This window comes from Lacisediminihabitans profunda, assembly GCF_008040105.1.
Lineage (GTDB): Bacteria > Actinomycetota > Actinomycetes > Actinomycetales > Microbacteriaceae > Lacisediminihabitans > Lacisediminihabitans profunda.
Map to the genome: position 1 here is coordinate 55,431 of NZ_VRMG01000007.1, position 111,002 is coordinate 166,432.

General features: G+C 67.4%; 120 protein-coding genes, 1 tRNA gene and 1 pseudogene (2 of these 122 cut by a window edge). 37 read left to right on the forward strand and 85 right to left on the reverse strand.

What is annotated here, in order from left to right:
* From rplR to FVP33_RS09875, 41 genes and pseudogenes are all read right to left on the reverse strand, one after another.
* Positions 1-196 carry the 5' portion of a 50S ribosomal protein L18 gene (gene rplR / locus FVP33_RS09680; RefSeq protein WP_147783462.1) on the reverse strand. Its footprint begins 176 nt before the window's first position, so only the first 196 of its 372 coding nucleotides appear in the window; the start codon lies at positions 194-196; its stop codon lies beyond the left edge, outside the window.
* A gap of 2 nt (positions 197-198) precedes the next feature.
* Complete coding sequence (gene rplF, locus FVP33_RS09685) at positions 199-735, reverse strand: 50S ribosomal protein L6 (protein WP_147783463.1); 537 nt, start codon at positions 733-735, stop codon at positions 199-201.
* A 7-nt stretch (positions 736-742) separates the two neighbouring features.
* Positions 743-1,141, reverse strand: coding sequence for a 30S ribosomal protein S8 (gene rpsH, locus FVP33_RS09690; protein ID WP_147783464.1), 399 nt, complete (start codon positions 1,139-1,141; stop codon positions 743-745).
* Positions 1,142-1,216: 75 nt separating this feature from the next.
* The gene (rplE, locus tag FVP33_RS09695) at positions 1,217-1,813 is read right to left on the reverse strand and encodes a 50S ribosomal protein L5 (RefSeq protein WP_147783465.1); all 597 of its coding nucleotides are present in this window, start codon (positions 1,811-1,813) and stop codon (positions 1,217-1,219) included.
* A gap of 146 nt (positions 1,814-1,959) precedes the next feature.
* Positions 1,960-2,295: pseudogene (gene rplX / locus FVP33_RS09700) on the reverse strand (50S ribosomal protein L24); the annotation flags it as partial.
* 2 nt (positions 2,296-2,297) lie between these two features.
* Complete coding sequence (gene rplN, locus FVP33_RS09705) at positions 2,298-2,666, reverse strand: 50S ribosomal protein L14 (RefSeq protein ID WP_147783467.1); 369 nt, start codon at positions 2,664-2,666, stop codon at positions 2,298-2,300.
* Positions 2,667-2,699: 33 nt separating this feature from the next.
* On the reverse strand, positions 2,700-3,005 hold the full coding sequence (gene rpsQ / locus FVP33_RS09710; RefSeq protein WP_147783468.1) for a 30S ribosomal protein S17: 306 nt from the start codon (positions 3,003-3,005) through the stop codon (positions 2,700-2,702).
* Positions 3,005-3,328 (reverse strand): 50S ribosomal protein L29, encoded by a 324-nt coding sequence (rpmC, locus tag FVP33_RS20090; protein ID WP_147783469.1) that lies wholly within the window; start codon positions 3,326-3,328, stop codon positions 3,005-3,007. The genes rpsQ and rpmC overlap by 1 nt, the downstream gene beginning before the upstream one ends.
* A complete protein-coding gene (rplP, locus tag FVP33_RS09720; protein WP_147783470.1) occupies positions 3,328-3,747 on the reverse strand; it encodes a 50S ribosomal protein L16 in 420 nt (139 codons plus the stop codon). The genes rpmC and rplP overlap by 1 nt, the downstream gene beginning before the upstream one ends.
* Before the next feature lie 4 nt (positions 3,748-3,751).
* A complete protein-coding gene (rpsC, locus tag FVP33_RS09725; RefSeq protein ID WP_147783471.1) occupies positions 3,752-4,561 on the reverse strand; it encodes a 30S ribosomal protein S3 in 810 nt (269 codons plus the stop codon).
* On the reverse strand, positions 4,561-4,959 hold the full coding sequence (rplV, locus tag FVP33_RS09730; protein ID WP_147783472.1) for a 50S ribosomal protein L22: 399 nt from the start codon (positions 4,957-4,959) through the stop codon (positions 4,561-4,563). The genes rpsC and rplV overlap by 1 nt, the downstream gene beginning before the upstream one ends.
* Positions 4,960-4,984: 25 nt before the next feature.
* On the reverse strand, positions 4,985-5,266 hold the full coding sequence (gene rpsS / locus FVP33_RS09735) for a 30S ribosomal protein S19 (RefSeq protein WP_147783473.1): 282 nt from the start codon (positions 5,264-5,266) through the stop codon (positions 4,985-4,987).
* 12 nt (positions 5,267-5,278) lie between these two features.
* On the reverse strand, positions 5,279-6,118 hold the full coding sequence (gene rplB, locus FVP33_RS09740; protein ID WP_147783474.1) for a 50S ribosomal protein L2: 840 nt from the start codon (positions 6,116-6,118) through the stop codon (positions 5,279-5,281).
* 18 nt (positions 6,119-6,136) lie between these two features.
* Complete coding sequence (gene rplW / locus FVP33_RS09745; RefSeq protein WP_147783475.1) at positions 6,137-6,439, reverse strand: 50S ribosomal protein L23; 303 nt, start codon at positions 6,437-6,439, stop codon at positions 6,137-6,139.
* Entirely contained in the window at positions 6,436-7,185 is a 750-nt protein-coding gene (rplD, locus tag FVP33_RS09750) for a 50S ribosomal protein L4 (RefSeq protein WP_147783476.1), read from the reverse strand. The genes rplW and rplD overlap by 4 nt, the downstream gene beginning before the upstream one ends.
* Positions 7,186-7,188: 3 nt before the next feature.
* Positions 7,189-7,839, reverse strand: coding sequence for a 50S ribosomal protein L3 (gene rplC / locus FVP33_RS09755; protein WP_147783477.1), 651 nt, complete (start codon positions 7,837-7,839; stop codon positions 7,189-7,191).
* Between the two features lie 8 nt (positions 7,840-7,847).
* The gene (rpsJ, locus tag FVP33_RS09760) at positions 7,848-8,156 is read right to left on the reverse strand and encodes a 30S ribosomal protein S10 (RefSeq protein WP_147783478.1); all 309 of its coding nucleotides are present in this window, start codon (positions 8,154-8,156) and stop codon (positions 7,848-7,850) included.
* 436 nt (positions 8,157-8,592) lie between these two features.
* Positions 8,593-9,270 carry a YoaK family protein gene (locus tag FVP33_RS19500; protein ID WP_187270655.1) on the reverse strand — a complete coding sequence of 226 codons (678 nt, stop codon included), beginning with the start codon at positions 9,268-9,270 and terminating at the stop codon, positions 8,593-8,595.
* Positions 9,271-9,419: 149 nt separating this feature from the next.
* Positions 9,420-10,373, reverse strand: coding sequence for a hypothetical protein (locus FVP33_RS19505; protein ID WP_187270656.1), 954 nt, complete (start codon positions 10,371-10,373; stop codon positions 9,420-9,422).
* Positions 10,374-10,704: 331 nt separating this feature from the next.
* Positions 10,705-11,898, reverse strand: a complete 1,194-nt coding sequence (gene tuf / locus FVP33_RS09770) for an elongation factor Tu (RefSeq protein WP_147783480.1) — start codon at positions 11,896-11,898, stop codon at positions 10,705-10,707.
* 103 nt (positions 11,899-12,001) lie between these two features.
* Entirely contained in the window at positions 12,002-14,119 is a 2,118-nt protein-coding gene (fusA, locus tag FVP33_RS09775) for an elongation factor G (protein WP_147783481.1), read from the reverse strand.
* A gap of 94 nt (positions 14,120-14,213) precedes the next feature.
* Entirely contained in the window at positions 14,214-14,684 is a 471-nt protein-coding gene (gene rpsG / locus FVP33_RS09780; protein ID WP_147783482.1) for a 30S ribosomal protein S7, read from the reverse strand.
* On the reverse strand, positions 14,685-15,059 hold the full coding sequence (gene rpsL / locus FVP33_RS09785) for a 30S ribosomal protein S12 (protein WP_147783483.1): 375 nt from the start codon (positions 15,057-15,059) through the stop codon (positions 14,685-14,687).
* A 457-nt stretch (positions 15,060-15,516) separates the two neighbouring features.
* On the reverse strand, positions 15,517-16,026 hold the full coding sequence (locus tag FVP33_RS09790) for a DUF6121 family protein (protein ID WP_147783484.1): 510 nt from the start codon (positions 16,024-16,026) through the stop codon (positions 15,517-15,519).
* Between the two features lie 9 nt (positions 16,027-16,035).
* Complete coding sequence (locus FVP33_RS09795) at positions 16,036-16,863, reverse strand: ABC transporter permease (RefSeq protein ID WP_147783485.1); 828 nt, start codon at positions 16,861-16,863, stop codon at positions 16,036-16,038.
* Between the two features lie 64 nt (positions 16,864-16,927).
* Positions 16,928-17,635 carry a hypothetical protein gene (locus FVP33_RS09800; RefSeq protein ID WP_147783486.1) on the reverse strand — a complete coding sequence of 236 codons (708 nt, stop codon included), beginning with the start codon at positions 17,633-17,635 and terminating at the stop codon, positions 16,928-16,930.
* A gap of 1 nt (position 17,636) precedes the next feature.
* Positions 17,637-18,302 carry a hypothetical protein gene (locus FVP33_RS09805; RefSeq protein ID WP_147783487.1) on the reverse strand — a complete coding sequence of 222 codons (666 nt, stop codon included), beginning with the start codon at positions 18,300-18,302 and terminating at the stop codon, positions 17,637-17,639.
* A complete protein-coding gene (gene pilM / locus FVP33_RS09810) occupies positions 18,299-19,345 on the reverse strand; it encodes a type IV pilus assembly protein PilM (RefSeq protein WP_147783488.1) in 1,047 nt (348 codons plus the stop codon). The genes FVP33_RS09805 and pilM overlap by 4 nt, the downstream gene beginning before the upstream one ends.
* Positions 19,346-19,379: 34 nt before the next feature.
* Complete coding sequence (locus tag FVP33_RS09815; RefSeq protein ID WP_246142280.1) at positions 19,380-20,201, reverse strand: prepilin peptidase; 822 nt, start codon at positions 20,199-20,201, stop codon at positions 19,380-19,382.
* A gap of 1 nt (position 20,202) precedes the next feature.
* Entirely contained in the window at positions 20,203-21,828 is a 1,626-nt protein-coding gene (locus FVP33_RS09820; protein ID WP_147783490.1) for a bactofilin family protein, read from the reverse strand.
* Entirely contained in the window at positions 21,819-22,412 is a 594-nt protein-coding gene (locus FVP33_RS09825) for a prepilin-type N-terminal cleavage/methylation domain-containing protein (protein WP_147783491.1), read from the reverse strand. Before FVP33_RS09825 ends, FVP33_RS09820 begins: the two co-directional genes overlap by 10 nt.
* Entirely contained in the window at positions 22,409-22,801 is a 393-nt protein-coding gene (locus tag FVP33_RS09830) for a hypothetical protein (RefSeq protein ID WP_147783492.1), read from the reverse strand. The genes FVP33_RS09825 and FVP33_RS09830 overlap by 4 nt, the downstream gene beginning before the upstream one ends.
* Before the next feature lie 150 nt (positions 22,802-22,951).
* A complete protein-coding gene (locus FVP33_RS20095; RefSeq protein WP_281289380.1) occupies positions 22,952-23,428 on the reverse strand; it encodes a type II secretion system protein in 477 nt (158 codons plus the stop codon).
* Positions 23,429-23,538: 110 nt separating this feature from the next.
* Positions 23,539-24,009: a type II secretion system protein gene (locus FVP33_RS19985; protein WP_147783493.1), complete on the reverse strand. Its 471-nt coding sequence runs from the start codon at positions 24,007-24,009 to the stop codon at positions 23,539-23,541.
* A gap of 163 nt (positions 24,010-24,172) precedes the next feature.
* Positions 24,173-24,598 (reverse strand): type IV pilin protein, encoded by a 426-nt coding sequence (locus FVP33_RS09845; protein ID WP_147783494.1) that lies wholly within the window; start codon positions 24,596-24,598, stop codon positions 24,173-24,175.
* 11 nt (positions 24,599-24,609) lie between these two features.
* Positions 24,610-25,839: a type II secretion system F family protein gene (locus tag FVP33_RS09850; RefSeq protein WP_187270657.1), complete on the reverse strand. Its 1,230-nt coding sequence runs from the start codon at positions 25,837-25,839 to the stop codon at positions 24,610-24,612.
* Complete coding sequence (locus FVP33_RS09855; RefSeq protein WP_281289381.1) at positions 25,839-27,407, reverse strand: type IV pilus twitching motility protein PilT; 1,569 nt, start codon at positions 27,405-27,407, stop codon at positions 25,839-25,841. Before FVP33_RS09855 ends, FVP33_RS09850 begins: the two co-directional genes overlap by 1 nt.
* 46 nt (positions 27,408-27,453) lie before the next feature.
* The gene (locus FVP33_RS09860) at positions 27,454-29,124 is read right to left on the reverse strand and encodes a GspE/PulE family protein (RefSeq protein WP_147783495.1); all 1,671 of its coding nucleotides are present in this window, start codon (positions 29,122-29,124) and stop codon (positions 27,454-27,456) included.
* Positions 29,125-29,519: 395 nt separating this feature from the next.
* Positions 29,520-33,401 carry a DNA-directed RNA polymerase subunit beta' gene (locus FVP33_RS09865; RefSeq protein WP_147783496.1) on the reverse strand — a complete coding sequence of 1,294 codons (3,882 nt, stop codon included), beginning with the start codon at positions 33,399-33,401 and terminating at the stop codon, positions 29,520-29,522.
* A gap of 72 nt (positions 33,402-33,473) precedes the next feature.
* Positions 33,474-36,983, reverse strand: coding sequence for a DNA-directed RNA polymerase subunit beta (gene rpoB, locus FVP33_RS09870; protein ID WP_147783497.1), 3,510 nt, complete (start codon positions 36,981-36,983; stop codon positions 33,474-33,476).
* A gap of 665 nt (positions 36,984-37,648) precedes the next feature.
* Positions 37,649-38,011, reverse strand: a complete 363-nt coding sequence (locus FVP33_RS09875; protein WP_147783498.1) for a group I truncated hemoglobin — start codon at positions 38,009-38,011, stop codon at positions 37,649-37,651.
* Positions 38,012-38,141: 130 nt separating this feature from the next.
* Here FVP33_RS09875 and FVP33_RS09880 point away from each other — a divergent pair, with 130 nt between their 5' ends.
* From FVP33_RS09880 to FVP33_RS09895, 4 genes are read left to right on the forward strand one after another with little or no spacing between them, the layout of a single operon-like run.
* The gene (locus FVP33_RS09880) at positions 38,142-39,008 is read left to right on the forward strand and encodes a spermidine synthase (RefSeq protein WP_147783499.1); all 867 of its coding nucleotides are present in this window, start codon (positions 38,142-38,144) and stop codon (positions 39,006-39,008) included.
* A 3-nt stretch (positions 39,009-39,011) separates the two neighbouring features.
* Positions 39,012-40,139 carry a PQQ-dependent sugar dehydrogenase gene (locus FVP33_RS09885; protein WP_147783500.1) on the forward strand — a complete coding sequence of 376 codons (1,128 nt, stop codon included), beginning with the start codon at positions 39,012-39,014 and terminating at the stop codon, positions 40,137-40,139.
* A 10-nt stretch (positions 40,140-40,149) separates the two neighbouring features.
* Positions 40,150-40,662 carry a hypothetical protein gene (locus FVP33_RS09890; protein ID WP_147783501.1) on the forward strand — a complete coding sequence of 171 codons (513 nt, stop codon included), beginning with the start codon at positions 40,150-40,152 and terminating at the stop codon, positions 40,660-40,662.
* Positions 40,655-41,128, forward strand: a complete 474-nt coding sequence (locus FVP33_RS09895; protein ID WP_147783502.1) for a SprT-like domain-containing protein — start codon at positions 40,655-40,657, stop codon at positions 41,126-41,128. Before FVP33_RS09890 ends, FVP33_RS09895 begins: the two co-directional genes overlap by 8 nt.
* 10 nt (positions 41,129-41,138) lie before the next feature.
* On the opposite strand, the gene FVP33_RS09900 is transcribed toward FVP33_RS09895, so the two are convergent.
* Entirely contained in the window at positions 41,139-41,573 is a 435-nt protein-coding gene (locus FVP33_RS09900) for an SRPBCC family protein (protein ID WP_147783503.1), read from the reverse strand.
* 173 nt (positions 41,574-41,746) lie between these two features.
* Between FVP33_RS09900 and FVP33_RS09910 the strand changes: the two genes are divergently transcribed.
* Positions 41,747-42,337 carry a CGNR zinc finger domain-containing protein gene (locus tag FVP33_RS09910; protein WP_147783505.1) on the forward strand — a complete coding sequence of 197 codons (591 nt, stop codon included), beginning with the start codon at positions 41,747-41,749 and terminating at the stop codon, positions 42,335-42,337.
* Here the strand turns inward: FVP33_RS09910 and FVP33_RS09915 are convergent.
* Both FVP33_RS09915 and FVP33_RS09920 read right to left on the reverse strand, forming a co-directional pair.
* A complete protein-coding gene (locus FVP33_RS09915; RefSeq protein ID WP_147783506.1) occupies positions 42,328-42,588 on the reverse strand; it encodes a hypothetical protein in 261 nt (86 codons plus the stop codon). The two genes, FVP33_RS09910 and FVP33_RS09915, sit on opposite strands and share 10 nt — an antisense overlap.
* 129 nt (positions 42,589-42,717) lie before the next feature.
* Positions 42,718-43,020 carry a DUF427 domain-containing protein gene (locus tag FVP33_RS09920; RefSeq protein ID WP_147783507.1) on the reverse strand — a complete coding sequence of 101 codons (303 nt, stop codon included), beginning with the start codon at positions 43,018-43,020 and terminating at the stop codon, positions 42,718-42,720.
* A 105-nt stretch (positions 43,021-43,125) separates the two neighbouring features.
* Between FVP33_RS09920 and FVP33_RS09925 the strand changes: the two genes are divergently transcribed.
* The 4 genes from FVP33_RS09925 (at position 43,126) to FVP33_RS09940 (ending at position 46,868) form a co-directional block, all read left to right on the forward strand.
* Positions 43,126-43,593, forward strand: coding sequence for a hypothetical protein (locus FVP33_RS09925; protein WP_147783508.1), 468 nt, complete (start codon positions 43,126-43,128; stop codon positions 43,591-43,593).
* Between the two features lie 61 nt (positions 43,594-43,654).
* On the forward strand, positions 43,655-44,491 hold the full coding sequence (locus tag FVP33_RS09930; protein WP_147783509.1) for an SDR family NAD(P)-dependent oxidoreductase: 837 nt from the start codon (positions 43,655-43,657) through the stop codon (positions 44,489-44,491).
* Positions 44,488-45,102, forward strand: coding sequence for a DUF1684 domain-containing protein (locus tag FVP33_RS09935; RefSeq protein WP_147783510.1), 615 nt, complete (start codon positions 44,488-44,490; stop codon positions 45,100-45,102). Before FVP33_RS09930 ends, FVP33_RS09935 begins: the two co-directional genes overlap by 4 nt.
* A gap of 248 nt (positions 45,103-45,350) precedes the next feature.
* Complete coding sequence (locus FVP33_RS09940) at positions 45,351-46,868, forward strand: DEAD/DEAH box helicase (protein ID WP_147783511.1); 1,518 nt, start codon at positions 45,351-45,353, stop codon at positions 46,866-46,868.
* Positions 46,869-47,620: 752 nt separating this feature from the next.
* Here FVP33_RS09940 and FVP33_RS09945 read toward each other — a convergent pair.
* Positions 47,621-48,160: an NUDIX hydrolase family protein gene (locus FVP33_RS09945; RefSeq protein WP_147783512.1), complete on the reverse strand. Its 540-nt coding sequence runs from the start codon at positions 48,158-48,160 to the stop codon at positions 47,621-47,623.
* A gap of 61 nt (positions 48,161-48,221) precedes the next feature.
* Here FVP33_RS09945 and FVP33_RS19510 point away from each other — a divergent pair, with 61 nt between their 5' ends.
* From FVP33_RS19510 to FVP33_RS09960, 4 genes are all read left to right on the forward strand, one after another.
* On the forward strand, positions 48,222-48,398 hold the full coding sequence (locus tag FVP33_RS19510) for a hypothetical protein (RefSeq protein WP_187270658.1): 177 nt from the start codon (positions 48,222-48,224) through the stop codon (positions 48,396-48,398).
* Positions 48,399-48,472: 74 nt separating this feature from the next.
* Positions 48,473-53,077: an ATP-dependent helicase gene (locus FVP33_RS09950; RefSeq protein ID WP_147783513.1), complete on the forward strand. Its 4,605-nt coding sequence runs from the start codon at positions 48,473-48,475 to the stop codon at positions 53,075-53,077.
* Positions 53,070-53,846 carry a DNA-formamidopyrimidine glycosylase family protein gene (locus tag FVP33_RS09955; protein ID WP_147783514.1) on the forward strand — a complete coding sequence of 259 codons (777 nt, stop codon included), beginning with the start codon at positions 53,070-53,072 and terminating at the stop codon, positions 53,844-53,846. Before FVP33_RS09950 ends, FVP33_RS09955 begins: the two co-directional genes overlap by 8 nt.
* Before the next feature lie 58 nt (positions 53,847-53,904).
* On the forward strand, positions 53,905-54,459 hold the full coding sequence (locus FVP33_RS09960; RefSeq protein WP_147783515.1) for a hypothetical protein: 555 nt from the start codon (positions 53,905-53,907) through the stop codon (positions 54,457-54,459).
* Here the strand turns inward: FVP33_RS09960 and FVP33_RS09965 are convergent.
* Together FVP33_RS09965 and FVP33_RS09970 are read right to left on the reverse strand one after the other, a co-directional pair.
* A complete protein-coding gene (locus tag FVP33_RS09965; RefSeq protein WP_147783516.1) occupies positions 54,456-54,923 on the reverse strand; it encodes a hypothetical protein in 468 nt (155 codons plus the stop codon). The two genes, FVP33_RS09960 and FVP33_RS09965, sit on opposite strands and share 4 nt — an antisense overlap.
* The gene (locus FVP33_RS09970; RefSeq protein ID WP_147783517.1) at positions 54,920-55,147 is read right to left on the reverse strand and encodes a hypothetical protein; all 228 of its coding nucleotides are present in this window, start codon (positions 55,145-55,147) and stop codon (positions 54,920-54,922) included. The genes FVP33_RS09965 and FVP33_RS09970 overlap by 4 nt, the downstream gene beginning before the upstream one ends.
* Before the next feature lie 223 nt (positions 55,148-55,370).
* Here FVP33_RS09970 and FVP33_RS09975 point away from each other — a divergent pair, with 223 nt between their 5' ends.
* Together FVP33_RS09975 and FVP33_RS09980 are read left to right on the forward strand one after the other, a co-directional pair.
* Positions 55,371-56,147, forward strand: coding sequence for a hypothetical protein (locus FVP33_RS09975; RefSeq protein WP_147783518.1), 777 nt, complete (start codon positions 55,371-55,373; stop codon positions 56,145-56,147).
* Positions 56,148-56,150: 3 nt separating this feature from the next.
* Positions 56,151-56,783 carry a DedA family protein gene (locus tag FVP33_RS09980; RefSeq protein ID WP_147783519.1) on the forward strand — a complete coding sequence of 211 codons (633 nt, stop codon included), beginning with the start codon at positions 56,151-56,153 and terminating at the stop codon, positions 56,781-56,783.
* Between the two features lie 414 nt (positions 56,784-57,197).
* On the opposite strand, the gene FVP33_RS09985 is transcribed toward FVP33_RS09980, so the two are convergent.
* Complete coding sequence (locus tag FVP33_RS09985) at positions 57,198-57,899, reverse strand: LysR family substrate-binding domain-containing protein (protein WP_147783520.1); 702 nt, start codon at positions 57,897-57,899, stop codon at positions 57,198-57,200.
* Positions 57,900-57,927: 28 nt separating this feature from the next.
* Between FVP33_RS09985 and FVP33_RS09990 the strand changes: the two genes are divergently transcribed.
* Positions 57,928-58,386, forward strand: a complete 459-nt coding sequence (locus tag FVP33_RS09990) for a DUF5997 family protein (RefSeq protein ID WP_222706679.1) — start codon at positions 57,928-57,930, stop codon at positions 58,384-58,386.
* Here the strand turns inward: FVP33_RS09990 and FVP33_RS09995 are convergent.
* The 5 genes from FVP33_RS09995 to FVP33_RS10015 form a co-directional block, all read right to left on the reverse strand.
* On the reverse strand, positions 58,383-58,781 hold the full coding sequence (locus tag FVP33_RS09995; protein WP_147783521.1) for a hypothetical protein: 399 nt from the start codon (positions 58,779-58,781) through the stop codon (positions 58,383-58,385). The two genes, FVP33_RS09990 and FVP33_RS09995, sit on opposite strands and share 4 nt — an antisense overlap.
* Positions 58,782-58,941: 160 nt before the next feature.
* Complete coding sequence (locus tag FVP33_RS10000; protein WP_147783522.1) at positions 58,942-59,970, reverse strand: sugar phosphate isomerase/epimerase family protein; 1,029 nt, start codon at positions 59,968-59,970, stop codon at positions 58,942-58,944.
* A complete protein-coding gene (locus tag FVP33_RS10005; RefSeq protein WP_281289382.1) occupies positions 59,967-61,064 on the reverse strand; it encodes a Gfo/Idh/MocA family protein in 1,098 nt (365 codons plus the stop codon). Before FVP33_RS10005 ends, FVP33_RS10000 begins: the two co-directional genes overlap by 4 nt.
* A 10-nt stretch (positions 61,065-61,074) precedes the next feature.
* The gene (locus FVP33_RS10010; protein ID WP_147783523.1) at positions 61,075-62,181 is read right to left on the reverse strand and encodes a Gfo/Idh/MocA family protein; all 1,107 of its coding nucleotides are present in this window, start codon (positions 62,179-62,181) and stop codon (positions 61,075-61,077) included.
* The gene (locus FVP33_RS10015) at positions 62,178-62,924 is read right to left on the reverse strand and encodes a sugar phosphate isomerase/epimerase family protein (RefSeq protein ID WP_147783524.1); all 747 of its coding nucleotides are present in this window, start codon (positions 62,922-62,924) and stop codon (positions 62,178-62,180) included. Before FVP33_RS10015 ends, FVP33_RS10010 begins: the two co-directional genes overlap by 4 nt.
* A gap of 163 nt (positions 62,925-63,087) precedes the next feature.
* On the opposite strand from FVP33_RS10015, the gene FVP33_RS10020 reads away from it, so the two are divergent.
* Complete coding sequence (locus tag FVP33_RS10020; protein WP_147783525.1) at positions 63,088-64,275, forward strand: ROK family transcriptional regulator; 1,188 nt, start codon at positions 63,088-63,090, stop codon at positions 64,273-64,275.
* Between the two features lie 285 nt (positions 64,276-64,560).
* On the opposite strand, the gene FVP33_RS10025 is transcribed toward FVP33_RS10020, so the two are convergent.
* Together FVP33_RS10025 and FVP33_RS10030 are read right to left on the reverse strand one after the other, a co-directional pair.
* Entirely contained in the window at positions 64,561-65,775 is a 1,215-nt protein-coding gene (locus tag FVP33_RS10025; protein WP_147783526.1) for a trans-sulfuration enzyme family protein, read from the reverse strand.
* Positions 65,776-65,822: 47 nt separating this feature from the next.
* Positions 65,823-66,302, reverse strand: coding sequence for a PPOX class F420-dependent oxidoreductase (locus tag FVP33_RS10030; RefSeq protein ID WP_147783527.1), 480 nt, complete (start codon positions 66,300-66,302; stop codon positions 65,823-65,825).
* 136 nt (positions 66,303-66,438) lie between these two features.
* On the opposite strand from FVP33_RS10030, the gene lhgO reads away from it, so the two are divergent.
* Entirely contained in the window at positions 66,439-67,674 is a 1,236-nt protein-coding gene (gene lhgO, locus FVP33_RS10035; protein WP_222706680.1) for an L-2-hydroxyglutarate oxidase, read from the forward strand.
* Positions 67,671-68,495 (forward strand): MBL fold metallo-hydrolase, encoded by an 825-nt coding sequence (locus FVP33_RS10040; protein ID WP_147783528.1) that lies wholly within the window; start codon positions 67,671-67,673, stop codon positions 68,493-68,495. The genes lhgO and FVP33_RS10040 overlap by 4 nt, the downstream gene beginning before the upstream one ends.
* 8 nt (positions 68,496-68,503) lie before the next feature.
* On the opposite strand, the gene pdxH is transcribed toward FVP33_RS10040, so the two are convergent.
* Complete coding sequence (gene pdxH, locus FVP33_RS10045) at positions 68,504-69,151, reverse strand: pyridoxamine 5'-phosphate oxidase (protein ID WP_147783529.1); 648 nt, start codon at positions 69,149-69,151, stop codon at positions 68,504-68,506.
* A 79-nt stretch (positions 69,152-69,230) separates the two neighbouring features.
* Here pdxH and FVP33_RS10050 point away from each other — a divergent pair, with 79 nt between their 5' ends.
* Positions 69,231-69,656 (forward strand): RrF2 family transcriptional regulator, encoded by a 426-nt coding sequence (locus FVP33_RS10050; protein WP_147783530.1) that lies wholly within the window; start codon positions 69,231-69,233, stop codon positions 69,654-69,656.
* Between the two features lie 68 nt (positions 69,657-69,724).
* The gene (locus FVP33_RS10055) at positions 69,725-70,897 is read left to right on the forward strand and encodes a globin domain-containing protein (protein WP_147783531.1); all 1,173 of its coding nucleotides are present in this window, start codon (positions 69,725-69,727) and stop codon (positions 70,895-70,897) included.
* Between the two features lie 2 nt (positions 70,898-70,899).
* Here the strand turns inward: FVP33_RS10055 and FVP33_RS10060 are convergent, their stop codons facing one another.
* The 4 genes from FVP33_RS10060 to FVP33_RS10075 form a co-directional block, all read right to left on the reverse strand.
* The gene (locus FVP33_RS10060) at positions 70,900-71,238 is read right to left on the reverse strand and encodes a hypothetical protein (RefSeq protein ID WP_147783532.1); all 339 of its coding nucleotides are present in this window, start codon (positions 71,236-71,238) and stop codon (positions 70,900-70,902) included.
* A 129-nt stretch (positions 71,239-71,367) separates the two neighbouring features.
* Positions 71,368-72,075: a spermidine synthase gene (locus FVP33_RS10065; RefSeq protein WP_147783533.1), complete on the reverse strand. Its 708-nt coding sequence runs from the start codon at positions 72,073-72,075 to the stop codon at positions 71,368-71,370.
* Positions 72,076-72,228: 153 nt separating this feature from the next.
* Entirely contained in the window at positions 72,229-73,371 is a 1,143-nt protein-coding gene (locus FVP33_RS10070) for a glycosyltransferase (protein WP_147783534.1), read from the reverse strand.
* Position 73,372: 1 nt separating this feature from the next.
* A complete protein-coding gene (locus tag FVP33_RS10075; protein ID WP_187270659.1) occupies positions 73,373-73,954 on the reverse strand; it encodes a TetR/AcrR family transcriptional regulator in 582 nt (193 codons plus the stop codon).
* Between the two features lie 81 nt (positions 73,955-74,035).
* Between FVP33_RS10075 and FVP33_RS10080 the strand changes: the two genes are divergently transcribed.
* Positions 74,036-74,545 carry a SixA phosphatase family protein gene (locus FVP33_RS10080; RefSeq protein ID WP_187270660.1) on the forward strand — a complete coding sequence of 170 codons (510 nt, stop codon included), beginning with the start codon at positions 74,036-74,038 and terminating at the stop codon, positions 74,543-74,545.
* A gap of 33 nt (positions 74,546-74,578) precedes the next feature.
* Here the strand turns inward: FVP33_RS10080 and FVP33_RS10085 are convergent, their stop codons facing one another.
* Positions 74,579-75,640 (reverse strand): NAD(P)-dependent alcohol dehydrogenase, encoded by a 1,062-nt coding sequence (locus FVP33_RS10085; RefSeq protein ID WP_246142281.1) that lies wholly within the window; start codon positions 75,638-75,640, stop codon positions 74,579-74,581.
* A gap of 91 nt (positions 75,641-75,731) precedes the next feature.
* Entirely contained in the window at positions 75,732-76,238 is a 507-nt protein-coding gene (locus tag FVP33_RS10090; protein WP_246142282.1) for a DUF2306 domain-containing protein, read from the reverse strand.
* A gap of 242 nt (positions 76,239-76,480) precedes the next feature.
* On the opposite strand from FVP33_RS10090, the gene FVP33_RS10095 reads away from it, so the two are divergent.
* On the forward strand, positions 76,481-77,224 hold the full coding sequence (locus FVP33_RS10095; protein WP_246142283.1) for a TetR/AcrR family transcriptional regulator C-terminal domain-containing protein: 744 nt from the start codon (positions 76,481-76,483) through the stop codon (positions 77,222-77,224).
* A 570-nt stretch (positions 77,225-77,794) separates the two neighbouring features.
* Here the strand turns inward: FVP33_RS10095 and FVP33_RS10100 are convergent.
* The 6 genes from FVP33_RS10100 to FVP33_RS10125 all read right to left on the reverse strand — a co-directional run bounded on the left by FVP33_RS10100 (position 77,795) and on the right by FVP33_RS10125 (position 83,630).
* On the reverse strand, positions 77,795-78,574 hold the full coding sequence (locus FVP33_RS10100) for an ABC transporter ATP-binding protein (RefSeq protein ID WP_147783536.1): 780 nt from the start codon (positions 78,572-78,574) through the stop codon (positions 77,795-77,797).
* Complete coding sequence (locus FVP33_RS10105; protein ID WP_147783537.1) at positions 78,564-79,298, reverse strand: ABC transporter ATP-binding protein; 735 nt, start codon at positions 79,296-79,298, stop codon at positions 78,564-78,566. The genes FVP33_RS10100 and FVP33_RS10105 overlap by 11 nt, the downstream gene beginning before the upstream one ends.
* Positions 79,295-80,335 carry a branched-chain amino acid ABC transporter permease gene (locus FVP33_RS10110; protein WP_147783538.1) on the reverse strand — a complete coding sequence of 347 codons (1,041 nt, stop codon included), beginning with the start codon at positions 80,333-80,335 and terminating at the stop codon, positions 79,295-79,297. Before FVP33_RS10110 ends, FVP33_RS10105 begins: the two co-directional genes overlap by 4 nt.
* Entirely contained in the window at positions 80,332-81,210 is an 879-nt protein-coding gene (locus tag FVP33_RS10115; protein WP_147783539.1) for a branched-chain amino acid ABC transporter permease, read from the reverse strand. Before FVP33_RS10115 ends, FVP33_RS10110 begins: the two co-directional genes overlap by 4 nt.
* A 12-nt stretch (positions 81,211-81,222) precedes the next feature.
* Positions 81,223-82,470 (reverse strand): amino acid ABC transporter substrate-binding protein, encoded by a 1,248-nt coding sequence (locus FVP33_RS10120; RefSeq protein ID WP_187270661.1) that lies wholly within the window; start codon positions 82,468-82,470, stop codon positions 81,223-81,225.
* A 128-nt stretch (positions 82,471-82,598) separates the two neighbouring features.
* Positions 82,599-83,630 (reverse strand): LacI family DNA-binding transcriptional regulator, encoded by a 1,032-nt coding sequence (locus tag FVP33_RS10125; protein WP_147783541.1) that lies wholly within the window; start codon positions 83,628-83,630, stop codon positions 82,599-82,601.
* Between the two features lie 132 nt (positions 83,631-83,762).
* Here FVP33_RS10125 and FVP33_RS10130 point away from each other — a divergent pair, with 132 nt between their 5' ends.
* The 7 genes from FVP33_RS10130 to FVP33_RS10160 all read left to right on the forward strand — a co-directional run bounded on the left by FVP33_RS10130 (position 83,763) and on the right by FVP33_RS10160 (position 90,841).
* Complete coding sequence (locus FVP33_RS10130) at positions 83,763-84,710, forward strand: NAD(P)-dependent oxidoreductase (RefSeq protein ID WP_147783542.1); 948 nt, start codon at positions 83,763-83,765, stop codon at positions 84,708-84,710.
* On the forward strand, positions 84,703-85,947 hold the full coding sequence (locus FVP33_RS10135) for a M24 family metallopeptidase (RefSeq protein ID WP_147783543.1): 1,245 nt from the start codon (positions 84,703-84,705) through the stop codon (positions 85,945-85,947). The genes FVP33_RS10130 and FVP33_RS10135 overlap by 8 nt, the downstream gene beginning before the upstream one ends.
* Entirely contained in the window at positions 85,895-86,242 is a 348-nt protein-coding gene (locus FVP33_RS20155; protein WP_222706681.1) for a cupin domain-containing protein, read from the forward strand. The genes FVP33_RS10135 and FVP33_RS20155 overlap by 53 nt, the downstream gene beginning before the upstream one ends.
* A gap of 4 nt (positions 86,243-86,246) precedes the next feature.
* A complete protein-coding gene (locus FVP33_RS10145) occupies positions 86,247-88,958 on the forward strand; it encodes a winged helix-turn-helix domain-containing protein (RefSeq protein WP_147783544.1) in 2,712 nt (903 codons plus the stop codon).
* 128 nt (positions 88,959-89,086) lie between these two features.
* Positions 89,087-89,779 (forward strand): hypothetical protein, encoded by a 693-nt coding sequence (locus FVP33_RS10150; protein ID WP_147783545.1) that lies wholly within the window; start codon positions 89,087-89,089, stop codon positions 89,777-89,779.
* A gap of 37 nt (positions 89,780-89,816) precedes the next feature.
* The gene (locus FVP33_RS10155) at positions 89,817-90,086 is read left to right on the forward strand and encodes a hypothetical protein (RefSeq protein ID WP_147783546.1); all 270 of its coding nucleotides are present in this window, start codon (positions 89,817-89,819) and stop codon (positions 90,084-90,086) included.
* On the forward strand, positions 90,083-90,841 hold the full coding sequence (locus FVP33_RS10160) for a DUF2306 domain-containing protein (protein WP_246142284.1): 759 nt from the start codon (positions 90,083-90,085) through the stop codon (positions 90,839-90,841). The genes FVP33_RS10155 and FVP33_RS10160 overlap by 4 nt, the downstream gene beginning before the upstream one ends.
* Here FVP33_RS10160 and FVP33_RS10165 read toward each other — a convergent pair.
* Complete coding sequence (locus FVP33_RS10165) at positions 90,777-92,378, reverse strand: phospholipase D family protein (protein WP_147783547.1); 1,602 nt, start codon at positions 92,376-92,378, stop codon at positions 90,777-90,779. The genes FVP33_RS10160 and FVP33_RS10165 overlap by 65 nt on opposite strands.
* A 312-nt stretch (positions 92,379-92,690) precedes the next feature.
* Positions 92,691-92,780: transfer RNA gene (locus tag FVP33_RS10170), tRNA-Ser, on the reverse strand.
* A gap of 79 nt (positions 92,781-92,859) precedes the next feature.
* Between FVP33_RS10170 and FVP33_RS10175 the strand changes: the two genes are divergently transcribed.
* Both FVP33_RS10175 and radA read left to right on the forward strand, forming a co-directional pair.
* Positions 92,860-93,624 carry an SGNH/GDSL hydrolase family protein gene (locus FVP33_RS10175; protein WP_147783548.1) on the forward strand — a complete coding sequence of 255 codons (765 nt, stop codon included), beginning with the start codon at positions 92,860-92,862 and terminating at the stop codon, positions 93,622-93,624.
* Between the two features lie 25 nt (positions 93,625-93,649).
* Positions 93,650-95,014 (forward strand): DNA repair protein RadA, encoded by a 1,365-nt coding sequence (radA, locus tag FVP33_RS10180; protein ID WP_147783549.1) that lies wholly within the window; start codon positions 93,650-93,652, stop codon positions 95,012-95,014.
* Here radA and mmuM read toward each other — a convergent pair.
* From mmuM to FVP33_RS10195, 3 genes are all read right to left on the reverse strand, one after another.
* Positions 95,011-95,919: a homocysteine S-methyltransferase gene (gene mmuM / locus FVP33_RS10185; protein WP_147783550.1), complete on the reverse strand. Its 909-nt coding sequence runs from the start codon at positions 95,917-95,919 to the stop codon at positions 95,011-95,013. The genes radA and mmuM overlap by 4 nt on opposite strands.
* A gap of 62 nt (positions 95,920-95,981) precedes the next feature.
* On the reverse strand, positions 95,982-96,602 hold the full coding sequence (locus FVP33_RS10190) for a hypothetical protein (RefSeq protein WP_147783551.1): 621 nt from the start codon (positions 96,600-96,602) through the stop codon (positions 95,982-95,984).
* Positions 96,603-96,741: 139 nt separating this feature from the next.
* Entirely contained in the window at positions 96,742-97,251 is a 510-nt protein-coding gene (locus FVP33_RS10195) for an amino-acid N-acetyltransferase (protein WP_147783552.1), read from the reverse strand.
* A 324-nt stretch (positions 97,252-97,575) separates the two neighbouring features.
* On the opposite strand from FVP33_RS10195, the gene FVP33_RS10200 reads away from it, so the two are divergent.
* Complete coding sequence (locus tag FVP33_RS10200; RefSeq protein ID WP_147783553.1) at positions 97,576-98,187, forward strand: hypothetical protein; 612 nt, start codon at positions 97,576-97,578, stop codon at positions 98,185-98,187.
* Between the two features lie 64 nt (positions 98,188-98,251).
* On the opposite strand, the gene FVP33_RS10205 is transcribed toward FVP33_RS10200, so the two are convergent.
* Complete coding sequence (locus FVP33_RS10205; RefSeq protein ID WP_147783554.1) at positions 98,252-100,738, reverse strand: ATP-dependent Clp protease ATP-binding subunit; 2,487 nt, start codon at positions 100,736-100,738, stop codon at positions 98,252-98,254.
* Between the two features lie 280 nt (positions 100,739-101,018).
* Between FVP33_RS10205 and FVP33_RS10210 the strand changes: the two genes are divergently transcribed.
* The 4 genes from FVP33_RS10210 to FVP33_RS10225 all read left to right on the forward strand — a co-directional run bounded on the left by FVP33_RS10210 (position 101,019) and on the right by FVP33_RS10225 (position 103,493).
* Complete coding sequence (locus tag FVP33_RS10210) at positions 101,019-101,279, forward strand: hypothetical protein (RefSeq protein ID WP_147783555.1); 261 nt, start codon at positions 101,019-101,021, stop codon at positions 101,277-101,279.
* Positions 101,279-101,491 (forward strand): helix-turn-helix domain-containing protein, encoded by a 213-nt coding sequence (locus FVP33_RS10215; RefSeq protein WP_147783556.1) that lies wholly within the window; start codon positions 101,279-101,281, stop codon positions 101,489-101,491. The genes FVP33_RS10210 and FVP33_RS10215 overlap by 1 nt, the downstream gene beginning before the upstream one ends.
* A gap of 355 nt (positions 101,492-101,846) precedes the next feature.
* Positions 101,847-102,476 (forward strand): TetR/AcrR family transcriptional regulator, encoded by a 630-nt coding sequence (locus FVP33_RS10220; RefSeq protein ID WP_147783557.1) that lies wholly within the window; start codon positions 101,847-101,849, stop codon positions 102,474-102,476.
* A 39-nt stretch (positions 102,477-102,515) separates the two neighbouring features.
* A complete protein-coding gene (locus FVP33_RS10225; RefSeq protein WP_147783558.1) occupies positions 102,516-103,493 on the forward strand; it encodes a pirin family protein in 978 nt (325 codons plus the stop codon).
* Positions 103,494-103,505: 12 nt separating this feature from the next.
* On the opposite strand, the gene FVP33_RS10230 is transcribed toward FVP33_RS10225, so the two are convergent.
* The 11 genes in view from FVP33_RS10230 to folP are tightly spaced (at most 54 nt apart) and all read right to left on the reverse strand, a layout consistent with a single transcriptional unit that may run on beyond the window.
* On the reverse strand, positions 103,506-103,694 hold the full coding sequence (locus FVP33_RS10230; protein WP_425460944.1) for a hypothetical protein: 189 nt from the start codon (positions 103,692-103,694) through the stop codon (positions 103,506-103,508).
* A 33-nt stretch (positions 103,695-103,727) separates the two neighbouring features.
* Entirely contained in the window at positions 103,728-103,868 is a 141-nt protein-coding gene (locus FVP33_RS19515) for a hypothetical protein (RefSeq protein ID WP_187270662.1), read from the reverse strand.
* 6 nt (positions 103,869-103,874) lie between these two features.
* Entirely contained in the window at positions 103,875-105,386 is a 1,512-nt protein-coding gene (gene lysS / locus FVP33_RS10235; protein WP_147783559.1) for a lysine--tRNA ligase, read from the reverse strand.
* A gap of 54 nt (positions 105,387-105,440) precedes the next feature.
* The gene (panC, locus tag FVP33_RS10240; protein WP_147783560.1) at positions 105,441-106,304 is read right to left on the reverse strand and encodes a pantoate--beta-alanine ligase; all 864 of its coding nucleotides are present in this window, start codon (positions 106,302-106,304) and stop codon (positions 105,441-105,443) included.
* 42 nt (positions 106,305-106,346) lie between these two features.
* The gene (locus FVP33_RS10245; protein ID WP_147783561.1) at positions 106,347-107,075 is read right to left on the reverse strand and encodes a Rossmann-like and DUF2520 domain-containing protein; all 729 of its coding nucleotides are present in this window, start codon (positions 107,073-107,075) and stop codon (positions 106,347-106,349) included.
* Positions 107,072-108,625, reverse strand: a complete 1,554-nt coding sequence (locus FVP33_RS10250; RefSeq protein WP_147783562.1) for a PH domain-containing protein — start codon at positions 108,623-108,625, stop codon at positions 107,072-107,074. The genes FVP33_RS10245 and FVP33_RS10250 overlap by 4 nt, the downstream gene beginning before the upstream one ends.
* A complete protein-coding gene (locus tag FVP33_RS10255; RefSeq protein WP_147783563.1) occupies positions 108,622-109,104 on the reverse strand; it encodes a PH domain-containing protein in 483 nt (160 codons plus the stop codon). Before FVP33_RS10255 ends, FVP33_RS10250 begins: the two co-directional genes overlap by 4 nt.
* A gap of 21 nt (positions 109,105-109,125) precedes the next feature.
* Positions 109,126-109,611 carry a DUF3180 domain-containing protein gene (locus FVP33_RS10260; RefSeq protein WP_147783564.1) on the reverse strand — a complete coding sequence of 162 codons (486 nt, stop codon included), beginning with the start codon at positions 109,609-109,611 and terminating at the stop codon, positions 109,126-109,128.
* Positions 109,608-110,171, reverse strand: a complete 564-nt coding sequence (gene folK / locus FVP33_RS10265; RefSeq protein ID WP_147783565.1) for a 2-amino-4-hydroxy-6-hydroxymethyldihydropteridine diphosphokinase — start codon at positions 110,169-110,171, stop codon at positions 109,608-109,610. The genes FVP33_RS10260 and folK overlap by 4 nt, the downstream gene beginning before the upstream one ends.
* Positions 110,168-110,542: a dihydroneopterin aldolase gene (gene folB, locus FVP33_RS10270; RefSeq protein WP_147783566.1), complete on the reverse strand. Its 375-nt coding sequence runs from the start codon at positions 110,540-110,542 to the stop codon at positions 110,168-110,170. The genes folK and folB overlap by 4 nt, the downstream gene beginning before the upstream one ends.
* A protein-coding gene (gene folP / locus FVP33_RS10275) for a dihydropteroate synthase (protein ID WP_246142285.1) crosses the window boundary here: on the reverse strand, positions 110,539-111,002 show its 3' portion. 379 nt of this gene lie beyond the right edge of the window; 464 of the gene's 843 nt are visible here — the last part of the coding sequence; its start codon lies off the right edge, out of view; its stop codon occupies positions 110,539-110,541. Before folP ends, folB begins: the two co-directional genes overlap by 4 nt.

Below are 111,002 nucleotides of genomic sequence, written 5' to 3' on the forward strand. Positions count from 1 at the left end.
GGTCGGCCTCGAGGGTCGACGCCGACGCCAGGGTGAAACCCTTGCTGTCGTCGACGACCTGCACGAAGACGTGGCGGGCCGAACGCGTGACCACGAGACGCGGTCGAAGCTCGGTGCCGACGATCTTCTTGCGAAGACGTGCGTGCCTGCGGCCCTTTGCGGCCGACTTGCTCTTGCCTCTAGTTCCGAGAGCCATGATTATTTACCACTCTTTCCGGCCTTGCGGCGGACTACCTCGCCTGCGTAGCGAACGCCCTTGCCCTTGTAGGGCTCCGGCTTGCGCAACTTACGAATGTTGGCGGCGACCTCTCCGACGGCCTGCTTGTCGATGCCGTGCACCGTCAGCTTGGTGTTGCCTTCGACGGCAAAGGAGATGCCGGCCGGGGGGTCGACGGTGATCGAGTGCGAGTAGCCGAGTGCGAACTCGAGCGACTCGCCCTTGGCCTGCACGCGGAAACCAGTTCCGACGATCTCGAGGGCCTTCGAGTACCCCGTCGTCACGCCGATGATCTGGTTGGCGATGAGGGTGCGGGTGAGGCCGTGCAGCGAACGCGACTCGCGCTCGTCGTCCGGACGAGTGACCAGAAGCTGGCCGTCCTCGATCGACACCTCGATAGGGTTCGCGACGGTGAGGTTGAGCTCGCCCTTCGGTCCCTTGACGGTGACGGCGGAGCCGTCCAGCGTTACATCGACCCCGGCGGGGATGTCGATGGGAAGACGTCCAATACGTGACATGAGTTGGCTACCACACGTAGGCGAGGACTTCCCCACCCACGCCCTTCTTCGACGCCTGGCGATCCGTGAGGAGGCCAGAGGAGGTTGACAGGATCGCGACGCCGAGTCCGCCGAGAACACGCGGGATCTCGGTCGACTTTGCGTAGACGCGAAGTCCGGGCTTCGAAACGCGCTTGATTCCAGCGATGGAGCGCTCGCGGTTCGGGCCGTACTTGAGGTCGATGGTCAGGGTCTTGCCGACGCGGGCATCCTCAATCTTCCAGCCACCGATGTAACCCTCGGACTTGAGGATCTCGGCGATGTGGGACTTGAGCTTGCTGCTCGGCATTGACACGGTTTCGTGGTAGGCCGAGTTCGCGTTGCGCAGTCTGGTCAGCAGGTCTGCGACCGGATCTGTCATTGTCATGATGGTGGTGCCTTCCTCACCCGGTTTCGACAGCTTTTTCGGAAACTGCCGACCTGTGTGATCGGTGGAGCTGGATTACTTCGGGGTGTTCTCTGCGTTACGGAACGGGAAGCCGAGCGCCTTGAGCAGCGCGCGACCCTCGTCGTCGTTCTTCGCCGTGGTCACGACGGTGATGTCAAAGCCACGGACGCGGTCGATGCGGTCCTGGTCGATCTCGTGGAACATCGACTGCTCCGTGAGGCCGAACGTGTAGTTGCCGTTGCCGTCGAACTGCTTGTCGCTGAGGCCGCGGAAGTCGCGGATGCGGGGCAGGGCGAGCGACAGCAGGCGGTCGAGGAACTCCCAGGCCCGGTCACCGCGAAGGGTGACGTGGGCGCCGATCGGCTGGCCCTCGCGCAGTTTGAACTGAGCGATGGACTTGCGAGCCGCGGTGACCTGCGGCTTCTGGCCGGTGATCGCGGTGAGGTCCTTGACGGCCCCATCGATGATCTTGCCGTCGCGAGCTGCCTCGCCGACGCCGGTGTTCACGACGATCTTCACGAGTCCGGGCACCTGGTGCACGTTCGTGAAGCCGAAGTCCTTGGTGAGCTGAGCGGTGATCTCAGTCTTGTACTTCTGCTTGAGGCGCGGCTGGATTTTGCCAGCCGGCGCTGCGGTTGCAGTGTCAGTCATTACTCGGCGTCCTTCGTTGCTTTGGCTTTCGGCTCGGCCTTCGCCTTGGGGGCAGCCTTGACCTGGGGAGCGTCCTCGTCGGTGACGGCGTCGCTCGGGGCCTGGTCTGCCTTCTTGGCCGCGGCCTTCTTCACGGGCACGCGACGCGAGTCCTTGAAGTAGCGCGTGCGCGTGGTCTTGCCCTTGTCATCCGTCGCGACCATGAAGCCGACGCGAGCCGGCTGCTTGGTGTCTGGATTGACCAGCTGCACGTTCGACACGTGCACGGGGGCCTCGTGCGTCTCGATGCCGCCGGTCTTGGTTCCGCGCTGGGTCTGTCCGACGCGAACGTGCTTCGTGACGAAGTTGATGCCCTCGACCACGACGCGGTTCTTCTCGACCTGCACCTCGAGCACACGGCCCTGCTTGCCACGGTCGCCTCCGCGAGCCTGGCTGCGGCCGCTGATGAGCTGGACGAGATCGCCCTTTTTGATGTTCGCCATGATTAAATGACCTCCGGTGCCAGCGAGATGATCTTCATGAACTTCTTGTCGCGGAGTTCGCGACCGACCGGTCCGAAGATACGGGTACCGCGGGGGTCTCCGTCGGCCTTCAGGATGACCGCTGCGTTCTCGTCGAACTTGATGTACGACCCGTCCTGACGACGGGTCTCCTTCTTGGTACGAACGATGACTGCCTTGACGACGTCACCCTTCTTGACGTTGCCGCCCGGGATCGCGTCCTTGACCGTGGCGACGATGACGTCACCGAGTCCGGCGTAGCGGCGGCCTGAGCCACCGAGTACGCGAATCGTAAGCAGCACCTTGGCGCCGGTGTTGTCGGCGACCTTGAGCCTGGATTCCTGCTGAAGCATTTACGTGTCCTTATACGAAGTAAGCGCGGGCGCTTACTTGGCCTTCTCGAGGATCTCGACCAGACGCCAGCGCTTCGTGGCGCTGAGCGGACGGGTTTCGCTGATGACGACGAGGTCGCCGACGCCGGCCGAGTTGGCCTCGTCGTGCGCCTTGACCTTGGAGGTACGGCGGATGACCTTGCCGTACAACGGGTGCTTTACGCGGTCCTCGACCTCGACGACGATGGTCTTGTCCATCTTGTCGCTCGTGACATAGCCACGACGGGTCTTGCGGTATCCGCGAGCGTTCTCGGCCTCGGTCGCCTGCGCGGCCTCGGTGCTCTTGGTCTCAGTAGCCATTACTTCTTCTCCTCAGCAGACTCGGCCGGCGCTTCCGCGACATCCTCAGTCTTCTTGGTCTTCTTCGCCGCAGCCTTGGGAGCGACGGCAACCGGAGCAGGAGTCGCACGAATGCCCAGCTCGCGCTCACGGATGACCGTGTAGATGCGAGCGATGTCGCGCTTGACAGCGCGCAGGCGACCGTGGCTCTCCAGCTGGCCGGTGGCCGACTGGAAGCGCAGGTTGAACAGCTCTTCCTTGGCCTTCTTGAGTTCGTCGACGAGTCTCTCGTCTTCAAAAGTGTCGAGCTCGACGGGGGCGAGCTCCTTGGAACCGATCGTCATTATGCGTCACCCTCCTCGCGCTTGATGATGCGTGCCTTCAGCGGCAGTTTGTGGATGGCGCGGGTGAGCGCCTCGCGAGCGACGACGTCGCTCACGCCGGCGAGCTCGAAGAGCACGCGACCCGGCTTGACATTGGCGATCCACCACTCGGGTGAACCCTTACCGGAACCCATGCGGGTTTCGGCCGGCTTCTTGGTGAGCGGGCGGTCGGGGTAGATGTTGATCCACACCTTTCCACCACGCTTGATGTGCCTGGTCATCGCAATACGCGCGGCCTCGATCTGGCGGTTCGTCACATAGGCGGGGGTAATCGCCTGGATGCCGTACTCACCGAACGTGACCGTGGTGCCACCGGTCGCCTGGCCGCTACGGCCGGGGTGGTGCTGCTTGCGGTGCTTAACTCTGCGGGGAATCAACATGGCTCTAGGCCTCCACTGCTACTGCTGCCGGAGCAGCGTCTGCCTTCGGAGCGGCCGCGGCTGCCGGGGCAGCTCCACGACGAGGTCCGCTGTCACGGCCGCCGTCGCGACGGTCGTCACGACGCTCGGGACGTGTCGACTTCGCGTTGGCCTGCTCACGAGCAAGTTCCTTGTTCGTGATGTCGCCCTTGTAGATCCAGACCTTCACGCCGATGCGACCGAAGGTGGTCTTCGCCTCGTAGAAGCCGTAGTCGATGTTCGCGCGGAGGGTGTGCAGCGGCACGCGGCCCTCGCGGTAGAACTCCGAACGGCTCATCTCGGCGCCGCCGAGGCGGCCGGAGACCTGAATACGAACACCCTTGACGGTCGGGGTGCGCTGGGCACCCTGCAGTCCCTTGCGCATCGCACGACGGAACGCGACGCGAGCGCTGAGCTGCTCCGCGATTCCCTGTGCCACGAGCTGGGCCTCGGCCTCGGGGTTCTTGACCTCGAGGATGTTGAGCTGGATCTGCTTGCCCGACAGCTTCTCGAGGTCGGTGCGAATCCGCTCGGCCTCCGCGCCACGACGACCGATGACGATTCCGGGGCGCGCGGTGTGGATGTCGACGCGAACGCGGTCACGCGTGCGCTCGATCTCGATGCGTGCCACTCCGGCGCGGTCGAGGCTCGTCTTGAGCAGGTTGCGGATCTTGATGTCCTCGGCCACATAGTCGCTGTAGCGCTGTCCGACCTTCGTGCTGTCAGAGAACCAGCGCGACACGTGGTCGGTGGTGATTCCCAGACGGAAGCCGTAGGGATTTACTTTCTGGCCCATTACTTCTTTCCTGACTTCTTCGAAACGACTGCAGCATCCGCGGTCTCGTCCGGCGTGGCCAGGACGATCGTGATGTGGCTGGTGCGCTTCAGGATCTGGAAGGCGCGTCCCTGTGCACGGGGCTGGAAGCGCTTGAGGGTGGTTCCCTCATCGACGTAGGCCGACGAGACGAACAGGTCCTCAACGCCCAGGTAGCTGTTGCTGGCGTCCGCCTTGACCCGCGCGTTGGCAATTGCCGACTCGACGAGCTTGTAGACGGGCGTCGATGCACCCTGCGGCGCGAACTTCAGGATGGCGAGAGCCTCCTGAGCCTGCTTGCCACGGATCATGTTGACGACGCGACGAGCCTTCGTGGGGGTGACGCGAATGTGCTTCACGCGAGCGATGGATTCAACCATTTCTCTGTACCTTTCCGTCCCCGCGTTAGCGGCGACGACCCTTCTTGTCGTCCTTCTCGTGTCCACGGAAGGTGCGGGTGGGAGCAAACTCACCGAGCTTGTGCCCAACCATCGTCTCGGTGATGAACACCGGGATGTGCTTGCGGCCGTCGTGCACTGCGATGGTGTGTCCCAGGAACGACGGGATGATCATCGAGCGACGCGACCAGGTCTTGATAACGCTCTTGCTGTTGGCTTCGTTCGCCTTGGCCACCTTGCGAAACAGGTGGTCGTCAACGAAGGGGCCCTTTTTGAGACTGCGTGGCATCCTCTACAACTCCTACTTGCGCTTCTTGCCGACATTGCGGCGGCGAACGATGAGCTTGTCGCTCTCTTTGTTGATGTGGCGGGTGCGGCCCTCTTTCTGGCCCCACGGGCTGACCGGGTGGCGTCCACCCGAGGTCTTGCCCTCTCCACCACCGTGAGGGTGGTCGACCGGGTTCATGGCGACACCACGCACTGTCGGGCGAACGCCCTTCCAGCGCATGCGGCCGGCCTTGCCCCAGTTGATGTTCGACTGCTCGGCGTTGCCGACCTCGCCGATCGTGGCGCGGCAGCGCGCGTCGACGTTGCGGATTTCGCCGGACGGCAGACGAAGCTGCGCGTACGGGCCATCCTTGGCGACGAGGCGAACGCTCGAGCCGGCCGAGCGGGCGAGCTTGGCTCCGCCGCCTGGCTTGAGCTCGATCGCGTGAATGACGGTACCGACCGGGATGTTGCGCAGCGGCAGGTTGTTACCCGGCTTGATGTCTGCGCCGGCGCCCGACTCGATGATGTCGCCCTGGCTCAGCTTGTTCGGAGCGATGATGTAGCGCTTCGAGCCATCGACGAAGTGGAGCAACGCGATGCGAGCCGTGCGGTTGGGGTCGTACTCGATCTCGGCAACGCGGGCGTTGACGCCGTCCTTGTCATTGCGACGGAAGTCGATGACACGGTACTGGCGCTTGTGGCCACCACCGATGTGACGGGTCGTGATGCGACCTGCGTTGTTGCGGCCACCGGTCTTGGGCAGCGGACGAAGAAGCGACTTCTCCGGGGTCGAACGCGTGATCTCGGCGAAGTCAGCAACCGACGAACCGCGACGACCTGGAGTCGTGGGCTTGTACTTACGAATAGCCATGAGTTATCTCCCTGATCCCTAGCCGACAGCGGTGAAGATGTCGATGGAACCGGACTTGAGGGTCACGATCGCGCGCTTGGTGTCTTTGCGCTTTCCGAGACCGAACTTGGTGCGGCGGGTCTTGCCCTTTTTGTTCAGGGTGTTGATCGACGCGACCTCGACGCTGAAGATCTTCTCGATCGCCAGCTTGATCTCGGTCTTGTTCGAGCGAGGGTCGACCAGGAAGGTGTACTTGCCCTGGTCGATCAGGCTGTAGCTCTTCTCAGAGACGACGGGCGACAGGATTACGTCGCGCGGGTCCTTATAAGTCGAGGTCGTCATGCTGAGGCCTTCTCCTTCTTGGCAGCGGCTCGCTCCGGGCTCACGCGCTTCTTGCTCACGGGCTCGTTCGCTTCGTCGGTGTCGACGACCGCGGTCTTCGTGGGGCCGGCGACGAAAGCGTCGAAGGAACCCTTGGTGAAGACGATGTCATCGCTCACGAGCACGTCGTAGGCGTTGAGCTGGTCGTACGGAAGCACGTGCACGGACGGGATGTTGCGAACGCTCTTGTGGCTCACGACGTCGTCGCGCTCCAGGACGATGAGCACGTGCTTGCTGGTCGAGATCGACTCGAGCAGGGCCACGATCGTCTTGGTCGACGGAACGTCTCCCACGGAGAGCGAGTCGATGACGTGAATGCGTCCACCGCGAGCCCGGTCGGAGAGTGCACCGCGAAGGGCGGCGGCAATCATCTTCTTGGGGGTGCGCTGGGCATAGTCGCGGGGGTGGGGTCCGTGGACGATTCCACCGCCGGTCATCTGGGGGGCGCGGATCGAGCCCTGACGAGCGCGACCGGTTCCCTTCTGCTTGAACGGCTTGCGACCGGCACCGGAAACTTCACCACGGCGGAGCGTGTTGTGTGTTCCCTGGCGAGCCGCTGCGCGCTGCGCAACGACCACCTGGTGGATCAGCGGGATGTTGGTCTGAACGTCGAAGGTCTCGGCGGGCAGTTCGACGGTGCCGACCTTCTTGCCCTTGGCGTCGAGAACGTCGAGCGTGTTGTTAGTGGCGCCAGCTTCGGTTGCCATGCGTTACGCCCCCTTCACTGCGTTGCGAACGAATACGATCCGGCCGCGAGCACCGGGAACGGCGCCCTTGACGAGGATCAGGTTCTTTTCGAGGTCTACCGAGTGAACGGTGAGGTTCATCGCGGTGACGCGGTCACCACCCATGCGGCCGGCCATGCGCATTCCCTTGAACACGCGCGAGGGCGTGGAGGATGCACCGATCGAGCCGGGCTTGCGGTGGTTGCGGTGCGAACCGTGGCTGGACGAGACGCCCTTGAAGTTGTGGCGCTTCATGACTCCGGCGAAGCCCTTGCCCTTGGAGGTACCGACGACGTCGACCTTCTGGCCGGCCTCGAAGATGTCGACCGCGATTTCCTGGCCGAGTGCGTACTCGGCGGCATCCGCGGTGCGAACCTCGGTGAGGTGGCGGCGAGGCGTGACGCCCGCCTTGTCGAAGTGACCCGTGGTCGGCTTGTTCACCTTGCGGGGGTCGATCTGGCCGTAGGCGATCTGCACGGCGCTGTAGCCGTCGATGTCCGGGGTGCGCAGCTGGGTGACGACGTTGGGGGTGATCTCAACGACGGTTACGGGGATGAGCTTGTTGTTCGCATCCCAGACCTGGGTCATGCCGAGCTTCTTGCCCAGCAGTCCCTTGCTTGTCTTAGTGGTTGCCATGGGGTGTCCTAGAGCTTGATCTCGATGTTGACGTCTGCGGGGAGGTCGAGTCGCATGAGCGAGTCGACGGCCTTCGGCGTCGGGTCAATGATGTCGATCAGGCGCTTGTGGGTGCGCTTCTCGAAGTGCTCGCGGCTGTCCTTGTACTTGTGAGGTGAACGGATCACGACGATCACGTTCTTCTCAGTCGGAAGCGGCACCGGGCCGACGACGGTCGCGCCGGCACGGGTCACCGTGTCGACGATCTTGCGCGCCGAGCTGTCGATGACCTCGTGGTCATACGACTTAAGTCGGATGCGGATCTTCTGTCCCGCCATGTGTGACTCATCTCTCTCTAATGCATCGTGGCCGCGAATGAACGCTGCTATTGGATGCTCGGTTTGCTCAGGTTCGTGCCTTGGAGCTGCACAGCCGCTGTCGCACCACTGTTGTTGTGTCAATTACTGCTTGGGTTTTACCGACCCCCGCGGTCGGGCGTGTTGCCCCGTCCGGACACACGCGTCACCGCTTGCATCGTGGGTTTCGATTAAGTCGTGTTCTGCTACCCGCGGCCTAGGCGGTGGCGGTCGCTTTCTCAAGCGGGTGCCTCACACCTATGCACAACCTGGCAGTGATCCCAGCGCAGAAGCCGGAAATGTTGAACTAGAAGAGTTTGCCACACTGCGGGGCATTGCTGCAACCCGGGCGTGTCACGTTGGGCGTGTCGCGGCGCCGGTAGCCGATCGGCGTCACGCCGCGCGGCGTTCCGGCCGGTCAGCGGCGACTCGCCGCCACCAGGGTGAACACGCCGGCGGTGAAGATGATGGCCGCGGCGAGGAGAGCCTCCGGGCCGCCGAACCAGCGCACCACGCCTGCGCCGATTGCGGCGCCGACTCCCATCGCGAGGATGGCGCCGAGCCGCGGGAGCCAGTGCTTTCCCTTTCCCCCGCCGAGCCTGCTCTCCCTCGCGAGGTTCGCGACGGTGTTGGTGACCACGATCGTCGTGATGTCGCTGTTGCCGACCGGCTTCACCGCGGCCACCTGCGCGCCCATGACGGCGGCGAGGAGTGTCGTCACGGTGAGGAGCGCGGCCTGGGGCAGTGTGCCCACCACGAGCCAGAACACGGCGAGCCCGATGATGAGCACCACTCCTCCGCCGAGCACCCACATGCTCGACACCGGCAGCCCCTTCTCCGGGCTCTGGCCGATCGCGCGACCGCCGATGGCGGATCCGAGCATGAATCCCAGCAGCGCTATCGCGTTGTTGAACAGGGGGATGCCCGGCACGCCGACGAGCGCGAACCCCAGGAACAACACGTTGCCGGTCATGTTGCCGGTGAACACGTGATCGAGTGCGAGGTAGCTCACGGCGTCGATCGTGCCGGTGGACGCGGTGAGGATCAGCAACCCGACCGCGTAGTGATGAACGGGGGCGAGTCGGGGCACTGTCATTCCCCACACGCTAGCGGATGATGAGACGCCGCGTTTCACTCCACACTCGACGACTCCGGAGCGCCCGCCGCCCGGCTTCCCGTGCCCGTTTGTCGTGATTGTGCCCAGTCGAAAGGGCTGACTGATGTCGAGGGGGCACAAACTCGGCCTCAGCGCCACCGAATCCCCATCGGAAGGCCGGCGGAGACGAGCCTGCGCCGCAGCGCGAGGGGGTCGATCGCGGTCGACCAACGCCAGCGGGCGAATCCCCGACCGAGGGCCCGCACCCGGTCCTCGCGCACCTTCTCGTCGAGAAGCACCTGCTCCACCGACCGGCCGCTTCGGAAGGCCTCGTCGAGGTACTTGCGGTCGCCGTCGGCCTCGCCGACGAGGCGGAACTCCGGCCAGTCGAAGTCGGTCTCGGCGATGAAGCCGTCCGCGTCGTGGAATGCGCTCTGGAGGAGTGGTCGCGGGCATCCGATCCTGCGCATGTTCACCCGACTCACCGACTCGAGCGGCGTCTGCGCGGCCGTCTCCCCGAAGTCGATGATGTCGCGCGAGCGGGCATGGCCGCGGAACGGCAGTTTCGACTCCCAGACTCCGACGAGTTGGTCCCTGGTCACCAGCGGACCTCGACCGAATCGGTCGCGGTGCAGGGCGAAGTCCGCCATCGTCACGGCCGCCGGCGCTGGGGCCGATGCCGCCAGGTCCACCACCGTCCTGGCAATCGAGGTGACGAGCATTCCCTCGATCTCCACCAGGTCGTCGTCGTCCACGCGGAGCGAGTGCCGCACGACCCCGTTGCGACTCCTGGCGGCCTGCGTAGCGGATTGCGTGATGTGGACCTCGGTCGGCCAGGCGCCGACGATCGGAAGCCGGTGCACGGCGGCCGCCGACCAGTGCGAGATCACCGGTCGATTCCGCCGGGTCTCGGCGACGGCGCGCACTCGAAGCAGGTAGCGGGCCGTGGCATCCAGGCCATCCCACAGTTCCCGGCCGATGTAGGCGCCCCTGGCCACCCGAACCTCACGGTCGTGCGTCACGGCGTTGGCGTGCCGCTGCCGGGTGTCGGTGGGGTCGAGCAGGTCGTGGGCGAAGACGAGGGAACGCGCCGATTCGGTCATGGCTCGAGCCTGCGGTGCTCGCACCGATCCGGCGGGCCCGATCAGGGATTCGCGCGGAAGGCCGGTTAACCCCCACGTGGGGGCGAGAGGAGAAGGGCGCCCTGCCGGCAGGTGGATGCGGCGGCGGAGTTCGCGTGACTGTGTCCGCTCGTTGCCGTTGTGCCAGTTCGACGAGGAACAAGCGCGACAAACGGGCACGCACGCGCGAACGCTCCAACGACAAGCGGGCACCTGCGCGCGAACGCCCCAACGACAAACGGCCACGCGCGCGAGGACACCCCAACGACAAAAGGCCGCACCCGAGGGTGCGGCCTTTCGTGTGGAACAGGTGCTACTTGAGGATCTTCACAACCGTGCCGGCGCCGACGGTGCGGCCACCCTCGCGAATAGCGAAGCGGAGGCCCTCCTCCATGGCGATCGGCTGGATGAGGTTGACCGTCATCTCGGTGGTGTCACCAGGCATGACCATCTCAGTGCCCTCGGGCAGCGAGATGACGCCGGTGACGTCCGTGGTGCGGAAGTAGAACTGCGGGCGGTAGTTCGCGTAGAACGGGTTGTGACGTCCACCCTCATCCTTGGACAGGATGTAGGCGTTCGCCTCGAACTCGGTGTGCGGCGTGACCGAACCAGGCTTGACGACAACCTGGCCGCGCTCGACATCCTCGCGCTTGGTGCCGCGGAGCAGGAGTCCGACGTTCTCTCCGGCGCGGGCATCTTCGAGGGTCTTGCGGAACATCTCGATGGCCGTGACGGTGGTCTTGGAGGACTTCTCCTTGATACCGACGATCTCGACCTCGTCGTTCGGGTGGAGGATTCCACGCTCGACGCGGCCGGTGATGACGGTTCCACGACCGGTGATCGTGAAGACGTCCTCGACGGGCATGAGGAAGGGCTTCTCGGTCTCGCGGATGGGCTCCGGAACGAACTCGTCGACCTTGTCCATGAGGTCGGCAACGGTCGCCGCCCACACGGGGTCACCCTCGAGGGCCTTGAGCGCGGAGACGCGCACGACCGGTGCGTTGTCGCCGTCGAACTCCTGGCTCGAGAGCAACTCGCGAACCTCGATCTCGACGAGCTCGAGGATCTCCTCGTCGTCAACGACGTCGGACTTGTTCAGTGCGACGACGATGTACGGCACGCCGACCTGGCGAGCGAGCAGCACGTGCTCACGCGTCTGGGGCATGGGGCCGTCGGTGGCCGCCACGACCAGGATCGCGCCGTCCATCTGCGCGGCACCCGTGATCATGTTCTTGATGTAGTCAGCGTGACCGGGGGCGTCTACGTGGGCGTAGTGGCGCTTCTCGGTCTGGTACTCAACGTGGGAGATGTTGATCGTGATTCCACGCTGCTTCTCCTCGGGGGAGTTGTCGATCTGGTCGAACGCGTAAGAAGCGTTCAACGTCGGGTACTTGTCGTGCAGCACCTTGGTAATTGCAGCCGTCAACGTGGTCTTACCGTGGTCGACGTGACCGATGGTACCGACGTTGACGTGTGGCTTAGTCCGCTCGAACTTTGCCTTCGCCAATGGGTCCTCCTCAGGACTTAGGTGTAGACGCTCACGATCGACGGTTTTCGACCGCTCGCGCTACGGGGTTGGGATGTTTTTATGTTACTCGGGCGAGTAAGTGCTACTCGCCCTTGTTCTTCTGGATGATCTCTTCGGCCACCGCGCGCGGCACCTCTGAGTAGCTGTCGAATGACATCGAATACACCGCGCGGCCAGAGGTCTTCGACCTCAGGTCGCCCACGTAGCCGAACATTTCCGACAGCGGGACATTGGCCCGAACAACCTTCACGCCTGTCGCGTCTTCCATGGACTGGATCTGCCCGCGACGGGAGTTGAGGTCGCCGATGACGTCGCCCATGTATTCCTCAGGGGTACGCACTTCAACGGCCATCAGCGGCTCGAGGAGAACAGGGTCGGCCTTGCGGGCCGCTTCCTTGAACGCCATCGAACCGGCAATCTTGAACGCCATCTCGGAGGAGTCGACATCGTGCGACGCTCCGTCGAGAAGGATAGCCCGCACACCGACCATGGGATAACCAGCGAGCACGCCGACCTGCAGCGCGTCCTGGATTCCGTGGTCGACCGAGGGGATGTATTCGCGAGGGATACGTCCACCGGTGACCTTGTTGAGGAACTCGTAGCTCTTCTCCGCGGTCACCTCCATCGGCTCAAGCGAGATCTGGATCTTGGCGAACTGGCCAGAACCACCGGTCTGCTTCTTGTGGGTGAAGTCGTGCTTCTCCACGACGCGACGAATCGTCTCGCGGTAGGCAACCTGCGGCTTGCCGACGTTGGCTTCAACGCCGAACTCGCGCTTCATCCGGTCGACCAGGATGTCGAGGTGGAGCTCGCCCATTCCCTTGATCACGGTCTGGCCGGTGTCGATGTTCTGCTCGGTGCGGAAGGTCGGGTCCTCTTCAGCGAGCTTCTGGATCGCGAGACCCAGCTTCTCCTGGTCGGCCTTCGTCTTCGGCTCGATCGCGACCTCGATCACGGGCTCCGGGAACGTCATCGACTCGAGAACAACCTGGTTGTTCGGGTCGGTGAGCGTGTCACCCGTGGTCGTGTCCTTGAGGCCGATGACCGCGTAGATGTGACCGGCGGTGACGGAGTCGACCGGGTTCTCCTTGTTCGCGTGCATCTGGAAGATCTTGCCGATGCGCTCTTTCTTGCCCTTGGTGGCATTGACGAGCTGGGCACCGGAGTCGACGTGACCCGAGTAGACGCGGATGTAGGTGAGACGACCGAAGAACGGGTGCACCGCGACCTTGAACGCGAGAGCAGCGAACGGCTCGGTCGCATCCGGGTGACGCAGGATGACCTTCTCCTCATCGCGCGGGTCGTGGGCCTCGATGGCCGGCACGTCGAGCGGGGTCGGCAGGTAGTCGACGACCGCATCGAGCATCGGCTGCACGCCGCGGTTCTTGAACGCGGAACCACAGAGCACCGGGTAGATCTGGCTCGAGATGGTGAGCTTGCGGATCGCGGCCTTGATCTCAGCGACCGAGAAGTCGGTGTCACCCTCCATGAAGCGCTCGAGGAGCGCGTCATCGGTCTCGGCAACAACCTCGAGGAGGGCCGCACGGTACTCGTTGGCCTTCTCGACCAGGTCGGCCGGGATCTCTTCGATGTCGTACTTGGCGCCGAGCTCGACGTCACCCTTCGAGTCACCGCGCCAGGTGAGCGCGCGCATCTCGACGAGGTCGACGACACCCTCGAAGGTGTTCTCAAACCCGATCGGGAGCTGAATCACGAGGGGCTTCGCGCCGAGGCGCTTGATGATCGTGTCGACCGTGTAGTAGAAGTCGGCGCCGAGCTTGTCCATCTTGTTGACGAAACAGATGCGCGGAACGTCGTACTTGTCGGCCTGGCGCCAGACGGTCTCCGACTGGGGCTCGACGCCCTCCTTGCCGTCGAAGACGGCGACGGCGCCATCGAGCACGCGCAGCGAGCGCTCTACCTCGACGGTGAAGTCGACGTGGCCCGGGGTGTCGATGATGTTGATCTGGTGCTTGTTCCAGAAACACGTGGTGGCCGCCGAGGTGATCGTGATGCCACGTTCCTGCTCCTGAGCCATCCAGTCCATCGTGGCTGCACCATCGTGCACCTCACCGATCTTGTGGGTGATTCCGGTGTAGTACAGGATGCGCTCGGTGGTGGTGGTCTTGCCGGCATCGATGTGAGCCATGATGCCGATATTGCGGACCTTGTTCAGGTCGGTGAGCACGTCTTGTGCCACGGAATGTCCTTACGAAAGTGGTGAAAAGAGGCAGTGGTCACCGGCCGGACCGGACGGGATCAGATCCCGACCGGGCCAACCCGGTGGAAGTGGTCTACCAGCGGTAGTGCGCGAAGGCCTTGTTGGCGTCAGCCATCTTGTGAGTGTCCTCGCGACGCTTCACCGCGGCACCGAGGCCGTTGGACGCGTCGAGGATCTCGTTGGTGAGACGCTCGGTCATGGTCTTCTCGCGACGAGCCTTGGCATAGGTGGTGAGCCAACGCAGGGCGAGGGTGTTGGCGCGGTGAGGCTTGACCTCGACCGGCACCTGGTAGGTGGAGCCACCGACGCGGCGGCTCTTGACCTCGATCGTCGGGCGCACGTTGTCGAGCGCCTTCTTGAGCGTGACTACGGCATCCGCACCGTTCTTGGTGGACACTCCGGAGAGCGCGTCATAGACGATCTTCTCGGCGAGGCCCTTCTTGCCATCAAGAAGGATCTTGTTGACGAGCTGGCTGACGATGGGTGCTCCATAGACCGGGTCCGCAACTACGGGACGCTTCGGTGCTGGTCCTTTACGAGGCATTTACTTCTTGTCCTTTTTCGCTCCGTAGAGGCTGCGAGCCTGCTTACGATTCTTCACGGCCTGGGTGTCGAGCGCGCCGCGCACGATCTTGTAACGAACGCCGGGCAGGTCCTTCACACGACCGCCGCGAACGAGCACCATCGAGTGCTCCTGCAGGTTGTGGCCCTCACCGGGGATGTACGCGGTGACCTCGGTACCGTTTGACAGCTTGACACGAGCGACCTTGCGAAGAGCCGAGTTCGGCTTCTTGGGGGTGGTCGTGTAGACGCGGGTGCAAACGCCGCGCTGCTGGGGGTTGCCCTTGAGGGCGGGCGCCTTGGTCTTGACGACCTTGGGGCTGCGACCCTTGCGGACCAACTGCTGAATGGTGGGCACTACGTACTCCTTGTATTTACTGCACGGTGACAGTTTGTTCTTTAGCATTCGATCCGAGCTGACGTGCGTTTCGGATCGTTGTGCACCACACGCGAACCTCACGGTTGAGAGATCCTGAGTGGTATGCCGTGGGGGCTGTTCCCTCGGGAACAAACCCAGCTGTGTGCCGAAGGCGAAACGCCCGAGGTGACACGCCAGAACTTCGGCGGGCACGGCTCAAGCGCACGACAGAGCGCACACCTCGTAAATACTAGCCCGGCGGGCGGTCCCGGTCAAATGATCGTGGGCGAGTTCGCGCTGGGCGCACGCACTTCTGCCGGGGGCTGCCCTTCCCGGGCAAAAGTCCCATCCGGCCACCCTCGAAAACGCAGGAGAATCGGCCGGTGGCGCGCTCTCACCGGCCGGAAAGAGGGCAATGGCGACAATTGTCCTGCGTTTTCAGTCTGGGCGGACGTGCTCAGTCGCGTTCCTCGCGGTCACGGTCGTCGCGGTCCTCCCACGGCCAGCGCGGGGTTCGGCTGGCCCCGCCGCTCTGCCGGTAGGACATGAGGATGAGATAGAGCAGCGCGACGAGCGCCGCCAGCAGGCCGACGGCCGCCGCGAACGGGCCGATCGCGTTCGCGGCAAGGAACAGGATGCCGCGCAGCGGCCGACCCGACCCGAGCGCGTAGATGATGGCACCGGACAGGAGAAAGGCGAGGTAGACCACCGCGCCGATCACCATCGCCCGGGCGACGCCGATCCCCCGCCGCCGGGGACTCGTGGCGGCCGCGACGAGTTGCGCGAAGAGCGCCGCCGTCGCGACCACGAACATGATGGGCGCCACGAGCGGGCCGGCATCCGTCTCGGTGAGCACCTCGCGGTCGGCGAAGAGACTGATCAGGCCGCTCGCGGCGATCGCGAGCGCCGCGAACAGCACGCTCGCGAAGATCGCGACGATGCTCGCGTACCGACGGTCTACTGCCATGCCAGTGGTCTAGACGTAGTCGCGCGTGCCATTCGCTGCGTCGTACTCCGCGCGTCGCTCGGCCGACTCGCGCTCGAAGGTCGCACGCGACTCGACGTTGCGCACCTTCACGCGGCGTCCGCGGGCGCTGATGCCCGCTCCCGCCCAGAGCGTGACCTCGCGAGCGAGCAGCGCCGCGGCGATCACGAGCGGGTTGGTCAGTGCCTGGCCGAAGAGGCGGGTCGCACCGGACGGCGTCTCCAGCACGATTCCGCCCACCAACAGGCCGGTGCCGACCGTGCCGAAGTAGACGAGGAGCCCCACGAAGAGGCTGCCCAGGATGTAGGCCCACCAGTTGGCGCGGTTGGCGAGGAGCGCCAGGATGATGAACCCGAGCAGGAAAAACAGCGCGGGCACGTAGAACTCGATCGCGCCGAGGAAGTTGAACGACGACACACCGGTGCGCGCGGTCTCGATGAGCGCGACGATGAGCGCGTACAGCGCGGCGAAAATGATGGTGGACAGCAGCCCGATGAGCACGCCGAAGCCGCGGTTGCCCTTCTTGCGCGGCTCGACCGGGGCGGTCACGTAGATGGTCTGCGCCGGCGGCGTCCCGACGACCGTGGTCGGCTCTGGGGAGACCTCTGTGACGGGCTCCGCGGCGACGGGCTCGGCGAGAACCTCCGCGGGCACCTCGCTCACGTGGCTCGTGGCGCGCACGGGCTCCACGAGCGGCTCGGGCTGCGGGTCGATCGCGTCTTCCTCCACGACATCCTCTTCCGGAACGACGATTTCGTCGTTCGGTGCAGCGACGTGCCGGTTTTCAACGCCCTCGGGCGCCGGTGTCTCGTTGCTCATGGTGTCGCTCCTTACGGGCCCCTAGGCCATCCCTAACGGTCAGGTCAGCCTAGCAATGCCCGTGCTATTTGGTGCCCGCCGTGCTGGTTCCCTGCGCGAGAAGCACGTAGACGAGTCCCTTAACGGTCGCTTCCACCCCCTGAGCGGTTTTGGTCGACGGAGGCGCAGTCGTCAGGTTCGTGACGAGGAAGAGCCGCTGGCCGGTCTGCAGGCCTTTGACGAAGTTGAGTACGTTCGAATACGGCCCGCTGATCGCCACATCGATCGGAATCGCGATGAAATTCGCCGCGGTGATCTTCGGGTTCGTGACGAGCGCCGGCGCCTCGGGAGCCACCGGACCGACGACCACGGGGGCAGCGCTCGCCGAGGGAGACGGCGTCGGGCTCGGCGTCGCTCCGGGAGCCGGAGCCACGACTGTCACGGGCGGCGTGTACGCCTTCGCGTCGGACACGGTAATCGTCTTCACCGCCACTCCATATTGGCTCGACAGCGAGTCGATTTCGGTCACAAACGTCGACAGTTGCGCGCTCGACGGAACCGACTTTCGCAGGGAAGTCACCTTCTTCGTCAGTTCGCCCATTCCCTTGAAGTCGCTCTTCAGCGCGACGAGCTGGCGCTCGCTCGCGGCGTTCTGCGACTTCACTGTCGTGAGGTTTTGACTCGCGGCGCTCGCGGCGTTCAGCTGGGGTTGGATTCCGAGAAACCAGCCCGCCACCACGACGACGAGCATCACGGCGACCGTTCCGATGATCCAGAGTCTGTTCCTGTCCACGTCACTTCCCCTTCGCTGCAAAGCGCTTTGTGAAGGCGGCCTCGCTGATGTGCATCGTGATGTTGACGGTGTAGGCCCCCGCGTCGCCCTCGCGAGTGACGTTCCCGGGGGAGGCATCCGTGTACCCCGGAAGCGTGGTGAGCGAGTCCAACCAGGCGGGGACCTCGGGCAGGGTCTCGCTTGTGGCGACGAAACTCAGCGTCGCGACGCGAGAACCCTGCAGTGGAACCGCCGACTGAGTGAAGGACTGCAGCGGTGTACCCGCCTCGATCGTCACCGACGTCAGCGTCACGTTCGCCGGTAGGGTCGCCTGCACCTGGTTGAGATACGCCTGCCAGTCGATCTCGGTCGAGGTACCCACCTCCTGGGCCGCCTGCACCATTCCCACCTCATCCTGCACGGCTCGCACCTTGATGTACTTGCTCTGTTGCGCCAGAAGGGTCGACGTCGTCTGTTGTTCCGAGGCGAGGCTTAAATTCACCTGGAAGGCTTGGAGGGCGGCAAGACCCGTGCCCAAGATCACCAGAACCACCAGCACCGCGGTGGCCGCCCAGAGGCGGTGACGCGTCGCGAGGGCCTTGCGTTGCTGCCGGAGTTCCGGCGGCAACAGGTCTGCCCGGGCCTCCCCGCCGACTTCGAGCGCCTGGGACTTCGCCGTGCCGCTCATGCCATACCTCCCAGCGCGAGTCCGAGCGCGACGGTCAGCGAGGCGCCACTCTGATGCAATTCGTCCTTGTTGACAGCGCGGCCCACCGCGATCGTGGCGAACGGGTCGGCCTCGGCGACCGGAAGCTTCGTCATTTCGGCCAGCGCTTGCGGGAACCCGACGAGTTGCGCGCCCCCGCCAGTGAGCAGGATCGTGCTGATCGGTTCCTGGGGACGAAGATTCATGAAGTAGTTGATCGTGTTTCTGAGGCTTCCCAGCAGTTCGCCGGTCACCTCGTAGATGATCTCGACCGCGCTGCGCTCCTGTACTGTCGCGACCTGGGCAGCGAGGCCGAGTCTCCGTTTCAGGTCTTCGGCCTCGGCAGCATCGATCTCCAGCCTGACACTGAGCGCCTGCGTCAGGTCGTTCCCGCCTGCCGGAATGATGCGTACGAACTGGGGCACGCCGTCGACGGCGATCACGACACTGGCCGCGTTGGCGCCCACGTCGATCAACACGATTGTGCCCTTCAACTTCGGGCGCGTGATGAGTACACGGCTCAGCGCGAAGGGAATGAGGTCGACATCCAGCGGGTTGAGGCCGGCCTGCTGCACGGCCCTGACGTTTCCGAGCACGGCATCTTTGATGGCGGCGATAAGCAGACCGTGCGCGACGGGACCGCTCTCGGTCATCGACTCTGAGATGGGGTAGAAGTCGAGCAGCGCGTCGGCAACGGGCACGGGGAGCATGTCCTGCACCTGGAACGGAAGGGCCTCTCGAATGTGCGCGAGCGAGGCCTTGGGAACCGTGAGGTCACGCGCGAGCACGCGCTGGTTGCCCATGCCGAGCACCACGTTCTTACTCTTGAACCCGCCGGTCGACCAGATCCGCCTGATGACGGCGCCGACGGTGTGCGGTTCGATCACCTCGCCGCGGCTCACGGCCCCCTCTGGCAAAGGGATCTCGAGGAAACGGACGAGGGTCGGCTTCGACTTCGACGTGCTCACCTCGACGGCACGCACCGACGTGCTTCCGATGTCCACCCCAACTACGCTGCTTGCCATTTTTGCCCCATGTTCCCCCGCCCGCTGCTGCGGGCTACGCCAATCCGAATAATGCCAGATAACCGAGCGATATCGGCGCACCTACGAGCGCGCCGAGCCAAGCTCCGGCGAGCATCCACGGCCCGAACGGAATCCCGGTCTTGCGATTCGCTCGACGGAAGATCACGAGGCCCAGTGCGAACACACCCCCGATGATGAATGCGCCGAACGCGCCGACGACCAGCTGGCCCCAGCCGAGGTAGCCGAGGAAGAGCCCGAGCACCCCGGCAAGCTTGACATCGCCGAGCCCCATTCCGCCCGGGTAGGCGAACGCCATGGCCGCGTAGGCCAAGAAGAGGGCCGCCGACCCGATGGCGGCGCGAATGAGGGCACCGACGTCGGACCCCAGAACGGCCGCGGCACCCAGCAAGACGACGCCGACCAGGAAGCTCGGCAGCACGATGCGATTGGGCAGGGTGTGGGTGTCGATATCGATGAGGGCGAGCGCCACGCTCACTGCCGCGAGGTAGAGAAAGGCGGCGAACGCGAGGCCGGCGGCGACGGCGGCCGCCGTGCCCACGGACCCGCTGGCAGCGACGTTCGGCCAGAACCAGAGCGCGACGACGGTGAAGAACACCGCAGTGCCCGCCTCGACGAGCGGGTAACGCGCCGAAATGGGCGATTGACAGTCGCGGCACTTGCCGCGCAGCACCAGCCACGAGATGACGGGCATGTTGTCGTAGCCACGGATGGGCGCGGAGCAGTGCGGGCACGCGCTCGGCGGCGACACGATGGAGAGCCTGAGCGGAACTCGATACGCCACCACGTTGAGGAAGGACCCGATGAGTGCGCCGAAGACGCCGACGAAAACTGCCACGCTAACCTGCAAGGGTCCGAATTAACATGCGCGATCCCACGGTGGCGATCGGCGGGGTGGGCGTCTCCCCGGCGTTGGTCCCCTTGAAGAAGTCCACCCCAGGAATTCCGATCGGGACATAGTCCAGCGTGAAGGCATTGGCGGTCTTGGTGGAACTCGAATAGATCTGGCCGCGCCAGACATCGGCCGAGTTGGTGATCGGGCAGGGCGAGTAGATCAGGGCGGCGACGTGGGCGCCGATGTCGACGTTGTTGGTCATCGTGAAGGCGCCGCCGCTGGGGCAGTCCGGCACGTGGTTGTTGGTGACGCCGCGGTCCGGAATGATGAACCACAGCTTGTGATCGACCGCCGGGTCGGACGATTCGAAGTCGTTGCCACCGAGCTTGAACGAATTGCCGATGATGACGAGATCGCTCTTCATGCTCTGCACCGAGCTCAGGGCTGTGAAGTCGAGCGCGCAGGAGACGGCGTTGAGCACGTGTGGCGTCGGGGACGCGAGCAGCGTGGTGATGGCGGTCGTGAAGCCTGACCCGCTGCAGCTGCTGCCCGAGATGGTCGTTTCTGTGAATCCCGGCCAGTCGGTGATCGCGTACGGGTAGTCCACCCATCCCGGCACATAGGGCACCGTCGGAGCCACCATGCCGGTCTGGTTCTGGGTGATGGTGCCGGTGACGGCACCGCCGTTCGAGACTGTTCCGGCGACGACCACGGAGCCGCCAACGGTCGCGCCGTTGGAGATCACTGAGCCGCCTCCGGTGGGTCCCGCGACGATGCCCCCTCCGATTGCCCCCTGGATCTTGACGGGCCCCGCGGCGAAGACGCTTCCGTCGACGATTGCAGAGTTGCTGAGCGAGACCGACGGATACGTTCCTGTCGACGCGCTCACGTTGCCGTTGACCCGCGAGTTTTGCAGGCTGATCGTGCCCGAGGCGTACAGGTCACCGTTGATGATGCATCCGCTCGCCAGGGACGCCCCGCCAGACCCGAGGATGACGTTTCCCTTGATTGTGGAGCCCGAGGTGCAGGCGACGCTTCCCGACAGGTATTGGATCGTCGGCAGGATATTTCCCGCCTGAGTGAGCGTGAGGTTGTTCACCGTCGAGTCGGTCTGCGAGAAGGAGTAGATCGACGCCCCGGTCGCGGTCAGCCAGGGCGGTGCGGTGAGCGTGTACTGGTAGATCGCCTCGACCTGGCGGGTGTTTCCGGAGGAGTTGCCCGCGACTCCGGGTGAAGTCGCCGTTCCCGTGGCGACGAGCTTCAATCGCTGCACCGCGGTGGTGGTCGGGCACCCGCTCACCCAGGAGGTGTCGATGTCACCGGGAGAGGTTACGAGGGTCGAGTAAGAGACAGCCACGCTGAAGACTGGTTCAGTCGTGCTCGAGTATTGGGGCTGGCAGACCGCTGCTGGGAGCCCGAGGCTGGCCGCCGCGAAGTCGACTCCGGCCTCCGCTGCCGCCTGCGCCTGCACTCCCGACCGCATGGAGGTGCTGTAGCCCACCGCGTAGAGGGAGGTCGAGGTCACGGTCACGGCGATGATCGCGGCCACCGCCGTCAGCCCTATTGCCGCAAGCAGCGCGGCCCCGCGTTCCTCGTTCGCTACCTCGCGGAATCTATCGGCTAGAAACATGGTGAACTCACCGTCGGTGTTTGAGGGGTGTAGGTGGTGGTCGTGATCTTGACGTAGGGGTGGGAATCGGCCGCAACATTGAAGGTGAGGTCTACGCGCGAGCCGGCAGGGGCAGTGAAGACATTCCCGGTGACGGCGATGGGGCTTACCCCGACGCCGAGAAGCGTCCAGACTCCCTGCGGCCCGCCGCTCGGCAGGGTGATCACCGAGGCGGGCGTCGTTCGCTTCGTATACACGGCGCCGCCGTTTGCGGGGGTGTAATACCATGCCTGGCAGGACGAGGCAGTGGAAGCCGGGTCGCTTCCAATGACGCGGGCGATTAGAAGTTGCGTGCCAGTCGTCGTGTTGCTGATCACGGTGACGGCGGACGCATTGCGGACGCCCGACTGTACCGACCTGACGATCTGTTGCGCCACCGTTGCGGCGCTCGTCACGCTCTTCACCGTCTGCTGGGTCGACAGCCCGCTCACGAGCACTCCGCCGGCGATAAGGAGCACGACGAGGGAGAGCAGCATTGAAATGATCAGCTCGACAAGCGTGAACCCGGCGTCCCCGCCTCCACTGGCACCCCGCTTCTGCGTCATGGCGCCGTCACCAGAATCAGGGTTGTCGCGGAAGCGGTGGCGGCGGGGTAGCCCGGCTGGGTCACCGACACACGCACTTTCACGACGCCTGGGTAAATCAACGGGCACGTGATTGCGGTCCAGACCGGCTGCAGGGTGACCCCCCGGGGGTCAACCACTGGCGCTGGGGTAATCGCAATGAAGCCCGCGATATCTGAGCACTTCGTTGCGGTCGACGACTGTGTGCTCACCGCACGAGCTGACTCGATCTGCTGGCTGACAATCTGCGTGGCGGTGGCGATCGTCGTATTCCGGGCACTGAGCTTGATTGTGTTGACGAGCACCGGAGCGAAGGAAAGGAGAAGAAGGGCCAGGAGCAGCATTGCGACGACAATCTCGATGATTCCCACGCCCTGCTCATTACCACCGTCAACATCGCGGAGACTTCGGGTCTCTCTCATGGCTCCCCTTGCTCAAGCTCGAGTGGCGAAGATTTGCCTGTCGCCGTGGCCTGCGACTCGAGTAGCTGCGAGGCTGCCCGAGTCGCAGGACGGTGACTATTACGGGATCAAGACCCCGGCGGCCGTGCAGCCGGCCGTCGCACTGGATACGACGCCCGAGAGGTCGCTTGCGGCAACCAGCGTCCCGGTCACACTCTTGGCGGAAACGCAGAAGGCCCCGGCGGCGCCCACCGTGAGGACCGGGATGGAACCGGGCGCTGCGTAGTTGCCGGTAGCCGCCGGAGCGACGTAACCATACTTGGGCAGCAGGTTGGCGGCCGTCAGGTCGGTAGGAATCGTGCCGTTGTTGTCCGTCGCAGAAGCCACGACTGCGGTCTTCGCGTTCGAGACGTCCGACTTCACGGCGCTGTCCTTGGCGTTGTTCTGGATGCCCAGGTACACCGGGATGGCGATCGCCGCGAGAATGCCGATGATGATGACGACGACGAGAAGCTCGATCAGGGTAAAGCCCTGGCTCTCGCCCTCGCGCAGTGCCTTCAGACGTGCGTCCAATGCACGGTTAATACGAGTGTTCATGAAACCGCCCCTTTCGGGAGAAAGATGGATGGATGTATGTCAACAAGGTGGATCGGGTTGAATTGGGCTTGGGCGGTCAAGTGCACCGTCCCAAGCCCAAGACGTGGTTATTACGGGATCAAGACCCCGGCGGCCGTGCAGCCGGCCGTCGCACTGGATACGACGCCCGAGAGGTCGCTTGCGGCAACCAGCGTCCCGGTCACACTCTTGGCGGAAACGCAGAAGGCCCCCGAGGCACCGACCGTGATGACGGGGATGGAACCGGGCGCTGCGTAGTTGCCGGTAGCCGCCGGAGCGACGTAACCATACTTGGGCAGCAGGGCGGCGGCCGTCAGGGCGGCAGGAATCGTGCCGTTGTTGTCCGTCGCAGAAGCCACGACTGCGGTCTTCGCGTTCGAGACGTCCGACTTCACGGCGCTGTCCTTGGCGTTGTTCTGGATGCCCAGGTACACCGGGATGGCGATCGCCGCGAGAATGCCGATAATGATGACGACGACGAGAAGCTCGATCAGGGTAAAGCCCTCATCGTTCTTGCGCAGCGCCAGGCGTGCGTTGAGGGCACGATTGATGCGAGTAATCATGTGATTTGTCCTTTTCTATCGGGAATGGTTGATTCGGGATAGAAGGTCGGCTTCTCATCCCCCCAGTAGCGATGGTATTGATTGTGCTGGCGATAGACACACCCCCGATGAGGGGGATATATCGCTTTTTGCGCCCCCAGTTGGAGGCACGTAGAAGCGGCCGTTAGCAGCCTGCCGGAGCGACATTTTCGGCGCCGACCCCGAGCACGTCGGTCGCATAGAACTTGTTGCCGGTCGAGCTCGTCGCTACGAGGCAGAATGACGTACCCGTGGAGGGGGCCAGCGATGTGCTCCAATCGACCGTGGTCGAGGTGTAGCCATAACGCCCCAACGTCGCCCCGTCGATTGCGGTCGGGAATGCACGCTTGTCCGTCTCGTAACCGATGACCGCGGTCTTCGCTCCGGCTAGATCGGACTTGGCAGCACTGTCTCTGGCGTTCCCTTGAAGACTCATGTACACCGGCAGGGCAACGGCAGCGAGAATGCCGATGATCAGGACGACAACAAGAAGCTCAATCAGGGTGAACCCCTGGCTTCCCTCCCGGAGAGTCCTGCGTCGCGCAGCAGGCGCGCATTTCAGACAGGACATCGTGAATTCTCCTACTTGATCAGCGTCGCGATGTTGAAGATCGGCAGGTAGAGCGCCACGATCATGCCACCGACCACCACGCCGAGAAAGGCCACCATGAGGGGCTCGATCATGGCGGTGAGCTGCTCGGTGGCCGCCTCCACCTCCTGGTCGTAGAAGTCGGCGATCTTGTCGAGCATCATCTCGAGCGAGCCGGCGTCCTCGCCCACCGCGATCATCTGGGTGACCATGGCCGGAAACACCGGCTGCTCGGCGAGCGGCGCGGCGATGGAGCGACCCTGACGCACCGACTCGGCGACCTCCCTGAGTGACGACTCGATCACCCAGTTGCCGGAGGTCTCCCCCACGATGTTGAGCGCTTGGAGGATGGGAACGCCGGCGCTGATCATGTTCGAGAAGTTACGACTGAATCGTGCCACCGCGATCTTCTTCAGAAGTGGTCCGAACACCGGTAGCTTGAGTTTGATCGGGTCGAGAACCTTACGCACTCGTTCGGTGTTCTTGTTGCGCGGCCACCAGATGGCGAAGGCGATGCCGCTCACCGCGAGGATCGGGATGACGTAGACCATCGATTGCGACAGGTAGACGAGCATCATCGTGGGGAGTGGCAGCTTGCCTCCCAGGCTCTCGAACATCGTCTTGAAGACTGGAACGATGAACACGAGCATCGCGATGACCGCGAGGATCGCCATGATCAAAACGATCACGGGATAGGTCATCGCCGACTTGATGGTGCCGCGGAGCTTGACCTCCTTCTCGAAGTTTGTCGCAATCGACCCGAGTGCGCCCTCGAGAAAGCCGCCGGTCTCGCCCGCGCGGATCATGTTGACCATGAGCGGCGGGAAGGCATCGCTGTGCCGGGCGAACGCGTCGGAGGTGGAGATGCCCGTCTGCACGTCGTCTCGCACCCTCTCCAGGATCTTCGTGAGCGGCTTGCTCTCGGTCTGCTCGGCGAGGATCGTGAGCGTGCGCAATAGGGACAGACCCGACCCGATCATGGTCGCCATCTGACGGGACATGATCGCGAGGTCCTTCAAAGTGACCTGTTTGGTGAAGCCGGGAATCACGATGTCACGCTGAAGACCGGTGCCCCCCGCCGACTCCGTGATGGTGACCGGCGACACCCCCATCCCGCGAAGCCGCGACGCGACCGCGGCCTCGTTCGGCGCATCCAGCCGTCCCTTGACGAGCTTTCCCGCGGTGTTGCGGCCGGTGTAGGCAAAGGCCTGTGCGTTCGACATCAGCGAGCCTCCCCTGAGAATGAGTCGCCGAAGTCGATGCCGCCGGACGCGAGCGCGCGGCCCGACGCTTCGGTGGGTGACTCGACGCGCTGGATGAGCCGGTTGATGCCGTCTCGGTCGTGGGCCTTCTCCAGCGCCGCCTGATGGGTGATGATGCCGGAGTTCACCAGATCGGCAAGGTGCTGGTCCATCGTGTGCATTCCGAGTTCGCGTCCCGCCTGCATGGCCGACGGGATCTGGTAGGTCTTGCCCTCGCGGATGAGGTTGGCGATGGCCGGCGTGGCCATCATCACCTCCGTGGCGACCGCCCGACCGGATCCGGATGCGCGCTTGACGAGCGTCTGGCAGACGACCCCGTTGAGGGTCGCGGCAAGCTGAGCCCGCACCTGCCCCTGCTGGTGGGGCGGGAAGACGTCGATCACGCGGTCGATGGTCTGCGACGCGTCCTGGGTGTGCAGGGTCGCGAACACGAGGTGGCCGGTCTCCGCGGCGGTGAGCGCCACCGAGATGGTCTCGAGGTCGCGGAGCTCGCCGATGAGGATCACGTCGGGGTCCTGCCGCAGCACGTGCTTGAGGGCGTTCGCGAAGCTGTGGGTGTCCGACCCGACCTCGCGCTGGTTGATCACCGACTTCTGGTGCTTGTGCATGAACTCGATGGGGTCTTCGACGGTGACGATGTGGTCGGCCCGGTTGCGGTTGACCAGATCGATGAGCGCCGCGAGGGTCGTCGACTTGCCAGAACCCGTGGGGCCGGTGACGAGCACGAGCCCACGAGCCAGATCCGCGAACCTCGAGACGACCTCGGGGATGCCGAGCTCCTTGAGGGACTTGACGACCGTGGGGATGAGGCGGAAGGCGGCGCCGATGGCCCCGCGCTGCTGGTAGACGTTGACCCGGAATCGTGCGTTGGCCGAGATCGTGTACGCGAGGTCGAGCTCGAGTTCCGTCTCGAACTTCTCCTGTTGCTGCGGGGTCAGGAGCGTCATGATCGCGTTGGCGACTCGCTCGCGGCCCCAGACGGGCGCGTCTTCGATGGGCCGCAGCCCACCGTCGATCCTGATCATGGGCGGGGCGTTGCTCGTGAGATGGAGGTCGGACGCACCCAGAAGCACGACCTGCTGCAGCGCATAGACCAGGTCGGGATCCGCGTTCTCGCGGGGAGCGTGCGAGCTGCTGCCCCCCGGCGAATAGTCCTCGGGGGGCGCGGTGTACTCGGGCGGCGGCAGCTGGGCGAGCACCTCCTCGGCAAGCGATTCCAGCGTGTCGGCCGGCGAGATGTAGGGCGGAAGCGTCGGAGGCGTGTAGGCGCGAGCCTCGGGTGCGGGCGGCGGAAAGGCCTGGCTCGGCGGCGGGTAGGTCGCGGCAGCGGGCGGCGGGTAGGTCACCGGCGCGGGCGGCGCGTAAGCGTGCGCCGGGGGCTGCTGCGGGGGGGCGGATGCCGACTGGGGCTCCGTGAGGCGGAACGAGTGAGCCCCCGGCGGCGGGTAGTCGACCGGCGATGACTTCGGCGGCACGATCGGCTCGCCGCCCGGGCCGATCACCGGAATCTCGTAGATAGGCTTGTCCACCCTGTTCTCCCCCTCGGTACTCACTTCGTTGACCGTCGTCTCGCCACTAGGCCACGACGCGCAGGATCTCTTCGATGGACGTGAGCCCCATCTGCGCCTTGGCCCAGCCGTCCTGGCGCAGAGTGAGCATTCCCTCGGCCATCGCGACCTTCTTGATCTCCGCGCTCGACGCGCGTCTCACCGCGAGGCGTTCGATTTCCTCGCTCACGGCCATGATCTCGTGGATGGCGATCCGGCCGCGGTAGCCGGTGTTGGAACAGACCTGGCAGCCGATCGGCTGGTAGAGCAGCGGGACCGGCTGGTCCGGGTCGATCCAGAACCCGAGGGCCGCGATCTCCGTCGCCACCGGCGTGTACGACTCCTTGCAGCGATCGCAGAGTCGGCGGGCGAGTCGCTGGGCCACTACGGAATCGAGCGCCGAGCCGACGAGGAACGGTTCGATGTCCATCTCGGTCAGTCGCGTGACGGCGCTCGGGGCGTCGTTCGTGTGCAGGGTCGACAGCACGAGGTGGCCGGTCAGCGAGGCCTCGATCGCGATCTGCGCGGTCTCGTGGTCTCGGATCTCGCCGAGAAGCACCACATCCGGGTCCGATCGCAGAATGGAGCGCAGGGCGCTCGCGAACGTGAGGCCGGCCTTCGGGTTCACCTGAACCTGGTTGATGCCGGCCATCCGGTACTCCACCGGGTCCTCGACGGTGATCACATTGATCTCGGGCTTCGCCACGGTGTTGAGCGTCGTGTAGAGCGTCGTCGACTTGCCAGAACCGGTCGGACCGGTGACGAGGATCATTCCGTAGGGCTTGGTGTAGGACTTCTTGTAGACGTCGAAGTTGTGCTGCAACAGCCCGAGGTCGTCGAGGTTCAGGCTCGAACTCGAGTTGTCGAGGATTCGCATGACCACCTTCTCGCCCCACACGGTGGGGAGGGTGGCAACCCGGAGGTCCACCTTGCGGCCACCGTGGATCACCGAGAGCCGGCCGTCCTGCGGCTTGCGTCGCTCGGCGATGTCGATGTCGCTCATGATCTTGAGGCGGGAGGTCACGCCGTTTTGGATCTGCTTCGGCGCGCGCTGCATCTCGTGCAGCACCCCGTCGATGCGGTAGCGCACCCGAACCTCGTGTTCGCCCGGCTCGATGTGGATGTCCGACGCTCGGTCCTGGATGGCCTGGCTGATGAGCAGGTTGACGAATCGCACGATCGGCGCGTCGTCTTCGAGGGCCTCGTTGGTCACCTGCACCATCTCGGCGGATGGCCTGTTCTCCTCCTCCAGCACCGACTGGAGGTCGCTCAGTTCGCCGTCGGCCCGCAGCAGCCGGTTCATGGCGTTGCGCAGGTCCTGGCGTTCGGCGACCACGGCGGAGACCCGCATGCGCGTCGCGGCCCTGATGTCATCGAGGGCGAAGACGTCGCCCGGGTCGGCCATCGCCACGACTATCGAGTCGCCCTGGAGCGTGAGCGGCAAGATATCGTGACGCCGGCAGAGGGCGGCGGAGACCATCGCCACCGCGGTGCGATCGATCGGGTAGTCGACGAGTTCGACGAACGGCAGCCCTGCATGGGCCGCCCGGGCCGACGCCACCTGAACGTCGGTGAGCACGCCCTGGCTGATCAGCTCTGAGATTTGGAGATCATCCCGCGCCTGATCGCCGCTGATCGCGTCGAGGCTCTCGATGGGCATGAGGCCGCGGATGATCAGAATTTCTGCAACTGAGGACATTCCCGCGCCCTTCCCAATCTGCTGGACGGGATATCAAACGACAACCGTTTCCCCCGGAAGGTCAACGCTATCCGGGTGTCGCTGGCCCGAACAGTCCCGCGATAGGGGGGCAGCAGTGCGCCGGGCCGCGTCCGGAGAGGCGTCCATCCTGTCCTAGCCCGCGCATCCGGGCACCCTGTTTCGCCGGCTCATCAGGGCGCCCTCACCAGCTCGCGGCGGGAATACCGCATCGCGGAGGGAGTCCCGCCCCCCTCCGCCACGCAGTTTCCCCGCCGCGCGGCGCCGCAACTCCCTCCGCGAGGCTGCGGCCGCGAGGAAACGCGACGGGGAGGGATGCCGGGGCCGTTAACCACGGATGGCCCCCCACCGAGGTGAGGGGCCATCCGCGTTGCTACTTAGTTGTACGTTCCCGGCGTGTAGTCGTCCGACGAGAAGCTGTCGAAGTCGACGAACGAGAGGTCCGCTTCGCTGAACGTCGAATCATCCGTGAAGATGCGGTTCGGGTAGCGCTCGGCCTTCGCCTCTTCAGTCGCCTCGACGGAGACGTTGCGGTACTTCGGCAGGCCGGTCCCGGCGGGGATCAGCTTTCCGATGATCACGTTCTCCTTCAGGCCCATCAGCGGGTCGGACTTGCCCTCCATGGCGGCCTGCGTGAGAACACGCGTGGTCTCCTGGAACGACGCGGCCGACAGCCACGACTCGGTCGCGAGGGATGCCTTGGTGATACCCATGACCTCCTGGCGAGCGGATGCGGTCTTCTTGCCCTCGGTGAGCGCGGAGCGGTTGAGCTCGTTGTACTTCAGGCGGTCGACGAGCTCACCCGGCAGCAGCCCGGTGTCGCCGTGGTCGACCACGGTGACCTTGCGGAGCATCTGGCGAACGATGACCTCGATGTGCTTGTCGTGAATCGGCACACCCTGCGAGCGGTAGACGCCCTGCACACCACTGACGAGGTGGATCTGCACGGCGCGCACGCCGCGGACTCGAAGAACTTCCTTCGGGTCGATCGCACCGACGTGCAGCTGCTGGCCGAGGACGACGTTCTGGCCGTCCTCCACGAGCAGGGTCGCGCGCTTGAGCACCGGGTAGGCGATCGGCTCGTCACCGTTGTCGGGGGTCAGGATGAGCTTGCGGCTGCGATCCGTGTCCTCGATGGTGATCTTTCCGGCGGCCTCGGCGATCGGGGACGCACCCTTGGGGGTGCGAGCCTCGAAGAGCTCGGTGACGCGGGGCAGACCCTGGGTGATGTCGTCAGCGGACGCGACTCCACCGGTGTGGAAGGTACGCATCGTGAGCTGAGTACCGGGCTCGCCGATCGACTGGGCCGCGATGATGCCGACGGCCTCGCCGATGTCCACGAGCTTGCCGGTCGCGAGCGAGCGGCCGTAGCAGGCAGCACACACACCGACGGCGGACTCACAGGTGAGCACCGAGCGCACCTTGGCCTGGGTGATTCCGTTGTCGATGAGCTCCTGGATGAGCACATCTCCGACGTCGTCTCCGGCCTTGGCGATGACCTTGCCCTTGGCGTCGACCGCGTCCTCGGCGAGGCTGCGGGCGTAGAGCGAGTTCTCGACGTTGGGGTCGCGAATCAGCACGCCATCGGCACCCACGGTCGCGACCACGAGGTCGAGGCCCTTGGACGTGCCGCAGTCGTCCTCGCGGATGATGACATCCTGCGAGACGTCCACGAGACGACGGGTGAGGTATCCGGAGTCTGCCGTGCGGAGCGCGGTGTCGGCCAGTCCCTTGCGAGCACCGTGAGTCGCGATGAAGTACTCGGCAACCGAGAGTCCTTCGCGGTAGCTCGAGATGATCGGACGCGGGATGATCTCACCCTTCGGGTTCGACACCAGTCCACGCATACCCGCAATCTGGCGAACCTGCATCCAGTTACCACGGGCACCGGAGGTGACCATGCGGTTGATGTTGTTGTCCTCGGGCATGTTGTCTTCCATCGCCTTGGCGACTTCGGCCGTTGCCTTGTTCCAGATCTCGATGAGCTCCTGGCGACGCTCGGCGTCGGTCGTGAGGCCCTTCTCGAACTGGGTCTGCACCTTGGCGGCCTGCTTCTCGTAGCCCTCGATGATCGCGCGCTTGGTCGGCGGCGTGAGGATGTCGGAGAGCGCGACGGTGACGCCGCTTCGGGTCGCCCAGTGGAATCCGGCGTCCTTGATGCGGTCGAGCGCTGCGGCGACCTCCACCTTCGGGTACCGCTCGGCGAGATCGTTGACGATCGCGGAGAGCTGGCCCTTGTCGGCGACGGCCTCGACGTACGGGTAGTCCGACGGGAGCGTCTCATTGAAGAGCGCGCGACCGAGGGTCGTCTCGACGAGCACGGGCTTGCCAGCCTCGTATCCGGCGGGCACCGCGTCATCGGGGAAGACGACATCCGACAGGCGGATGCGCACCTTCGCGTTGATGTTCAGCGTGTGCTGGTCGAACGCGAGGATCGCCTCGGCCACCGAGGAGAACGCGCGGCCTTCGCCGACGACGTCGCTCTTCAGCGTCGTGAGGTGGTGCAGGCCGATGATCATGTCCTGGGTGGGCAGGGTCACCGGTCGGCCGTCCGACGGCTTGAGGATGTTGTTCGATGCGAGCATCAGGATGCGCGCCTCGGCCTGGGCCTCGACCGACAGCGGAAGGTGCACTGCCATCTGGTCACCGTCGAAGTCGGCGTTGAACGCCGCGCAGACGAGCGGGTGAAGCTGGATGGCCTTGCCCTCCACGAGCTGAGGCTCGAAGGCCTGGATGCCCAGGCGGTGCAGGGTTGGTGCGCGGTTGAGCAGCACCGGGCGCTCGCGGATGATCTCCTCGAGCACGTCCCACACCTGCGGACGCGAACGCTCGACCATGCGCTTGGCGCTCTTGATGTTCTGAGCGTGGCTGAGGTCGATGAGGCGCTTGATCACGAACGGCTTGAACAGCTCGAGTGCCATCTGCTTGGGCAGACCACACTGGTGGAGCTTGAGCTGCGGCCCGACGATGATCACCGAACGGCCGGAGTAGTCGACGCGCTTTCCGAGCAGGTTCTGGCGGAAACGACCCTGCTTGCCCTTGAGCATGTCGCTCAGGGACTTGAGGGCGCGGTTGCCGGTACCCGTGACGGGGCGACCGCGACGACCGTTGTCGAACAGTGCGTCGACGGCCTCCTGCAGCATGCGCTTCTCGTTGTTCACGATGATCTCGGGGGCACCGAGGTCGAGCAGGCGGCGGAGTCGGTTGTTGCGGTTGATCACACGACGGTAGAGGTCGTTGAGGTCGGAGGTCGCGAAGCGTCCACCGTCGAGCTGCACCATCGGGCGCAGCTCCGGCGGGATCACCGGAACGACCTCGAGCACCATCGCGGCCGGCGAGTTGCCGGTCTGGAGGAACGAGTTCACCACGCGCAGGCGCTTGATGGCGCGGATCTTCTTCTGACCCTTGCCGTTCGCGATCTGGTCGTGCAGGTCGTCGCTCTCGGTCGCGAGGTCGAAGGCCTGCAGGCGCTTCTGGATGGCCTCGGCGCCCATGAACGCCTCGAAGTACACGCCGAAACGGTCCTGGAGGTCGTGGAAGACGGAGTCTTCCGGCTTGAGGTCGCCGACCTTGAGGGTGCGGAAGTCTTCCCACACGCGCTCCAGCTGGGCGATCTGCTCGTCGAAGGACTTACGGGCCTGGCCCATCTCCTTCTCGGCGACGTCCTTGGCGCGACGCTTCTGGTCGGCCTTGGCGCCTTCCTCTTCGAGCGCGGCGAGGTCGGTCTCGAGGCGCTGGAGGCGGTCGGCAATGCGGGCATCGCGCTGGGCTTCCAGTTCCTTGATCTCGAGACGGATCTCGTTCTCGAGGCCGGGCATGTCGTCGTGACGACCGGCCTCATCCACCGAGATGACCATGTAGGCGGCGAAGTAGATGACCTTTTCGAGGTCCTTCGGAGCCATGTCGAGGAGGTAACCGAGACGGCTCGGAACACCCTTGAAGTACCAGATGTGAGTGACGGGCGCGGCGAGCTCGATGTGGCCCATGCGCTCGCGGCGGACGGAGGACTTGGTGACCTCTACTCCACAACGCTCACAGACGATGCCTTTGAAGCGCACTCGCTTGTACTTGCCGCACGAGCACTCCCAGTCGCGGGACGGCCCGAAGATCTGCTCTCCGAAGAGGCCGTCCTTCTCTGGCTTGAGTGTGCGGTAGTTGATCGTTTCGGGCTTCTTGACCTCACCGTGCGACCAGCGACGAATGTCGTCGGCGGTGGCGAGACCAATGCGGAGCTCATCAAACGTTGTTACGTCGAGCAATTTATCTCCTGAGTTTCTAACAGGTACAGCTAAAAATGAGTCGATGTCGGCGCGTTGCGCGCGGGGCCGGGCCTAGATCTCGTCGATCGACGAGTTCTCGAACCTGGTGGAGATGTTGATTCCGAGCTCTTCCGCAGCACGGAAGACCTCGTCGTCCGTGTCGCGCAGGCTCACGGCCGTCCCATCCGCCGAGAGCACCTCGACGTTCAGGCACAGCGACTGCATTTCCTTGATGAGCACCTTGAAGGATTCCGGAATTCCGGGCTCCTGGATGTTCTCTCCCTTGACGATCGCCTCGTACACCTTGACTCGGCCGAGGATGTCGTCCGACTTGATGGTCAGAAGCTCCTGCAGCGCGTAAGCGGCGCCATAGGCCTCGAGGGCCCAGACCTCCATCTCACCGAATCGCTGTCCACCGAACTGCGCCTTACCACCCAGCGGCTGCTGCGTGATCATCGAGTACGGGCCCGTCGAACGCGCGTGGATCTTGTCGTCGACGAGGTGGTGCAGCTTGAGGATGTACATGTAGCCGACCGAGACGGGCAGCGGGAACGGCTCGCCAGAGCGGCCGTCGAAGAGCTGGGTCTTTCCGGTCGAGTCGATCAGGCGGTCGCCGTCGCGAGTCGGGGTGGTGGAGTCGAGGAGACCCTCGATCTCCGCCTCGAGCGCGCCGTCGAACACCGGGGTCGCAACCTTGGTGCCCGGGGCGGCCGACTTGGCCTCATCCGAGATCTTGGCGGCCCACTTCGGGTTGCCCTTGATCTCCCAGCCCTGCTTCGCCACCCAACCGAGGTGGGTTTCGAGCACCTGGCCGAAGTTCATTCGACCGGGGATACCGAGCGGGTTGAGGATGATGTCGACCGGGGTTCCATCGGCGAGGAACGGCATGTCCTCCACCGGCAGGATCCTGGAGATGACGCCCTTGTTGCCGTGGCGGCCGGCGAGCTTGTCGCCCTCGGTGATCTTGCGCTTCTGGGCGATGAACACGACAACGCGCTGGTTGACGCCCGAGCCGAGCTCGTCGTCGCCGTCCTGCGAGTCGAACACCTTGACGCCGATGATCGTTCCGGCTTCACCGTGGGGAACCTTGAGCGAGGTGTCACGCACCTCGCGGCTCTTCTCGTTGAAGATGGCGCGCAGCAGGCGCTCCTCGGCGGAAAGCTCGGTCTCGCCCTTCGGCGTGACCTTTCCGACCAGGATGTCGCCGGGGCGAACCTCGGCACCGATGCGGATGATGCCGCGCTCGTCGAGATCGGCGAGCAGCTCCGGGCTCACGTTGGGCAGGTCGCGAGTGATCTCTTCCTTGCCCAGCTTGGTGTCGCGCGCGTCGACCTCGTACTCCTCGATGTGAATCGAGGAGAGCGTGTCGTCCTTCACCAGGTTCTGGCTCAGGATCATCGCGTCTTCGAAGTTGTAGCCCTCCCACGGCATGAACGCCACGAGGAGGTTCTTGCCGAGCGCGAGCTCGCCATTCTCCGTCGCCGGTCCATCCGCGAGAACCTGGCCGACCTCGATGCGCTCGCCGGCGCTGACGATGACACGGTTGTTGTACGACGTGCCCTGGTTGGAGCGGTCGAACTTGCGCAGGTAGTAGTCCTGCGTGCCACCGGCATCGAGCTGGATGGTGACGACATCGGCCGACACCTCGGAGACGACACCCGCAGCATCCGCGGTGATCACGTCTCCGGCGTCGATGGCCGCGTAGCCCTCCATGCCGGTTCCGACGAGCGGCGACTCGCTGCGCAGCAGCGGGACGGCCTGGCGCTGCATGTTCGCACCCATGAGGGCGCGGTTGGCATCGTCGTGCTCGAGGAACGGGATGAGCGAGGTCGCGACCGACACCATCTGGCGCGGCGAGACATCCATGTAGCCGATCTCGTCGATGAGGAAGAGGTCGACCTCTCCACCCTTCTTACGAGCGAGCACACGGGGCTCGGCGAAGCGGGCGTCGGCGGTGAGCGGCGCGTTGGCCTGGGCCACCACGTACTCGTCCTCTTCGCTCGCGGTGAGGTAGTCGATGGTCTCGGAGACGACACCGTTGATGACGCGACGGTAGGGGGTCTCGATGAAACCGAAGGAGTTGATGCGCGCGAACGATGCGAGCGAACCGATCAGACCGATGTTCGGGCCTTCCGGGGTCTCGATCGGACACATGCGTCCGTAGTGCGAGGGGTGAACGTCTCGCACCTCGACGCCGGCGCGCTCACGGGACAGACCACCCGGGCCAAGCGCCGAGAGGCGGCGCTTGTGGGTGAGACCCGCGAGCGGGTTGTTCTGGTCCATGAACTGCGAGAGCTGCGAGGTGCCGAAGAACTCCTTGATCGCGGCGACGACGGGGCGCACGTTGATCAGGGTCTGCGGGGTGATCGCCTCGATGTCCTGCGTGGTCATGCGCTCGCGAACGACGCGCTCCATGCGGGAGAGCCCGGTGCGAACCTGGTTCTGGATGAGCTCGCCGACCGCGCGGATGCGACGGTTGCCGAAGTGGTCGATGTCGTCCACGTCGAGGCGCAACTCGACGGGCTTGCCGTCGCGCACACCGTCGAGCGTCTTGCGCTCGTCGTGCAGGGCCACCAGGTACTTGATGGTCGCCAGGATGTCCTGCTGGCTGAGCACCGAGTTCGACAGCTGCGCGTCGATGCCGAGCTTGCGGTTGATCTTGTAACGACCAACCTTCGCGAGGTCATAGCGCTTCGAGTTGAAGTAGAAGTTGTCGAGGAGCGCGCGGGCGGCCTCGGCGGCGACCTGCTCTCCCGGGCGGAGCTTGCGGTAGATATCCTTGAGCGCCTCATCCTTGGTCAGGATGTTGTCCTTCTCGAGGGTGAGCTCGATCGAGGCATAACCCTTGAACTCCTCGAGGATCTCCTCGCTCGTGAGTCCGAGCGCCTTGAGGAACACGGTCACCGACTGCTTGCGCTTACGATCGATGCGCACGCCGACCTGGTCGCGCTTGTCGATCTCGAACTCGAGCCACGCACCGCGGCTCGGGATGATGCGGGCGGAGTAGATGTCCTTGTCGGAGGTCTTCTCCTGCTGGCGCTCGAAGTAGACACCGGGGGAACGGACGAGCTGCGACACGACGACGCGCTCGGTTCCGTTGATGACGAAGGTGCCCTTGGGGGTCATCAGGGGGAAGTCGCCCATGAACACCGTCTGGGTCTTGATCTCGCCCGTGAGGTGGTTCATGAACTCGGCCTCGACATAGAGAGGAGCGGAGTAGGTCTTGCCCTTCTCCTTGCACTCGTCGATCGAGTACTTCTTCTCTTCGAGGAAGGGATTGGTGAAGGACAGCTGCATCGTCTCGCCGAGGTCCTCGATGGGGGAGATCTCCTCGAAGATCTCCTCGAGGCCGGTGAGCGACGGAAGGTCCTGGCGGCCGGAGGCTTTGGCCTCTGCAGCGCGTTCCTTCCAGATGTCGTTTCCGACAAGCCAGTCGAAGCTCTCGGTCTGCAAAGCGAGCAGATCGGGAACCGTCAGGGTGTCCGTGATCTTCGCGAACGAGAGACGCTCAGCTGAGCGACCGTTCTTGGGAGATCCGTTTTTCGATGAGTTCGAGGTGGATGCGTTGCGCGCAACAGCCAAGGAAATAACCTCCGGTGGCCTTACAGGGGCCAGTTACAGTCGGTGATGGATCGCCCCAGAGAACCCGAAAGGGCTTGAGCCTCGGGCACGCGCAGCCGACCGCAATATGAAGGCAGAGAAATTCTGGGAGCGCAAAGAACAACTATAGTACGCTCCTCGGCAAAAAGTCCACTATGTTCTTGACCAGTTTCGAAATTTCCTGTATAACCGGCGATTTCGGGCCGGGAGCGCCCCGGAGTCACGCGCGTAACCGGCCCGGTAGCTGTCGTCGCGCCCGCTCGTTGGCTCCGCCTGCCCGGTGGCTCGCCGCGGTCGCGCGGTGGCGCGGTGGCGCGGCGGGGCGGTGGCGCGGCGGGGCGGAGCGGCGCGGCGCGGCGCGAACCGGGCGTCTGCGGCCAATCGGGGCCGGCGTGCTGGCCCCGGTTGTCCGCGTTGGCCCCGGTTGAGCGCGGGGCGGGGCGCGGCATGCTGCCGCCCTCGCGGAGGGAGTTGTGTCCCTCGATGGCGGGGAAACTGCACGGCGGAGGGAGGCGTTACCCCCGCCGCGATGCGGTATCCCCGCCGCCAGGGTGAGACGCGAGTCGGGCCGGGGGTGCAACTCCCGCCGCGACGGCGCAACCCCCGCCGCGAGCGAGCACCGACGAGTTCCGTTCGCGTGGGCGGGCCTAGCTCCCCGGGGGCGTGACCACGATGGCGCGCAGGGAGCGAAGCTCCCTGGTCACCTTTCGGGCCACATCGGGATCGGCCTCCACCGCGACCAGCGCGGCGGAAAGATGATCGATCACCGTGTCGAACGCCGCCCGCGAGATACCCATGTCCCCGTGCACCGTGCGCAGGTCGCCGCCTCGGTACTCCTCCGGGCCACCGAGCGAGACCGCGAAATACGCTCGAAGCTGGGCGCGGTACCTGGTGTGGTCGGCGCGGGCGAACCATTGGTCGAGCCCGGGATCGGAGCTGATGCGGGCATAGAAGTCAGCGACAAGCCGCCCGATCCCGGGCTTGCCGCCGAGCTGGTCGTACAAACTCATCTCGCCCCCGCGAACCCATAATTTTTCCTCAGCGTCGATTGTGCCCCAAGGGGTGTTTTATGACAAATCCCCACTAAAGGGGCCACCCGTCCGGGGTGCCGGGCCGGGAGTTCTGTGGCAGGGTCGAAGGGTGACAGAACCGGCATCCGTGATCCTCGCTCTCAGCGGCTATCGCGCGGTCATCGAGGCCGACCGCTGGGTGCCCGGCAGCTACACCCTCGTCGTGGACGGTACACCTCAATCCCACGTGAACCTCGACGACCCGACCCAACTCTTCTTCGAATACATCCAGCGCATCGGTCACGTGATCGACCAGCTGGGGATGCCCGGCGAGCCGATCACCGCGGTGCACCTCGGAGCGGGCGCCTTCACGCTGCCGCGCTACATCGAGGCGACACGCCCCGGTTCGCGCCAGCAGGTGATCGAGATCGAGACGGATCTCGTCGACCTCGTTCGCGAGACGCTGCCGCTGCCCCGCGGCGCATCGATCCGCGTGCGCCACGGCGACGCGCGCGAGGTGCTCGGGCGCCTGCCCGGCGGCCTGCGCGGCCAGGTCGATCTCGTGGTGGTCGACGTGTTCAGCGGCGCCCGAACCCCGGCCCACGTGACGAGCCTGGAGTTCTACCGGGAGGCCGTCTCTCTGCTCACACCGGGCGGCGTGATCGTCGTCAACGTCGCCGACGGCCCGGGGCTCGCGTTCGCCCGCGGCCAGGCGGCCACCGTGCTCGCCGCGACCGGACACGCCGCCGCGCTCGCGGAGACGCAGATCCTCAAGGGCCGGCGATTCGGCAACGTGGTGCTGGTGGGATCGCGTGAGAGTCTCCCCCTCGAGTGGATGCCGCGCCTGCTCGCCGGCGGGCCGCATCCCTCCAAGGTGGTCGAGGGGTCGGAGCTGCGCAACTGGATCGCCGGCGCGGCCATCGTGACCGACGACACGGCCGTGCAGTCCCCGCCACCGTCGAAGAACATCTTCCAGGTCGGCACCCGCGGGGACTAGCCGATGAGTCGCGGAATGCCCCTGCTGGCCGCCGCGGCTGCCGGATGCCTCGCGCTCACTGCCTGCACGGCCCCGTCCCCCTCGCCGACTCCCCTGCCGCCCGCCCCCACGGCCACGAGCAGCGCCCAGGCGGGCCCTGTGCAGCCGGTCGGGGAACCGCGGATCCTCGCCCAGGGGCTCGCCGCTCCGTGGTCGATCCTGAGACTCGGGGACTCCGATTCCACCCTGATCAGCGAGCGGGACAGCGGCACGGTGAGGGAACTCACCGCCGCGGGCGAACTGCGCGAGGTCGGGGTCGTGGCCGGGGTGGTCCATCAGGGCGAGGGCGGCCTGCTCGGGCTCGAGATGTTGCGCAGCTCCGACCGCACCTGGCTCTACGCGTACCTCACCACGGCATCCGACAACCGCATCGAGAGGATGCCGCTGATCGGCTCGCCCGGGGCGTATTCGCTGGGCAGCCCACAGACCGTGCTCGATGGGCTCGCCAAGGCCGGCAACCACGACGGCGGGCGAATCAAGTTCGGGCCGGACTCCATGCTCTACGCCACGGTCGGAGACGCCGGACAACCGTCGCGCGCGCAGGATCCGTCGTCGCTGAACGGCAAGATCCTGCGGATGACGGCGACCGGCGGGGTGCCGGCCGACAATCCCACCCGCGGTTCACTCGTGTATTCGATGGGGCACCGCAATCCTCAGGGCCTCGCCTGGGATGCCACCGGGCAGCTCTGGGCGGCCGAGTTCGGCCAGAACACCTGGGACGAACTCAACCGCATCGAGCCAGGAGCCAACTACGGCTGGCCCATCGTGGAGGGCATCGGCGGCAAGTCGGGCTTCGTGGATCCGCTCTACCAGTGGCCGACCTCCGACGCGAGCCCGAGCGGACTCGCCTTCGTCGACGGCACATTCTTTCTGGCCGCGCTGCGCGGCGAGCGGCTCTGGGCGGTCTCCCCCGCCACCTCGGCGCCGCCCGTCGCCTTCCTGGGCGGCACCTTCGGTCGACTGCGGGACGTCGTGCCAGGACCGAACGGCACGCTCTGGCTACTCACCAACAACACCGACGGCCGGGGAACTCCCCACCAGGGTGACGACAAGCTCATCGAGCTGCGCCTCGCACCCGTGTCCTCGGGTTAACCTCGAAGGGATGATCACCCCCTTTGACCCAGAGACCCTCCGCGAGAACGTGGACGAAAATGCCGCGCTCGCGCGGCTGAGCGAACTCGGCGACAGCCGCAGCACCGCCGCGCTGGGCGAGAAGGCCGAGCTCTACCGCATGCTGGGCCGGCTCGACGAGGCGCTCCAGGCCGCCGAGCAGTGCTTTCGGCTCGCCCACTTCACCGGCGACCGGGAACAACTCACCCGGGCCAGGCTGCGCCGGGCCATCGTGTTCCAGTACCGCGGCGACCTCGACCGGGCGCTCGCAGAGATGGCATCCTGCCGCGCCTCCTCGCGCATCGAGAGCTGGGATGCGCTCGAGGCGACGGCCGCGCAGCACGAGGGTACGGTGCTGTTCGAGCTGGGCCGCTACGAAGAGGCCAAGGACTCCGTGGCGCACGCCCTCGACATCCGGCAGCGCACCGAGGCCCCGCGGGACCAGATCGAGGCCTCTCGTTTCGCCGTCGAGGTGATCATGCGCCGGAGCCTCAAGAATGGCTGATCTGGCCAGGGTGCGCACCTGGGCGAACGCCCTCATCGCCCTGCATCTCGACTCGAGCTGGTCGTTCGCCTTCGACTCGGCCAAGACGCGGGCCGGACTCTGCAACTACACCTCGAAGACCATCTCGGTGTCGCGCTACCTCGCGTCGCGGTACGACGACGACGAGGTGCACCAGGTGCTGCTGCACGAGGTTGCGCACGCCATGGCCGGAACGCGTGCCGGTCACGGACCCCGCTGGAAGGCGGTCGCCGCCGACCTCGGCTACGAGGGCAAGCGGCTGCACGACGGGGAGATCGCCAACGAACTCGCGCCCTGGGTCGGCGAGTGCCCGGCGGGACACCTGCACTACCGGTACCGCAAGCCCACCCGGGCGCTCGCCTGCGGCAGGTGCTCGCGGCGGTTCGACCCGGCCAACGCCATCAGCTGGACGCAGCGGGCGGTTGCCCGGCAGCGCCGGGCGGGGTAGGCCGCGCCGCTCAGGACAGGGTGGACGACTTCACGAACGGCGCCGTCAGCTGCCAGATCACGTTCTTCCAGTGGCCGAGCATCATGCGACGCTCGTCGCGGTCGGCCAGCTGTTCGTGATGGATGCCGATGGTGGTTCCGGTGGCCGCCTCCCGCACCGTCAGCTGCAGCGTGGTGTCGTGCGGCCAGTCGTCGGGGCGCCAGGTGAGACGGATCTTCGCGTTCGGCGTGTACGACCGCACCTCGCCGACCACGGCATCCCGCGTCTCGTACCGCGCACCCTTCTCGAGAGTGAGCGTCGTCTCGCCGAGCCAGACCGCGAGCCCATCACCGAGCAGGTAGTCCCAGACGACCGCGAGGGGTGCGGTGACGGTCTCCCGAACGCCCACCTCCCAGCCGGCATCCTTCGTCTTGCCGGTCGAGTTCGTGCCCTTGTCGCCTGTCATGCCTCAAGCCTCTCGCACATTGCGCGCCCCGGTCGTCGGTACGGGCAGAATTCGCTGGCGAGGGTGTCTAGGCGCCTCCTGCGGCCTCCCGGCTCCCGGCTCCCGGCTCCCGGCTCTCGGCTCCCGGCTCCCGGCTCCCGGCTCCCGCGGGGGTAACCGACTATGTTGGTTACGTGAATACTGGTCAATGGTTTCTCTCGACGGACGGAACCCGGTGGTGGTTCGACTCCGGATCGCTCAGTCTCGACTTCGCGTATACCGGATCGATGGGCGCCAACCCCGAGTGGGAGAAGTTCCGGGCGCCCGGCGACCTCGGCGACTGGCTCGCCGGCCGGTTCGACCGGGTCACGGCCGCGGCGACCGAGGGCGACCTGGTCGACGCGCTCGCCCTCCGCTCCGCCATCGCCAACCTCGCGCACTCGGTGAGCGACGGGCGGTCGCCGAGCAGCGACGACATCGACACGGTCAATCTCTACGCGGCCACGCCCAACATCCCCCCGGCACTCGCGGGGGGCAACCGACAGGCCGGCCGCAGCTCGGTGCGCGTCGGACAGGCGCTGTCGAGCATTGCCCGCGACTCCGTCGAACTGTTCGGGGAGGCCGTCCACGAGCGCATTCGGCTGTGCGCGGCCGACGACTGCGGGTTGATCTTCTTCGACGAGTCGAGATCCAACAATCGCCGCTGGTGTTCGATGCAGCGCTGCGGCAACCGCTCGAAGGTGCGCGCGCACCGGGCGCGGGCGGCGGCCGGCGACTACTCGTAGACGCGGATCAGCCGCCAGACGCGGGACTCGGCGTCGAGCCGCACGTCGAACACGAGGGTAGCGCCCGTGTCGTCGGACCCCTGGAAACGCCAGCCGTCGAGCGAGGGCGGCGGATGGGTGAGGGCGGAATAGTCCGGCTCCAGCCGCGTCGGGGTGTCGGTGACGCGATACCGGGTGCCGTTCCAGACCACGCGTTGCGGGACTCCGCGTGGCGTGGTCCAGACGGCCACCTCCTGAACGGTGGATGCCATGGTCGCCTCCTCAGACCTTCGAATCTTTGTTCGAATAATCTAACGCCGGAGACGGCGACACGCCAAGAGCCCTGTCACCGCATCCCTCCCCCATCCCGAAACCGCCGCGGCGGGAGGGACGGTCGAGGGCTACTCGGTGACCTGTACTTCTTTCCAGAACGCCACGTAGCTGCTGTAGTCCTTGCCGACGCGCTCGAACGAGGTCGGGTACGGGGTCGGGTAGCTCCAGGCGCGGTCCTGCAGCACGGTGTCGCCAGACTTCACGCTGAAGTACTGGCACTCGCCCTTCCACGGGCAGGTGTACGGAGTGGCGCTCTCCACGAGGTACTCGCTCTTCACGCTCTGCGGCGGAAAATACCAGTTGCCCTCGATCTTGATCAGATCGTCCTGGGCCGCTTCGGCGATGACGATGTCTCCCAGTACTGCCTTCATGTGGTCCTCCAGTTGTGCGAACTCTTGCCGACTGTTCACAACGCGCGCCGGCGAATCCGCATTCCCGTGGCCCTGGATGTCCCCGGGCGATGACAGACTGCCGCGATGAGAGTGCTCCTCAAACTCGTTCTCGACTGCCCACCGGATGCCGCCTGGGCGGCCATCAGAAGCCCGCGCGTGTTGCGCGACGTGTCTGCCCCGTTCACCACCTTCGAGTCGCTGGAGGCGGACGGATTCCCGGACGCCTGGGAGGCGGGTGACCACCCGGTGCTCGTCAAGGCGTTCGGGCTCCTGCCGATCGGCGAGCAGATCATCGGGATCTCGTTTCCGGAACGCGAGGACGGGGTTCGGATGATGCGCGATACCGGCCGCGGCCTCAGCGGACCGCTCGCCCTCGTCACCTCGTGGCAGCATTCCATCGCGATCGCCCCGACCGCCGACGGCCGAACCCTGTACCGCGACCAACTCGTCTTCAGCGCCGGCCCGGTCACCCCGCTGCTGTGGGTCGCGTACTGGGCGTTCTGGCAGTGGCGTGCCTTCGGCCTGCGCCGATTCGCCCCCACCTGGAGGTGAGAGCGCTGGACCCGAATACCGCGGGGTCGCGCCGTCCATCGCGCGGGGATATTCTCCGGGGATGACAATCACACTCATCACGGGAACGTCCACGGGCATCGGCCTGCAGGTTGCCGTCCAGGCCGCCGCGGCCGGCCACACGGTGGTCGCGACGATGCGCGACCTCGGCAAGGCCGACGCGCTGCGTTCCGCGGCGTCCGATGCGGGCGTGACCGTCGACATCCGCCAGCTGGATGTGACGGATGCCGCCTCGATCGCCGCCTGTATCGAGGCGACGGTCGCCGCGCACGGGGCGATCGACGCCCTGATCAACAACGCCGGATCCGGTCATCTCGGCACCATCGAGCAGGAGGGCCTCGACGCCGTGCGGGACGTGATGGAGGTCAACTTCTTCGGCGTCGTCGCCACGACCCGGGCAGCGATGCCCCACCTGCGCGCGTCGAAGGGGCGCGTGCTCACGGTGAGCAGCGTCGGCGGCATCGTCGGGCAGCCGTTCAACGAGGCATACTGCGCCGCCAAGTTCGCCGTCGAGGGGTTCATGGAGGCGCTCGCCCCCGTTGCCGCGACCGTCGGCGTGCGGGTGAGCCTCGTGGAGCCGGGCGCCGTGAGCAGCGACTTCGTCGCCAACGTCGGTGCGGACGTGCCGGCGATGGTCGCCGCGGCGGGGGCCTACGGTCCGGCCCTGGCCGGCTACATCGCGCGCACGACCGCCGCCTTCTCCCCGGCAGCCGCCCAGACACCCGCCGGTGCCGCGGCCGCCATCGTGGAGCTTCTGTTGGCCGAGACTCCGGCCGTACGCATCCAGACCTCGGATGCGGCGCGCGCGTTCGTCGCCCGCAAGCTCGCCGACCTCGACGGCTCGGCCGTGTTCACCGAGACGATCGGCTGGGTGTCGTGACCCCCTTCGACATCGCCGACTGGCGCCGACGGATCTTCGCGCTCTACGCCGAGGTGCGTGCCTCCACCGACCTGTTCGCCGCCCACGACCTGTGGCGCCGGGAGCGCGACCGGATGTTCGCCGAGCATCCGGCCTCCCCGCTGCTGCCGGAAGACCTCGCCGAATTCACGGGTCTTCCGGTGACCCCGTACGACCCGGCCTGGCGGTTCGAGGTGGAGGTGCGCCCGGCGGAGCCCAAGCACATGGACTTCGAGACGGGAACCGACGGCATCGTGCCGTTCGACCTCATCGGCATCGCCGACGTGCCGGGCGTCGGACCCCTCGACGTCTGGAAGCTCGGCAGCTACGGCGGCGGGATCTTCCTGCCGGTGAAGGACGCCCTCGCGGGCACGGCCGGCGGAACCTACGGCGGCGGCCGCTACCTCATCGACACGATCAAGGGAGCGGACCTCGGTCGCGGCGGCACCCCGGACTCGCTCGTGCTCGACTTCAACTTCGCCTACAACCCGAGCTGCGCCTACGACCCGGAGTGGGCCTGCCCGCTGGCCCAGGCCGGCAACCGCGTGTCCGTGGAGATCCCGGCCGGCGAGCGCTACAGCGGCAAGTATTAGCCTCGCGACGGCGCCTTGGAGGCCCGAAATCGCGTGGGTGCTATGCTGGAGTTACCTGTGAAACCATGACGGTTTCCCTGCGTCGTTGAACGCTCCCTCTTCTCGTCCGCCTCGGCGGACTCGTAGATACTTCTCCGGCGAACGGATGTGGCCATCGCCACCTTCGCCATTCACACCGATTCCCCGTGTCAATCGACACGACGGAATCCCGGTGTGCACCGATGCCCGAAAGGCACCACACCATCATCATGTCTGAAACCATCACCTCCTTCGGCGCGCTCGGCGTGCCGCAGCCGCTCGTCGCGAAGCTCGCGGCGGCCGGAATCGAGTCCCCGTTCCCCATCCAGGTCGACACCCTCCCCGACACGCTCGCCGGTCGCGACGTGCTCGGCCGCGGCAAGACCGGCTCGGGCAAGACCCTCGCCTTCGCCCTGCCGATGATCGCCCGCCTCGGCGGAAAGCTCGCCGGCGGCCAGCGCCGCCCGGGCCGTCCGCTCGGCCTCATCCTGGCGCCGACCCGCGAACTCGCCACCCAGATCACCACGGCCATGGAGCCGCTCGCCTCGGCGTACGGCCTCAAGCTCACCACGATCTTCGGCGGCGTCTCGCAGCAGCGCCAGGTCGCGGCGCTCAAGGGTGGCATCGACATCGTCGTGGCCTGCCCCGGTCGCCTGGAAGACCTCATGAAGCAGGGGTTCGTGTCGCTCGACGCGATCGAGATCACCGTGCTCGACGAGGCGGACCACATGGCCGACCTCGGCTTCCTGCCGGTCGTCACGCGCATCATGGACAAGACCCCGAACAGCGGGCAGCGGATGCTGTTCAGCGCCACGCTGGACAACGGCGTCGACCGCCTCGTGAAGAAGTACCTCCACAACGAGGTGCTGCACTCCGTGGACGAGGCCACCTCCCACGTCTCCGCGATGACCCATCACGTGTTCGAGGTCGACTCGGTGGAGGCCAAGCGCCTGCTCATCGAGAAGCTCGCCTCGGGTACCGGCCGCCGCATCCTCTTCATGCGCACCAAGCACCACGCCAAGAAGCTGGCCAAGCAGCTGACCGATGCCGGCATCCCGGCCGTCGACCTGCACGGCAACCTCTCGCAGGTGCAGCGCGACCGCAACCTCGCCGCCTTCTCCGCCGGCACCTCTCGCGTGCTCGTGGCCACGGATGTCGCCGCGCGCGGCGTGCACGTGGACGACATCGAGCTCGTGATCCACGTCGACCCGCCGGCCGAGCACAAGGCGTACCTGCACCGCTCCGGCCGCACCGCGCGCGCCGGCAAGGAGGGCGAGGTCGTCACGATCGTGCTGCCCACCCAGCGCAAGGACACCGCCGCCCTGCTTCGCAAGGCCGAGATCACCGTGACCCCGCAGCACGTCACCGCCGATTCGGCGGCAGTCGCCGCCCTCGTGGGCGACGTGGCGGCCTGGGTCAAGCCCGCCCCGCGTGCTGCCGTGCAGCCGCAGGGCCAGCCGCGCCAGTCGCAGGGTGGACGCTCGCAGGGCCAGGGCCGCTCGCAGGGCGCGAACGCCCAGCGCAAGCGTGCCAACCGGGACGGATCATCGGCAGCCCCGCGCTCCGACCGCGCCACGGGCGGCTCGCGCAACTTCTACAGCACCGGCAGCGGTGACGCGCCGTCCAGCGCGCCCCGCTCCGGCGGCAGCGGAGCGGGCGCTGGCCGCGCCGGTTCCGGCGGCGGACTCGTCGGGATGTCGCAGGGCGGTGGCGGCGGACGTCGTCGCAGCGGTGGCGGCGGCCGCTAGCCAGCAGCACTCGAAAGAAGGGCCCTCGCACTCGTGCGGGGGCCCTTTTCGTACCCCCGCCGCGTGCATAACTCCGGCAATACTCCGGCCAGGGGTCGAATACCCGCCGTTCTGGCGTCCGGAGCGGCAGATTGCCGGAGTTATGCACGCCGGGCCACGCGGAGCCATGCGTGGCCGCCGCGCCGTGCTCTATCGCCGCGCGGTGCTCTATCGCCGCGCGGTGCCGCCGCGCCCTGGTGCCGCCGCGCCGTGTCATGCCGCGCGGCGGCAGCATGCATAACTCCTGCATGTCGAGGCCGAGACGCCCGAATCGGGGCAGTCTCGGGACAGAGGTGGGCGATTTGCAGGAGTTATGCACGCTGGCACGGGGTGCCGGCGCGGCGGGCACGGCCGGCGCGGCGCGGCGCGGCGGGCACGGCGCGGCGCGAAGACGCTAACCAGCAGCACTAAGAAAAGGGCCATCGCACTCGTGCGGGCGGCCCTTTTCGTACCCCCGCTCGGGCCTGGGGGCTTTTCTGCGCCATGCCCGTGTGCATAACTCCTGCACGTCGACGCCGAGACGCCCGAATCGGGCAGGCTCGGGACAGAGGTGGGCGATTTGCAGGAGTTATGCACGCAGGCACGCAGGCACACAGGCACACAGGCACGCAGGCACGGAGGCACGGAGGCACGGAGGGCACGGTGGATGGAGGGGCGGCGGGGCGCTGGGCGGCGGCGCCGAGTGGCCCGCGCTAGTACGCCGATGACTCGCGCTAGTAGAGGGCGCCGAGCGACGCTAGTGCCGCCCGCACGAGGGAGCCGCGGCCGCCCTCCATCTCGGCGGAGACGGTGTCCGACGCGGCCTCGGAGGGCGTCATCCAGGTGAGTTCGAGGGCGTCCTGGCGCGGGTCGCAGGTGCCGGTCACCGGCACCACGTAGGCGAGGGAGACGGCGTGCTGGCGGTAGTCGGTGAACTGGGAGCCGGGGAACGGAAAGTACTCCGCGACCGAGAACGGCACCGGGCTCGCCGGCAGCAGGGGGAAGGCCATCGGGCCGAGATCCTTCTCGAGGTGCCGGAACAACGCGGTGCGCAGCCTCTCTCCATACATCACGCGTCCGGAGACGAGGGTGCGGGTGATCGCACCGGCCGAATTGGCGCGAAGCAGGATGCCGACCTCGGTGACCTGGCCGACACCATCCACGCGCACCGGCACGGCCTCCACGTAGAGCAGGGGCAGGCGCCGCCGGGTCTCGGCGAGCTCCTCATCGGACAACCAGCCGGAGTTCGGATCGGGCGTGCCTACGGAGCTCATGCTCCATTCTCACTTAAAGCCAGCACGTGACGCGCACCGGCGACCTGTGCCACGATCAGCCATGGATTACTCACAATTTCAGGGCCTCGGCATCGCTGCCATCATCATCGGCGTCGTCGTCTACGCGCTGGTTATCGCGCTCGGCATCTTCATCAGCTACCTCGTGATCCGGGCCGGGGTGCGGCGCGGGATGCGGGACCACTACGAGTGGGTGCAGCGCCAGAACCGTCCGCTGTAATCGGCGGCCGGACGGGAGGGACGCTGTCAGCGAAGTGCGGCGGAAATGTCGGCCCGCCGGGGCAGGATAGACGGATGAGCACCGTGCTCGAGCGTTTCTCGCCGGCCACCCGCGAGTGGTTCGCCGGCGCCTTCAGCGCGCCGACCCCGGCCCAGCTCGGCGCCTGGGAGGCCATCACCGGCGGCTCGAACACGCTCGTCGTCGCGCCGACCGGCTCGGGCAAGACGCTCGCCGCGTTCCTCTGGGCCATCGACCGCCTCGCAACCACGCCGGCCCCCGACGACCCGAACCACCGCACCCGCGTGCTCTACATCTCCCCGCTCAAGGCCCTCGCGGTGGACGTGGAACGCAACCTGCGTTCCCCGCTGGTCGGCGTCGTGCAGACCGCGAAACGGCTCGGGATGACGCCCCCCGAGGTGACCGTCGGCGTGCGTTCGGGTGACACCACCTCCTCTGACCGGCGGCTGTTGCAGCGTCGCCCGCCGGACATCCTGATCACCACCCCGGAGTCGCTCTACCTCATGCTCACGGCGTCGGCGCGGGACACCCTGCGTGGCGTGACGACGGTGATCGTGGACGAGGTGCACGCGGTCGCGTCGACCAAGCGCGGCGCCCACCTGGCCCTCTCGCTCGAACGGCTCGACCTGCTGCTCGACCGGCCGGCCCAGCGGATCGGCCTCTCGGCCACCGTGCGGCCGAAGGAGGAGGTGGCGCGTTTTCTCTCCGGCGACGCACCGGTGACGATCGTCTCCCCGAAGTCGACGAAGAAGTTCGACCTCACCGTGGTCGTGCCGGTGGAGGACATGACCGAGCTCGGCACCTCCGCGGTGTCCGAGGGCTCCGCGGCGCGGGCGACGACGACCCAGGGCTCGATCTGGCCGCACGTGGAGGAGCAGATCGTCGACCGCATCCTCGAGCACCGGTCCACCATCGTCTTCGCCAACTCCCGTCGGCTCGCCGAACGGCTCACGGCGCGACTCAACGAGATCTATGCCGACCGGCTCGCCGAGGCGGACACCCGGCAACTCGTGGCGGCAGGCGGCGTGGCGCCGGGGGCACACGCGCCCGTTCCTCCGCCGGCCCAGCTGATGGCTCAGGCCGGCCAGACCTCGGGGGCCGCCCCGTTGCTCGCCCGCGCCCACCACGGCTCGGTGTCCAAGGACCAGCGGGCCCTCATCGAGGACGACCTGAAGTCCGGTCGGCTGCGCTGCGTCGTGGCCACCAGCTCGCTCGAGCTCGGCATCGACATGGGCGCGGTCGACCTGGTGATCCAGGTCGAGTCTCCGCCGTCCGTGGCGAGCGGCCTGCAGCGGGTGGGACGGGCCGGCCACCAGGTGGGAGAGGTGTCGCGGGGAATCATCTTCCCCAAGCATCGCGCCGACCTCATCCACTCCGCCGTGGCGAGCGAACGGATGTCCGCGGGGCTGATCGAGGCGATGCGGATCCCGCAGAACCCCCTCGACGTGCTCGCCCAGCAGACCGTTGCCGCGGTGGCGCTCGACTCGATCGACGTCGACGACTGGTTCGAGACCGTGCGGCGCAGCGCGCCGTTCGCGACTCTTCCCCGCTCGGCCTACGACGCGACGCTCGACCTCCTGAGCGGGCTCTACCCGTCGGACGAGTTCGCCGAGCTGCGGCCGCGCATCGTCTGGGACCGGGTGGGCGGCCGACTCACCGGGCGACCGGGCGCACAGCGTCTCGCCGTGACCTCGGGCGGCACGATCCCCGACCGCGGCCTCTTCGGCGTGTTCATGGTCGGGTCGGCGCCCGACGGCGCGGCGCGGGGGTCGGGCACCGAGTCCAAACGGGTGGGCGAGCTCGACGAGGAGATGGTCTACGAGTCGCGCGTCGGCGACGTCTTCGCGCTCGGGGCCACGAGCTGGCGCATCGAGGACATCACCCACGATCGGGTGATCGTCTCCCCCGCCTTCGGGCAGCCCGGCAAGGTGCCGTTCTGGAAGGGCGATGGAATCGGGCGACCGGCCGAACTCGGCAGGGCCATCGGCGAGTTCACCCGGGAGATCTCGTCCGCGACGGATGAAGTGGCCAGGGCACGCGCCCTCACCGGCGGTCTCGACCCGCGGGCGGTCAACAACCTGGTGGCCTTCATCGACGACCAGCGCACGGCCACCGGCCACGTGCCCACCGATCGTACGCTCGTGGTCGAGCGCTTCCGCGATGAGCTCGGCGACTGGCGGGTGGTGCTTCATTCCCCGTACGGCATGCAGGTGCACGCGCCCTGGGCGCTCGCCGTGGGCGCCCGCATCCGGGAGCGGTTCGGGCTCGACGGCGCCGCGATCGCAAGCGACGACGGTGTCATCCTGCGCATCCCGGACACCGAGAGCGAGCCGCCGGGCGCGGACCTCTTCGTCTTCGACCCGGCCGAACTGCGCGACATCGTCACCGAGGAGGTGGGCGGTTCCGCCCTGTTCGCGTCGCGTTTCCGGGAGTGCGCGGCGCGGGCGCTGCTGCTGCCGCGCTACAATCCGGGCCGCCGTTCACCCCTCTGGCAGCAACGCCAGCGGGCGTCGCAGCTGCTGGATGTCGCCCGCAAGTACCCGAGCTTCCCGATCGTGCTCGAGGCGGTGCGGGAGGTTCTGCAGGACGTCTACGACCTGCCGGCCCTCACGGCGCTGGCCGAAGAGATCGAGAACCGCCGCATCCGCATCGTGGAGACCCAGACCGAGCAGGCGAGTCCCTTCGCCCGCTCCCTGCTGTTCGGCTATGTCGCCGCGTTCATGTACGAGGGCGACTTGCCGCTGGCCGAGCGCCGCGCCGCGGCGCTCTCGCTCGACCCGACCCTGCTCGCCGAGCTGCTCGGCCGCGCCGAGTTGCGCGAACTGCTCGATCCGGCGGTGATCGAACAGACCGAACTCGAGCTGCAGCGCCTTGCGCCGGACCGCCGAGCCCGCGGGCTGGAGGGGGTCGTCGACCTGCTTCGCCTGCTCGGGCCGCTCTCGCTGCCGGAGATCGTGGAGAGACTGGAGCCGGCGGCAGACGTCGTCGCCGGGGGGACCCTCGACGCCGGACTGCGCGAGCTCGAACGGGCCAACCGGATCTGGCGGGCCGGCGGCGAGCGCTGGGCGATCATCGAAGACGCCGCTCGGCTGCGGGACGCCCTCGGCACCCCGCTGCCGATCGGCATCCCCACCCCCTTCGTCGAACCGGTGGAGGACCCGCTCGGCGATCTGGTGAGCCGTTTCGCCCGCACCCACGCGCCGTTCACCGTCGCCGCGGTGGCCGAACGATTCGGCCTCGGCACGGCGGTGGTGCAGGACGCCCTGCGTCGGCTCGCCGCCCAGCGGCGGGTCGTGGAGGGCGAGTTCCGCCCGGGCAGCACCGGGATCGAGTGGTGCGACGTGGAGGTACTGCGCCGCCTGCGCAGCCGATCCCTCGCCGCGCTCCGGCACGAGGTGGAGCCGGTGGATGCGGCGACCCTCGCCCGGTTCCTGCCCGCCTGGCAGCACGTCGACGAGCCGCTGCGCGGAGTCGACGGCCTCGCCACGGTCATCGACCAGCTCGCCGGGGTCGCTCTGCCGGCATCCGCCTGGGAGACGCTCGTGCTTCCGTCCCGCGTGCAGGGCTACTCCCCCGTGATGCTCGACGAGCTGACCGCGAGCGGCGAGGTGATCTGGTCGGGCGGCGGGGCGCTGGCCGGCAACGACGGCTGGATGAGCCTGCACCTCGCCGAGACGGCGGCGCTCACCCTGCCGGAACCGACCGGTGCCGAGACCACCGAACTCCAGCGCAGCATCCTCGCGAATCTCGCGGGCGGCGGAGCCTACTTCTTCCGGCAGTTGTCCAATGCGGTCGGGAGCACCGACGACGGCGAACTCGTCGCCGCGCTCTGGGATCTCGTCTGGTCCGGGCTCGTGACCAACGACACGCTTGCACCGCTGCGCGCCTACCTCGGAGCGACGACCACCCGGCCGAGGGCGGTGCCGCGGTCCCGCGCCTATCGCGGGCGGGCGCGGGCTGCGCTGCCGAGCCAGGCCGGGCCGCCGAGCGCGGCGGGGCGCTGGTCGCTCCTGCCCCTCGCCGAGCCGGACGCGACGGTGCGCGGGGTCGCGACCGCGGAGCAGCTGCTCGAACGGTACGGCGTCGTCACCAGGGGATCGGTCGTGAGCGAGGGTCTGCGGGGCGGCTTCGCGCTCGCCTATCGCGTGCTCAGCGGATTCGAGCAGACCGGTCGTGCCCGCCGTGGCTACTTCGTGGAGGGTCTCGGCGCCGCGCAGTTCGCGACCGGGGCCACGGTCGACCGGCTGCGCGCGTTCTCCCGCGAACCGGACCCGGACCGCCCGCTCGCCGCGCTGACGCTCGCCGCGACCGACCCGGCGAACGCCTACGGCGCCGCCCTGCCCTGGCCCGCGAGCCCCCCGTCCGACGACGACCGGCGCGGACACCGGCCCGGGCGCAAGGCCGGCGCCCTCGTCGTGCTCGTGGATGGCGAACTCGCCCTCTACGTGGAGCGCGGCGGCAAGACCATGCTCACCTTCGGGGTATCGGAGCCGGCCATCGCCGCCGCCGCCGAGTCGTTGGCGCGCACCGTGCTGCGCTCGCGTGGTCGACTCAAGGTGGAGCGAGTCGACGGCAGTTTCGTGATCGGAACCCCGGTCGGCGTGGCGCTCACCGCCGCCGGGTTCAGCGCCACACCGCAGGGACTGCGGCTGCGTGCCTGAGGGCGACACCGTCTACCGCACGGCGAAGAACCTCGACGCCGCACTGCGCGGAGACACGCTCACCCGGTGCGAGATCCGGGTGCCCGCGTTCGCGACGATGGATCTCACCGGCGACACCGTGGAGGGCGTGGCCAGCCGTGGCAAGCACCTGCTGATCCGCGTCGGCGAGCACAGCATCCACAGCCACCTCAAGATGGAGGGGTCCTGGCACCTCTACCGGCACGGCTCGAAGTGGCGTCGCCCGGCGTGGCAGGCGCGCGCGATCCTCGGCACCGACGACTGGGTCGCCGTCGGCTTCGAGTTCGGCGTGCTCGACGTCGTGGCGCGGGACGACGAGTCGAGCGTTGTCGGGTACCTCGGACCGGATCTGCTCGGGCCGGATTGGGATCAGGGCGAGGCCCTGCTTCGCCTCACCGCCGACCCGGGCCGCGCGGTCGGTCTTGCGCTGCTCGACCAGCGGGTGATGGCCGGCCTGGGCAATGTCTACCGCAACGAGCTCTGTTTTCTGCGCGGCATCCTGCCCACCCGTCCGGTCGGTGGCGTCGACCAGCCGGAGCGACTCGTGGAGCTCGCCCATCGGCTCATCGACGCCAACAAGGACCGGGTGCAACGCACGACGACCGGCTCGCTGCGTGGAGAGACCGCCTGGGTCTACCGCCGGGAGGGCAGGCCGTGTCTGCGCTGCGGAACCCGCATCGAACACGGTGAACTGGGCGACACGGCGCTGGAGCTACGGGACGCCTATTGGTGTCCCCGGTGCCAAAGCTGATATTCCCTCCGCCGGAGGGCTATGGTGTGGATCACACAAAGTCTTGGGGGAAATTTCTGTGACCACGCCTGCCCTGCCCGAATCGACACAACCGGCCGTGCTGGAGAACGTCGTGCGGGGCACCATCTTCGCCCTGCTCGCCGTGCCCGTCGGGGTGATCCTCTGGGTCGTGATCTGGAACCTCGGTGTCGTCTCGGCGATCGTCGCCTTCGTCGTCGCGGCCGCGGCCGCCTGGCTCTACCGCAAGGGTTCCGGCGGACGGGTCAGCTTCACCGGCGCCCTCGTCATCTCCGGGGTCGTTCTCGCGACGCTCCTGCTGAGCTTCTACTTCGGCCTCGTCTCCGACTGGGTTCGGGCGGTGGTCGAACAGACCCGCCTGAACCCGATCCAGGCTCTCACGGACCCCGGCTTCTGGCCTTCCTTCAACTCAGTGTTCGGCGAACTGCTCAAGTCCGAGCTGCCGAGCCTCGGGCTCGCGCTCCTCTTCGGACTGCTCGGCGCATTCACGGTGCTGCGCCGCGCGTTCGCGTCGGCCCGTGCGCAGTCGACTCCGGTGCCCCTCGAACCGCTCTTCCCCCGCCCCGAACCGCCGAGGGCCGATCCCGAAGGCTAGCGTCCGCCGCGCTGCGACCGCGCCGCAAAGAGGAACAGCGTGCCCGTCGCCGTGGCGAGACCGAGGACGATGAGCATCGGCGCAGCCATGGTGTACGCCTGCAGCAGGTAGTAGTCGGAGCTGCCCCCGCCGCCGGACGTGTTGAGGCTGTCCAGGCGGTCGCTGATGAAGCGCAGCAGGTAGAGACCGGTACCGATGAAGACCGCGCTGAGCGCCCAGAGGGCGACGACAAACACATTCGGCCGACGAGAGGTGGTCTCGGGCTCTGCGGCGGCGGCCGACTCCTCCTCGACGGCGATCGGCTGCCCGGGCTCGACGAGCGGCGCGGTCCGAACGCTCCGGTCGACGTTCGACTCCACGGGAGGCCTCTGCTCGCGCCCGTGCAGCGTCGGGTCGTAGCCGGGCTGGAACGCCGGGTCGAATCGCGGATCGAAGCCCGGCTCATCCCTCGACGCGCCGGTCATGGGCTCTCCGCCGCGACGTCGCTCGAGGTCTCGAACCGGATGCGAAGCGACGTGGTCCAGGACTGGAGCCACGCGAAGAGGAAGTAGGCGCCGGAAACCGCGAGCGAGACCACGGCGATGATGTTCGACTCGACCGTGTAGTAGAGGTACTGGGCGAGGAGGCCGGCAAGGCCGAGGGCCGCGAAGAAGAACCGGTAGACGCCGAGGCCCTGTTGTCTGCTCATGGGCTGATCCTATTGTCCGCACGAGACTTTGTCAGGCCGCCACGGGACCTTCGACCCGGCGCCCTCGAGCGGCGCAGCCTAGGGTCGCTCGAGGTGCCCAGCGCGCCGAATTCGAAACCCCGACCGCCTCGGAATCCCCACGAGAATCGCGGAACCGTGCTGTTAGGGTTGCCTAAGTTGGGCTAGTTAAAACGTGCTAGTTCTCTTACCTGAAAGGGCTCACATGAGCTACGTCAAATCCGCCCTGCTCGAAGAGAAGGGCTTCGTGATCCTGGACCGCTACGACCAGGGCGCCGACCCCCAGGAGTGGCTCGACCTCGAGTACGTGGAGTGGAAGTCATCCGGCGACACGCGGTTCGCCCCTCTCGCCAGCGCCTTCGGCGAGATCGAGGTGAACGGATTCTGGAACCACACCCCGCCCCGCACCGACAAGGACGGCGTGTGGATCGACTCCCAGGTCGCCAAGGCGCCGCACCTCGTGCAGCGAGCCATGGAGCCCGGCGCGAACGTGGGCCGATGCCGCGTGATCGAGCTGCAGCCCAACGACTATGCCAACACTCTCTACAACCTGCACCAGGACGACAACAACCGGCTCAACCCGGACGGCAGCGGCTGGATCGTGCGCGGCTTCTTCAACCTCACGGATGACGCCGAGTCGTTCCTGACGCTGCGCGAAGACCGCTTCAACCCGTCATCCGAGATCCGCATCCCGCTTCCGGCGGGCGCCCAGATCATCGTGGACACCCAACGCTTCTGGCACGCCGTCTGGCACAAGGGCCCCGCGCCCCGCTACTGCCTCATCACGTCCTGGGAATCCGGACCCGAGCTCGATGCCTACATCGAGAAGCACCACGGCACGAACCTGCACGAGAACCCGTACCTCGACCCCCAGGTGATCGCGGATGCCCAGGCCGATGTGCAGCGCCGTCTCGCCGAGCGCTCGGCCTCACTCGCGTCCCGCGGCCGGCCAGACGATCACCCGGTCGATCCCGAGGCCTAGCCCATGCCCGTTCACGCGGCCGCGCTCGACGGCCAGGTGTCGAGCTGGCTCACGACCTTCGGGCCGCTCCTCTTCTACGCCATCGTCTTCGGCCTCGTCTTCGCCGGGACCGGACTCTTCATCGGCGTGTTCATCCCGTTCGTCACCGGCGACTCGCTGCTGTTCGCCGCCGGCCTGCTCGCCGCCGGCACGGACGCCCTCAACATCTGGGTGCTCGCCATCGGCGTCGGGGTGGCCGCGTTCCTCGGCGACCAGGTCGGCTTCCTGCTCGGCCGGCACTACGGCCGCCCCTACCTCGATCGGCGCAGCGGGGCGTGGGTGCGCCGCGGCGTGGTGCGCGCGGAGAGGTTCTACACCGACCTCGGCTGGTGGGCCGTCGTGGTCGCCCGCTTCATCCCGTGGGGCCGAGTGCTCGTGCCGCCGGTCGCCGGCATCGCCCGCATGGACTACCTCAGGTTCGTCGCCGCGAACCTGGTCGGCGCGCTCGCCTGGGGTGTGCTGCTCGTGGTCACCGGGTACTTCGCGGCCAGCATCCCCGCCGTCAAGTCCGCCGCCTATGCGGTGGGCGGGTTCTTCATCCTCGCCTCGATCGTCGCGGGCGTCGTCGCGTGGAGGCGCAACCGCGCCTCGGCCTGACCGGAGCGCCGTTCCCCTCCCGCTCGCAGCAGCCGGGTACCTAATTCCGAAATCCATGCATTTCTTCGGCACACTCGGCGTGTCTGTATCGCTGAGCGGCGTGTCGGGCAGGAATGCATGGATTTCGGAAGGGGCGGGGGGACGGATGCCCCGGCTGAACGGCCACTTCGGAGCGGCACCTTGTCGCCCGTCACCGCCTCGGTGGGTCACGCTTCCGCTTCCGAAATCCATGCAATTCGTCGGCACACTCGGCGTGTCTGCATCCCCGAGCGGCGTGTCGGCAAGGAATGCATGGATTTCGGAAGTGGCGGAAGTGGCGGCAGGATGCTGCTGCTCAGGATGAAGGGGCGCTGAGATGCAGGAGCGGCGAGACGCCGGGGATGAAAAGGCAGCGGGGCGACGGGACGCCGAGGCTCAGCGGCCCGAGCGGCGCCGGCGGTTCGCGGCCGCGCGGGCCTGGGTCTGGGACTGCTGTTTGGGGCGCGGCTTGGCCAGGCTGCGCGGCGGCTTCGACTCGGCCGGCGGCGTCGGTGTCGCCCGGGAGCTCGCGGCGGTGCGGCCGCGCACGATTCCCACGAACTCCTCGATTCGGTCCGTCGTGTCGGCCTCCAGCCAGGCGATCGCGATTCGCGTCTCCGGGGCGTCGACCACGGGGCGGGCGACGACGTCCTTGCGACCGTGCATCCGCGCGATCGATTGGGGCAGGATGACGACACCGCCGCCGGCCGCAACGAGCTCCACCGCGTCGCCGGGCGACAGGGTCGACGGCGTGATCGTCTCCTCCGCGAGGTCGGCGAGGGTCACGGTCTCGAACAGCGCGACGGGGTGGTCCTTCGGCACGACGACGACGGCCACCTCGGAGTAGAGGGGAATCACGCTCAGGTCGGTGCCGTCCACCGGAAACCGCACGAAGCTCACGTCGGCCCGGCCATCGTGCAGAACCGCTGTCTGCTCGGCGGTTCCCCCGGGGAGGAAGGCGAGCGGGATGCCCGGCTGGCGGGCTTCCCACGCCGACGTCCAGCGGGTGAGAGTGACCCCGGCGACGAAGGCGATCGTGAACGGCGCGACATCCTCGTTCACGGTCATCCCCTCGCTGAGTCCACGCGCTGATGGCACGGGAGGCCTCTCAGGCTACGCTGACCTGATGACCTCCGCGCAATCCAACCAGACCATGAAGCCGGCCACGGCGGCCCAGAAGCTGGGCATCTACCTTCCCGCGACGCCCGAGTCGTTCCAGCAGTCGACCGTGTCGCGGGCCGAATTGAACGAGCTGATCGCGAATCCGCCCGCCTGGCTCGTCGAGCTGCGCAAGACCGGCCCGCACCCGCGGCCCGAGGTCGCCCGCAAACTCGGCGTGTCGATCGCCGGGCTCGCCCGCGGCGAGGTGACCGAACCGCTGACGACCGAGGAGATCAGCGCCCTCCTCAAGCAGCCGCCGGCCTGGCTCGTGCGGGAGCGCGCCGTGCACGCCGAGGTGCAGGACGAGAATGCCCGGGTGAAGTCGCTCCACGCGCACCAGCGACTGCTCGCCGAGAACCGGAGCGCGGCGGAGAAGAAGGACGCGAAGTCCCAGGACGGATCGCGCGACAAGCGCACCCGCTAACGACGGGCAGTCGGGCCTTCCGCCTCGTTCAGGTTCTGGATGAGACGCCCGTGCCGCCACCACAGCGCCGGGAACACGAGCACGGCGGGCAGCGCCGTGAGCACGCCGATTCCCGGCAGGAACGCGAGTGCCACTGAGTACAGCGCGAGCACGACGGCGAGCGGCCAGTAGCGTCCGAGCGTCGCGATGACGCCGGCGAGCAGGAAGAAGCCGACGACGACGCAGGCGTTGACGATCATCCCCTGCTCGGTAGTCGGCGACGGGCCACCGATCGACAGCAGGAGCAAGAACACCCACACCTCGAGCCCGTGGCCCACGACCACGAGGGCCATCGCGAGGTTCACGACGAGCCTGCTCGTTCGTCGTTCGTCCGTGGTGAGAGTGTTCAACGGCATGGGGCAGGCCCCGCGTCCGGGACATCCGGCGCGCGGCACGGCGACCCGCAATCTCCGTCGATGCCCATGAGAGAAACCTGACAGGTTCTCGCGCGCAACGATAGACCCCCGTGGAAGGGGAGCGCCCCGGCCCCTCCCTCGAGGTTGCCGCGTGCGCGGCTCAGTCCTGGTTGCTGAATGCGGCGTCGAAGGATGCCGTCGGCAGCTCCCAGAGCAGCGACCGGATGAAGCCGATCGCCTCCTTCGCGCCGTGCAGGCGGTCCATGCCGGCGTCCTCCCACTCGATCGAGATCGGGCCGGTGTAGCCGATCGACTCGAGGGCTCGGAAGGCGTCCTCCCATGGCACATCCCCGTGCCCGGTGGAGACGAAGTCCCAGCCGCGTCGCGGGTCGCCCCAGGGCAGGTGCGAGCCGAGCACCCCGGCCCGGCCGTTCTTCGGGCGGAGCCGGGTGTCCTTGCAGTCCACGTGGTAGATGCGGTCCTTGAAGTCGACGATGAAGCCGACCGGGTCGATGTCCTGCCACATCATGTGGGACGGGTCCCAGTTGATGCCGAACGCCTCCCGGTGCCCGATCGCCTCGAACGACCGCACCGTTGACCAGTAGTCGTAGGCGATCTCCGAGGGGTGCACCTCGTGTGCGAATCGCACGCCCTCATCGTCGAACACGTCGAGGATCGGGTTCCACCGGTCGGCGAAGTCCCGGTACCCCGCGTCGATCACCGAGGCCGGCACCGGCGGGAACTGGGCGACGTACGGCCAGATCTTCGAGCCGGTGAACCCCACCACCGTGTCCACGCCGAGCTTGCGGGCAACCGTCGCCGTGAGCTTCAGCTCCTCCGCGGCGCGCTGCCGCACGCCCTCCGCCTCGCCGTCGCCCCACACGCGGGAGCCGACGATCGCCTGGTGCCGGAAGTCGATCGGGTCGTCGCACACGGCCTGCCCCTTGAGGTGGTTCGAGATCGCGAACACCTTCAGCCCGTAGCGGTCGAGCAGGTCGAGCCGGCCCTGCAGGTAGGCCGGGTCTTCGGCCGCCCGCCAGACGTCCAGATGCTCACCGGAACAGGCGATCTCGAGGCCGTCGTAGCCCCAGCCGGAGGCGAGCTTCGCCACCTCTTCGAGCGGCAGGTCGGCCCACTGGCCGGTGAACAGTGTCACCGGATGCGTTGAAGATGCTGGAGTTTCGGTCATGGGTTCGTTCCTTCGATGTCGATCCAGGTGGAGGTGCGTGCCGACTCGAGCACGGCATCCGTGAGCGTGACCGCTCGGAGGCCGTCCTCGAAGGTGGGGAGGCCGTCGCGCGACTCCCCGCCGATCGCGGCGTAGGTGTCGGCGACGAATGCCGAGAAGGCGTCCTGGTAACCGAGCGGATGCCCGGGCGGCAGCACGGCGAGGCGCTCGGCGTCCGCGCTCAGCCCCGGCTGGCGGGTGAGCAACTGCGACCCGGTCTGCCGGCCGATCCACAACACCTCGGGGTTCTCCTGGTCGAACGCGATCGACTCCTCGCTGCCGTGGAACTCCACGTGGAGGCGGTTCTTGCGGCCGGGGGCGACCTGGGAGACCAGGAGGGTGCCGACGGCACCCGCCCGGGTCGTGAAGAGCACCGCGGCGAGATCCTCGGTGGTCACCGGGCGCGACGACCGCTCGTCGAACACGGTGCGGGTGACCGACTGCAGGCGAGCGATCCGGTCACCGGTGACGAACTCGACGAGGTCGCAGAGGTGCGATCCGATGTCGGCGAACGCGCGGGAGGCGCCGCCGAGGGCGCCGTCGACCCGCCAGTTGTCGTCGCTCGCCGCCAGCAGCCAGTCCTGCAGATAGGAGCCCTGGATGCTGAGCAGGCTGCCTGCCTCGCCCGCGGCGACACGGGCGCGCGCCTCACGCACCATCGGATGGAATCGGTAGACGAAGGGCACCGTGGCCGTCACCCCGGCCTCCTCGGCCGCCTCCGTGAGGAGCGCGGCGTGCGCCGTGGAGGTGGTGAGCGGCTTCTCGCACACGACGTGTTTGCCCTCACGCAGCGCGGCCAGGGCGAGGTCGAAGTGGGTGGCGTTCGGCGTGACGATGTGCACCACGTCGATCGTCGCGTCGGCCAGCAGGACCTCGGCCGACGGATAGGCGGACTCGAAGCCGAGCAGGTCGGCCGCCCTCGCCGACGAGGCGGCGCTGGATGACACGATGCCGACGAGCGAGGCACGGGCCGCCCGCGCCGCGCGGCTGTGCACGGCGGCCATGAAGCCGCCGCCGACGAAGCCGACGCGGAGCGGGGCGGACGCGGAGGTCACTGGCGATCGCTCACAGGGTGGCGACCGTCGGGTTCCAGTCGGCCGGCACGAGCGAGGCCTTCTCGAAGCTGCTCTCCACGCTCACCGTCTCTCCGCGCTCGGCGGACTCGGCGATGGACACCATGACGTCGAGCACGTGGAACCCCTGCGCTCCCGACGCGCGCTCGGGACCGCCGGAGCGGATGGCCTGCGCGAGTTCGGCGACGCCGGTGCCACGCGTGGCGAAGGAACCGGTGGCCGCGACGGCGCGGCCATCGTCATCCGTGCCATCGAAGATGACGGAGTCGCCGTCGAAGGTGTTCGGATCCGGAAACTGGAGAGTCGCCTTGGTGCCGGAGACCTCGACGAATCCCGCCCGCTTGCGGTGCGATTCGAAGCTGAAGATCGTCTGCGCGGAGGCGCCGTTCTCGAATTCAATGAGCGCGCCGTGGTGGGACGGCACGGTGACGGGGAATTCGGTGCCGGCGCGCGGCCCGGAGCCGATCACGCGCACGGGACGCGAGGTGGAACCCACCGCGGTGACGCGGCGCACCGGCCCGAAGACCTGCACGAGGGTCGTGATGTAGTACGGGCCGATGTCGAAGAGCGGGCCGCCACCCGTCTGGAAGAGGAACTCCGGGTTCGGATGCCACGACTCCGGCCCCGGGGACTGCATGAGGGCGAGGGCAGTGAGCGGTGTTCCGACCGAGCCATCCGCGATGAGGCGAAGGGCGCTCTGCAGCCCGGCCCCGAGGAAGGTGTCCGGCGCGGTCGCGACGCGAAGGCCGAGCCGCTCTGCCTCGTCGAGAAGCCGACGGCCGCTCTCCCGGTCGAGGGCGAACGGCTTCTCGGTCCAGACGTTCTTGCCGGCGGCGAGCGCGGCGAGAGCCACATCCACGTGGTTGGCGGGAAGGGTGAGGTTGACGACGATCTCGATGTCGGGGTGGGCGAGCAACTCGGCTACCGTGCCGCTGGCCGCCACGCCGTACTTCTCCGCCTGCGCCCTGGCCCGGTCGAGGTCGATGTCCGCGACGAACAGCACCTCGAGGTCGGGGAAGGTGGTGAGGTTGTCGAGGTATTCGCGGCTGATGACGCCGGCGCCGATCACGCCGACGCCGACGCGGCCCGTACGGGTCATGCCTGCACCCCGTTCGCGGTGAGGTAGGCGAAGCTGTCGCGCAGAGCGTCGAAGACGTCGCCGGCGAAGCCGTCGAGCTCCACGACCCGCAGCGCCTGCGGAGCCGCGGCGAGGATCGCCGGAATGTCGAGGCGGCCCGAGCCGACCGCGACCTGCTCCTGGTCGTCCTGGGTGACCGCGCCATCCTTCACGTGGATCAGCTGCACGCGATCGCCGAGCCTGGTGAGCAGCTCGGCGGCGGAGACTCCGCCGACCTCCGCCCAGTAGGTGTCGACCTCGAGGATCACGGCCGGGTCGAGCAGGTCCGCGAACACCTCGAGAGCCGGGGTGCCGTCGATCCGGTTCTCGGTCTCCCACCAGTGGTTGTGATAGCCGATGGTGAGGCCGTGGTCCGCGCCCTTGAGCGCGATCGAGTTGAGCTGGGTTGCCGACGCGGTGACGTCCTCACGATTGCTCCACAGGCTGCGGTCGATGTGCGGGTCGATGAGCGTCGTCACGCCGATCTTCGTGGCGGCGGCGAAGACGGCATCGAGGTTCGCACCGAGCAGGCTGCCGTGGGCGGAGGGGGCGCTGAGGCCCGCCGCGGGCAGGAGCTCGCTGTACTGGTCGGCCAGGCCGACGAACCCGAAGAGCTCGACGTTGGTGTAGCCGAGGTCGGCGACGCGGCGAAGCGTGCCGGGGAGATCCGCGGCGAGGGCATCGCGCACGGTGTAGAGCTGCACGGACAGTTGGCTTGTAGACACGTGGTCTCCTCGTTGAGTTCATTCGGCTCGCGGTGCGCGGCTGGGTACGCCCTGAGTACGCCTGTCGAGTGTACGGCCGACTTGTGTCGAATATCAAACAAAAGTCGGATGTTTGTCAGTCGTATCCATTCTGTCCATCGACGGGGTGTGGTTTACTTGCGAAATGGTCGCCCCGAAGAAGCCAGGACCCCCCGGGCTGTCCGGGGCGAGCGAACTCTTCCAGCTTCTGCGCGACGGCAGGCCGAGAACACGGGCGGAACTGGCCGACACCACCGGCCTCGCTCGCTCGACCATCGGCCTGCGCCTGGACGCCCTGCTGGAACTCGGCCTGATCCGCCCGATCGGCGAGGGCGCGTCGAGTGGCGGGCGCCCGCCCTCCCAGTTCGCCCTCGATCCCGCCGCCCGGGTCGTGGTCGGCGCCGACCTCGGTGCCACCCACGCGACCATCGCCGTTGCCGACCTGAGCGGCGCCATCCTGCTCACCCATCGCGAGGCGCTCGCCATCGCCGACGGGCCGGAGCGGGTGCTCACCTGGGTCGTCGACGAGACCCGAAGCCTGCTCGTCGAGGCGGGCCGATCATCCGCCGACCTCCTCGCCGTGGGAGTGGGCCTGCCCGGGCCGGTCGAGCACGACACCGGCCGACCGGTGAACCCGCCGATCATGCCCGGCTGGGACGGCTTCGACGTGCCGGGGTGGATCTTCGACGCGCTCGGCGTGCCGGCGCTCGTCGACAACGACGTCAACATCATGGCGATCGGGGAGCAGTCCCGGTCGTTCCCCGAGGTCTCCGACCTGCTCTTCGTCAAGGTCGCGACGGGAATCGGATCCGGCATCATCTCCGGCGGTCTCCTCCAGCGCGGCGCCCAGGGCTCCGCCGGAGACATCGGCCACGTGCGGATCGAGCGAGGCAAGGGCGTGGCCTGTGACTGCGGAAACTTCGGCTGCCTCGAGGCCATGGCGTCCGGGCCCGCCATCGCCAGACAGCTCCGCGCCGAGGGGGCGGACGTCGAGACCATGTCGGACGTGATCGAGCTGGTGCGTCGCAACGACCTGCGCGCGATCCGCGCGGTGCGGCAGGCCGGGCGCGACATCGGCGAGGTGCTCACCACCTGCGTGAGCCTCGTCAACCCCTCCGTGATCGTTCTCGGCGGTTCGGTCACGCGGGCGGGCGAACATCTGCTCGCCGGCGTGCGCGAGGTCGTCTACCAGAGCTCCACCCCGCTCGCCACGGAACACCTCTCGATCGTGCAGTCCCGCACGGCGGAGAACGCCGCCGTGATCGGAGCGTGCATCCTCGCGCTGCAATACGCGCTCTCGCCCCAGGCCATCGAGCGGATGTCCGCGCGCTGAGGTTCTCGCCGCGGCGGGACGGGGAGTTGCTCGCGGCGGTACGGGGAACTGGTCGCGGCGGTTCGGGGAGTTGCTCGCGGCGGGAGACGCTACCTCGCGGACGGAGACGTTCGCGGACCGGCCGGCTCGCGGACGGAGAAGTCGCCTCGCGGCGGGAGGCACGCCTCCCTCCGCGACGCAGTATCCCCGCCGCGATGCGCGATACCCCCCGCCGCGACACCACGGATGCGCGATACCCCCCGCCGCAAGACCCCGCCGCTTGACCGCGCGGCGGAACGGGGACCGCTACCCGAAGGTGTCGTCGAGCGCGGCCGACAGGTCGGCGATGAGGTCGTCCACGTCCTCGAGCCCCACCGAGAAGCGCAGGTGGCCGAACTCGCGGAACTCGGCCGGGTAGGCGGGCACTCGCGGGCCGGAGTTGTCGACGTGCACGATCAGGGACTCGTCGTGGCCGAGCGACACGGCGGAGGTGATCACGCGCAGCTTCGAGACGAACCGGTTCTGGGCGGCCTTGTCACCCTTCACGGCGAAGGCCATCATGCCGCCGAATCCGTTCGGCAACTGCCTCACCGCGGTGTCGTGCTGGGGATGCGACGCCAAACCCGGGTAGGCGACGTACGCCACTCGGTCGTCGCCGGCCAGGAACTCGGCGATCGCGAGGGCCGACTCGCAGTGCTGCCGCATCCGCAGCGGGAGGGTGACCGAGCCACGCATGATGAGCCACGCGTTGAACGGGCTGATGACACCGCCGACGTCGACCATGGCGTCCAGTTTGATGCGCCGGATGAGCTCCGCACTGCCGATCACGGCCCCGCCGATCGCATCCCCGTGGCCGTTGATGTACTTGGTGAGCGAGTGCACCACGAGGTCCGCGCCGTGCTCGAGCGGTCGGAACAGCGGCGGCGGGGTGAAGGTGTTGTCGATCGAGACGAGTGCGCCCGCCTCGTGGGCGATGCGCGCGACAGCGGCGACATCCGTGACCTTCGTGGTGGGGTTGGCGACCGTCTCGATGTGCACGAGCCTGGTTTCCGGTCTCACCGCGGCGCGCACCGCATCGAGGTCCGCGGCGTCGACGAAGGTGGTGCGGATGCCGTACTTCTGCGGCAGCAACTCGTTGAAGAGGCGGAAGACGGCCTCGTAGGTGACATCGGCCACCACGACGTGGTCTCCGGCCTTGAGCACGGTGAAGAAGATGGCGTGCAGGGCGGCCACTCCACTCGCGAGCGCCATGGCATCCTCCCCGCGCTCCAGCGCCGCGAGCTTGCGCTGCAGCCCGAGCTGGTTGGTGCCGCTGTTGCGGGTGTAGAGCGGAACGTCCGTGCCCGACCAGCTGAGCGTGGACGGGTCCTCGGGCAACGCATACGAGTTGGCCATGACGATCGGGGTGCGCAGGGCACCGCTGCCCGCGTCGATCTCGTTGCCGGCGTGCACCGACTGGGTAGCGAAGGCAAGGGAGGCCGGGTCGTGCTTGTCCGGGCGGGGGCGGTGGTTCAGGCTCATGCCTCCAATCTATTCCGCGGGGCACCCCGGCGCGCCTCTGTGACGGGCTACCGTTCGTCGAGGCGAGCGGCGACGTCCGCCGGGAAGCCGCCGGTGCAGATCGGGCTCCACCGGGTGGGGGTGATGCGGATCAGCGACTTGTCCTGGAGGGCCATCGCCTCGCGGTACTCCTGCCAGTCCGGATGCTCGCCGGCAATGCAGCGGAAGTAGTCGACGAGGCCGTCGGCGGCCTCGGGCATGTGCAGCACCTCGGCGTCGCCGTCCACCTGGATCCAGCCGCCGTCCCAGTCGTCGGAGAGCACGAGGACCGAGGCCCGGATGTCCCGCTCGGCGTTGCGCGTCTTCGCCCTGGCCGGGTAGGACGAGATGACGACTCGACCCTCGGAGTCGACTCCCCCGGAGACCGGCGAGATCTGCGGCCGACCGTCCGTGCGGGTGGTCGCGAGCAGCATCCGGTGCCGGGGGCGCACGAAATCGAGCATTCCGCCGCGGTCGACGATGGTGTTGGTTGCGATGCTTCTGGCCATGCGCCTCAGGCTAGGCGAGCCGGCTGGCAACGAACGGATGGGAATCCGCTACCCTCAACCGGCGATCTCGTGTGAAAATCTCAATCACGAGCTGCGACACCCGAAGCGCGGCGCGAGTGATCGAGACGAGGCTTTCGTGAACGACAACGCAACCCAGCCCGAGCCCTCCGAGCGCGTCGACGTCGTCGTCGTCGGTGGCGGCATCATCGGACTCGCGACGGCGTGGCAGATGCTCACCCGGCAACCGGGGTTGCAGTTGGTGGTGGTGGATGCCGAGCCCACGATCGCCGCCCACCAGACGAGCCACAATTCCGGCGTCGTGCACGCCGGGATCTACTACGCGCCCGGCTCCCTCAAGGCGAGCCTGTGCAGCCGCGGCCGCGGCCTGCTCAAAGAGTTCTGTGCGGAGCACGGCATTCCGATCGAGTACAACGGAAAGCTGGTGGTGGCCAAGTCGGAGAGCGAGCTGGCCGGCCTCGCGACCCTCTTCGATCGGGCCTCGCAGAACGGCGTGCCCGGGTTGCGGCGGGTCGATCGGGCCGAGTTGCGGCGCATTGAGCCGGTCGCCGACGGGGTGGCCGCCATCCATTCGCCAGACACCGCCGTCGTGAATTTCGCCGAGGTCGCGCGAAAGCTGGCGACGGAGATCCAGCGGCTCGGCGGCAGCATCCGCACCTCCTGGCCGGTGAGCCGGGTGCGCAGCGTGGCCGACGGCAGCATCGTCGACGGTCCGGACGGGCAGACCATCCAGGGTCGAATCACCATCGTGTGCGGCGGGCTGCAGGCCGATCGCCTCGCGGGCGACGTGGCACGCGACGTGCGGATCCTGCCGTTCCGGGGCACCTGGTACCGCGTCACCGGGGAGATCGCCGACGGGGTGCGCGGAAGCATCTACCCGGTGCCGGACCCGAGCCTGCCGTTCCTCGGCGTTCACGTCACGCGGCGGATCGACGGGGAGGTGTGGGCCGGCCCGAACGCCTTCCTGGCCTTCAGCCGGCACGACTACAAACAGTGGGCCGTCGACCCGAGGGATGCCGTCTCCTCCCTCGGCTACGCCGGCTTCTGGAAGTTCGCGGTCAAGAACCTGCCGACGGCCTGGACGGAGTTCTCGCACGAGGTGTCGGCACGGGCGTACGCGGCCTCGCTCAAGGAGTACGTGCCAGACGTGCTCCCGGGCAACCTCGAGCGCGGGCCGATGGGCATCCGAGCGCAGGCGATGAACGCGCAGGGCACGCTTATCGACGACTTCCTCGTGCGCGAGGCGGACAACGTGTTGCACGTGCTCAACGCGCCGTCACCGGCCGCGACCTCCTCGTTCGCCATCGGTGAGTTCCTTGCCGATGCCGTAGACCGGATGCGAACCACGACATGACCCAGTGGATCTGCTCGACCTGCGCCGTCGAGTATCCGGACACCGAGGCACCTCCAGCCGTGTGCGCGATCTGCACGGACGAACGGCAGTTCGTGCCCCGCACCGGGCAGGCCTGGACCTCGCTGGAGGAGATGACCGACTCCGGCTTCCGGCTCGAGGTGCACCCGGTGGAGCCCGACCTGTACGGCATTCGGTCCGCTCCGCCGATCGGCCTGGGTCAGCAGTCGCTGCTCCTCTGCACCGAGGAGGGCAACCTGCTCTGGGACCCGACCGGATTCGTCGACGAGGCGAGCGCGCAACTCGTGCGCGACCTGGGCGGCGCGTCCATCATCGTGGCCAGTCATCCGCACATGTACGGCGCCCAGGTCGCGTGGTCGCGCGCCCTCGGCGACGTGCCGGTCATGGTGGCCGAAGCGGATCGGGCCTGGGTACAACGGCCCGACCCGTCGATCATCCACTTCTCCGGAGATCTCGAGGTGCTGCCCGGGGTCACGATCAGCACGGTGGGAGGGCACTTCCCCGGCAGTCTCGTCGCGCGCTGGACGCGCGGGGCGAGCGGTCGCGGCGTCGTACTCGCCGGCGACACGATCTTCCCCGGCCCGGACGGCAACTGGGTCACCTTCATGCGCAGCTTCGCCAACACGATCCCGCTCTCGGCGGCGGTCGTGGACCGTGTCGCGAAGGCGGTGAACCGCGTTCCGTTCGACCGCCTGTACGGCAACTTCGGCGGGGTGATCCCGGCCGGTGCGAGCGAGGTCGTGCGCCGCTCGGCCGACCGCTACATGGGGTGGGTGAGCGGCGACTTCGACCACCTCACCTGAGGTCCGGCCTACGGCTGCAGGCGCTCGAGGGTCCAGCCGTCCGCGGCCCCCGTGCTCGCCACGGTGAAGCGAAGCCGGTCGTGGAATCGCGCGCTGCGGCCCTGCCAGAACTCGATGCTGCGCGGCATGACGCGGAAGGCGCCCCACTTCTCCGGGCGCGGGATCTCGCTGCCCTCCGGATACCGCTCGAGCAGCTCGCGCATCCGCTGCTCGAGCAGGTCGCGCGAGGCGATCGGCTCCGACTGGTCGCTCGCGATCGAGGCCAGCTTCGACTCGCGCGGCCTCGCCTCGAAGTAGGCGTCTGACTCACCGGGCTCGACGGGGTGCGCGTCGCCCGAGACGATCACCTGGCGCCTCAGCGAGTACCACGGGAACAGCAGCGAAACGGCCGGGTTGGCGAGCAACGCGCGACCCTTGCTCGACCGGTAGTTGGTGACGAAGTCGAAGCCTTTCGCGCCGAATCCCTTGAGCAGCACAGTCCGGCTGCTGGGCCGCTCACCCTCGACCGTGCTCACCACCATCGCGTTGGGTTCGTAGACCTCGGCCTTCTCGGCCGCGAGAAGCCAGTCGCCGAACACGGCGATCGGGTCAGAGCCGAGGTCCGCCTCGGTGAGCGGGGTCGAGCCGTAGTCCGTATGGCGCTCGAGCGATGACATGGCGTTCCTCCTGGCCAGACGGATGCGTGCCGCCAGTCTTTCACGCGAACCAGGGTCGGCGCGGCCCTACTCTTGACGCATGAGGATCAACGCGTTTTCGGACGTCTGCCTGCGCGTGGTCATGCTGCTCGCGGCATCGCCCGAGGGCGCGCTGATGACCTCGCGGGCCATATCCGAGGCCATCGCCACGCCGTACAACCACGTGAGTAAGGCCGTGCTCCGACTGCGCGAGCTCGGACTCGTGGAGGTGGCCCGGGGACGGGCTGGCGGGGTGCGGATCAGCGCGGCAGGACGAGTGGCCAGCATCGGCTGGCTCCTGCGGAAGCTGGACACCCGCCTGGACCTCGCCGCCTGCGAGACCCCCGCCGGACCGTGTCCGTTGCTCGACGGCTGCGGGGTGCGTGGCGCACTTCGGCGGGCCAGGGAGGCGTTCTACTCGGAGTTGGACGGCATCGTGATCTCCAGCCAGCCGCACAACCAACCGGCCACGCGGGTCTTCTACTAGCCCCGTAATTTAACTTGCATTTGAAATGCTAGTTTGGAGAGATCACTCGGCGTCACTAAGGAGTCAGCATGCTCTCGACCCAATCCCTCCCCATCATCGAAGCCACCCTCCCCCTGGTCGGGGAGCGCATGCCCGCCATCGCGCGCAGCTTCTACGGCCGAATGTTCGCCGCCCACCCTGAGCTGTTCGACGGTCTGTTCAGCCGCTCCAATCAAAAGAACGGCTCCCAACAGCAGGCCCTCGCCGGCAGCATCGCCGCCTTCGCGACGCACCTGGTGAACAACCCGGACACGACCCCCGAGGCCATGCTCTCCCGCATCGCCCACAAGCACGTCTCGCTCGACATACGACCCGAGCAGTACGACATCGTCTACCGGTATCTCTTCGAGGCCATCGCCGAGGAACTCAGCGACGTGATAACCGCGGAGATCGCCGCCGCCTGGACCGAGGTCTACTGGCTCATGGCGCACGCGCTGATCAAGCTCGAGAATGGTCTGTACTCGGCGGCGGCAAGCGAGCATCCCTTGGCGCTCTGGACCGTGGTGGGCAAGGATGCCGCGGGGTCAGACTCCGTGACCTTCACCCTCGAGCCGGCCGACGAGACCCCGGTTTCGCCGTCGCTGCCCGGCCAGTACGTCAGCGTCACGGTGCGCATGCCCGACGGCATCCGCCAGGTTCGCCAGTACTCGCTGTCGGCCGGCACCGGATCGAGCACTCGCGTGTTCACGACGAGGCTAGATGCCGATGGCGAGGTCTCCCCCGCGCTGCACCGTGACGTGCAGATCGGCGACCAGCTCATGCTCTCCAATCCCTGCGGGGACATCACCCTGAGCGCGGGAGATCACCCCCTCGTGCTGGCCTCCGCGGGCATCGGGTGCACGCCGAGTGCCTCCATCCTCCGATCCCTTGCCGATCAGGGATCCACGCGCGAGGTTCTCGTGCTTCACGCCGAGGCCACTCTCGAACGATGGGCGCTCCGGGACCAGATGCGCGAGGACGTGGCACTGCTCGAGGCGGCCGAGCTCGAACTGTGGCTCGAGGAGCCGAGCGATGGTGACGATGCGCACGATGGCTTCATGTCGCTGGCAAACGTGACCATTCCGAAGAACGCCTCGGTGTACCTCTGTGGACCGCTGCCGTTCATGCGCAGTCTCCGGTCCCAGGCGCTCGAATCCGGCGTGCCGGCCGACCGCATCCACTACGAGGTGTTCGGTCCGGACCTCTGGCTCGCCAGCGCCTAGCCTTAGCCGGCGAGGGACTCGGCCTCAGCCTCGACCGCAGGCTCGACGACCACGTCGTCGGGCCTGGCGACCCGGCGGCCCGCCGACGGGGAGTTCTCCACTGCACCGAGGCCGAGCTCGAGTAGCTGGGCCTCGGTCCAACCCGCCTCGATCGCGGCATGCCGGGCGATGTCGACCGCGGTGATCGTGGCCTCGAGTGCACTCAGGCGCACGGCGAGCTGGTGCACGAGGTCCATCCGGTGGGCCATCTCGGCCTCGATGATGGCCTTCGCAGCGACGGCCGAGTCGCTCGGGTCGAAGGTGTGCCGGGAAAGGTAGTGAACCTGCGCTTCGGGTCGCATTGGTCTTCCTTGTCTCTCAGACCCCTCGTCACAGAAAGGTCTCTCTACCCCTAAAGATGGTACATTCGGGGCCGCCAACCCAGTCCCCAGTAGGGGGGACATTTTTGTACCCTGATGCGGCTCGCCCGATCAGGCGGCGTGCCGCGCCACGTAGACGGTATTCGAGGAGGTTCCGCCGGTGAGGCGGTTGTCGAACGCGACGACGTGCGCCACCGGCGCGGGGAACACCGAGGACAGAGTCACCAGGAACTCGTCGTCCGGAGGGTCGTCCGACCAGAGCGCGAACACGCCCCCCTCGCGCAGGTGGCGGGCGAGCGCCAGCAGTCCCTCAACGGTGTACAGGTCGGCGTGGCTCGGGTCTAACTGGTGGCGGGGCGAGTGGTCGACGTCGAGCAGGATCGCGTCGTAGCGCGCAGCGCCGGGCGCGATGTCGCGGCGCATGAGTCCGAAGAAGTCATCACACACGAGGCTCGTCCTCGGGTCGCCGACAAGCGACTCCGAGACGGGGAGCAAGTGCCGTCGGTGCCAGTCGATCACGGCCGGCAGGGCGTCGATCACGGTGAGGGTGCTCACCCGGGGATCGGCCAGCGCGGCCACGGCGGTGTAGCCGAGTCCGAGGCCGCCGACCAGCACATCCAGCCTCTCGCCCGCCACAGCGGCGAGGCCGAGGTGGGCGAGCTCCTCCTCCGCCACGGTGAACAGGCTAGACATGAGGAATTCGTCGCCCAGCTTCACCTCGAACACGTCCACGTCGAGAGTCGGTTCACGACGGCGGCGGAGCGTGAGGTCGCCCATCGCGGTCGGCTGGTAGTCCAGCTCTTCGAAACGCATGATCATGGGGCTGCCCGGGGCTCTCCCCCGGCTGACGGTCCGGGATGCAGATGTGGTGGGTGCCCTGGCGAAGACACGCCGGGGCAACCACCATGCTCCCAGACTTCGGCGCCCAGACCGAGCGCTGGGCCCTCCGCGTGTACCCCTCCCGGCGAGGGATCAGTCCCGTTCGACCGGCACCGCGCCGATCGCCGGGCCGGGAGCGGCTACGGCACGAACAAGCAGGTTGGCGGCAACCCGGGCGCCATCCGCCGCCCGCAACCGAGCACCGACCACCGCGGCCGCTTCGGCGAACCCCGCCGTTGCCAGCAGCGTTGTCACCGCCTGCCGGATGTCGCCGGGCGACGCCGTCCTGCTGAGTCGAATGCCCGCCCCGGCCGCCACGACCGCACGGGCGATCATCGGCTGATCGATCAGGGGATGCATCGGCATGATGATCAAGGGAAGGTCGTGCGCGAGCGCGGACATCGTGGTCGAGTGGCCGCCGTGGCCGATCACCGCCGATACCCTCGGCAGGATTGCGTCGTGCGGCGCGAATGCCAGCACCTCGACATTCGCCGGCGCCGCGAGCTCGTCGGGACTCACGGCCGGACCGGTCGTGACGATCGCCCTGACCGGGAGATCCGCGAGCCCGGCCAGGATGTGGCGGTAGGCGTCATCCTGCCCGGGAAACCAGGTGGTGCTCAGGCTCACCAGCACGAGCGGCGGTTCGGCGGGATCGACGACCCGACGCGCACCCGTCTCGACGACCCCGCTCCATACCCGCGTAGGGGTTTCGGACTCGCCGGCCGGGTCGAGGGTTCGATCACAGACGACGAGCTCCAGGTCGGCCTTCGCCCAGAGCGAGCGGGCATTGAGCCCTCTCAGCCTGGCGAGCCCACCGACGGGGCCGGCCATCCACTCCTTGTTCCAGAACCGGTAGAAGGTGTGGAAGAGCACGGCATGCCGGAGACCGTTGGCGCCCGCCGCCTCGAGCACGGAGAGCAGCATGCAGTCCACCACGACCAGGTCCGCCGGCCTTTCCCTGACGAGGTCGAGGAGATTCTGGCCGAGACCGGGATGCGTGCTCAGGCGCAGCAGGTCGGAGATGGCGCGCGGAACCGACTTGGCCCGCGTGGGCTCCCAGCGCGGCATCCGCGAGTATGCGGTGAATTCGAACCCCGCGGCCTCAAGTGCGGCGCGCTGGGGCTCGTTCCCGAGGATGCGCACGCGGTGGCCCCGCGCGATGAGCTCACGCCCGATCGCGACCACCGGGGGCACGTTGCCGCCCGCGTCCACGGTCACAAAGAGAAAGCTGGACATGTCAGATCCCTTCCAGGATGTTGCCGATCAGGCGAAGCATTCGCGCTTCAGCGTCGGGTCGGCTGAGGCACCGGTCGCGGCGCCACAGCTTCCAGGTGTAGACGTCGCTGGCGGCGACGAGCAGGTCGACGGTGGCGTCACGTTCGCCGTCCCGCGCCAGGAAGGGGGCAAAGACCCCCTCGACCCACTCGCGATGAAGCAGGCGACCGGCCGACGTGATTTCGGCGGCGCGAGGCTCCCAGCGCTCCTGGCCGAGCAGCAGCAGCACGCCGTCGCCGCGCACCTCGTAGTGGTCGAACAGCGTGCCCACGGCCGCGGCGACATCTCCGGGCGCCACGTCGCGCTCGGCACGCACACTCTCCAACGCGGACTCCGTCGCCGCGTCGAGCAGGCCGTCGCGGCTGCCGAACAGCCGGAGCACCGTCTGCACGGACACCTCCGCCCTCGTCGCGACGTCGGGAAGCACCAGGGCGTTGATCGGCTTCTCGTTGGCGAGCTCGATCGCCGCAGCCATGATGCGCTCCCGCGTCTGCGCGGCGGCATCCGCCCGGGCTCGCATCTCATAGGGTCGTGTGCTTTTCATGTTACTATCTATTAACGCCAAATTGGCTGTCCGCGTCAAGACCATCGCCAGGAATCTTCCCGAGGGTGGCACACTGGCGGAATGGCGAAGCATCCCGAGCACATCCTCATCCTGCTGCGACACGCCAAGTCCGACTGGGCGGGCGACGAGCCGGATGTCGACCGGCCGTTGGGCAGGCGCGGGCTGCGACAGGCTCCGCTCGCCGGCCAGTGGCTGGCGGGCGGCATCCGCGGCATCGATCTCGCCGTCGTGTCGCCGGCCAGGCGGGCTCGCGACACCTGGGAGCTCGCCTCAGCGGAGCTCGTCGACGAACCACCGACTCTCATCGACGAGCGCGCATACGCGGCCTCGTCCGACGAACTGCTCGGGATCGTTCGCGGCCTGTCCGAGGACGCAGGCACCGTCGTGCTGGTGGGCCACAATCCGGGAATCGAGGACCTCGCCTCGCTGCTCGCGGACGAATCGGTGCCCATGCCCACCTCCGCGATCGCCGTGCTGGCCCTTCCCGGGCCGTGGTCCACCGCCGGACCGTCCTCCGCGAGGCTCGTGGCATCGGGCAGACCCCCGACAGAGGCTGTGTCGGAACCCTGACCCGATCCGCCGACGCGGCTCAACCGATGGCGGTCAGACCGGGCTCGGAGTTGCACTCTCCCGGGCGAGCGCAGCGTGGCTACCAGCGCCCGCCTCAATGCGCAGCACGACGTTTCCGATCTTGTGGCCCGCGTCGACGTGGCGGTGCGCCTCGACCACGTCGGAGAGCGCGTAAACGCGGTCGATCACCGGTCGGTAGCGACCCGCTTCGGCGAGGGCCACGAGGTGGGCGAGATCCTCGGACCGGTACTTACCGACGCTAGCGCTGACGAGTCTGCCGCTGACGCGGCTCTGCCTCGACGCACGGAGAATTCCCGCGAGGTCCGAGATCACCAGAAGGAGCGCCCCGCCCGGGTTGAGCGAGGCCTCGACCCGCTCGAACGGGGCGTTGCCCACACAGTCGACAATCACGTCGTAGGTCGCGCGATCCGCGGTGAAGTCGTCCAGCGTGTAGTCGATCACCCGGTCGGCACCGAGGGAGGTGACCAGGTCCGAGTTCGTACCGCTGCAGACGGCGGTGACGTGGGCGCCCAGTTGCTTCGCGAGCTGTACAGCAGCCGTCCCCACGGCGCCGGAAGCACCGTTCACGAGCACCCGGCTCCCCGCCGTGACGGTGACCTGGTTGAGGAAACCCCGTGCGGTGATCCCGCCGAAGACGAGCGTCACGGCTTCCTCGAAGCCCAGATTGCGCGGCTTGGCGGCGATCGCGCCGCCCTGGGGAACGCACACGTACTCGGCGTGACCGCCGAACCTGGCCCCGAGCATGGCGATCACCTCATCGCCGGGAACGAAGCCGGTGACGTCCACGCCCACCGCCTCGACGATGCCGGCGACATCCATGCCCAGGATGCGCTTGCGCGGGCGGAAGATGCCGATGGAGAGTGCGGCCAGCGCTCCGAGGCCCCGCGGCACGTCGCGACCGCGTGACCGGTGGTCGGCAGCGCTCACCGTGCTGGCCTGAACCTTGATGAGAATCTCATCGCGGCGGGGGGACGGCTTCGCGATCTGCTCGATGTGCACGGTCTCGGGGCCGCCGAACCGCCGGTACACGGCGGCTCTCATCGACGGTGCGGCGGTGCGATTTGTTGACTTCATGGCTGCTCCTTGTTCGACGGTGAAGTGTACGTTGTACACCTAGTAAGATGAGAGTAATGTGTACGACGTACACCTGTCAAGAGGAAAACCGCTACGAGAAAACTCGCAGCGAGACGATCGGCCGGGCGACAATCGGCCGCACGCGACGCCGGATGGCGAACTCGGCAACCGAGAGGTTGATCACCCAGGCGACGGCCATGAACGCGGCACGCGGCAACTGGTCGGTCGGGCCGAAGAGAAGCGACTCCGGGATGAGCACCAGGGCCTGGGTCCCCGCGCCAAACCCGATCGCAGAGGCGCGGGTCATCCATTCGCCGTGCACCACGAAGTCCCGACGCCTGATCGCCGACAGCCCCAGCAGGATGCTCGCCACCATCGCGAAGCCGAAGACCAGCCTAATGACGAGCAGGGCGGGGCCGTCGCCGGCCGGGTGAGGATAGAAGGCCGCCATCCACAGGCCGGACAGCGCGGCGAGCAGCCTGGCGGGCACCAGGATGCGACCGGCGACGCGATGCCAGCGCCTGCCTCGACGCAGCGCCGGAACGAACTGCAGTGCGCCGAGAAGGCAGAAAACGGTGGCGCTGACGATGTGCGTCACCACGGGGATCGGGGAGTCGACGAACCGCTCGTTTTCTGCGGCGTGATCGGGGCCCCGCCCGTCAACTCGGTGAGCCGGGCGGCCCGACGAGTCTGCGGCGGGACGCTGGCGGCGTCGATGGTCAATGGGACTCCTCACTCGGACCAATGTGTACGGTGTACACCTGATTCGCGAGAGACTAACGTGTACGCTGTACTCCTGTCAACCGGACGGGTTGACGCGACTCAGTGGGAGGTCTGCTGGTGACAGTTCACCTGGATGTCGAGCGTCGCGTTCGCCTGAACCGGGACCGGGTGCTGCGGGCGGCCGTGTCCCTCGCCGACGAGATCGGCATCGAGGCGCTCAGCATGCGCCGGCTCGCGCAGGAGCTCGACGTGGTGCCGATGGCCCTGTACAAGCACGTGCAGAACAAGGAGGAGCTCCTCGACGGCATGGTCGAGATGATCGTGGGCGAGATCGATCCTCCCGTGCGTGATGCGGACTGGAAGAGTGCGGTGCGGCAGCGCGTGCTCTCCGCCCGGCGGGCGCTGCAGCGCCACCCCTGGGCGCGCCAGGTTGTCGAGTCTCGCACCACGAAGACACCAGCCGTGCTCGACTACATGGACTCCTTCACCGGCATGTTCCTGGCCGGCGGCTTCTCGGTCGATCTCACCCACCATGTGATGCACGCCATCGGCGGCCGCATGTGGGGTTTCACCCAGGAACTGTTCGACGACACCGCCTCGCCCCAGGCGGAGCCCTCCGCCGAGGTTCCCGCGGAGGTGAGGGCCGCCATGCTGGAGCAGATGGCCGCGCGGTATCCCAATATCGTGGCGATCGCCACGTCGATGGACCACGACGACGACTCTGTGGTGAGCCACGGCTGCGACGACCAGTTCGAATTCGAGTTCGCCCTCGACCTGCTGCTCGACGGTTTCGAGCGACTTCGCGACCAGGGCTGGACGTCGAGGGCGGCCCGTCGGGGAGGCGGTTCACCGGCCGCCTAGCTGCACTGCCCAGGCACGTTGGGTTAACCAGCTGATGGGTGGGTGGGCTCCGATCGCGGTGTGGGGCCCGCTTGTCGTCCCCGCCATTGTGCGGCACTCCCTTGCCCTGACACGCGTTGTGCAGGACGGTGCCGCAGTCCACGCGTGCCCACCCCGCAGACTCCAGTTGTGCAGGACGGGTGGTGCAGGACGGCAGGACGGGTTGTGCAGGACGCCTCGGGCGGATGGCGAGGACGATCAGGTGCAGAACCGACGGGAGCATCCTGCAGACCGGGACCGTTCGGGTCGCCACACCCCTGCCGTGTCGGGCACAATCTGTCCCGCACAGGCTGTCCTGCACAAGCTGTCCTGCACAACCAGAGTCTGCGGGGTAGGCACCCGCACCTCCGGGGCCCGTCCTGCAGAACGCGGCCCGACCGACGCGGGCGGCCGCGACGGGGGCGAGGTCCGCAACGTCGCCGACGGCCACACGCGAACGTCCGTAACGGTGCTTGGAGTCACAACCAACTGCCTGGGCAGTACACGCTAGGCCCGCGGCCGACCGCCGTTTCGAAGGTCGACTGACAGCACCTACCGTGTTGCCAACGCGGCCGACGGTCCCTGTGCGCTCGCGCCCAGGTAGAGGCGAGCGACCTCTGGGTCGTCGAGCAGGGACTGCCCAGTGCCGGTGAGAGCGACCCGACCGGCCTCGAGCACGGCCGCCATGTGCGCGACAGCAAGCCCCGATCGCGCGTTCTGTTCGACAAGCAGTACCGTACGCCCGTCGCGAGCGAGGTTCGCGATGCTCGCGAACACCGAGGTCCGCGACTTCGGGTCGAGCCCGATCGATGGCTCGTCGAGCAGGATGAGAGCCGGATCGAGCATGAGCGACCGAGCCAGCTCGACCTGTTTCTGCTCGCCCCCAGAGAGCGACCCCGCCGCAGCCGACCGGCGCTTGGCCACGATGGGAAAGATCTCGGCGACCTCCTCCGCGCGTTGTTTCACCAAGGCGTGATTCGACAGGATGAACCCGCCCATGATCACGTTTTCCCAGACGGTCATCGTCGGGAACAGGCTCCTGTCCTGCGGAACGTGCACGATGCCGCGGGCCAGTCGCTCGCGGGACGTCAGTCTCCCGATGTCCTCCCCGTTGAACAGGACAGTGCCGCCTGCATTACGCAGCAGTCCACTCACGGTCTTGAGCACGGTCGACTTACCGGCGCCGTTCGGACCGATGAGGCAGACGATCTCACCCCTGGTCACGGCGAGATCCACGCCCTTGAGGATGAGACCGGCGCCGTAGCCGGCGGTCACCGCCGAGAGGTGAAGAAGCGTCGTCGGCGTCTCGGACGCGGTCGATTCAGCTGCCAAGGTATGCCTCCAGCACTCGTGGGTCTTTCTGGATCTGATCTGGTGAGCCGAACGCGATAGGAGCGCCCTGGTCGAGCACAATGACCGGGTCGCAGAGTCGCATCACGAGCTGCATGTCGTGCTCGACGATAAGGAAGGTCACGCCGGCGGCATGCCGTTCCCGGATGTGCTGCTCCATTGCATCGATCATCACCGGGTTGACGCCGGCGGTGGGCTCGTCCAGCAGCACCAACATCGGATCGCTCATCAGCACGGCGGCAAATTCGAGAAGCTTGCGCTGGCCGTAGGAGAGGTCGGCCGCCGGCAATTGTGCGAGAGTCTCCAGCCGAAACTCCCCGAGCATCTTCGTTGCCCGGTCACGGTCGGAGTCCGAGACGCGCCTGCCGAAAAGCTGGCGCGAGTTGTAGCCGGCTGCAACCACAAGGTTCTCTTCCACGGTGAGTTCGGGAAAGATGCGGGCCTGCTGAAAGGTGCGGGACAGCCCACGACGATAGAGGTCAGCGGGTCGGGGCCTGGTGATCGCCTCACCCCGGAAGCGGATCTCTCCCGAGTCTGCCTTCAGGTATCCGGTGACCATGTTGAACACGGTGGTCTTGCCTGACCCGTTCGGACCGATAAGGGCAGTGATCGTGCCCTTCTGTACCGTGAACGAACATTCGTTTACAGCGGTCACACCGCCGAACCGCTTCGTCAGGTGATCGACTTCCAGGAGGTTCTCGCTCATCGCACTACCTTCACTTCGCTGGGGGGCATCGGCGCAACCTGGGCAGCGGCGTTGTCGCGTGCCGCCCCGGCCGCGCCCGCACGCCGGCGGTCGAGCCGTTCGGCAATCGAGGGCAGGATGCCGCGGGGCAGGAAGAGCATGATCACCAGGAATACCGCCGCGTACGCAATCAGGTAGAGCTGGCTGGCCCCGAAGGCCTGGGCGAAATACTCCTGCGCGGGAACCAGGATGAATGAACCGAGCACGGGCCCCCAGAGCGTTCCGCGCCCGCCAAGGAATGCCATCAACACCATCCCGATGGTGATGAGAGGGTCGACCGCGAACTGCGGGTAAATGAAGCCCACGTAGTACGCCCACACCCCACCCACCATCGCGACGAGTCCAGAACTCACCGCGAATGCGATCAACTTCACCGCGGTAACCCGTACGCCGACGCCGTGCGCCTTGTCTTCGTCGGCCCGCACGGTGGCGAGAGACAGGCCGATCTTCGACCGGCGGAAATACATCGAGATGGCCATGGCCGTCGCCAGCATGATCAACATCGCGTAGTAGAAAGGCCAGTCATAGGTCGCGACATCGAACGGCGCCGGGGCGACGCTCTTGCCCTGCGCGCCGCCGGTGATCTCCTTCAGGTTGAAGGCCAGCGTCTGCGTGATGAAGAGGAGCGTGATCGTGACGATCGCAAAGACGTCCGCTCGCGTTCGCATCGAGACCCAGCCGATCGGCACGCTGAGCAGTGCGACCCCGATACCGATCACGGGAAGCATCAGGAACGGGGCGTACCCGCCGTACACGCTGCCGTTGAACATGATCGCCGTCGCGTATGCACCGATTCCGAAGAATGCAACATGTCCCAGCGACGGGTAGCCGGCATAGCCACCGATCAGGTTCCAGGAGCTGGAAAGCGCGGCGTACATGATCGTGAAGGTCAGCGTGTTGAGCAGCCAGCCGGGCCCGCCGACGATCGGGACGAGGACGAGGACGAGGAAGAAGACGCCGGCTCTGACGAGTCCGGCACGGGTGATCGCGAACTTCACAGGGCACCTCGGGTTCTGGCGCCGAAGAGGCCGCGCGGTCTGATCAGGAGCACGAGCAGGAGAACCACGAAGAAGGTGAAGTCGGACCAGATCGGAGACGCGAGCGCGGACACGACCGAGGACGCAACGCCCATCACCAGAGCGGCGACCACCGATCCACCGATGCTCCCCAACCCGCCGAGCACCACGATGGTGAGGAGCCGGCTGATGAGGTCGTAGTGGCTTCCCGGGTTGAAAGAGTTCAGCATTCCGAACACCGAACCGGCGGCCGCGGCCGTCGCGGCCCCTAGCCCGAAACCCAGCGCCGAGACGCGGTTGGCGTTCACCCCGAGGAGCTGCGCCGACATCGGGTTCTGAACCGTGGCGCGAACCGACCGCCCGAACTTCGTGCGCTGCAGTATCAGATAGAGCAGTCCGAGCACGACGAGGGACAGCACAAAGGCTACGAATCGCACCAGGCTGACCTGATAGCCCAGGATCGTCCAGCTGAAGTTGGCGTAGGACGGCTGCACATTGGTGAGAGTCGCCCCGTAGGCGAAGGACAGCAGCCCCTCCACGCCCAAAGCGATGGCAAAGGTCACCAGGAGCGACAGTTGCGCCACGTCATCGCCGTGTAGTGGGCGGAGCAGGGCCCACTGCACTCCGACGCCCACCAGGAACAGGAGGGGCGTGGTGATGAGGATCGACAGGAACGGATCCACCCCCCACTGAGTGAACAGGGTGTACGTGAGGTAGGCCCCGAGGACGACCAGGACCCCCTGCGCGAGGTTTACGACCTTCATGATTCCGAAGATCAGCGTCTGGCCGCTCGCCATGAGCGCGTACACACCGCCCGTGAGAACACCGAGGATGACTGCCTGAATCAGCGAATGCACCGCCTGTCCCCTCTAGCCGGCCCAGTGTGGCTTGGGAGCCACCGGGGTGTGCCGTGCGGTGGCGGCCGGGAAGACCGTCGTCAGCTTTCCATCGATCCATTGGACCAACTGGTACGAACCCTTGGGAGCCCCGTACTGGTCCCAACTGAGGTTGCCGACCAGGGTGGGCCAGCTCCCGGAGTGAAGGGTCTTGATGATCGTGGCGTTGTCGACCTTGCCGGTCTTCTTCGCGACCTGCTCGACCAGCAGGCCGGCCGAGAATGCCTCTGCCGAGGTGGGGTCGATCTTCTGGGCATCGCCGCCGTACTTGGCGATGTAGTCCGAGATGAACTTCGCGCTGCCGGCGACGGTCGAGTCGGCATACCAGTCGGCGCTCGAGAAGACACCCTCGGTGTTCGCACCGACGGCGGCCGGGAAGTCGCCCGGCGAGTTGGCGCCGTTCGATTCGAACAGCCACTTCGGGTTGAACTTGAGCTGGATCACGGCCTGAATCTGGGCGAACGCGTCGGCCTCCTGCGACCCGCCCACGACGACGTCAGGGTTGGCGGCCGACATACCAGACATGATCGGCGTCATGTCCGCGGTCTCGGCCGGGTAGGTCTGGTCGTAGACCGTCTTGATACCCGCGGCTTCGAAGCGCTTCTGGATGCTCGCGGCTATCGGCGCCGAGAAGGGGTCGTCGAGCTTGGCGTATCCAGCGGTCTTGGGTCGCTTGTTCGCCGGGAGAGACAGGATGTAGTCCGCGAACACGTCGCCACCCTTGGTGGTTGGCGCCGGCTGCACGAAGAACAGATTGGTCAGCTTCTGATCGAAGACCGAGGGACCGCCACCGGCCGGCTCGATGAACGAGTAGTGGTATCGGCTGGCCACCCGCGACGCGGGCACCGTGAGCAGGCTGGAGAACGGACCGAATACCAGATCCACCTTCGACTGCGTGATGAGGTTGGTGTAGTTGGTGACCACCTGGTCGGGGCTGGAGGCATCGTCGACGATGCTGAGCTTCACCTGGCGGCCCAGCACTCCGCCCGACTTGTTGACCACACTCGCCCAGAGGTCGTACCCGCGCTGTGCGGCCTTGCCAGAGTCGGAGAAGTCGCCAGTCAGCGACAGCGAGATGCCGATCTTGAGCGGGCCGGACGACGAGGACGTCGACGGCGAGGCCGCGCACCCGGCCAGCAGGACAGCCCCAGCGGCCAGAGCGGCGACCGAGGCGAAGAGACGAGCTCGACGAGGGCGTAGCCCGTCAATGTGTAGTTGCATCATTGCTCCTAACAGAGGGATTCGATTGCTCGAGTTGCCCGAAGTGCACGCCGTCCAGCGCGGAATTCGGTTGGCTACCGCAATCGTTTGCACCACAATCGCACCACTTGGCTCAGGTGTCAAGCACTTCAGTCGAAGGAGGGGTTCTCCGGAGCGGGGCCCGTCGAGGCCCTCACGATGAGCTCGACCGGGAGCATGACCCGAAGCGCCGTGAGCGCGGAGCTTTCGATCTGGTTGAGCAACAGCCTGGCCGATTCGACGCCGAGGTCGAAGTGCGGAGTCCTCACCGTTGTCATCGGCGGCTGGAAGTCGCCCGCGAACGGCATGTCATTGAAGCCGACGACCGACACGTCTTCCGGGATGCTCAGACCATGGAGTCGAAGCGAGTGGTAGACCCCGAGCGCGAGCAGATCGTTGCCGGCGACCACCGCGGTCGGCCGGAACCCCGAGCCGTCGAGCACCGAGTCCATCACACTCTGACCCGCCTCGACGCTGTAGGCGGGGGCGCGGAACACCTCGCCACGGATGCCGAGATCCGCGCACGCCGCCACGAAGGCCTCGGCCCGTACCTGGCTCGTCGAGAAGGTGGGGGGGCCGGCGATGTGCGCGATCCGCCGATGGCCAAGTCGGCCCAAATGCTCGACAGACTCCCTGATTCCTTGGGCGTCGTCGCCTACGACGGCGGGGTAGGGCACGCCTCGCGAATCACGATTGACCATGACGGCGCGGATGCCGCGCTCGTAGGCCTCGCCGGCTATCGAGTGCCCGGAGTGGCCAGTGGCGAAGATGAATCCATCGACCTGGCGCTGCACGAGCGACTCGAAGAGCAGTCGCTCGGTGGCGTCGCTGCCATCGGTGTTGACCACGAACGCGGAGTAGCCGCGCGGAGCCAGATGACTGTCGATCCCGCGCACGATCGGCGGGAAGATCGGGTTCGTGAGATCGGGGATGATCACACCGATCGTCATCGACGAGCTGGTGCGAAGACCGCGGGCTATCGAGTTCGGGACGTAGCCGAGTTGCTTTGCGACGGCGCGAACGCGGCTGGCGGTCTCGGCATTGACCTGGCCCTCAGTCTTCCGGTTGAGGGCCCGCGACACAGTTCCCGGATGCACACCGGCCAAACGTGCTACATCCGCAATCGTCGCGCGGGGGGACATGGGCCTAACGATAGCAGTTGAGTGGAACCCGAGATCCGGCTTGGCCGCATGGGTTGACTCTGGGTGATCCGTGGTCCAATAATGGCGTGAGGCTGCAATCGATTGTGGTTTCTAGCCACGTGAGGAGTGGACATGACTTCAGAGCACAAAGCCAGAATCGGCTGGATTGGCGCCGGCCGGATGGGCTACGAGATGGCACGCCGCCTTCTCGACGCCGGATACGACGTCGCCATCTACAACCGCACCCAGTCGAAGGCAGAGCCGCTTGTCGAATTCGGGGCGACAATCGTGAACCGGCCGGTCGACCTCGCCGACCGGGACATCGTCTTCATCATGGTCACCGCGCCGAAGGACCTCGAGCAGGTGACCGTCGGTGCCGACGGTGTGCTGACCTCCGACTCCGTCACCCCCGGCATGATCATCGACTCGTCGACCGTCTCGCAGGAGGCTTCCGCGATGATCCGCGAATTCGCGACGGCGCGAGGCACCGACTTCCTCGCGGCGCCGGTCAGCGGCAACCCGTCCGTCATCGCGGCGGGGAAGCTCACCATCGCGGCATCCGGCCCCCGGGAGACCTACGACAAGGCCTACGACGTGCTCACCACCATCGGGCGCAGCGCCACCTATGTCGGCGACGGGGAGGTCGCTCGACTGGTGAAGATCGCCCACAACGTGTTCCTGGGCGTCGTCACTCAATCCCTGGCCGAAATCACCGTGCTCGCCGAGCGAGGTGGCGTCTCCCGCGAGGCCTTCCTCGCGTTTCTCAACGACTCGGTGATGGGGTCGACCTTCACTAAGTACAAGGCACCCGCGATGGTCAACCTCGACTTCACCCCGACCTTCACCATGCCGTTGCTCTCGAAGGACTTCGACCTCGGCCTGGCCGCGGCGCACGACCTTCGGGTGCCGATGCCGGTCGCGGCAGCGACGGCGCAGATCGTCGCATCGGCGATGGGCGCCGGCCATGTCACCGAGGACTTCGCTGCGCTGATCCTCGAGGTTGCCCGCGGGGCCGGCATGGCACTGGAGCCCGAGAACGTGCACGTCGCGAGTGGGCTCGAGGTGGCCGCCCATGACTAACCTCATTCCCCTCCAGGCCCCGGGGCACAGCAATGTCGACTACGAGATGCGTGTCGACATGGACCGGCTCCGCTCGTACCGACTCGCGCGGGCGAAGCGGTCGCTGGCGTCGAGCGAGTGCGGCGCCTTCCTGCTCTTCGACTTCTACAACATCCGCTACACGACCCAGACCTGGATCGGCGGCGCGCTCGGCGACAAGATGACCCGCTATGCGCTCCTCACCCGCGATGGTGAGCCGATGTTGTGGGACTTCGGCTCGGCCGTGCGCCACCACCAGCTGTACTCGCCCTGGCTCAAGCCGGAGAACAACCGACCCGGGATGCTGGGGATGCGTGGCGCCGTCGCCCCGTCGGCCGGGCTGATGGAGTCCGCCGTGCGGGAGATCAAGGCGCTGCTCATCGAGGCAGGGGTCGCAGACTCGCCCATCGGCGTCGACATCGTCGAGCCGCCGTTCCTGTTCGAGATGCAGCGCCAGGGCCTCAACGTCGTCGACGCACAGCAGCTGATGCTCGACGCTCGCGAAATCAAGTCCATCGACGAGATCATGCTGCTCAATCAGGCCGCGGCGATGGTCGACGGCGTGTACCAGGACATCGTGGATGTGCTCAAGCCGGGAATTCGTGAGAACGAGATCGTGGCCCTCGCGAACAAGCGTCTCTACGAGCTGGGGTCCGACCAGGTCGAAGCCGTGAATGCGATCTCCGGGGACCGATGCAACCCACACCCGCACAACTTCACCGACCGCATCATCAGGCCCGGCGACCAGGCATTCTTCGACATCATCCACTCGTTTAATGGGTATCGCACCTGTTACTACCGCACCTTTGCGGTGGGCAGTGCGACGACGAGTCAACGCGACGCCTACAAGAAGGCGCGGGAGTGGATGGATGCCGCGATCGCCACCGTTAAGGCGGGTGTCGGCACCGACGACATCGCCAGGGTCTGGCCCAAGGCCACGGACTTCGGCTTCGCCAACGAACTCGCCGCCTTCGGGCTTCAGTTCGGCCACGGACTAGGACTCGGACTGCACGAGCGACCGATCATCTCGCGGCTCAACAGCCTCGACAACCCGGTCGAGATCAAGGCCGGCATGGTCTTCGCTCTCGAGACGTACTGCCCAGCGACGGACGGCTTCTCTGCGGCCCGCATCGAGGAGGAGATCGTGGTGGCCGAGAACGGCGTCCATGTGCTCACCCGGTTCCCCGCACAGGAGCTCTTCATCGCGAACGAATACTGAGCAGCCCAGCCACCGAGCACCGCCGTGTCGTGGTGACGGGCCGCCAGCGCCGCGTCGTCCGGAGCCTGCCGGGGGCGAGCCGCAGGCGTTCAAGATCGCCATCCCCGCCACGGACCGCGAACCGGCGCCGCGAACCCACACGGGCTACGAGTGGATCTGCGTGCTCTCGGGACGACTCCGGTTGATCCTCGGCGAGCACGACGTCGTGCTCGGAGCGGGCGAGGCCGCGGAATTCGACACTCGAAACCCACACTGGTTCGGCTCGACCGGCGCCGGCCCCGCGTCCCTAGGATGAGGTCATGGCGATGCCGGTTCTGGCCACGAAGCTCTTCGTTCCGCCGCTCCGGGCGCACGCCGTTGCCCGACCGCGCCTCGTCGATCGCCTGCGAGAGGGCCTCCGTTCCGGCCGAAAGCTCACGCTCGTCTCCGCCCCGGCCGGTTTCGGCAAGACCACGGTGCTCAGCGAGTGGATTGCGGACGCGCGGAGCAGGGACCCGCAGCTGCGGGTCGCCTGGCTGGCTCTCGACGCGAGCGACAATGACCCGACGCGCTTTCTCCGCTACCTGGCCAGCGCGCTCCATCGGGCCGATACCGCCCTCGGCGCTGACGTCGCGATCGACTCAGAGGCCCTCCAGCAGCCCTCGCTCGAACCGGCCCTGGCGGCACTGATCAACGACATCGATCGGGGCTCGCACCAGATCCTCCTGGTGCTGGACGACTTCCAGCTGATCGAGGAGAAGTCGATCCGCGACGCCCTCGTCTTCCTGCTCGACCACCTTCCGTCGAAGCTGCACCTCGCGATCGCGAGCCGCTCCGATCCGCTGCTCCCGGTGGCCAGGCTGCGCGCCGGCGGCGAGCTCACCGAGTTGCGGGCGGCCGACCTTCGCTTCACGCCGGAGGAGGCAGCCAGCTTCCTCAACCAGACGATGGGCCTCGGGCTCTCCGCCGACGACGTGGCGGCGCTCGAGACCCGCACGGAGGGCTGGATTGCCGGCCTCCAGCTCGCCGCCCTCTCGATGCAGGAACGCTCGGATGTCTCCGGCTTCATCCGGGGCTTCACCGGGAGCAACCGTTTCGTGATCGACTACCTGGCCGAAGAGGTTCTGCAGCGCCAGCCCGAGCGGGTACGCGAGTTCCTGCTTCGCACCGCGCTGTTGGACAGGCTCAGCGGCGCCCTCTGCGACGCCATCACCGGGCAGGCGGGAAGCAGCGAAGTGCTGGAGGCGCTCGAGCGGGACAATCTCTTCGTGGTCCCGCTCGATGACGAGCGCCGGTGGTATCGGTATCACCACCTCTTCGCCGACGTCCTTCGGGCGCGGATGCTCGCGCAGAGGCCCGAGCAGGCGGCGGAAATCCACCGTCTCGCCAGCGGGTGGCACGAGCGGAACGCCCTGCCGGAGGACGCCATCGGGCACGCGCTGGCGGCCGCCGACTTCGACCGGGCGGCGAGGGTGATCGAGGCGGCCATTCCGGCGATCCGCAAGAGCAGGCAGGATGCCACCCTGCTTCGCTGGTTGGCACTGCTGCCGGAGGAGACTCTCGGTCGCCGGCCCGTGCTCAACGTGTATCGCGCCTGGTCGTCGCTCGTCTCCGGCGATGTGGAGGCGGTCGCGCCCCGGCTGGACGTCGCCGAACGCGCGCTGGCCGCCACGACCGAGGAGGGCGCCCCCCGGCACGACTCCGCGGCCGGCCAGGAACTTCGAACCCTTCCGGTGACGATCGCCGCCTATCGGGCGGCCGTTGCGCAGGCGCGGGGGGACGTGAGCGGGATGAGGGAACACGCGCAACGGGCCCTCGACCTCTCCCTGCCCGACGACCATGTCGGGCGCGGCGCGGCCGCCGGCTTCCTCGGACTCGCCTCGTGGAGCCTGGGCGATCTCGAAGCGGGGGTGCGCGCCTTCGGCGAGGTGAGGACCAGCCTGCGCCTCGCCGGGAACGTGGCAGACATGCTCGGCACCACGGTCGTGCTGGCCGACATGCTCGCCGGGCTGGGCCGCCTGCGGGATGCTCAACGGTCGCTCGAGCAGGCCCTGCAGGTGGCGGCGGAGCAGGACGAGCCTCCGCAGTCGACCGCCGATCTCCACGTCGCGTTGAGCGAACTCCTCCTGCAGCGCAACGAAGTGCCCTCGGCCGCCGACCACCTGGCCGTGAGCGAGGCGCTCGGCGAGCGTGCGTCGTCGCACGAGAATCGGCATCGCTGGTTCGTCGCTGCGGCCCGGCTGAGGAAGGCGGAGGGGCGGCCAGACGCCGCCCTCGACCTTCTCTCCACGGCCGAACGCCTGTACCTTCGGGGGTTCTTCCCGGAGGTGCGCCCGATCGGCGCGATCAGGGCTCGGGTCTGGATCGCCCAGGGAAGACTGGCCGACGCGGCGGCATGGGTCGACGAACAGGGCCTCTCCGGCACGGATGCACCGGCCTACCTTCGCGAGTTCGCGCACCTCACTCTGGCGAGGCTGCTCATCGCGCAGCACCGGGTCGATCCGCGGAACCGCTCCGCCCTCGAGGCGCTCGCGCTGCTGGAGCGGCTGCTCGAGGCGGCGGAGTCGGGGAATCGCCTCGGCACTGTGAACGAGATCCTGGTGCTTCAGGCGCTCGCGCACGACGCTCAGGGTCACACCGCCCTGGCGCTCGGACCCCTGGAACGGTCTCTCGTGCAAGCCGAGCCGGAGGGATACGTTCGCCTCTTCGTGGATGAAGGTGCCCCCATGGCCACCCTGCTTCGCGCGGCCGCCGACGCCGGCATCCTCCCCACCTATGCTCGTCGACTCCGCAACGCGTTCGGTCCGGTTCCGGCGCCCACCCGGGCGGCGACGGGCGCTGAGGCCCTCAGCGAACGCGAACTGCACGTGCTCAGGCTGCTCGCGAGCGAGCTGAGCGGTCCGGAGATCGCGAACGAACTGTACGTCTCCGTCAACACCCTGCGCACGCACACCAAGCACATCTTCGCCAAACTCGACGTCACCAGCCGTCGGGCGGCCGTCAGCCGCGCCACGGAGCGCGGCCTGATCTAGAACGGGCGTTCGGCGCAATCACCACGCTGATCACCACACGTGGTGATGCCGAGTCACCACCTGCCTCCCTAGATTCAGGGTGTCTTCAGGCATCCGCCTGGGCCACTCAGAATTCAAGGAGAGCAACCATGAGCATCACTACGTCCACCCTCACCCGCGGGGCCGGAATATCCGCCGCCCTGTCCGGACTCATCTACATCGTCATCCAGTTCATCCACCCGGCCGACGAGGTCGCCTCACTCACCACCCAGGCCTGGATGACGGTGCACAGCCTCAGCTTCTGCATGGCGGTGCTCGGCATGATCGGCCTCACGGGAATCTACCTTCGCCAGGTGAGACAGTTCGGGCTGCTCGGCCTGCTCGGCTACCTCATGTTCGGACTGTTCTTCGTGCTGCAGTCGGCCTTCGTCTTCGCCGAGGCCTTCATCGCACCCCTGGTCGCCCGCGCCGACCCCGAGTTCGCCGAATCCTTCGTCGGCCTCTTCGGTCGCCACGCCGCCACGGTCGACCTCGGCCCCCTCGCTGCGCTTCCGATCGTCGGGAGCCTCGTCTACGTCGGAGGCGCCCTACTGGTCGGCATCGCCATCATCCGCGCCCGCGTCCTCTCCCGCGGAGCCGGCATCCTCCTCATCGTCGCCGCCGCGATCACGCCCGTCGCTGGGGCGCTGCTTCCGCACACCCTCGAGCGACTCGCCGCCATCCCGATGGGCCTGGCGTTGATCTGGCTCGGCTACTCCCTCTGGTCCGACCAGCGCACCAACCCGGCCCGCACGCATGCCAGCACCGAAGGCTCCCGCCTCGACCGCACGCCGGCCGTCTGAACAACTGGCCCAGACGCGACGCGAAAGGAGAACGGCCATGGGTGACCTCGACCGGTACCAGATCCGCCTTCAGGGGCGGCTCGACGAAAGCTGGAGCGACTGGTTCGAGGGCTTCACCGTGACGAATGAGAACGGCGGAACGACTACCCTCACCGGTCCGGTCATCGACCAGTCCGCACTTCACGGGTTGTTGAGACGCGTCGGCGACCTGGGCGTGACCCTGATTTCGGTCAACGTCCTGGAGCGTCCGACGACCGCATCCCCCTCGGCCCCCACGGCCCCCACGGCAAGGAGCACCCAGCCATGACCACACGCAGCGTCGCCATGACGGCATCGCGAAGCGCAACAACAAGAAGGCCACGGGCGCGGTGGCTCGCCCCCGTCGGGCTGATCCTCCTCAGCCTCATCCCGGTGCTCGCCGGGGCGGCGCGACTCACCGAAGTGACGGGTGGAGCCGTGATCACCGCGGGCAACGCGCGGTTTCTCGACTCCCCCGTCGCCGTGATCACACATATCGTGAGCGCCACCATCTTCAGCCTGGTCGGGGCGTTCCAGTTCGTTCCCGCCCTGCGCCGACGGGGCGGCTGGCATCGCCTCGCGGGATTCGTGCTCATCCCCGCGGGATTGCTCGCCGCCCTCTCCGGGCTGTGGATGTCGGTCTTCTACCCGCATCCGCCCGGCGACGGCCTCGCCCTGGTGGTGCTCCGCCTGATCTTCGGATGCGCCATGGTGGCGAGCATCCTCCTCGGCGTCCGGGCGATCGCGCGCCGGGACTTCATCCGGCACGGCGAGTGGATGACCCGCGCCTACGCGATCGGGGTCGGCGCGGGAACCCAGGCCATCGTGCTCATCCCCGAATCGATCGTCTTCGGCTCGACCAACGAGCTCTACCGAGCCGTGTTCATGGGTGCGGCCTGGCTGATCAACCTCGCCGTTGCCGAGTTGGTGATCCGTCGGGGTGCGCGGTCCGGTCGCACGGCACCCGAGCCGCGGCCGGCTAGAACTGCGCAGTTCCGCGCAGCCGGCGGGGGCGACCGTCCGGGTCGAGCACGAGTCGGTTGAGCGGGACCGCCCAGAGTCGTTGGAGAGGTGTGACGGGTTCTGGGGCGTGCCGACGCACGCGTCCGGTGGGTCGGGGGCCGTGTAGGCCGCTGTTGTGCCAGTGGTCGAGAGCCTCGGCGCTGGCCTTCCACAGCGCGAGCCCAGCCGCCGGGTCGTGGAGTCGGCGATCGCCGCGGTCGAGGCCCAGGTGTTCGGTCCAGAGCTGGAGGCGGAGGTCGCGGGCCAGCCGTCGTGGAGCCTCGGGGCCGGGTGATTCGGGGTCAGCGGCGGTGGTGTCGAGCACTGCGCAGGTGAGCTCGCTGTCGGTGGTCCAGGATCGACGGTTGAAGTTGTCTGAGCCGCAGGTTATCCACGTGTCGTCGACGATGCAGATCTTGGCGTGGATGTAGATCGGAGTTCCGGTGTCGTTTTCCAGATCGAACACGCCGACCCGGTCTGGCGCGACTCGGCGAAGCATCGCAATGGCGCGCAGCTGCCCGATTCGGCTGGGCGGCCCGGCGAGCAGGCCATCCGAGCTGGGGTAGCGCGGCACGACGGCGATCACGTTCAATTCGGGGTTGCCCTGGAGCGCCTCGGCGAGCGCGGCCGCGACCTCCGTCGACCACAGGTACTGGTCCTCGATGTAGATCAGCGAGCGCGCGCGGGCGAAGGCCTTCGCGTAGGCCCGCGCGACGCTGCGCTCCCCGAACGGCGCGAACGGGAACGGCGGACGTTTCACCCCGTAGGTGCGCAGCAACTGCACGGCGTGCGGGCCCGCCGGAGGTGGTGGTGGCGCGGTTTCGGGGAGCTGCCTGGGGTGCCGGGGCATGCGGGCGAGACGCTGCTGCAGCATCCGGTAAGGCGTTCGTCGGTCCAGGGGATGCGGGTCGTTCCACCGTTCGGCGAAGACCGCCAGAAGGTCGGCCACCACGGGACCGCGTAGCTCGAGGGCGGCATCGTGCCACGGCGGACGCGGGCCGTACCGAGGGTCCATGGTCAGCGCCTGCGGGTCTCCCGCGTGGTCCGCGTCGTCCCGACGGCTGTGGCAGAGGTCGATGCCGCCGACGAACGCGATGTCCCGCGACGGATCGTCACGACGCCGGATGACGAAGAATTTCTGATGATGAGAGCCGAACAGGCGCACACGCTGATCCAGAAGCACCTCGCCGCCGGCATCGTTGATCTCACGACCCAGGAGCTCGTTGGAGCGACCGCTGATCGGCGACGACACCCGCTCGCCATGGGACCTCCAGACGAGGCCTCGCACTTCCACTCCCCCACGGGCCAGGCTCGCGAGCAGATCGCCGATCGACGGGCCGCTTGGCAGCAGTCGCTCGTCGGCGTCGCCGCGCCAGTCGGTGAACCAGACGCGGTCTCCCGGCTGCAGTGCCGTCAGCTCCTCGTGCAGCCGGGCGAAGTAGGTTGCGCCATGAATCAGGGGCTTCACGAGGTTGCCCTCCGACCAGGACGGCGTGCCGGCGCCACCCGAGTGCACGTCGGTGGCAAGATTTCCCCGCTCGGAGCGACTCAGGAACCACACACCAGGATCAATGTCCACCCGACGCACATTACGGCACCCGCCGACCGGCCATCGAGTGGACTTTAGACCGGAGGTCTCAGCACCCCTCCCTGCCTGCCCTGGCTACGGAGGGAACGCCGCGCTGGCCCGCGCACATCCCCGGCCGGGATCGAACTCTCTGCCTCACACCTCGCCAACCTGCTGTCTATGGCCGCGAGGCGCACGGGAAGCGCCTACGATTCCGCCCGTGGCGCATTCACGCGGCGATCGGAATGGATTCCACTCTCAATAGTTGGCGTCTACCGGCAAAGAAAAAACCCCGTCATCACCGGGATGTACGGGGTTAGCTCTTGGCGGAACCGGTGGGATTTGAACCCACGGTGGGCTCTCACCCACACAACTTTTCGAGAGTTGCACCTTCGGCCGCTCGGACACGGTTCCGTCGTCGATCTTAGTACACCGCTGACGACGGCCGAGCATGCCGGCCCGGGCGCCCATCGGCCGGGCGTAAAGTTCTGGCGTGACGACTCCCCTGCTGCTCACGCTGATCGCCGTGGCGGTGCTCGTCGCCCTCGCCGCGACCGTCGCCTGGGCGCTCGGCCGCCTTCGGCACCGGGCGGGCTCGGCTCGGCTCGCCAACACCCTGCACCTCAACGCGCGGTGGTGGAAGGACGAGGGGAAGAAGCACGGCGACCTGCTCTACGTCGCCCTCGGCGACTCCGCGGCCCAGGGCGTCGGCGCGAGCAAACCCGGCCGCAGCTATGTGGGCCTCATCGCTCGGCACCTGCGCGAGCGCACCGGGCGCACGGTGCGGGTCGTCAATCTCAGCATGTCGGGGGCGCGGCTGCGCGAGGCGCTCGCCATCCAGCTGCCCGCCCTCCGGAGGATGACGACCCGGCCGGATGTGCTCACCGTCGCCATCGGCGCCAACGACATCGCCTCCTTCGACCCGCTGCGCTTCGAGAGCGAGCTGCGCGAGCTGTATGCCGCCCTGCCCGCGGGCGCGATCGTCGCCGATCTTCCGTCGTTCTACCTCGGCTCCTCCGAGCGGAAGGCGCGCGAAGCCAACGCGATCGTGCGCCGGCTCGCCGCCGAGCGCGACTTCGAGGTGGCCCCGCTGCACGCGGCAACCCGGCGCCAGGGGGCCGCCCGGTACGCGCTCAACCAGGTGGCCGCGGACTTCTTCCATCCCAACGATCGCGGCTACCGGGTGTGGGCGTCCGCGTTCCTTCCTCTCCTCGACAGGGTCGTCGCCGAGACTCGCTCCACCGCAGACACGGAGTGACGGGGGCCTCGCCTAGGCTGGCGAGGTGGCCAAAGTCCAGTCGAATTTCCGATGCTCCGAGTGCGGCTGGACTACCCTCAAGTGGGCCGGCCGCTGCGGCGAGTGCCAGTCCTGGGGCACAGTCGTAGACGTTCTGGATGCCGCGCCGAGCCGCTTCGTTCGGCCTGCCACGGTGAGCGAGGCGCGAGCGGCCAGGCCGATCACCGCGATCAGCGCCGACGAGGTCGCACACTGGCCGAGCGGCATCGGCGAGTTCGACCGGGTGCTCGGCGGCGGCATCGTGCCGGGCGCCACCATCCTGCTCAGCGGCGAGCCGGGGGTCGGAAAATCCACCCTGCTGCTCGAGGTGGCCTCGAAGGCCGCGGCCGGCGGCATGCGGGTGCTCTACGTGACCGCCGAGGAGTCGGTGAGCCAGGTGCGACTGCGGGCCCAGCGCACCGGGGCGCTGCAGCCCGAGCTCTTCCTCGCCGCCGAGACCGACTTGGCCACCATCCTCGGCCACATCGACCAGGTGCAACCCCACCTGCTCATCGTCGACTCGGTGCAGACCGTCTCCAGTTCGCTCACCGACGGCCTCGCCGGCGGGCCGGCGCAGGTGCGGGAGGTGGCCTCCACGCTCATCCGCGTCTCGAAGGACCGCAACCTGCCGGTGCTGCTCGTGGGCCATGTCACCAAGGACGGCTCGATCGCCGGCCCGCGCCTGCTCGAACACCTCGTGGATGTCGTGTGCCAGTTCGAGGGCGACCGGCAGACCGCCCTGCGCTTCGTGCGCGCCCACAAGAACCGATTCGGATCCACGGATGAGGTGGGCTGCTTCGAGATGACCGGGGACGGCATCGCCGAGGTGGCCGACCCCAGCGGGCTGTTCCTCTCCCGGGGAACGGGCGCGCTCTTCGGACCGGTGAGCGGCACCTGCGTCACGGTGGCCGCCGACGGACGGCGGGCCCTGCCGGTGGAGGTGCAGGCGCTGATCGTGAAGACCTCGGCGCCGAACCCGCGCCGGGTCACCAACGGAGTCGACTCGTCCCGGGTGGCGATGCTACTCGCCGTGCTGGAGCGCCGGGCGGGGATGAAGCTCAGCGAACACGACGTGTACGTGTCCACCGTCGGCGGCATCCGCCTGACGGAGCCCGGCGCCGACCTCGCGATCGCGCTTGCGATCGCCAGCGCCTACAGCAACAAGGCCTTTCCGCCCACCCTCGTCGCCGTGGGCGAGATCAGCCTCGCCGGGGAGATCCGGCCGGTCTCTCAGGCCAAGCAGCGCATCGCCGAGGCGCGCCGGCTCGGCTTCACGACCGTGATCGACGCGGACCTGGGCCACCTGCGGGAGGCGATGCGCAAGGCATTCGCGAGCGCGGTCGTCGAACAGGCGGACGTGCCGGCCTTCTAGCCGCGAACGGTCGCGGCGATCGCCGCGACCTGCGTCGGTCCGACCCGGCAGCATCCGCCCACCGCGGCCGCCCCCGCCGCGATCCACTCCCGCACGAGTTCGTGCGGAAACTCGGCCGATCCCATCCAGCGCCGGTTCTTGGCGTCCCACTGCTCGCCCGAGTTCGGGTAGACGATCACCGGCTTGTCAGTGACCTGGCGCGCGGCGGCAATGGCCGTGGCCACGTCGTGCGGGTCGGTGCAGTTGACGCCGACCGCCACGACCTCGGCGGGATCGGAGGCGATGCGGTAGGCCTCGACGAGCGAGTCGCCCGAGCGCAGTGCCCCGAACGCCGACGTCAGCGAGATCCAGGCCGGCTTGCCGGTGCCGGCGATCTCCAGCGCGACTGCCTCGGCCTCCGCCAGCGAGGGGATCGTCTCCACCGCGAGCAGGTCGGCCGCCGACGCGGCGAGCACCTGGATGCGGCGCCGATGCCACTGCCTCAACTGCGGCACCGTGAGGCCGTAGTCGCCGCTGTACTCCGATCCGTCGGCGAGCATTGCGCCGTATGGACCGACGGAGGCGGCGACCCAGGCAGGCCTGCCGTGCGCCTCCTCCCGGGTGGCGTCTCGCGCCTCGATCGCGAGGCGCACGCTGCTGCGCAGAACAGCGTCCGCCGCCGCACCGGCGTGGCCTCGCCGAGCGAGCGCCTCGTAGCTCACCTGGTACGACGCCGTGATCGCCACATCCGCGCCGGCCCGGAAATACTCAGCGTGGGCGTCCCGGATCTCCGCCGGGTTCTCGAGCAGCAGCCGTGCCGACCAGAGGGTTGACGACAGGTCGTTGCCGCGCGACTCCAGCAGCGTGCCGAGTCCGCCATCGAGCACGACTCCACCCCGGGCAAGGGCAGCGGCGAAAGAGGTCATGCACCGAGCCTATTGAGCCGCGGGAGCGTCGGCCAGTTCAGGAAGAGCTGGTTCCGGAAGGGCTACTTCAGGATGAACTGCGAGGTCTGCTTCGACGCGAGCGGGCCCATCTTCACGCTGAGGTGGTAGCTCGCGCCTCCCGCCGTCACGGGCGGCCGCGTCTTCTGGCAGGTGGCGGCGGCGGAGCGGGTGCGATCCCACGGGATCGGCGGGGTCGTGATCGCCACGTTCGGCTTGAGGGTGGATGGCGCGTCGACCGGGGCCGACTGGCAGTCCTTGGAGTCCCAGATCTGCTCGGAGCCGCTCGTGATGATCAGCTCCTGCTGGGTGGAACCGAGGTTCATCGTGCAGTCCGCCTGGCCCGTGTTGGTGATCGACATGCTGATCTGGGGCTGCTCGCCGGCGGCGTAGATTGTCTTGTCCGTCACGGCGACGAGCTTGAGCTTGGCGGGGACGCAGGCCGCGCCGGCGGCCGGCACCGGGGCGCTCGGGGAGGGGGACACCGCGCTGGAGTGCTTGCCACCCGTGGCGTCGGACTTGGGGGCCGTCGCGCCGGATCCGGGCCGCAACACGATGAGGAACACGATCACGATCACGGCGAGCGCACCGAGACCGACAATGAGCCTGCGGCGCCAGTACACCTTGGGCGGCTGGGGGCCGACAGGATTTCTAAACGTCGACATGCGCTAAGGCTAAGCTCGGGTCCTCGATTTGCCCGGTATTTGCGGGGGCGTGTACTGTCCACCCCCGCAACTCGCGGCTCGCGACGTTCAGTGCCCTCGTCCGGAGAGCGCGAGCCCCGGGATCACCGAACCTCCCCCGTTAGATCCGTTTGATCATCCGAGTGTTGCCGAGGGTGTTCGGCTTCACCCGCGCGAGGTCCAGGAATTCGGCGACACCCTCGTCGGGGGAACGCACGAGCTCGAGGTACACCGCCGGGTCGATCGGCTCCTCCGTCATCGGTTCGAAGCCGTGGCGGGTGAAGAACGGCACCTCGAAGGTGAGGCAGAACAGGCGGCTGAGCCCGAGGTCCCTGGCATCCGCCTCCAGCTGCTCCATCAACGCGTGGCCGACGCCCCGGTGCAACCACTCGTCGACGACGGCGAGCGTGCGGACCTCGGCCAGATCCTGCCAGATCACGTGGAGCGCTCCGCAGCCGATGACGTTTCCCGCCTCGTCTTCGGCGATGCGGAACTCCTGGATCGCCTCGTAGAAGACGACGGAGTCCTTGCCGAGCAGGATGCGGCGCTGAACGAGCGGTTCGACGAGGGCCTGGATGAACGGAACGTCACTGGTGCGGGCGGCTCGCACGGAAAACGCGGTCTCGGACATGCTCGCTACTCTCGTTTCTCCGGAGGTTTCGCAGCACGCGGCTGCACTCCGGCCCGTACGAGCCTACCGACAGCCGACTGGACGCCGATCCTCCGGAGAAACGCGTGTTGCAGACGGGGAGGCGGGTTAACGACGGATGGCCGGCGAGTCTCCTCGCCGGCCATCCGTGTGCTGCTGCTTACGCCTCGATCGCGGCGACCGGGGCTCGAGATCTCGACTGACTTTGTCACGATTCGAACACTCTTGGCTCTTTGCGTTGGCAGACCGAATAAAGTGAACATTGCTTGGACAATTTGCCGCTTTCTCTGCAGAGTCGAGGACACCATGCACCGCAAATTCGTGGCGGTCTTCGCCGCCTGCTTGGTCGCCGCATCGCTGTCGGCCTGCGCCAGCTCACACGGCCCACGATCGTCGGCGCCGAGCAATGCCCCGAGTCAAGCACCAACTGCCACGGCCACGCCGATCAACGCGGCCGATCCCGCCACCTGGATCGTCTCCGAAACCGGCATCGGCCCCTTCCAGCTGGGCGCGAACCTGAAGAAGGTAACCGCGGATCTCACAGGCCTGTCCGCCGATACTAAGAATTGCCCAAACCCTAGGGCGGCGTTCTTCACCGGCACGGATGTGGGTATCGCCGTGTTCTTCGATAGTGCGGGAAACATAGTCGGGGTGGACGCCAGCCCCACCCGCCCCCGCGGCCTCGCTGGCCCGCACACCGCACTGGGAATCGGCTACAGCTCGACGGCAGCGGAGTTAACGACCGCCTACCCCTCGATTGAGCGAACCGACTACTATCCCGACGGTAGCTTTCCGCTCTATACCGTGAAGACGGCCTCAGGCTCGTGGATCACCTTCAGCGTGGACGCCGCGACTCAGGCGGTCGGCAGCATCGGAGTCTGGCCGGGCACAAGACCACCCTACGAATACTGCGGGTAGCAGGCGCCGCCGTTAACGACGGATGGCCGGCGAGTCTCCTCGCCGGCCATCCGTGTGCTGCTGCTTACGCCTCGATCGCGGCGACCGGCTCCTCGATCGCTTCGCGCCCCGGCTGGCGCTTGGTCGCGAAGACGAACTCGTCGCCGACGTAGTCCACGTGAACGTGGTCGCCCGCGTTGAGCTCGCCCTGCAGGATGCGCTCGCTCAGTCGGTCCTCCACCTCGTGCTGGATGGCGCGGCGCAGCGGCCGCGCTCCGAGCGAGGGGTCGAACCCGATCTTGATCAGCTGCTCCTTGGCGGGAAGGGCCAGCTCGATCGTCATGTCGCGGTCCAGCAGGCGGTCCGAGAGCCGCTTGATGAACAGGTCGACGATCTGCAGCAATTCGGGCTGCGTGAGCTGCGGGAAGACGATCGTCTCGTCGACCCGGTTGAGGAACTCGGGCTTGAAGTGCTTCTTGAGCTCCTCCACGACCTTGCCGCGCATGCGGTCGTAGCCGGTGGCGGTGTCGGACGCCGAGGTGAACCCGATGGGGGTGCCCGTGATGTCCTTCGTGCCGAGGTTGGTGGTCATGATGATCACCGTGTTCTTGAAGTCGACGACGCGACCCTGGCCATCCGTCAGTCGTCCCTCCTCCAGAATCTGGAGGAGCGAGTTGAAGATGTCGGGGTGGGCCTTCTCGATCTCGTCGAACAGCACCACGGAGAACGGCTTGCGGCGCACCTTCTCGGTGAGCTGGCCGCCCTCCTCGAAGCCGACGAACCCGGGAGGGGCACCGAACAGCCGCGACACGGTGTGCTTCTCGCCGTACTCGCTCATGTCGAGGGAGATGAGCGCGTTCTCGTCGTCGAAGAGGAACTCGGCGAGCGCCTTGGCGAGCTCCGTCTTTCCGACACCGGTCGGGCCGGCGAAGATGAACGAACCGCTCGGACGCTTCGGATCCTTGAGCCCGGCACGCGTGCGTCGGATCGTCTTCGAGAGGGCCGAGATGGCCTCCTCCTGGCCGATGACGCGCTGGTGCAGCGCCTTCTCCATGAAGACGAGACGGCTGGTCTCCTCCTCGGTGAGCTTGAAGACCGGGATGCCGGTGGCCGCGGCGAGGACCTCGGCGATCACGCCTTCGTCCACGGTGCCGGTCGAGGCGGCCTCTCCGCTCTTCCACTGCTTCTCGAGGCGCAGGCGCTCTCCGAGCAGCTTCTTCTCCTCGTCACGAAGCGAGGCGGCCTTCTCGAAGTCCTGGTCCTCGATCGCCCCCTCCTTGAGCGCGCGAACGGCGGCGATCTTGTCGTCGAATTCGCGAAGCTCCGGCGGTGCGGAGAGGATCGAGAGACGCAGGCGCGCGCCGGCCTCGTCGATCAGGTCGATCGCCTTGTCGGGAAGGAAGCGGTCGGCCACGTAGCGGTCGGCCAGGTTCGCGGCGGCGACGATTGCGCCATCCGTGATCGACACCTTGTGGAACGACTCGTACTTGTCGCGCAGTCCCTTGAGGATGTTGATGGTGTGCGGAAGGGACGGCTCGTGCACCTGCACGGGCTGGAAGCGGCGCTCGAGGGCCGCATCCTTCTCGAAGTGCTTGCGGTACTCGTCGAGCGTGGTGGCACCGATCGTCTGCAGCTCACCGCGGGCGAGCAGCGGCTTGAGGATCGACGCGGCATCGATCGCGCCCTCGGCCGCACCGGCGCCGACGAGGGTGTGGATCTCGTCGATGAAGGTGATGATGTCGCCGCGGGTGCGGATCTCCTTGGTCACCTTCTTGAGGCGCTCCTCGAAGTCACCGCGGTAGCGGCTGCCGGCGATGAGGCTGCCGAGGTCGAGGGTGTAGAGCTGCTTGTCCTTCAGAGTCTCCGGCACGTCGCCGCGCACGATCGCCTGGGCAAGGCCCTCGACGACGGCGGTCTTGCCGACGCCGGGCTCGCCGATCAGCACGGGGTTGTTCTTGGATCGACGGGACAGGATCTGCATGACCCGCTCCATCTCCTTCTCGCGCCCGATCACCGGGTCGAGCTTGCCGTCACGCGCGGCCTGGGTGAGGTTGCGTCCGAACTGGTCGAGGATCTGGCTGCCGCCCTGGGCCGCCGCCTGAGTCTCGCCGCCGACGGCGACCTGCTCCTTGCCCTGGTATCCGGAGAGGAGCTGGATCACCTGCTGGCGCACGCGGTTGAGGTCTGCACCGAGCTTGACCAGCACCTGGGCGGCGACGCCTTCGCCCTCGCGGATGAGGCCGAGCAGGATGTGCTCGGTGCCGATGTAGTTGTGGCCGAGTTGCAGCGCCTCGCGCAGGCTCAGCTCGAGCACCTTCTTGGCGCGCGGGGTGAACGGGATGTGCCCGGTGGGCTGCTGTTGGCCCTGGCCGATGATGTCCTGGACCTGCTCGCGCACGGCGTCCAAGGAAATACCGAGGGACTCGAGGGCCTTCGCAGCGACGCCCTCACCCTCGTGGATCAGCCCGAGCAGGATGTGCTCGGTGCCGATGTAGTTGTGGTTGAGCATCTTGGCTTCTTCTTGCGCCAAAACGACGACCCGGCGGGCTCGGTCGGTAAATCTTTCGAACATTTTGACTCCTATGGCACCGTGCAGGGTTGGCGCCGTTATAGAGAGAGTAACGAGGCAACCCTGCGTTTACTGCCCTTGTTCGCCGTAGGCGTGACGGTATCCACAGGCCCCTTTCCCAAAACTTTCCGAAAACGCAGGAGATCCGCCGCCAAACGCCTTTCCGCGCGGGATTCCCTGCCGGTCGATGGCGGATCTCCTGCGTTTTCGGAGCTTGCCTCACGGCATCCCGAGGCGGTACATTAACGATTATCGTTGTTATCGATTGTCGTTAGGGGTTCGCATGCTACAGACCGACCAACTCGCCGGACCCGGATGGACCGCCGCCCGCGTCGTCGTCTGGGCGTTCCTCGTGCTCGCCGTGCTCGCGGGACTCGGCTTCTGGCCGATTCTCGGAGTGATGGATGGCACGCCTCTCGGCATCGGGATCGCCATCGTCGCCGTCGCCGTCGCGTTCCGCCACGGAGAGCGGCTTCAGGCGCGATCGGAACGCCTGCTGCGGGACAAGTTGAAGCTGCAGCGCGACACCGAGGGACTCGTGTGATGGATGACGCCACGGGCATCCACTGCCGGCTCGACGAACTGCTCGGGGAGAGGGGGATGACCCTCACCCGGCTGAGCGAACTCGTGGGCGTGAGCATCGTCAACCTCTCGGTGCTCAAGAACGACCGGGCGCGCGCCATCCGCTATTCGACGCTTGCCGCGATCTGCCGGGCACTGGACTGCGAGGTCGGGGAGTTGCTCGTCGTCGCGTGAGAGTGTGGACGCCGTCCTGTCCCCGCGACGCCGCCCGGCCACGCCGCTCCAGCCCGTGAGTGGGCAAAAGTGCACCTTCCCAGCGCTCGTTGGCGCCAATTTTGCCCACTCGACCTCCAAGTGCACCGATTTCCGCGCACGGCGCGCCCCGCATCCAGGGCGCCCCGCACCCCCTCCCGCATCCCGCATCCCGCATCCGAAAACGCAGGAGATTCGCCGGGAACTGCTGCATGGCGCGGCATTTCGCTTCGTTCGATGGAGGATCTCCTGCGTTTTCGGATGCGGGGAGGCGGACCGGATGCGCGCCAGCAAATTTGCAGGTTGCGCGTTTTTGCGCGGGTGCAATAATTTAGTCATGAATGATTTTGCCGAGCAGGGCATCCGCGAGCGCAAGCGCGCCGCGACCTTCCGCACGATCTTCGAGGCGGCGGCCGAGCTCGCACTCGAGCTGGGCCTCGAGCACGCCACCGTCGACGCCATCAGCGACCGGGCCAACGTCTCATCCCGCACCTTCTTCAATTACTTCGCGTCGAAGGAGGATGCCGTGCTCGGCATCGACTCGTCCGGCATCGGCGAAGAGGTCATCGAGCTCCTGACCGGTCACCGCACCGACGATGTGCTGCACGACGTGGCGTCGCTCGTCTACTCGGTCATCGCCGAGACGAGCGCCGGAATCGACAAGGTCGACCTGCGAAAGCGCGTGCTCGAACGCTACCCGCAGTTGCTCACCCGCCAGATTCTGCGGGTCGCGTCCATGGAGGATCGCCTCGGACTCGTCGTGGCCGACTGGCTCGCCTCGACGCCAGGTTTCGCCGAGGACTCCGCCGAGGAACGCCAGGAGGCCGCGCAGATCCTGCTCAGCGTCTGCCTGGCCGCCATGCGCGTCGCGATGAAGAAGTGGCCGCGCGATACCTCGGGCGACCCCCGAGAGAACTACACCCGGGCAGTCGATCTGCTCCGCACCGTGATGGAGCGAGTTTCGTGACAACCTGCCGGGGAGAACTGACGCGCGTAGCATTTCCGCATGAGCAACCTCGAGAAGCATCCGGCCGAGCTGTTCGAACGGGCGCCGATGGTGCTCACGGAGGGCGTCGAGATCCTCGAGCCGCGGGACGTGCCGCTCGGCGGTCCCCGCGCCATGAACGTGCGCCGCACGCTTCCGCAGCGCAAGCGGTCGCTCATCGGTGCCTGGTGCTTCGTTGACCATTACGGGCCGGATGTCGTGGCCGAGCGGGGCGGGATGGTCGTGCCGCCGCATCCGCACACCGGCCTGCAGACCGTGAGCTGGCTCTTCGCGGGCGAGGTAGAGCATCGTGACAGCACCGGCAGCCACGCCATGGTGCGGCCGGGCGAACTCAACCTGATGACGGCCGGCCGCGGCATCGCGCACTCCGAGGTGAGCACCGCGGAGACGACCGTGCTGCACGGTGCCCAGCTGTGGGTCGCCCTGCCTGACGCGAGTCGCGGACAGGCGCCGTTCTTCGAGCACTTCGTGCCGGAGCCCGCCACGCTCGGCGACGCCGTGCTGCGGGTCTTCATCGGCACCCTCGCCGGCCGGGTGTCGACCGCGACGACGTTCACCGAGCTCGTCGGCGCGCAACTCGACCTGCCGGCCGGCGCCTCCGTCGACCTGCCCGTCGACCCCCGGTTCGAGCATGGCCTGCTCGTCGAGGCCGGGGAGGCCACCCTCGAGGGGACCACAGTGCCCGCGTCGCACCTCGGCTACCTCCAACCGGGCCTCGCGAGCATCCGGATCGCGGCCGGAGACCGGCCCCTTCGCGCACTGCTGATCGGCGGGGTGCCGCTCGGCGAGAGCATCGTCATGTGGTGGAACTTCATCGGGCGCAGCCACGAGGAGATCGTGCAGTTTCGGGCGGAGTGGCAGGCGGATGTGATCGCCGGCGGAACGGAAGACGGCCGCTTCGGAACCGTGCGCGGCTACGACGGCCGAGCGCTGCCCGCCCCCGAGCTGCCCAACGTGCGGTTGCGCCCCCGGGACTAGATGCCGATCCGCTCAGGCCTCGCGCGTATCCGGTTTCGGCTGGTTGAGCCTGGCGCGTTCCTCGGCCTCGATCTCGGCGTAGACCTTGCGCTCCGTGCGGTCGGCGCGCAAGATCGACCGCATCACGAGCCAGAAGATGAGGCCGACGAGAATGGTCGGCGTCACGGAAAAGAGCGCGCCCCACCAGAAGTTCTCGATCACCAGACCAGAATACGTCCTCCCGCTGGGAGAGGACTATCCGTGCTGCAGCACCCCGATGATGCCCGAGATCACGTAGTAGAGCCCGAACCCGGCCACGAGCACCCAGAGGGCCACGCGCGTCGCCGACAGCTTCTTCGGATCCTTGTCTTTGGGATCCAGCGGAGGAATGGTCATCGTCGCCTACTTCACGAGGGGGAAGAGGATGGTCTCGCGAATGCCGAGCCCGGTGAGTGCCATCAGGAGCCGGTCGATGCCCATGCCCATCCCGCCGCTCGGCGGCATCCCGTACTCGAGCGCGCGCAGGAACTCCTCGTCGAGGCGCATGGCCTCGAGGTCACCGGCCGCCGCGAGCTTGGCCTGCTCCACGAAGCGCTCACGCTGCACGACGGGGTCGACGAGTTCGGAGTAGCCGGTGGCGAGTTCGAATCCGCGCACGTAGAGGTCCCACTTCTCCACCAGGCCGGGCTTGGAACGATGGGCGCGCACGAGCGGCGACGTGTCGACCGGAAAGTCCATCACGAAGGTGGGGCGTTCGAGGTGAGGCTTCACGAAGTGCTCCCACAGCTCCTCCACGAGCTTGCCGTGGGTGGGTTGCTGCACCTCGACCGCCACGGTCTGGGCCAGTGCGAGAAGCTCGTCGAGCGTCGTGTCGGCGGTCACCTGCCAGCCGGACGCGGCATTGAGCGAGTCGTACATGCTGATGCGGTCCCACTCGCCGCCGAAGTCGTAGCGCGTGCCGTCGGCCCAGGTCACCTCGTGGCTGCCCTCCGCGTCGAACGCGGCGTTCTGGATCATCTCCTGCGTGAGGTCCGCCATCTGGTTGTAGTCGCCGTAGGCCTGGTACGCCTCGAGCATCGCAAACTCCGGGGAGTGCGTGGAGTCGGCGCCCTCGTTGCGGAAGTTGCGGTTGATCTCGAACACGCGCTCGATGCCGCCGACAACCGCGCGCTTGAGGAAGAGCTCCGGCGCGATCCGCAGGAACAGCTCGGTGTCGAAGGCGTTGCTGTGGGTGACGAACGGACGGGCGGATGCTCCACCGTGCATGGTCTGCAGCATCGGCGTCTCGACCTCGATGTAGCCGTGGTGGTCGAACGTCGCGCGCAGCGACGCGACGGCCCGGGACCGGCTGCGCACCATCTGGCGCGCCCCCTCGCGCGCGATGAGGTCGAGGTAGCGACTGCGCACCCGCGTCTCCTCGCTCAGCTCGGCGTGCAGGTTCGGCAGCGGACGCACCGCCTTCGACGCCACCTTCCACTCCTTCACCAGCACACTCAGCTCGCCGCGCCGGCTCGAGATGACCTCGCCCGACACGAAGACGTGGTCGCCGAGGTCCACGAGATCCTTCCAGCCGTCGAGCGACTCCTGCCCCACCTCGGCCAGCGACACCATCGCCTGGATGCGGGCGCCGTCGCCGGACTGCAGCGAGGCGAAGCAGAGCTTGCCCGTGTTGCGGAGGTGCACGACGCGGCCGGCCACGGCGACCGTCTCGCCGGTGGTGGCGTCCGTCTCGAGGTTCGGGTACTTCGCGCGCACGGCCGGGATCGTCGTGGTGATCGGCAGGGAGACCGGGTACGCCTCGGCGCCGGACTCGATCAGCCGCGCGCGCTTGGCGAGCCGCACCTGGGTCTGCTCGGACAGTTCCTCGTCCGTCGGTTCGGCTGCTGGCTCGTGCACGGCGGTCGTCTTACTCATTCGTTGCTCCAGGGGATTGTGACTCGCCCAAGTTTACGGTGGCCGGGAGGCCGCTCAGGAGTGCGTGCCCCCGAGGTAGATCGTCGCGTTGTCGATGAGCCTCGTCGAGCCGACCCGCGCCGCCACCAAAACGATCGCCTTGCCGTGGTGATCGTCGTCCACGGGCAGGAAGGTGTCCGGATGCACGATCGTGAGGTAGTCGAGTTGCACGAGTGACTCCCCCATGAGCACCGACTGGGCGGCCGCGAGCACCGCATCGATGCCACGATCCGCCGAGGACTCCGCCGCCTCGAGCGCGATGGACAGTCCGCGCGCCGCCCGCAGTTCCCGGGCGTCCAGGAACCGGTTGCGGCTTGAGAGGGCGAGACCGTCCGAATCACGCACGATGGACACGACCTCGACGCGCACCGGAACGTTGAGATCGCGCACCATGCGGCCGACGAGGAACACCTGCTGGGCATCCTTCTGGCCGAAGACGACGACGTCCGGCTGCACGATGTTCAGGAGTTTGGAGACCACCGTCAGCACGCCGTCGAAGTGGCCCATTCGCGAACGACCCTCGTAGAGCGAGCCGACGGCCCCGGCCGTGACGCGCGTCTCGCTCGTCCCCGACGGATACATCTCGTTCGCGGTCGGGGCGAAGACGAAGTCCACGCCCAGGCGGTCGGCCTTGGCCAGGTCGTCGGCGAGGGTTCGCGGATACCGGTCGAGATCCTCCGTCGGGCCGAACTGGAGGGGGTTGACGAAGATCGACACGACGACGGTGTCCGCGATCTCGCCCGCCCGCTCGATGAGGGCCAGGTGGCCGTCGTGGAGAGCCCCCATCGTGGGAACCAGGGCGACTCGCCGCCCCGCCGCCCGCTCATCGGCGAGGAGGGAACGCAGTTCGGTTATGGTCTCGGCAACGGCGGTGGGCACCCCTCGATGCTAGTGCTCCCGACGAGGGGGCCTCGCGAGTGACTAGGGGCGCTGCGCCCGGCGAAGCGCGATCTCCACCGACGAGCGCACGAGGGGCGCCAGCATCTCGCCCGGCTCCTCGACTCCGATTCCGGCCAGCAGCGCCGTCGCCTGGTCGACGATCGCGCTCGAGAAGCTCGTCGCCGTGGCGATCGCCTCCGCATAGGCCGGCCGGTCCTTCTCGGCCACGACGATCGGTTCGCCGCCCATCTCCACCACGAGGGCCTGGCCGATCGGCTGCACCGGAGCGGGCGCGGTCACGGCGAAGTAGCTGCCGAACAACTGGGTCAGGTCGATGCTCGTGCCCGTGAACGACATTGCGGGATGGATGGCGAGCGGTATCGCCCCGGCCGCGGTGGCCGCCGCGAGCACCTCCGTGCCGAATTCGGCCGCGGTGTGCACCACCAGCTGGCCCGGCTGCCACGCCCCGGTCGAGGCGAGGCCGGTGACGAGCGCCAGGAGTTCGCTGGCCGGCACGGCGAGGATCACCAGTTCGCTGCGCTCGATGAGGTCGGGCACCTCGAGGATCGGGGCTCCCGGGAGCATCACCTCCGCGCGCTCGCGGCTCGCCTCCGAGATCGCGGAGATGCCCACGATCGCGTGCCCGGCCCCGGCGAGGGCCGCGCCGAGCACGGGCCCGACGCGCCCGGCGCCGACGATCCCCACGCCCAGGCGGCCCGTGCGATGCCGCGGGTTCGCGTCCGACCCGCGTCCGGCGAACGGGTCGCTCATGCCTCCGCCTCGCCCGAGCGCCAGCGATGCGAGGTGTCGTTCTGGCCGGCCAGCACGGCAAGCTGGGCGACCTCCCCGAAGAATCCGACGGCGGCATCCTTGTCTATCGCCTCGAGGGTGGCCCGGATGGGTCCGGAGACGGTGTGCAGGTGCACGTCGGCGAGGCCGAGGGCACGCAACACCGGGCCCTGACTCAGCGCGACGCTCTGCAGCCGGGGCTGCGGGACGATGATGATCCGACGCCAGATCGCTCCCTTGCGCAGCACGAGAGAACCGGACACGACCAGGAAACCGTTGCGCCGCCAGGAGAGTGGCAGCAGCCACGCGGCGCGCCGCGGCGAGGTGGTGAAGGCGTCGTTGCCCCGGGAGACGAGCCCCTTCTCGATCACGGCGACCGCCTCCTCGCCGACGAGGTCGGGAAGCATCAGTTCGAGCACTCGCCGGGCGTCGTCCAGATTGCCCACGGGCAGGATCGTCGTGTTGGCCTGGTTGGCGGCCCCACGACTGGACGAGTGGCTCGCCCGGTTCACCCGGATCTGCCACCACCCGGCCGCCCGCCAGAGCACGGACTGGCTCACCTCCACCGAATGGATGCGGCCGGGCGGCAGGGTTTCGTTGCTCGTGGAAAGGAGGCCGAAGCCGATCCGCACTCCGTCTGGCGTTCCCGCGATCGAGTAGCGCAGCGACCGGGTGAACCGGCGCACGTAGTACCCGCCGAAGCCGATGAGGCTCGGCAGCGCGAACAAGAGGGCGTAATACTGGCCGGTGCTGGTGATCCAGATGCCGCCTCCGACAACGATGGCGAGGGCGAGGAGCGTCGCCTCGCTCAGCAGGATGGAGCCGATCAGCCGCCCGAGGTGCAGATTCACGACCGACTCCGGCGGGGCGGCGTCCGGGTCGAGTTCTGGGGCGAGGAACTCGCCCAGCCTCCGGTCGATCAGATTGTCCGGCGTGGCGACGCCCGTCACCGGCAGCGCCGCGTTGCGCGTGCCGGAGGCGAGGCGCAGGATCTCCCGGCGCAAGTCGTCCGCCGCCGCCGACCCCAGGTAGGCCAGGTGGACGTTCGCGTCGTGGCCGGCCTGGCTGATCTCCATCTTCGCCGCGCCGAAGAGGCGGGCGAAGAACGGGCGAACGATGTTGATGCCCTGGATGCGGTCGAGCCGCGCCTTGCGGTTGGTGCGGAACAGGATGCCGGACCGCACCTCGACGACCTCGTTGGTGATGCGGAAGCTGTGCATGCGCCAGGACACGTAGAACACCGCGATCAGCACGAGCAGGACCCCGACGATCACGAGCAACGCCTGGACGATGATGCCGTGACTGAGGATGTAGTCGACCGGGTCGCCCTCCTCGTCGAACCGCGGCAGGAAGAGCCCGACGAGCCGCTCACGCAGGTTGGAGACGACCACGCCGAGGATGGCGATCAGCGCGATGCCGCCCCGCAGCAGCGGGGAGGCCGGGTGCAGCCGATGCCACTGCCCGTCGGTGAGGCGGGCGACAATCTCCGGCACATCCTCCCGCACGGCGCCCGCGTGATCGGTGTCGCTCACAGCCCGGCCCGGCGGCTTTCCGCGAGCAACACGAGATGGTCCCGAAGCTCGTCCGCCTCGGCCTCGGGGAGTCCGGGAATGGTCACCCCGGCCGCCGCGGCCGCCGTGACGAACTTGAGCTCGCTGAGCCCCAGGCCGCGTGCGATCGGGCCTCGATTGATGTCGACCAGCTGCATCCGCCCGTATGGCACGGCCACGAAGCGCTGCCACATGATCCCGCGCCGGAACAGCAGGTCGTCGTCGCGAAGCTGGTAGCCGATGGCCCGCACGCGCCGCGGGGTGAAGGCGAGGTTGATGAGGGCGACGAGCGCGACGGCCCAGAGTCCGATCGCGAGCCAGCCGACGCCGAGGTACCACAGGCCGACGCCGACGGCGGAGACGGCGAGCAGGAACACCGCACCGGCCACGAGTTCCACCGCGACGAGCTTCGGTGAGACCCGGCGCCACTCACCGGTCTGCGGCAGTTCGATTCGGTTCACGTGCGCTCCTCCGCTGGGGCCCTACGGCCGAACCCTGACGGTCTTCTTGCCAGACTCGTCGTCGTCATTGTCGCTGGGCGGAATCGTGCACATGTGCTCCGCAATGAGCCCCGCCGCCAGCAGCAGCCCGGCGCCGACAAGGGTGGCGATCGCCGGCCCAACAGAGCCTACCCCCGGCACCACGGACCGGGTGAGGAGGTACAGCGCGATGCCGGCGCCGAGTCCGGTCAGCAGCGCCCCGCTCAGCGCGCAGGCCTTGGCGAGCATCAGCACGCGGGTCGCGTAGAAGGGGTCGATCGGGGCCTTCGCCTTGCCCTTGGTGAGGCGCCGAATCGGCACGGCGAGCCACACGACGATCCCGCCGATCAGCGCAAGAGCCACCGAGAGAGTGAAGGGGGGAATGATGATCGGCCGACCTGCCGCGGCCAGCCCGGTCTCCGCGAACCCTCCGCCGAGCGCGCCGATCACGGCGAGCAGCACGAGCGTTCCGATGCTGGTGCGTTTCATTTCCCCCGCCGTTCCCGGTTCACACTGTTCGTCGTCTGCTCGTTCAGCGAGGCCGCATCGAATGCCCACACCTCCGGCGACACCGCCGCCGCCAATGCATCCACTCTGCCACGCCCGGGCAGCTCGGCGTCGGGGTCCGCCTGCAGCCAGGGCACGAGCACGAACGGTCGCTGCCAGGCTCGGGGATGCGGCAGCGTCAGCCGCTCGTCGTCCCGGCGAAGGCCGTCAAAGGCCACGATGTCGAGGTCGAGGGTGCGATCGCCCCAGTGCTCCTCGCGCACTCGGCCGTGCTCCGCCTCGATCCGGTTGAGGGCGTCGAGCAGGTCGTCGGGATGCAGCGCGCTCTGCACGAGCACCACGGCGTTGAGGTAGTTCGGCGACGACTCGTCCACACCGTCCGGCTTGACCGCGTGCGATTCCACGATTCCGGAGACCGCCGTCACGATCACCCCGTCGAGTGATCCGATCTCGCGGACCGCGTCACGCAGGTTCGCCTCACGGTCGCCGAGGTTGGATCCGAGCGCGATGACGGCCGGCAGCACGATGCGTTGGCGCGTCACGCTCCCCCGCGCCCCCTCGTCACGGTCACCGAGACGTCGTCGAACGGGATGCTGATGGGCGCCTGGGGCTTGTGCACCGTCACGCTCACCAGCAGTACCAGCTCGTGCGCGAGCACGACATCCGCGACGCGCTCCGCGACGGTCTCGATGAGATTCACCGGATTGCTCGACACGGCGGCCGCGATCTGTTCGGCGAGGACGCCGTAATGCACGGTCCGAGCCACGTCGTCGGTCTCGGCCGCGGCCGCGAGGTCGAGCGAGAGACGCACGTCGATCACGAACTCCTGGCCGTTCTCCCGCTCGTGGTCGAGAACCCCGTGGTGGGCGAAGACCCGCAACCCGGTCAACGCGATGGTGTCTGCATGGTTCACGGCTGCATCTCCTCCCAGACGTCGAGGGCGGCCTTGGTCGCGGCCACGTTGTGCACGCGCACACCCCACACCCCGGCCTGGGCCGCGAGCGCGCTCACGGTCGCCGTCGCCGTGTCGCGCTCGCTGGGCGGGGCGTCGTTCTCCAACAGCTTCGCCAGGAACCTCTTGCGCGACGCTCCGATCAAGACGGGGTAGCCGATCGTGTTGAGCGCCGGAATGTTGGCCAGCAGCTGCCAGTTCTGTTCGCCCGTCTTCGCGAAGCCGATGCCCGGGTCGAGGATGATGCGGTCGGGGCGCACCCCGTTGACGATGAGTTCGGCCACCCGCAGCTTCAGTTCGTTGCGCACGTCACGCAGCACGTTCGTGTAGACCGCGTTGTCCTGCATTGTGGAGCTCTGGCCCCGCCAGTGCATGGCCACGAAGTGCAGTCCGGTCTCGGCGGCGACGCGGGGCATCCCCT

Excerpts from the sequence above, each read along its gene's own strand:
- FVP33_RS10040 (WP_147783528.1), top strand. The coding sequence starts at position 67,671 with ATGACCCAGTGGATCTGCTCGACCTGCGCCGTCGAGTATCCGGACACC.
- FVP33_RS10025 (WP_147783526.1), bottom strand. The coding sequence starts at position 65,775 with ATGAGCCTGAACCACCGCCCCCGCCCGGACAAGCACGACCCGGCCTCC.
- FVP33_RS09940 (WP_147783511.1), top strand. The coding sequence starts at position 45,351 with ATGTCTGAAACCATCACCTCCTTCGGCGCGCTCGGCGTGCCGCAGCCG.
- rplD (WP_147783476.1), bottom strand. The coding sequence starts at position 7,185 with ATGGCAACCGAAGCTGGCGCCACTAACAACACGCTCGACGTTCTCGAC.
- FVP33_RS09995 (WP_147783521.1), bottom strand. The coding sequence starts at position 58,781 with ATGCCGTTGAACACTCTCACCACGGACGAACGACGAACGAGCAGGCTC.
- FVP33_RS10050 (WP_147783530.1), top strand. The coding sequence starts at position 69,231 with ATGAGGATCAACGCGTTTTCGGACGTCTGCCTGCGCGTGGTCATGCTG.
- FVP33_RS09975 (WP_147783518.1), top strand. The coding sequence starts at position 55,371 with ATGAGCTACGTCAAATCCGCCCTGCTCGAAGAGAAGGGCTTCGTGATC.
- FVP33_RS09850 (WP_187270657.1), bottom strand. The coding sequence starts at position 25,839 with ATGTCGAACGCACAGGCCTTTGCCTACACCGGCCGCAACACCGCGGGA.
- FVP33_RS19505 (WP_187270656.1), bottom strand. The coding sequence starts at position 10,373 with ATGACCGAATCGGCGCGTTCCCTCGTCTTCGCCCACGACCTGCTCGAC.
- FVP33_RS09915 (WP_147783506.1), bottom strand. The coding sequence starts at position 42,588 with ATGGCATCCACCGTTCAGGAGGTGGCCGTCTGGACCACGCCACGCGGA.
- FVP33_RS10055 (WP_147783531.1), top strand. The coding sequence starts at position 69,725 with ATGCTCTCGACCCAATCCCTCCCCATCATCGAAGCCACCCTCCCCCTG.
- rpsH (WP_147783464.1), bottom strand. The coding sequence starts at position 1,141 with ATGACAATGACAGATCCGGTCGCAGACCTGCTGACCAGACTGCGCAAC.
- FVP33_RS09895 (WP_147783502.1), top strand. The coding sequence starts at position 40,655 with ATGGCTGATCTGGCCAGGGTGCGCACCTGGGCGAACGCCCTCATCGCC.
- FVP33_RS09820 (WP_147783490.1), bottom strand. The coding sequence starts at position 21,828 with ATGTTTCTAGCCGATAGATTCCGCGAGGTAGCGAACGAGGAACGCGGG.
- FVP33_RS20095 (WP_281289380.1), bottom strand. The coding sequence starts at position 23,428 with ATGAACACTCGTATTAACCGTGCATTGGACGCACGTCTGAAGGCACTG.
- FVP33_RS10245 (WP_147783561.1), bottom strand. The coding sequence starts at position 107,075 with ATGAGCGACCCGTTCGCCGGACGCGGGTCGGACGCGAACCCGCGGCAT.
- FVP33_RS09890 (WP_147783501.1), top strand. The coding sequence starts at position 40,150 with ATGATCACCCCCTTTGACCCAGAGACCCTCCGCGAGAACGTGGACGAA.
- FVP33_RS10220 (WP_147783557.1), top strand. The coding sequence starts at position 101,847 with ATGAATGATTTTGCCGAGCAGGGCATCCGCGAGCGCAAGCGCGCCGCG.
- FVP33_RS10135 (WP_147783543.1), top strand. The coding sequence starts at position 84,703 with ATGACTAACCTCATTCCCCTCCAGGCCCCGGGGCACAGCAATGTCGAC.
- rpmC (WP_147783469.1), bottom strand. The coding sequence starts at position 3,328 with ATGACGATCGGTTCCAAGGAGCTCGCCCCCGTCGAGCTCGACACTTTT.
- rplV (WP_147783472.1), bottom strand. The coding sequence starts at position 4,959 with ATGGTTGAATCCATCGCTCGCGTGAAGCACATTCGCGTCACCCCCACG.
- rpsS (WP_147783473.1), bottom strand. The coding sequence starts at position 5,266 with ATGCCACGCAGTCTCAAAAAGGGCCCCTTCGTTGACGACCACCTGTTT.
- FVP33_RS10125 (WP_147783541.1), bottom strand. The coding sequence starts at position 83,630 with ATGTCCCCCCGCGCGACGATTGCGGATGTAGCACGTTTGGCCGGTGTG.
- FVP33_RS09795 (WP_147783485.1), bottom strand. The coding sequence starts at position 16,863 with ATGAGCAACGAGACACCGGCGCCCGAGGGCGTTGAAAACCGGCACGTC.
- rplP (WP_147783470.1), bottom strand. The coding sequence starts at position 3,747 with ATGTTGATTCCCCGCAGAGTTAAGCACCGCAAGCAGCACCACCCCGGC.
- rplF (WP_147783463.1), bottom strand. The coding sequence starts at position 735 with ATGTCACGTATTGGACGTCTTCCCATCGACATCCCCGCCGGGGTCGAT.
- mmuM (WP_147783550.1), bottom strand. The coding sequence starts at position 95,919 with ATGACCTCTTTCGCCGCTGCCCTTGCCCGGGGTGGAGTCGTGCTCGAT.
- rpsG (WP_147783482.1), bottom strand. The coding sequence starts at position 14,684 with ATGCCTCGTAAAGGACCAGCACCGAAGCGTCCCGTAGTTGCGGACCCG.
- FVP33_RS19500 (WP_187270655.1), bottom strand. The coding sequence starts at position 9,270 with ATGACAGTGCCCCGACTCGCCCCCGTTCATCACTACGCGGTCGGGTTG.
- rplN (WP_147783467.1), bottom strand. The coding sequence starts at position 2,666 with ATGCTTCAGCAGGAATCCAGGCTCAAGGTCGCCGACAACACCGGCGCC.
- FVP33_RS10010 (WP_147783523.1), bottom strand. The coding sequence starts at position 62,181 with ATGACCCGTACGGGCCGCGTCGGCGTCGGCGTGATCGGCGCCGGCGTC.
- FVP33_RS10070 (WP_147783534.1), bottom strand. The coding sequence starts at position 73,371 with ATGTCCAGCTTTCTCTTTGTGACCGTGGACGCGGGCGGCAACGTGCCC.
- rplC (WP_147783477.1), bottom strand. The coding sequence starts at position 7,839 with ATGGCAACCACTAAGACAAGCAAGGGACTGCTGGGCAAGAAGCTCGGC.
- FVP33_RS09950 (WP_147783513.1), top strand. The coding sequence starts at position 48,473 with ATGAGCACCGTGCTCGAGCGTTTCTCGCCGGCCACCCGCGAGTGGTTC.
- rpsQ (WP_147783468.1), bottom strand. The coding sequence starts at position 3,005 with ATGGCTACTGAGACCAAGAGCACCGAGGCCGCGCAGGCGACCGAGGCC.
- FVP33_RS20155 (WP_222706681.1), top strand. The coding sequence starts at position 85,895 with ATGTGCTCACCCGGTTCCCCGCACAGGAGCTCTTCATCGCGAACGAAT.
- FVP33_RS09825 (WP_147783491.1), bottom strand. The coding sequence starts at position 22,412 with ATGACGCAGAAGCGGGGTGCCAGTGGAGGCGGGGACGCCGGGTTCACG.
- FVP33_RS10065 (WP_147783533.1), bottom strand. The coding sequence starts at position 72,075 with ATGATCATGCGTTTCGAAGAGCTGGACTACCAGCCGACCGCGATGGGC.
- FVP33_RS09900 (WP_147783503.1), bottom strand. The coding sequence starts at position 41,573 with ATGACAGGCGACAAGGGCACGAACTCGACCGGCAAGACGAAGGATGCC.
- FVP33_RS09970 (WP_147783517.1), bottom strand. The coding sequence starts at position 55,147 with ATGAGCAGACAACAGGGCCTCGGCGTCTACCGGTTCTTCTTCGCGGCC.
- FVP33_RS09920 (WP_147783507.1), bottom strand. The coding sequence starts at position 43,020 with ATGAAGGCAGTACTGGGAGACATCGTCATCGCCGAAGCGGCCCAGGAC.
- FVP33_RS10150 (WP_147783545.1), top strand. The coding sequence starts at position 89,087 with ATGAGCATCACTACGTCCACCCTCACCCGCGGGGCCGGAATATCCGCC.
- rplW (WP_147783475.1), bottom strand. The coding sequence starts at position 6,439 with ATGACGACCTCGACTTATAAGGACCCGCGCGACGTAATCCTGTCGCCC.
- FVP33_RS10030 (WP_147783527.1), bottom strand. The coding sequence starts at position 66,302 with ATGGCCAGAAGCATCGCAACCAACACCATCGTCGACCGCGGCGGAATG.
- FVP33_RS09930 (WP_147783509.1), top strand. The coding sequence starts at position 43,655 with ATGACAATCACACTCATCACGGGAACGTCCACGGGCATCGGCCTGCAG.
- FVP33_RS10075 (WP_187270659.1), bottom strand. The coding sequence starts at position 73,954 with ATGAAAAGCACACGACCCTATGAGATGCGAGCCCGGGCGGATGCCGCC.
- FVP33_RS09805 (WP_147783487.1), bottom strand. The coding sequence starts at position 18,302 with ATGAGCGGCACGGCGAAGTCCCAGGCGCTCGAAGTCGGCGGGGAGGCC.
- FVP33_RS10120 (WP_187270661.1), bottom strand. The coding sequence starts at position 82,470 with ATGCAACTACACATTGACGGGCTACGCCCTCGTCGAGCTCGTCTCTTC.
- lysS (WP_147783559.1), bottom strand. The coding sequence starts at position 105,386 with ATGAGTAAGACGACCGCCGTGCACGAGCCAGCAGCCGAACCGACGGAC.
- FVP33_RS10215 (WP_147783556.1), top strand. The coding sequence starts at position 101,279 with ATGGATGACGCCACGGGCATCCACTGCCGGCTCGACGAACTGCTCGGG.
- FVP33_RS10210 (WP_147783555.1), top strand. The coding sequence starts at position 101,019 with ATGCTACAGACCGACCAACTCGCCGGACCCGGATGGACCGCCGCCCGC.
- FVP33_RS10080 (WP_187270660.1), top strand. The coding sequence starts at position 74,036 with ATGGCGAAGCATCCCGAGCACATCCTCATCCTGCTGCGACACGCCAAG.
- FVP33_RS09875 (WP_147783498.1), bottom strand. The coding sequence starts at position 38,011 with ATGAGTTTGTACGACCAGCTCGGCGGCAAGCCCGGGATCGGGCGGCTT.
- FVP33_RS10260 (WP_147783564.1), bottom strand. The coding sequence starts at position 109,611 with ATGAAACGCACCAGCATCGGAACGCTCGTGCTGCTCGCCGTGATCGGC.
- FVP33_RS09980 (WP_147783519.1), top strand. The coding sequence starts at position 56,151 with ATGCCCGTTCACGCGGCCGCGCTCGACGGCCAGGTGTCGAGCTGGCTC.
- FVP33_RS10190 (WP_147783551.1), bottom strand. The coding sequence starts at position 96,602 with ATGTCGACGTTTAGAAATCCTGTCGGCCCCCAGCCGCCCAAGGTGTAC.
- FVP33_RS19510 (WP_187270658.1), top strand. The coding sequence starts at position 48,222 with ATGGATTACTCACAATTTCAGGGCCTCGGCATCGCTGCCATCATCATC.
- FVP33_RS09845 (WP_147783494.1), bottom strand. The coding sequence starts at position 24,598 with ATGTCCTGTCTGAAATGCGCGCCTGCTGCGCGACGCAGGACTCTCCGG.
- FVP33_RS10085 (WP_246142281.1), bottom strand. The coding sequence starts at position 75,640 with ATGAAGTCAACAAATCGCACCGCCGCACCGTCGATGAGAGCCGCCGTG.
- FVP33_RS09790 (WP_147783484.1), bottom strand. The coding sequence starts at position 16,026 with ATGGCAGTAGACCGTCGGTACGCGAGCATCGTCGCGATCTTCGCGAGC.
- FVP33_RS10155 (WP_147783546.1), top strand. The coding sequence starts at position 89,817 with ATGGGTGACCTCGACCGGTACCAGATCCGCCTTCAGGGGCGGCTCGAC.
- FVP33_RS09925 (WP_147783508.1), top strand. The coding sequence starts at position 43,126 with ATGAGAGTGCTCCTCAAACTCGTTCTCGACTGCCCACCGGATGCCGCC.
- rpsC (WP_147783471.1), bottom strand. The coding sequence starts at position 4,561 with ATGGGCCAGAAAGTAAATCCCTACGGCTTCCGTCTGGGAATCACCACC.
- FVP33_RS10020 (WP_147783525.1), top strand. The coding sequence starts at position 63,088 with ATGGTCGCCCCGAAGAAGCCAGGACCCCCCGGGCTGTCCGGGGCGAGC.
- FVP33_RS09990 (WP_222706679.1), top strand. The coding sequence starts at position 57,928 with ATGACCTCCGCGCAATCCAACCAGACCATGAAGCCGGCCACGGCGGCC.
- FVP33_RS09945 (WP_147783512.1), bottom strand. The coding sequence starts at position 48,160 with ATGAGCTCCGTAGGCACGCCCGATCCGAACTCCGGCTGGTTGTCCGAT.
- FVP33_RS10195 (WP_147783552.1), bottom strand. The coding sequence starts at position 97,251 with ATGTCCGAGACCGCGTTTTCCGTGCGAGCCGCCCGCACCAGTGACGTT.
- FVP33_RS09860 (WP_147783495.1), bottom strand. The coding sequence starts at position 29,124 with ATGTCCTCAGTTGCAGAAATTCTGATCATCCGCGGCCTCATGCCCATC.
- FVP33_RS10205 (WP_147783554.1), bottom strand. The coding sequence starts at position 100,738 with ATGTTCGAAAGATTTACCGACCGAGCCCGCCGGGTCGTCGTTTTGGCG.
- rplB (WP_147783474.1), bottom strand. The coding sequence starts at position 6,118 with ATGGCTATTCGTAAGTACAAGCCCACGACTCCAGGTCGTCGCGGTTCG.
- FVP33_RS10130 (WP_147783542.1), top strand. The coding sequence starts at position 83,763 with ATGACTTCAGAGCACAAAGCCAGAATCGGCTGGATTGGCGCCGGCCGG.
- FVP33_RS10200 (WP_147783553.1), top strand. The coding sequence starts at position 97,576 with ATGCACCGCAAATTCGTGGCGGTCTTCGCCGCCTGCTTGGTCGCCGCA.
- pilM (WP_147783488.1), bottom strand. The coding sequence starts at position 19,345 with ATGGCAAGCAGCGTAGTTGGGGTGGACATCGGAAGCACGTCGGTGCGT.
- FVP33_RS19985 (WP_147783493.1), bottom strand. The coding sequence starts at position 24,009 with ATGATTACTCGCATCAATCGTGCCCTCAACGCACGCCTGGCGCTGCGC.
- FVP33_RS09885 (WP_147783500.1), top strand. The coding sequence starts at position 39,012 with ATGAGTCGCGGAATGCCCCTGCTGGCCGCCGCGGCTGCCGGATGCCTC.
- FVP33_RS10160 (WP_246142284.1), top strand. The coding sequence starts at position 90,083 with ATGACCACACGCAGCGTCGCCATGACGGCATCGCGAAGCGCAACAACA.
- FVP33_RS10105 (WP_147783537.1), bottom strand. The coding sequence starts at position 79,298 with ATGAGCGAGAACCTCCTGGAAGTCGATCACCTGACGAAGCGGTTCGGC.
- rpsJ (WP_147783478.1), bottom strand. The coding sequence starts at position 8,156 with ATGGCGGGACAGAAGATCCGCATCCGACTTAAGTCGTATGACCACGAG.
- FVP33_RS10225 (WP_147783558.1), top strand. The coding sequence starts at position 102,516 with ATGAGCAACCTCGAGAAGCATCCGGCCGAGCTGTTCGAACGGGCGCCG.
- pdxH (WP_147783529.1), bottom strand. The coding sequence starts at position 69,151 with ATGTCATCGCTCGAGCGCCATACGGACTACGGCTCGACCCCGCTCACC.
- rplE (WP_147783465.1), bottom strand. The coding sequence starts at position 1,813 with ATGACTGACACTGCAACCGCAGCGCCGGCTGGCAAAATCCAGCCGCGC.
- FVP33_RS10145 (WP_147783544.1), top strand. The coding sequence starts at position 86,247 with ATGGCGATGCCGGTTCTGGCCACGAAGCTCTTCGTTCCGCCGCTCCGG.
- FVP33_RS19515 (WP_187270662.1), bottom strand. The coding sequence starts at position 103,868 with ATGACCATTCCTCCGCTGGATCCCAAAGACAAGGATCCGAAGAAGCTG.
- FVP33_RS10060 (WP_147783532.1), bottom strand. The coding sequence starts at position 71,238 with ATGCGACCCGAAGCGCAGGTTCACTACCTTTCCCGGCACACCTTCGAC.
- FVP33_RS10000 (WP_147783522.1), bottom strand. The coding sequence starts at position 59,970 with ATGACCGAAACTCCAGCATCTTCAACGCATCCGGTGACACTGTTCACC.
- FVP33_RS09965 (WP_147783516.1), bottom strand. The coding sequence starts at position 54,923 with ATGACCGGCGCGTCGAGGGATGAGCCGGGCTTCGATCCGCGATTCGAC.